Source organism: Streptomyces sp. NPDC059582 (assembly GCF_042735715.1).
GTDB lineage: Bacteria > Actinomycetota > Actinomycetes > Streptomycetales > Streptomycetaceae > Streptomyces.
The window spans coordinates 111,898-225,755 of record NZ_JBHWCC010000001.1 but is presented as its reverse complement, the minus strand read 5'-3'; the positions used below and the strand labels follow the sequence as shown (position 1 = coordinate 225,755).

Sequence of the window (113,858 nt, the reverse complement as noted above, 5' to 3'; positions counted from 1 at the left end):
AGACGCCGCTGTTGTTGCGTGACCGGTCGAAGAACGCCGTCCCGCACTTCTCGTTGCGGCAGATCTTCAACCGCTGCCAGGTGCCCGACCGCTGGGCCAGGAAGACCTCGATCAGGGCGAGGGCCGCAACCCGACGCCATCCGGTACCGCGGGGCTCCGGGCGTATCCGCCCGTTGCCGCCGAGTTGGAGCGCGATGGCCGCGGTGTGCAGTGGGGGAAGTGCGTCGTCACTGCCGTGTTCCACTGCGCGGCGCAGGGCGTCACGGAAGGCGCGAAGATCCTCGTGGCCGTCCGGGCCGAGCTCGAACCCGGCCGCGGCGGTGCCGGTGCAACGGCTCCACTGCGACAGTGCCCGAGTGAGCCAGGCCTGGGCCTCGCCGGCGTCCGCGAGCAGGTCCCGGGTGCGCGGCTTGCCGGCCGGGACGGTGTTCATGAGGTCCTGCACGAAGGCGAGCCCTTCCGGCGCCGGCTCCATGTCGTAACGAACCGTGGCCGACCAGCTCATTCCGATCACTCCCCGCGGCTAGCGTGCTCCCTGGGTGGTGACAGGCGCGTACACCTTTCACATCTTATGGAAGGCGACGGGTGGCTGCAGTTCCACAAGACCGATTTTTCGCCGCTCGTGGTCCTCGCTCGTGGATCCAACGGTACTGCAAGGTTCCCATCTGGAACCCAGCCTTGACTTGCCTGAGTTTCAGATAGAGACTTAGGTAGGTGGTCGGTCGGGCCCGGGGGTACCTGGATCGACAGCGGAAGTTTCTCCCCACACCTGCTTCGGCTCTCGCTATGGAGGAAGCATGTCGGACAACAAAGCGATCGTGAATGCTTGTCGACGAGCCTATTCCGGATTCGCGAAGAACGATTCGACCGATCTTGTGGCTCTGATGTCGTCCGACGTGATTTTCGACTTTCCCGCGTCCCTGCCCTACGGCGGAACATTCCACGGCAAGGAAGGGTTCGTCGCTTTCTATCAGGACCTTTTCGATCATTACTACGAGTACTTCGAGTATGACGCGCACGCGGTCCTCGACGCCGGATCACATGTCGTGGTTCCCGTCCGGGCCAGGGCGAAGGCGAAGAACGGTCGCACGATGGAGAATGAACACTGCCTGCTGTTCACCGTGGTCGACGGCCTGATCACGGAGGCGCGACTGTACGCGGACACCGCCAAGGGGCGTGACGTGATCGAGGGTCTCGAGGTCTTCCCCTCGGCGGCCGTCTGAATCCGCCACCCGCGCAGAGGGCGCTCCGTCGTCGAGAGCGGTTCGGCCCCTGTCACCGGAAACGCGTTCACCGTCCGGATTCGTCGTACTCAAGCTCTCGACCCGACGAAAAGAAACTCACATGACTCTTGGATACCACACGGTGGGCAGCGGAGCGACGAAGGTCGTCTGGGCTCACTCCTGGCTCGCCGGCCATGAAAGCTATGACTGCATGATGCCCTTTCTCGACGCCGAACGATTCACGTGGGTCTTTCCCGACTTCCGCGGGTACGGATCGTCAAGGGGCCTGACAGGTGACTTCGGCGTCCGGGAGATGGGGCGCGATCTCGTCGATGTCGCCGACGCGCTGGGATGGGACGAGTTCCATCTGGTCGGGCACTCCATGGGCGGCCAGGCCGCGCAGTGGGTCTCCGGACAGCCGGACGTCCGAGACCGCCTGAGCGGCCTGGTGCTGTTGTGCGCGGTCCCCAGTCGCGCCTTCCCGCTCGACGCTGACAGCGCCAGGTTGTTCGAGGGCGCCACGGACAGCCTGGACGTACGAGCCGCGGTCATCTCGGCGGTGACCGGCGGTCGACTGGGTACGGGCTTCGTCCGCTACGTGAACGAGGCGTCCCGCAAAGCGGTCGATCCAGCGGTCATGCGGGCCTACCTCCGCACCTGGACCCAGGACGACGTGTCCGACGAGGTCCAGGGATACGAGCGGCCCGTCCTCGTCCTCACCGGCCAGTTCGACCCCGTTCTGACCGCTGCCGTGACCGAGGAGCAGATCGTCCCCCAGTACACCGACGTGCACCGCCGCGTCCTCGACGGCGCGGCCCATCTGCCGCCCATGGAAACCCCTGCCCGCACGGTGGCGCTCATCGAGAAGCACTTGCTGACGGGGGCCGAGGAGTTGCGCGGCTGAGCCGCCGCCTCGTCCCGAACGTGGCCGTGCCGCCGGGTCCGCCCTTGGCGCCGGAACCCACCGGACACCGAACAGAACACAGCGGCTTCCGCAGTCGCAACCCGCGCCTCCAGAAGGAGAGTCCGATGCCTGTCTTCAACGCCCACATACCGGCCGACCGCTACTCGCCTGAGCAGAAGCGCGCGCTCGCCGATGCCCTCAACCAGTCGCTGGTACAGGGCCTCGGCATTCCCGAGGGCGACCGGTTCATCATGATCAGTGAGCACGGCGAGAGCGAACTGTTCCTGGATCCGACCTTCATGGGCATGCAGCGCAGCAGCGACGCCATGATCATCACGGTGCTCCTCGGGGCTCACCGCCCGCTGGAGGACAAGCGGGCCGTGGCCTCGACCATCAACAAGCTGGTGGTCGAGGCACTCGGCGCCTCACCCGACGACATATTCGTGGCGCTGATTCCGGTACCGAACGAGAACTTCTCCTTCGGCAGGGGTGAACTCCAGCTCGCCGAAGGCGCCCCTCGCTGGTAGAGCCCGCGGTCAGCCGCAGTACAGCAAGCCCGCCTTCTGCTTGGCGGTCAGGACGCGATGGACGCTCTGGTCCACCTGGGTCCGGAAGGCCGCGGACTGCGTCATCCGGGCCTGTACGGCCTTGGCCATGGCCGGGACCAGGTTCGGTTCCACGGTCAGGACCAGGTCACCGCCGGCGGACAGGAAGTTCACGGCGCGGTTGGCGGCGGGCACGGACTTCACCGCAACCGCGTTCCCGAGGTCGTCCGAGATCACCACGCCCTTGAAGCCCAGGGTCTTGCGGAGCAGCCCCTGGATCACGGTGGAGGAGAACACGGCCTGGTGCTTCGAGTCGATCTTGCTGTACTTGGCCAGTGAGATCATGACGAACGGCGCGCCCGCCTTGATCCCCGAACTGAACGGCGTGATGCTCGCGCTCCTGGTCGTCGTCACCGAGTCCACCACGTTCGCCGTGGTGTCGGTGTTGCCGCGGACGTAGCCGAGTCCCGGGAAGTGCTTGAGCGTGGCCAGCACCTTGGCCTGGGCGAAGCCCGCGGCGAAGGCGCCACTGTGGGAGGTCACGGTCGTGGCGGTATGGCCGAACTCGCGGTCGTACCGGCCGATAGGGCCGTTGTTCCTGCCCAGGCTTGCCGGGACCACATCGGCGACGGGTGCGAGGTTCAGGTTCACACCGGCGGCCTTGAGCTGCTTCGCCCACACGGCGGCCGAACTACGAAGCTTCGAGGTGGACCAGCTTCCCTGCACCAGCCCGCTCGGTATGGTCGAGAACCCAGGGCCGGACAGCACCTGCACCTGGCCGCCCTCCTGGTCGGTGGAGACCAGCAGGCCGACGCGATGGCCCGACACCGTGTCCGCCTTCGCCTGAAGGCCGTCGGCCAGGGACTTGGTCGCCTTCGTACCGGACTTGCTCCGTCCGGCCAGGAACACCGACCCGACGTGGTACTGACGCAGCACCTGGACCCGCTTCTGGTCCGGTTTCGAGGCGTTGATGCCCCCCATGAAGAGCTGACCGACCCGTTGCGACCCGGTCATCCCCGCGTAGACCTTGTCGACACAGGTCGCCGCCGTGCTCGTGGCCGCCGAAGCGGGAGCTTCCGGTGCGACCGCGGCGCGCGAGGTGTAGGCGCCGCCCAGGCCCGCGGCCACCAGCGAGAGCGTCAGCAGCGGGACGGGCCAGACTGCCCGTTCGCGCTGTCGGCCATGCGATGGCACCTGCTGCGAAGTCATGCGGAGCCCCTTCCGGTACGCCGACATGCGGACCGGGCGCTCCTTGCTCGGCCGTCGACGGCGGTCACACAGCCAGTACGACCAAACGTACATCCATTCGACGGTGTTCGCCTCTGCTGTGCAGGACCTGGCGCGCACGGGACGGGGGCCTCGTACGGGCAGGTCGGAGCGCGGGGGTGAGGTAGGCGAAGACGGTCAACTTGTGCCGAGTCGGGCGGGGTTGGCACCGGCAGTCGATGCCGGGTGCGGGGCGCGGGGGACGCCGGCGGGGGAGCTCGGCGGGTTCGTCGGCGGTCGGGGAGGCGTCGAGTGGGGCAAGAGCTCTCCAGCGGGACGGGCGGCGTCCGTCCAGTCGTACCGGGTGTGCGTGGTGCGGGGTGAGTTCGTGGCGCGGGGTGTGTCTACGAGTGGGGACGCGAGCCGCCGCCGGTCTCGGCACCCGCGGGGCCTCCCCGCGCGCCGGTCGCATCCGCCGGCGCGAAGCCGACCGCGGGTGGTGCGCACGCGGCCGTCGCTCCAGAGCAACTGCGACCCGAATCCGGCCATACCGCCGGCCGGAACAGGGCGGAATCCGTCATCGATCGCCAACGTGCATCGTCACTCGGCTGACATCGAGTCAGCGGGCGACGCGTGGGCCGCACAGGGACCGGGACGTCCCTGGCGCGTTCCGCTCCAGCATCGCCGAAAGGCCTCTCCCGAACGGCTTCGGAAGAGAGCATGATGGGTCATCTGTACCGGTCAAGCGACGCTATGCTGTCGTCAAAACTGGGCCATTCGCCGATCAAATACGTCGATCGAATCGCTCCGTCCTACCCGTCACACGCTGCCTGGTCACGCCCGCGCCACGGTGCGTTTCGGTGGCACCGCGGCAGCAGCAACCTCGTCAACCTCGGAAGGAAGTGCTGTGGCGCCGGTGCTTGTTGCACGCGAAGGACTGCTGGCCGGAGAACGCATACCGGTGATCGGCACCCAGGTCACCTTCGGACGCAACCCCGAGAACACCGTCGTCATCTCCAGCTTGAGCGTCTCGCGCTTCCACGCGGAGATCGTCCTCGACGACACCCAGGGCTACGTGCTGCGCGACTGTGGCAGCAGCAACGGAACGCTGGTGAACGGTGAGGAGATCGACTCCCGCCTCCTCGAGCCCGGCGACGAGATAACCATCGGAGACCAGGAGTTCCGCTTCGAGGTCGCGGACGCCATGGAGACGATCATGGCGCTGTCGCTGCCGAGGTCGCTGACCCACGGTGACGAGGAGGTCGAACACGGGCCGGTGCTGCGGGTCACCATCGCCGGCGGAGGCCCCGTCGGCCTGTCGCTCGCCCTGCTGCTGGAGCACTTCCTCGGCGCGCAGGTGAACATCACGGTCTACGACGGCCGGTGGCGCAAGCAAGGCCGCAAAATCGTCTGGAAGGACGAGAGCCAGGGCAACGTGCGGCGCCAGCAGGTGGTGACCGTACAGAGCCGCCAGTACCTCAGCCTGCCCGAGGAGGTGCAGGCACTGCTCTTCGACCCTGACCACTACACCGAGATGTGGCCCTCCGGCCCCGACTCGATCGGCGATCACCACCCGCGCAACATGCGCATCGCCTACATCGAGGACCGGCTTCTGGAAGTGGCCAACGGGAAGCCGGGCCGGATCCGGCTCGTCCCCGCCCGGTTCAACATCGACGAGCAGCAGGACGCCCTCGCCACCCAGCACGTACTGGCGATCTGCGACGGCGGCCGGTCGCGTACCCGTGAGCACTTCGCCGCCAAGTTCGGCAAGGCGGACGAGTCCATCTACTCGCTGAACGACCGTCATCTCCAGGACGTGGTCCTCGGACTGCGCGTGAAATCGGGTCTGACCGACCCCATGGCGGTCCTGCTGACCGTCGGGCAGAACCGGTTCCTGCTCAACTCCTTGCGTGGCGAGGGCTTCCTCAACATGCGCCTGACCGACGCGGAGACCGCGGAGGTCGTCGGCATCGACCCGGTGCGCCGCGTCTTCGAGGAGTGCATCGCCTCACGCCCCTGCCTGATGGGGCGCGACGAGCACGGCGACTTCCAGTGCTCCACGCACAGCACCCTCTTCCTCCCGGCTCTCATCAGGGGCTCGGCCCTGTGGAAGCGGGTCGGCGAGGGGCTGCGCCTGTTCGGCGTCGAGCCGGATGACCTGAGCGCGGTCACCTCCTTCCGCCTGGACATGGTGCAACGCCCACGCTTCACGGCTGAGTTGCTGCCGCCGACGGCCAACTCCACCGGGACGTACGGCTTCTTGCTGGGCGATGCCGCCAACGCGATTCACTTCTGGCCGGGTCGGGGACTCAACAGCGGCCTGGCCTCCGCGATCTCGCTCGCACGGTCCCTCAACGGAGCGTGGAACGGGAAGCCCTTCCGGGACGCGGACTTCCTGCGCCACGAGGCCGCCATGTCGATGCTCCAGTACCGGCACAAGAGCCGTGCCTGGAAGGCGATGGTGACCACCGACGACCAAGGCGCCACCTGGGCCATCAAGGACATCATCGCGCACGGCATCGACGGAATCGCCGAGGAGCCCGATCGCGAGGCGGACACCGCGACGTTGCTGGAGCGGCTGCGCGGAATCCGCTCCCGACTGGCGACGCGCATGCCCGGCATGCCGGACGACGAGGCGATCCTGGAACGGCTGGGGACCTTGGAGGGCAGCACGCTGCGCATGCTGGTGCTCAGTGGCGCCTGGGACACCCTCACCATGGGTGGCGAGGAGGTCGACATCGACATCTTCTACGGTCAGGACTCCGCCGCCGCGGCGGCGGCCGTCGAGGCCCTCGAGCCGGCCGCCCAACTCTGAGACCGGTCAGGTCGGTCCGAGACCGGGTGGCGGGGACGCTCGACCTGCCGGGCGTGCGAACCGGAGGACCCGGAACCGGTGTTGAGCCTCGCCGGAGCGTCCCCCGCCGACTCCGTGACGCAGGCCGCGACGGGCTTGGATGTCGCGTGGACGGCGGCCGCCGTCTGCGGTGTGGCGCTCCTCCTTACGGCCACGTGGCTTCCGCTGGCGCGGTTCGCGACACGACGCCGAAGCGCCGCGCCGCGCTGAGACGGCCATGTGCGACGGAGCGCTCATCGATGCGGTGAGCGAGCCACTGGCCCGGGAACGGTTCGTATCCACGCGCGTGGCGTCGGCGAGCCTGACAGCAGAGCGGATGCTTCCGGCCGTGGGAAAGCGACGAGGGCGAAGGAGCGGTGGCGACGAATGAGGCGGCGCGGCCGGCGAGCCGGTCAGGACGGTCGAGCGTGTCCGCAGGCCGGGACGCGTCCGGCCGACGCTGCTCCGGTCGACGCGGCGTCCCGCGGGATGGGCCGCTCGACGCACCTCCGGCGGTGGGCCGGCCTGGCAGACCGCAGGCCGCGGGTGAGGGGCTCGGCGATCAGGTCCCAGGCCTCCGAGCGGAGAGGATCTCGGTCAGCGCTGTTACACCCCCGGGTGCCTTCACGTCTGCACCCCCTACCCCTCCTTCCAATCCACTCCCGCGCGTCGCTGTCGGCCAAGCCGCGGCTCACCGGGACGCGGCCCCGCGGCGGGCCCTCCGTTGTTGGGGCGGGGCCACGTGACCGATGTGGTGGCCCGCTGGACCGGGATGGAACCGCGTAGGAGTGACGGCCGTCGCCGCGGGGGATGAGTCCGCTGTGCCTGAGCGTCGGGTTCGTTGGAGGGTGTGCTGCCGCGGTGAGGCCGACCGAATCGGAAAGTCGGCGCTATGCCGAGTGGGCGAGGTGCGAACTATCCGCCGGCGAGGAGGAGTTACGTGAGGTGGTCCTTCGGAGGCTCCCGTCGCGGGTGGTCGATGTGCACGCGCATCTGGCCGGTCCGGGTACGTTCCGGGGGTTCTCCGATGTCGGTTGGAGTCAGCGGCGTTCGTCCTTCCCCCGATGGGATCTTCAGGACGATGCAGGGGTTCTGGAACACCTCTACGGCCAACGAGAGGTGACGCGGATCTGGATGCCGCAGCCGCAGCACGGCTTCGACCACCGGGCGGCGAACGACTATGTACGCGGCCACGCGGACAGCCGTCGTCTTCCGGCGCTGTGTGTCTTGCCGGACGACCTGGACTACTCGCTCGGGCAGCTCCGGTCGGGTGCGTATCGGGCCGTGAAGTCATATCCCCACTACCGAGAGCCCCCGTATCGGGAGATTCTGGAATTCTTTCCCCACGAGGTGCTCACGCTCTGCGAGCAATTGCGTCTACCCCTTGTTCTCCATGTGCCCCGTCCGCTGTCCCACTGCGTCGGGGAAGTCGAAGACATCATGCGGGCGCATCCTTCTCTGCGGGTGATCCTCGCCCATGCCGGGCGAAACACCCACGCGGACCGCCCGTATGTTGCCGCACTGCGGGGTCTGAGTCGTTGGCCGAATGTCGTCGTCGACACTGCCATGGTCACATCGGTACCGGTGCTCTCCGCGGCCTTGCGAATTCTCGGGAGCGACCGTGTGCTCTTCGGTTCGGACGAACCGTTCAATCTGCTGAAGTACCGAATGATTCGGACGAAACGGCATGGAGACATCGCCGTACCCGCGCACCGCTATCACTGGGAGAAGCCCTGGGTCCGGCAGCGCTACGGATATCTCGCCGCCGGTGCACCCGCCGTGCACTTTCAGTCGCTTGCTGCGGTGTTCGCCGCCATCGATCGACAGCATCGCCGAGCGAGTTCGATCGACGCCTCGGTTCAGAAGGTGTTCTGCGCCAACGCACTCGACCTGCTCGAACGGGAGTGACCGCCTGTGAACCGGCTGCCGGGACTGACTGAACACGTCGTCATCAACGGAAAACGCATGTACATCGACGCACAGGACGCGAGAGGAGCGGCGATCGCTCGGGCGTGCGGCGCATTGCATCCGGTCGCGGGCGCGTTGTGGCGGGCCGTCATGGCCGACGACAGGTGGGACGCGGTCGTCGACGTGGGAGCCAACTACGGAGAGATGCTGCTCGCGGCCGAGCTGCCGGCCGACGCGACAGTCATGGCCGTGGAGCCCAACGAACGGGTGGTGCCGTACCTTCGCCGCACGCTCACCGAATCCCTGCCCGGCACCCGCCTCCAGCAGGTGGCCGTGAGCGATCTGAGTGGCGAGGCGGTCTTTCACGACGACCTGACCTGGTGGGGCAATTCGACGCTGTGCCAGGAGTGGGTGGCGGACCGGCCACACGCATGGACGACGACGACCGTCAAAACGCTACGCCTGGGCGAGGTGTTGGACCTGCTCGGTGTGCTGCCGGGGATGCGGGTGGCCTTGAAGCTCGACATCGAGGGGCTGGAGGCACGGGTGCTGCGCGACGGCCTCGCGCGCCTGCGCAGCCTGCGGCACGCCAAGGTCATGGTCGAGGCCGTCCGCCTGACCGCTGAGGAACACGACTGGCTGCTCGACCATTTCCACGTCTGGTACTTCGACGTGAACCAGGCGGCCTTGGTACGCGTCCACGACGGTGTCTCGGGTGCCGCACTGCGGCGGCTGCTCGGTAGCCCCGGCGTCTACCCCAGGGATGTCGTCGTCGCGCCGGCCGCCCTCAGCTGACTGCCGGCAGCTCCAGACGCTCCCGCAGCATGCCCTGAGACCGACGCCAGATCCCGCGCCGGGCCAGCTCGGGCAGGACGAACTCGACGAAGTCGTGGAGGCCGCCGGGCAGCGCGGGCGGCAGCAGATTGAAGCCGTCACACGCGCCCGAGCGGAACCAGGTCTCCATGGTGTCCGCGACGGCCTCGGGCGGACCCACGACGACCCGGTGTGTCCGGGCCCCGGCGACACGCCTGACCAGGCCGCGCACCGTGCAGGGTCCTTCCTCGACCATCGCGAGGATCTCGTCCGCCCGCGTCATCGCCGTGGGGCCGTGCCGATCCCGGAGTGCGTCATGGTCGATGACCTCGTCCAGGCCGAAGCCGGACAGGTCGACACCGGTGACGGCTCTGATCTGACCGATCCCGTGTTCGGGAATCACCAGCTCATCGAGTTCCTCCTGCTTGTTGCGGGCCTCGGCTGCGGTGGAGGCGACATGGACGCTGAGGCCGGGCAGGGAGAGCAGGGCTTCGGGGCGGCGGCCCGCGGCGCTGGCCGCGGCGCGCAGTCCAGCACGGAAGCGTGTCGCGCGGTCCCTGTCCCGTTGCACTGAGAAGACCACGTCCGCGTGTCGTGCCGCGAAGGCGCGCCCCGGTTCGGAGGCCCCGGCCTGGACGATGAGGGGATGGCCCTGTGGGGACCTGGCGGACTGGAACGGCCCGGCGACGTGGAAGTCCTCGCCATCGTGGTCGATGGGCCGGATAAGCGACCGGTCCACGTAGACGCCGGCGGCGCGGTCGCACCGTATGGCGTGCGACGCCCATGAGTCCCACAGTCCCTTGACCACTTGGAGGAACTCCTCGGCGCGCGCGTAGCGCGTCAGGCGGTCGGGGTGCGCGCCCGCGCCGAAGTTGGCTGCCGCGCCCGCGAACGACGTGGTGACGACGTTCCAGCCGGCGCGTCCCCGCGACAGGTGGTCGAGCGAGGAGACCAGGCGGGCCACGTTGTACGGCTCGGCGTACGTGGTGGACGCGGTGCCGATCAGTCCCAGGGTGGTCGTGACGGACGCCAACGCCGAGAGCAGAGTGAACGGTTCGAGGACACTGCCGCCGGTGTTGTGCTCGACGCGGGTGCGCAGGGCCGGCGCGTCGGCGAAGAAGACGGCGTCGATCCCGGCCAGTTCGGCGGCCCGCGCCAGGCCCACGTAGTAGTCGACGTCGTACATGCGCTCCGCGGGGCTGTGCGGCAGGCGCCAGGACGCTTCGTGGTGCCCGGTCGGAACCACGAAGAGGAACAGGACGAGCCGGCGCCTACTCTGCACGGTGGCTTCCCTCCTTGCCGCTCAGTCTGACCGTCAGGCGCATCGTCCGACTCGTGTCGACCAGATCGATCGTCGTGGTCTCGCCCGGCCGTGGCGGACGGTCGGACGGGCGCGCGGGCTCCGGGTGCGCGTCGTCCGACGGCGCCCATCCGGGGTGGTCCACCAGACGCCACGACAGCCGGGCCGCGGGGACGCCCCAGGTGCGGGCCAGGCGCTCGACCAGCAAGCCCACACGATTGTGCCGGTTCATCCGGGGATTGCACTCCACGCAGCAGACCCGCGAGCCGGACGGCAGTTCCAGGCCGCTCCCGGTCCAGCCGGTGCCGATGATCAGATCCACCGCTGCCACGCCGACGTAGCCGTCCTCGGCCATGACTGCGAACAGTGGTTCCACATAGGACCTGACCGCGTCCAGATCGGCGGCGGACAGCCGGACGCCGCTGCTCGAGCCGACGAACGTGGCCCGCGACCGGTCGACCACCTGCTCGCACGCGGCGAGGAACACGCAGCCGACCTCGGGGACGACCAGGTACGAGACCGAGACGCTCACCCGCCATGGCAGCCAGGTCTCGACGACCACGTCCACCGGACCGTCCGGCAAGGTCCCGTCCGGCCCCTCGGCTCGGCGGTCGAGCAGAGCGGGACGGAACTCCTCGCCGCGCCGGAGGACGACATTGCCCGTGCCCCCGGTGCCCGGGAACTTCACGACGCGTGGCTGAGCGCAGATGCCGATGCGCTCGGCGAGGGAGGCGAGGCCGACGGCGGAGTCGACCGCGTAGGTTGCGCCCGGTGGCAGGGCCGCCACCCCCAGCAACTCCGCGCAGCGCTGCCGGAAGGCGGCCTTCGCGCCCCAACGAAGCCACAGCTCTGGCGAGTTGGCCCGCAGCCGGGGCCCCAGAACGCCCCGAAGACGTTCCAGATCCTCGGCTGCCTCCTGGGCCGGGTCCACGCGGAAGCCCTCGTGGAGGACCAGGCGTCTCCCGAACGAGACGGCCCCCTCGATGTCGCCGAGGGATTTACGGAAGACGCTTGCCGGCTCCGGCGCGCAACCGTGTGTCCAGCGTCGCAGGCGCGCCGCCGCTCGCGCACTGCGGGGAAGGGGGGAGAGCACGGCGTGGGTGACCAATGCCGCCGCTCCCAGCTCGCTCTCCTCATGGTGCGCCGCGGCGATGACCGCGACCTCGTCGAGCAGCCAGCCGTAGCCGTCCCCCGCGTGCCCGTCCGCCCCCCTCATGAGGCTTCTGGTCCCGCGGCAGGGGCGACGGGCCACTCCGATTCGTAGCGTGCAATCTGCTGACGCACCTCGGCGGTCGTGCGTCCTTCGAAGACATAGGTGGCGACGCCGACCCCCGCGTAGCCGGCAACGGCGGGTTCGGCCGCGTCACGTACGTCCGACCAGACGTGCCCGGAAAGTCCCCCGCTCTCGGCGGTCACGGCGCCGGCCCGCTCGCGCCGGGGAGCGTAGAAGACGGTCCAGCCGCCCGCCGGGGACCGGCGTCGGAGCCGGCTGGGCGCCGCCTCGGCGGGCAGCCCGAGATCCAGCGCGGTCTTCGTGAAGCGCAGATCCCGGCCCCGCAGCAGGTCGAACACCCCGGACACGCCGGCGCCGCCGGGTCGGCCGGCCATCTCGCAGAAGACGAACGCTCCGTCCACGAGGAATGCCTCGCAGTGGAAGACGTCCTGCGACACGCCCCAGGCCGACAGGACGCGCCGGATGAACGTCGCGGCTCGGCCCGACAGGACCGGGTCGTCGACCGTGTGGGACGACAGTGGCACGGGCCCGCCCGCACGGTGGGTCGGCCGCTCATAGCGCGAGAGGGTGAAGGCGAGTTCGCCGCCCGACACGAACCCGTCGATGTGGTGGAGGTCTCCGTCGATGAACTCCTCGACGACGAAGTCCTCCAGATGCCGGGAGATGCCGTCCAGCGCGGCCGCCACGGCGACAGTGCCCCGGAGCTCGCGCGCTCCCCGGGACCCCGAGAGGTTCCGGGGTTTCAGGAACAGCCGTGCGGCGTCCGGGCGGGACCTCAGTGCGCTCGCGGCGTCGACCGCGAGCACCCCCCACGCGGTCGGGATGCCCGCCCGTGCCGCCGTCTCCTTCATCAGCCACTTGTCGCGCAACCTGGCCGTGTAACTCGGTTGCGGGCCGGGGATGCCCAGGACGGCGCGCACGGAGGCGACGTCCTCGACGAACAACTCGGAGCAGGTGCTCAAGCCGATGACATCGGGCGCGTACTCCTCGGTCACGCGCCGGATCGAGCTGCGGTCGAGCGACTCGACGAGGTGCACGGAGGTGTCGGACGGGAGCCCCTCGTAGTGGGCGCCCCAGCGATCCGACACCACGACCGTTGCGATGCCGTGGCGGGAGAGGAAAGACGATCCGTCGTCCTGGCGCCACGACTTGGCACGGGATCTGTCGACGATCAACGCGTAGGCGCGCGGACTCACCTCCACCGCCTAGAAGCGACCACGGACCATCCTGAGGCGGTCCGCGCGTACCGGTACACCCGGCGGCCACCCCCTTCCTCGCCCCCCAGGTGGAGGGGCAGACAGTCCGCCGGTTCACCGCGCGCGCCCCTGGCGAGCAGAACTAGCCACTCCGTGTTCGCCGCGGTGTCCGGGATGTGCCGCGCCGGGACCGCACAGCTTGGCGCGTACTCGATGGTGGTCACGGACGGCCTCCGGTGGACCTGGCACCCACATCCGAGGCTGACGAGGGGCTGGCCAGCCGCTGTGTCCGAGGAGTCGGGCCGCTGGCCGAGAAGCGCCTCTGGCACGAGTTCCCGGCGGGTGGCCGCGTCCGGTACGGCGATCGCCCGCTCGACGGCTTCCATGATCGTCGCCGCCTTGCCGGACATCCTCGATCGCTGCACCTTGCCTGAGCCGCTCAGCATGAGTTCGTCGGCGCACACGAGGAACACCGGCAGTCCCGGTCTCCCGGTGACGGCGGGAAGCAGGCCGGTGCGCAGCGGACGCGACGTGAAGACCGCGACGCCGGGGAAGTCCGGTATCCGGACGGCTGCGTAGTCCCCGGCGTCGATGGCGAGGTCGAGTCGGTCCTCGATCAGTCCCGGTTGGCGGGGCAGGCCCGGCACGTCGATCGCCTCGCTCACCCTGCCGAGGAGGACCACCATGTCGTCCCGCACCTCGGCGAAGTCACCGGTGCGCAGCCAGCCTCCGGCGACGGTCCCCGAGAACTCGTCCTGGAGGTATCCGTCCATCAGGTCGGGGGTGCGAACGAGTAGTTCTCCGTCGTCGATCACATAGCGGGTGGCCTCCACGGGGCGTCCGACCGGCGGGCGTTGCGCCAGGTACAGCGACGCGAAGCGGAGGCGGTTGCTGATGAACGGCATCATGAAGCTGAAATTCACGGCTTCCGACATCCCGTACCCCTGACGCAGCCGCGGCCCGTAGAGCTCGTAGAACTCGGTTGCCAGATTCCTTCCGCATGGACCGGCCGCGGTGATCACGTACTCCAGCGCCTTCGGCCAGGGCGGCGCTTCGTCGACCAGCCGCCGCAGGACCCGGGGATTCGTTGAGGCGGTGCGGGCGCCGGCGGCTTCGAGGCGGGAGAAGTAGGCGGACGGACTTCCGCTGAAGTCGAGGGTGAGGGATTCGCCGGTGAGATGTGCCCCGAGTAGGGACATGACGAGCGCGTTGACGTGAAAGAGCTCCAGGCAGGTGCCGTGGGGGCGCCCGGAGCCGAAGCCGTGGATGCGGGCGGTCTTGAGGGCGTTGCCCACCACGGCGGTCCGCGGCAGCACGACCCCTTTGGGTCGCGCGGTGGTGCCCGAGGTGAACACGGTGACCGATCCGTCCGTCACGGGCCTCGGGTGCGGGGTGACGGCGGCTCTGAACGCGGTCGTGATCCCGCCGGCGCCGTCCTCCCGTATCAGCAGCGACGGGTCGTACCGGTAGACGATGTCCAGCAGATCGGCGTCGCCGACCTCGGGTTTGATCAGGGCGAGAGCTGCGCCTGACGCCCAGCCGAGTCTGATGGCCTCGGCGAGGGCGTCACTTGACGGGATCGACATAAGGCAGCGGTCGCCCGGTGTCAGTGACTCGAGGGCGGTCCGGACGGCCGGGGAGATCCCCTGGACGGTCACTCGTGACCGTCCAGGAAGCACGTCTCCCCGGTGCTCCGCTGCTCCGCGAGGAAGATCGTCTGGGCCATCATCCGATAGCCCGACATGGCTTCACGGAGGGTCTCGATGGACTCCTCAGGGTGCACCGAGTCGATGACGGCGTGCGGGCCGTCCGCGTTGAACTGGTGGGACACGCCTCTCGGTATCTGCATGTCGACCCAGGAATTCTCCGGTACAACGACGTTGTACCGGGTCCGCGGCGGCTCGTCGGCGGTGCCGGGGCAGTCGTCCGCGAAGGTTTGCAGATCTCCCCCAGTCCACCCGATCGAGGGTCCGACGGACATGGGCGAGAAGCTCGACACGCGGATGGCCGTCCGGGGGCCGGTCATCATCCTCACGAACCGCAGGCCCGTGTGGATGTGCATCCGTGAGCAGAGGTCGCGGCTGCGGACATCGTAGAAGTCCATCAGATACCGGTCGGCGAAGTAGCCCTCGAACGGCGGCTCGAGCAGGTAGACGTGCCCCTCCTCGAATAGCTGCGCTCGCTGGAGTTCGCCGGGGGGCGTGGGGCGCGCGCCCTCCAGCGCGTGCCCCCGCTGAACCAGGGACGCCAGAGTGCTGACCACCGCGAGCGCCACGTGGGGCTCGAACCGGGCCACAGGCGTGACCCGATTAAGCTGCGTGTCCTGGTGGTCCTCGCCCGGGCGCACCTCGTTCTCGTCGTCCGGGTTCTTCTTCATCACAGAGCCGTTCGGCCGGTCAGGCTGGTGCATACGTCTCCCCCCACCGTCGTCCAGATGCCGAGTTGAGCCGGAGTTCCCCCGAGCGCGGTTCCCGCATCGCGGTGTCCGCGCCCTCTCCCGCCGTCGAACAGCGGTCAGCCACACGTCAAGTGCTTGTTCGTTCCCCTGGAGTCGCGTTGTAGAACCGTCGAGAACCCCCTGCGGCCCGCCGCGCCTCCGGACCCGCTGTCCTCACGCCGCGGTCTCTTCTGCTTTCCCGAGGCGGTGCCGCTCGAATCATTGCCGCCGGGAAGGGGGAGAGGAGGCGGTGGTGCGGCACCGCCGCCTGCTTGCTGCCGGTCCCAGCGGCCGTAGCTTCGCGGAGCCGGCCTTCGTGTCCAGTGACACGGGGTTGGTCAGGGCGGGTATCGGGCCGAACAGCGGCGCGGTGCCCATGGTGTTGCCCTGCCACGGTTGCCGTCCGCCCTCGGGTGCCGCACCTCGGCGCGTGCGTACGCGGCCGTCGAGGCGGTCGTCCGCCGCATCACCGTGCCGAAACCGGACGCTCCCACCGACTCGTGGTGCAGCTGAGCCTCTTCGGTGGGCACCGGACGGTGCCGTCAGGCACGCCCCCCACGTCGAGGTCGATGTCCACCGGCGCCTCGAAGGGCATGCTCAGCGTCTCGCCTATGCAAGCCTGCTGGCCGTGGCCGTGGCCGTGGCCGTGGCCGTGGCCGGTGGCCGGTGGCGGTGGCGGTGGCGGTGGGCCGGCTTGACGGAGGACAACTTCGCGATCAGCTACGGCTCGCGGTGCCGTCAATGACGATGTCGGTGGCCAGGACACCCGCGTGGATGGCGTTGTGCGGCAGGCTGATGATCTGAGGATCGCCGTGTGCGTCGCCCGTTGCCCAGGGCCGGGAGCCAGCGCTTGCCGGTGCGGACCGCCTTGCCGAGTTTCTGGTCCCAGGTGCTGACGGCGTGCATCGTTGTAGGTCCACGGTCCGGTCAATCGGATGCTTTTTCCGTAGGGCAACGTCAAGCGCTTGGTCGGACCTCTAGGTATTTGTGCAGCATCTGTGAATACCGTAGGGCGATTCCGCCGCAGGAATGTCGGCCCCCTGCGCGTCGCGCCCGACTGAGACCTGCTCCCACGGTCCAACGCCTCGGCATCCTTCGGCATCCCGCAGATGAGTGATATCGGTCGCGACTCCGAGGCCACGCTGTCGGTGCCTGTCGCACGAACAAGGTATTTCCACGCCGACCCTCGTCATCACCCACGGATTTTGTTGACGCGCGTCATCCGAGTGCCGACGCTTTCTTCAGTAATCAGAGGAGCGGCGGGACCAAGGAAATCCTTATGAAGACGTTCGTGCATCGGGGACAGATCACCAAGGTGGTTTTCGGCAGCGGTACGCGCGGCCGTGTCCCTGAAGAGGCCGATGCTCTCGGTTGCCGACGGGTGCTCATCCTGTGCACAGCCGGTCAAGTGGACCAGGCAGCGGAGATGCGCGACCTGCTCGGTGCCGCGGCAGTGGGGACTTTCGCCGAAGCGGCCGCCCACACCCCTGTCGAGGTCACGGAGAAGGCGGTCGCGTACGCCAAGACCGTGGGAGCGGACTCCGTGCTAGCCCTGGGCGGTGGATCGACCATCGGCCTCGGCAAGGCGATCGCCGTGCGGACCGGTCTTCGGCAGCTGGCGCTGCCCACCACCTATGCCGGCTCGGAGATGACCCCGATCCTCGGTGAGACCGAAGGCCGCAGGAAGACGACCCGGCGGCTGCCGGAAGCGCTGCTCGACACGGTGGTGTACGACGTCGACCTGACGCTCACGCTTCCTGTCGCGGTGTCGGTGGTCAGCGGCGTCAACGCGATGGCGCACGCCGTGGAGTCCCTGTACGCACAGGACCGGGACCCGGTCGCCTTCCTGATGGCCGGCGAAGCCCTCGATGCGCTCACACGATCCCTTCCGGTCGTCGCACGGCGTCCGGACGACGGCGAGGCGCGCGCGGACGCGTTGTACGGAGCGTGGCTGGCGGGCACGTGCCTCGGCACGGTGGGCATGGCCCTGCATCACAAGGTGTGCCACGTGCTGGGCGGCACGTTCGGGCTTCCGCACGCCGAAAGCCACACGGTCGTCCTGCCGCACGTGGTCGCCCACAACGGGCCCGCCGCCCCCGAGGCCATGGCGCGCATCGAGCGGGCGCTGCCGGGCGACGGCGCCGCGAACGGTCTCTTCGACTTCGCCGGGCGACTCGGTGCCCCCAGGGCACTGCGGGACCTCGGCATGCCGGAATCGGGGATCGAGCAGGCGGCCGACCTCATCGTGCGGGACGGCTACTGGAATCCGCGCCCCGTGGACCGGACCGCTGTCCACGCCCTTCTGACCCGCGCCTGGGCCGGGGAGGCGCCGTGACGTCACCCGGCGACGAACACCCCCGAGCCAACTCCGTCATCGAACTCTCGACCACCACAGGAGCACGCCATGCGTGATCTGACCAGCGAGACCATCACCGAAGCCGTGATCTCGACCATGCGGGACACCAAGGACTCCCGCGTCGCGGAGATCCTGGAATCGCTGGTGCGACACGTCCATGCCTTCGTCCGGGAGGTGGAACTGACGGAGCAGGAGTGGGCCCGGGGAGTGGCCTTCCTGACGCGCACCGGACAGCTGTGCACGCCGACGCGCCAGGAGTTCATCCTGCTGTCCGACGTGCTGGGCATCACCATGCTGGTCGACGCCCTCGGCAACGGACGCCCCGCCGAAGCGACACAGAACAGCGTCCTCGGCCCCTTCTTCCGGGACGACAGGCCGCAGCACGCCGACGCCGCCGACATCTCCGGAGGTCTGCCCGGCACCCCGCTGTTCTTCGAGGGACGGGTCGTGAACCGTGAGGGAGCGCCGGTGGCCGGCGCCGCGGTGGACGTCTGGCACAGTGACGCGGACGGCCACTACGACATGGATGTGCCCGGCCAGGTCGACCCGGCCATGCGCGCGCTGTTCCGTACCGACGAGACGGGACACTTCAGCTTCCGTTCCATTCGGCCGTCCAGCTATCCGATACCCGGTGACGGCCCGGTCGGCGAACTCATGAGCGCGACCAGCAGGTCGCTCATGCGTCCCGCCCATGTGCACCTGCTGATCGAGGCTGCGGGATTCCAGCGCGTGACCACCATGCTGTTTCCTTCGGACGATCCGTACCTGGACGCGGATCCGGTGTTCGGGGTCAAGGAGTCGCTGACCGAGTCCTTCGACAGGTACGAGGCCGACGCCGGGCCCTGCCGCGAGCTGACCGACGAGCCGTACACCGCGCTGCGCCGCACCTTCGTCCTCGAACCCGTCGCCGCGGGCTGATCGCCACGGACGACGCCCACACCGTCGAGAGGCGGTCATCCATGAGGAGCAGTGGTCCCGGCGAACCGGGCGGTGTCCTGCCACGGTTGCCCAGCCACGTCGTACCCCGACCGAGACTGGTCCGCAGAATCCATGAGTTGCTGGACCGGTACCCGGTACTCGTCATGGCGGCTTCGGCGGGGTCGGGCAAGACGACCGCCGCGGTCCAGGCCGCTCAGGAGCTGTCCAGCCCTGTCGCCTGGGTCTCGCTCGCCGGGATGCCCGGCGACGTCGAGTCCGATGCCGGTGATTCCGGTGCGGACGGACCGGCGCTGACGCGCCTTCTCGAGGGAGCCCTCGCGCCCCACGTGCCGGCCGCGGCGACCGCACTGACCGGCGCACTGGCGCGAGGACTGCCGGCGTCGGCGGCCGGCGCCCTGCTCGCCAGGATGCTCGCCGGCACGGAACTGGTGCTGGTGCTCGACCGCGTGGAGACGATCGGTGGGTGCGCCGGTGCACAAGGGCTGCTCGGCGCACTGGTCGGGAGTCTGCCGGAAGGGCCGCGGCTGGTACTGATCTCCCGAGTGGATCTGCCCCAAGGCCTCGGAGGTCTCGGCGATGTCCATCGCGTCGCCTTCCTCGAGGACGGGGAGCTGGCCTTCGACGTGGCTGAGGCCGCCGACGCCCTGCGGGGCGTCGACCGCAGCGACGACCCGTGCCGACTGGTCGATGCGACGGGCGGTTGGGTCAGCGGCGTCCTGTACGACTGGTGGGGAGCCGACCCCTGCGCCTCCGTGGCACAGCACGAACGCGTCGCGGCCGAACTGCTGGCCCAGCTCACGCCCGTGGAGGCGTCGCTGCTCGTCCGTACGAGCCTGCTCGACGACGGCGTGACGGCCGAGCAGGCGAATGCCCTCGGGCTGGCATCGCCGGACCGGACGATGGCCGCCCTCCGCGGCCGACGGCTGCCGCTCACCTGGTCCCCCGACGGCAGCCGTCTGGTCGCCCTGCCGCGGTTTCGCCACCATCTCCAACGAGAGATCGGCCGCCTGGACGAGAACACCCTGCGTGCGTTGCGCCGGGGGTACGCCTCCTTGCTCCAGGGCAGCGGGCGCCACGAGGACGCCGTGGCCGAGCTGCTCATGAGCGGCGACACCGACACCGCCCGACACGCCGCGGAACGTGCCCTGCCCGACGTGCTGGGCCGACTCGACCTGGCGACCGCCGAGAGCTGGCTGGACCGCGTGCGCCCGGCGCCCCGACCGCTCACACCGAACCTGGCCGCAGCGGGGCTGCGCGTCGCCTTCGGGCTCGAACAGTGCTGGCGGGGCGTGCAGTTGGCCGAACATCACGGTCGTGCGTGGTGGAGCCGGCTCGCCGAACAACCGGGCGGCGCGGAGGACTTGGCCCTACTGGTGTGGTGCTTCTGGCACGTGGGGAGGATCGACCGGGCGCGCGAGGTCCTGCGCGTCATGCCTCCCGGGCACCCTCGGGACATCGCCACGGCTCTGCTGGCTCTCGCGGACGGCAGCACACCCCGGCTCGCCCCCGACCTTCTCGACCGTGTCGCGGGACCCCTTGGCGCCATGGTGATGCGCATCGCCTACATGGCTGGGCAGCTGCACCAACTGCAGGACGGCCCGTCCGGCGCCTGGCGCAGGGCGGCGGGCGCGCCTTGGACGGTCGCGGCACTGCGCGCCGAGGGACGTATCTCCCAGGCGGAGGAGGCCTACGCGGCGGTCGGAGACGGACCGCGGCCCGTCTGGCTGGCGGCGGTCGAGGCCGCCGAGCTGATGTCGGATCTCGGACGCAGGGACGAGGCGTGGGACGCACTGCTGGCGGGGCGGGAGCGGATCGCGTCGACCGGTTCCCGCGTCTACCGGATCCTCAGCCTGCTCCTTGAGGCGAAACTGGCCCTGCGCCTGGATCACGACCTGCCCCGGGCGGCCCGGGCGCTCGCCGAGGCGGAGCGCAGAGGGTGCGCGAGCTACGCGTTCACCGCGGAACTGGCGGGCACCTGGCGAGGCCTGGAACTGCTGCTGGCCGGTCGCGACCACGATGCCGTGCCCCACCTCAGCACCGTGGTCCACGCGATGCGTACGGGTGGCAGGCGTCTGGAACTTCCCACGGCGGCGGTCTACTTGAGCGAGGCGTTGTGGCGCACCGGTGATGAGGACGGTGCGGATGCGGCCGCCGACCTGGCTCTGGAGGTCGCGACGGCCCAGGGCCCGCGCAATCTGCTGTTGCAGGCTCTGGAGGACGTGCCGTCCGTCGGAGTGCGCCGGGCCGACGCGGAACCCACGCACGCCTCACGCTGGCACGAGCTCGTGTCCGCGCTCTCGGCCGCGAGGCCGGTGACCGCGTGCGCGGTACCCCGACTGACGCTCGAGGATCTCGGTCCGGTGCGGCTCGTCGCGGACGGACGGGAGGTCCACCCGCGTCTGGCCAAGAGCGTCGAGTTGCTCGCCTACCTGCTGTCCCGGCCCGCGGCGAGCGCCAGGCGTCAGGCCCTTCTGGAGGCGCTGTTCTCCGGAGGGAGCAGCGCCACAGGGCGCAGCTACCTTCGGCAGGCCGTCTACCGGCTGCGCGAAGTGCTGCCCGAGGGGCTGTCGCTCCTTCAGGACGGCGACGTGTACAGGCTGACACCGGCGTCCGCGGTCGTGAGCGCCTCGGGGACCCTCCAGCGGCTGCTGGCGGAAGCCGCACGGCAGGACGGTGAGCACCGGTGGGACACACTTCAGCGCGCCCTGGCCATCGCCGAACGCGGCGCCTACTTCGACTCCCTCTCGACGGACTGGCTCGACACCAGGCGCGCCGAACTCGACGCCGCCCTCCTTCAGGCCCGCGTGGACGCGGCGACCGTGGCGCTGCGCCTCGGCCGCGTCGGGGAGGTCCGTCGGCTCGCCCGTGTCGTGCTGGACGGCGATCCCTACCGGGAACAGGCCTGGCGGCTCGCCCTGTGCGCCGCGGAGGCGGTCGGCGCGGACGACGAACTGCTCGATCTGTACCGGGGCTATCTGCGCGCCATGAAGGAGCTCGGAGTGCCGCCGTCCGCGGACCTGAGACGCCTGGTCGACCGACTGCGTCGATGAGCCGACGGCAGTGTGGACGCCCAGTGGCGCCGGGCGCAGGGGGAGATTTCCCCCGCATTAACAGCCGGAGTTGCACGCTTCACACCAGGCACCAGGCACCAGGGCCCAGCCGCCCTTTCACGGAGGTCCTCCGATGATCGAAACCCTTGACATGACAGTCGATTTCCGAGCCGCGATGAGCCGGCTCGCCACGGGTGTCAGTGTGATCACCACCCGCTCCGGAAGCACGTCCATCGGCATGGCGGCGAGCGCCGTGTCCGCCCTGTCCCTGGACCCGCTCCAGCTGCTCGTGTGCATCGGCAACCAGCTGTACACGCGGACCGCGATAGCGGAGCACGGCCGCTTCGCCGTCAATGTCCTCGGCGAGGACAGCGAGCCCCTGGCGCGGAACTTCGGCGCCTCCAAACGGGACAAGTTCGCGGGCGTCGAGACCATCGACGACCACGGTGTCCCGGTGTTGAAGGACGCCATCGCGGTTGTCGTGTGTGACGTCGCCGAGTTGCTCCCCGGCGGCGATCACACCATCTTCGTGGGTGACGTCCGCTATTGCGCGCACAGGGCGGACGGCCGCCCGCTGCTCTACTTCGCGGGAGGTTTCGGCGCGCTCGGTGCCCCGCACTAGTGCTGGTGCAGCGGTCCGAAGGGGGCCGCTGCGGGGCCTGTGACCGGCCCACCGCCGCCCCCGACGTCCGGCTCTCGCGAGGCGAGCCGTGGCCGTCGGGGGCTTCGCCCGTCCCGACGACTCCACGGAAGGTGCCATGACCAACTCCGTGCCGGCCTTCAAGCTGCGTCCTTCGGTCCAGCCCCCGCATCTCCTGACACGCCCGCGTCTGCTGCGTCGGCTTGACGCGGCGTCCGAGCCCGTGGTGGTGGTCTCCGCGCCGGCCGGTGCCGGGAAAACGGTGCTCCTGAGCGACTGGTCGCGAGGCCCGGCGGCCCGCGGAGAATGCGCCTGGCTCAGCCTGGACGCCTACGACAACGCCCCGGGCCGGCTCTGGGCCGGCATCCTGGGGGCGCTGCGCCAGGTACGACCGAAGCTCTCCACCCGCCTCGACAGCGACGGGTGGACGCTCGACGTATGGCTCGAGGCGATCCTGCCGAGCCTTCTGACCGGACTGGGCGGTCAGGGTCCGCTCACGCTGATCCTCGACGGACTGGAGTCCATCACGGACGCCGACGCGGTCCGTAGCCTGGCGGACTTCCTGACCAGGCTCCCGCGGGGCTTCCGCGTCGTTCTGTCGACCCGGCACATTCCCGGAAGGCCCCTTCCCGCCCTGCGCGCCCGGGGTCTGGTAGCCGAACTCGACCAGCACGACCTGGCCTTCACACCTGAGGAAGCGCGGGCGGTGCTCACCGTTCTGCTCGGGTCCGCTCCGACCCCGGACACGGCGAGCGCGCTGTGCGAGGCCACCGAGGGATGGGCGGCGGGGCTGTGCATCATGGGGCGCACCCTCGCCCGCTCGGCGAACGAGCTGGACACGGAAGGGAACTTGGCACGCGGCAGGCAAGCGGTCACCGAGTATCTGGCCACCGAGGTGCTCTACCGGCTCACCACCGAACAGCGCGAGTTCCTGCTGCGCACCAGTGTGCTCGAAGAGCTGAGTACCGGGGCCTGCCAGGCCCTCGCCGGTGACCGGGCGGGCGTACTGCTGCGTGAGCTCGCGCGGACTGTGCAGCTGCTCGTGCCCGTCGTCGCCGATCCGGCGGCGTACCGGCATCACCGAGCGCTGTCTCCGTCGCTGTCCGACGTCCTGACGTCCCAAGGGCCGGACACCGTCGTGTCCCTGCACCGGTCGGCGGCCCAGTGGTACTCCCGGCAGAGGGAGACGGCCGCGGCGGTACGGCACTGGGTGCTGGGCGGCGACGAGCCCGCGGCCGTCGCGTCGGTCCTCGACGGCTGGGAGGAGGCGATCTCGGCGGGCCGTAGTGCGGAGGTCGCGCGTTGGCTGGACCTCCTGGCACCCCGCACGGTCGCCGCCGACGCGAGACTGTGCGTCGTGGCGGCGATGGCGGCGCTCTCAGGGGGCGCCCCGGACACGGCCCGGCGCTGGCTGGACGTGGCCCAGCTCAGACAGACGGGACCGGAGACGGTCGGCGACGGCAGCACGGTGTCCGATGCGGCAGCCGTCGCTCAGGCCGTGGCCTGCTGTCTGAAGGGGGAGGTCCTGACCGCCGGACGTCTCGGCGAATCCGCCGTGGTCGGCACCATGCCGTTGACCTCCTGGCGTGCGCTGGCCTGTACGGCCCGCGGAGCGGCTCTGCTGTGGACCCGTCGGTACGAGGAGGCGGAGGCGCTGCTCGGCGAGGCGACCCGCGACGCGCAGGCCGCCGGGCACGGCCTGGCGCTCGTCCGCGCGCTGGGTCTGCGGGCGGTGTGCGCGCTGCTGGCCGGACGGCAAGAGCCGGCGCGAATCCTGAGCGACGAGGCACTCGGGGCGGCCGCGACGGCCGGCCTGGGCGGACACTTCGTCGCTGTGGCCGCCTACATCTGCCGGGCCTGTTTGCTCCTCGACGAGGGCGAGGTCGATGCGGCCGAACGGATTCTGGCCTGCGCGGAAGCGGCGCTGGCGGGCTCGCCCCGGACCGGAAGCGAACCCCATGTACGCGCCCTGTGCCACCTCACGCGGGCGCGACTCGAGGGTGCGCGCCACAAGACCGACGCGGCGCGAGAGGCCCGCGAGGCGGCCGAGCGGGCGGCGGCCCGGTGCGAGTCGCCAGGGGTGCTGACGGACCTGCTCGGCCGTGCGGGCGAGGACCCGTCCGTCAGCCCTGCCGTGTCCGGCCCCCGGGACCTGTCGCTGGGGGAGCGCCGAGTGCTCCGAGCCCTGTGCGGTCCGCTGACACTGCGTGAGATCGCCTCCGAACTCTATGTGTCCCACAACACGGTGAAGACACAGGTACGGGCGATCTTCCGCAAACTCGACGCACACAACAGGAGCGGAGCAGTGGCAAGGGCCCGGGAGTGCGGCGTGCTCTGACCCGGGCCCGCAGGGCCCGTGTCCGACCGGGGTTCGGACACAGGGCCCTACCATCCTGCTACGAGGCGTCCTGGCGTCGGGCGTAGTCCGCCTGAGCCGTGTACGAGGTCTCCTTCTGCTCGTCGTCCACGCTCTCGATGCCGCAGACCTGGCGTGCGAGGTCGGCCATGCCGCCGGCGGGTGACATCTCGGCGCGCTTCATGGTGAGGGTGCGGATGGCCAGCAGTGGCGTGCCGTTGAAGTTCTCGAAGGTGCTGATGCGGTTGCCCCAGTCGGACAGGAACAGGTCGCGGATCACGCGGCTGATCTTCAGCCGGTCGTGCGGCCTGCCGACCGGTCCGGTCTGCAACGCCTCCAGCCACGGCCGCAGTTCGGGCCGCTGCCACTGCCCCTCGGTGGGGAAGATGAGCGAGGCACGACCGGCCAGGTCGACGACCTCGTGGACCATGGCGGCGATGTTCTCCAGGTAGTACGCCCGCCCGAAGTCGAACATCAGGACGTTCGGCTTGTAGAGGCCGCCAGGAGTGGTGAACCCTTCCTCCTCCGAAGCGATCACATGTGCCTTGAGCGTCTGGTGGAAGCCGGCGAACCGGGCGATGCGGGTCTGGACCGGCGGCAGCTGGTAGGTCCCGATGTGCTCGGTGATCAGCAGCGTCAGACCGAGCATCAGCTCGGCGCGCACCATCTGCCGGACCAGCGCCTGGTAGTGCAGCCAGTCGAAGACGCGCTGCGGGTACAGCGAGGCGTGCTTGGGGTTACCGATGTGGAACACCTGGTTCCAGGGGATGAGCACGTCCTCGAACACGATGACGCTGTCCAGTTCGTCACCCTGGGAGGCGAGCGGGTGCTCGACGTCCTCGCCGTCCCGGACGTTGCTCTCCCGGCAGATGATGGTGACCCCGGGGGTGTTGGGCTTCACCGCCCCGAAGATGATCTGTTCCGGCAGAATGCCGGGGCGGTGGAAGACGCCGATGTGGATCCAGTCCCCGAAGGCCGCCCCGGTGCTGATCGCCTTCACACCCCGCACGGTGATGCCCTCGTCCGAGGTGCCGACCACCTGCAGCGCAGGGGACTCGGCCTGGGCGGAATCGCGCGAGCGGTCCGTCTGCGGGTCGACGAACGCCGGCGTCGTGTTGAGGTCGCCCTCCCGCACCAGGTTCCAGAAGCCGAGGATCCCCTCGGTCAGGTCCCTCCCGTCGGTCCCGACGGACTGGCTGCTCCAGGGTTCCGGGTCGTCGACGTAGGTGAGCAGTACGTAGTTGTTGACGTCCGGGGTGCGCGGGGTCGCCCCGCCACCGAGTTCCCGCAGCACCGTCTCCATGTAGCGCCGCTTGCGCTTCAGGTCCTCCTTGGAGCGGTGCTGGAACCACGTCATGGACCGCCTGACGCCCTCTTCGTCCACGAACGTCATGACGTCCTCGAGGTCCGGGCGATGGTGCAGGTCGTAGAAGTCCGCGAGCCTGCGGGCATACGCCCGGGTCTTGGGGTGCGTGGCCACGTTCTCGACGAGCTCGTCGCCCACCCACAGTGTGCGGCCGTCGTTCAGCGCCGCCAGGTATTCCTTGCCTGTGCGCACGTCGTGCTCCTCTCCAGGGGCAAGAGATCTGGACGGCATGGAGCATGCGTCGCGGTGGGGTGAGAGGGCGGCGCGGAACCGACGATCACCCGGGTGAAAGCGTCGATCACAGGGAAACCGGCGTTGAGGGCGAATGTGGCCGTGCGGCATGCTTGCCCCATGGGCAGCACAGACCCCTCGGGCGACCGTGCCCGGGGGAGCGGGAACCAGACCGTGACCCGGCTGCGCCTCAGAGGACGGGACCGCGAGATCGTGGCTGTCCGTGAGGCCCTGGACGCGGTGCGTGGTGGACAGGGTGCCTGCGTCGTCGTGGAAGGCGCGCCCGGCGTCGGCAAGAGCCGGCTGCTCGCCGAGTTGGACGAGATGGCGCGGCGGCGCGGGTTCGACGTGGTGTCCGTGCGGGCCGACGAGTTCGACCAGTACGCGGCAGGAGCCGCCCTGCAGTCCGCCTTGCAGTCCTCCGCTGGTGCCGACCGAGCCGCCGCGGCCGGCGACGACCAGCGGCTCTTGCTGCTGGACAGCGTCACGGACGCTCTGGAGGACCGCGCCCAACGCGCCCCGGTGGCCGTGCTTGTGGACGACGCGCAGTGGGCGGATCCGGCTACGCTCTTCGTGCTCCGTACCCTGCCTGGACGACTGGCCGCCTCGCGGATCCTGTGGGTGCTGGCGGTCCGGTCGGAGACCGAGCGGCCGACCGTGGCCAGAGTGTGGGAGGACCTCGAACGCCTCGGAGCCCGATGGCTGGCGCTCGGCCCCCTGCCGCAGAAGGAATTGCAGCACCTCGCGGCCGATGTGCTCGGGGCGAGGCCGGCACCCGGTCTGGCCAGGCTGCTGCAAGGCGTCGCGGGCAACCCGTTCCTGGCGATCGAACTGGTGCGCGCCTTCGCCGACACGGATGACGTCAGAGTGGAGGCGGGCGTGGCGAACCCCCCGCGCCACGGCATCCCCGCCGGTTTCCGGCTGAGTGTCGCCGCGCGTCTGGACCGGCTCCCGGAGGATGCCGTGCGCCTGGTCCAGATCGGGTCCGTCCTCGGCCGCGAATTCGACCTCGGCACGGCCGCCAGAATGCTCGGCAGGCAGGTCGGCAGCCTGCTGTCGGGCGTCGAGGCCGCCCTGCACGCAGGTCTGCTCTCGGCCGACGGCCCGCGACTCGCCTTCCGCCACGATCTCTTGCGGCAGGCTGTCCACGAGAACCTGCCTCTGGCCGTACGGATCGCTCTGCACCGGGAGGCGGCCGACACTCTGCGCGGCACCGAGGCGCGGTCGGCGGAGGCGGCCTGGCACGTGGTCATGTCCGGCGGCCCGGTCGACGACGACGCCATGACCACGCTGCACACCGCCGTACGGGACCTGTCGTCGACCGCCCCCGACGCGGCTGCGGACCTCGCCCAGCGGATCGCCGGCCCGCTGCCCACGCACGACCGGCGCCGCATCACCCTGCTGACCGAAGCCGCCGAATACCTCGGCCGGACCCGTCGGGTTCACGAGGCGCTCGACCTGGTCGACGCCACCCTGTCGGACGGTCTTGAGCCACCGCAGGAGGCGTGCCTGCGCCTGGTGGCCGCCGAGATCCACCAGGCCGCGGGCGACGACGCCGCCGCGATGACACACCTCCGGCAGGCCCTGGACCTCCCCGCGCTGCCGCCCGACTTGCGCGTCCGGCTGCTGAAGACCAAGGCGACGGGCCACGTGTACCTCGGTGACATCACCGCCGCCGAGCAGACCGACACCGGGCTGGTCGAGGCCGCCTACCGCAGCCACGATCCGGCTCTCGTCGTCAGCGCCAAGGTGTTCCAGTCGCAGACGTCCTTCTACCGCGGGCGCCTCGCCCGCGCGCTCGAGCTCGCCGAGGAGGCCACCGGACGGGCCGGCACGGAGTCCGCCGCGCTCTACCTGCGGCCGCCGCGGATTCCGGCGCTGTGGCTGGCCACGGTACTGACCGCCACCGACCGCCTCGCGGACACCGAGCGGATCCTGCGGGAAGGACAGCGCGAAGCGGAGGCGCTGGGCCTCGGATGGTCACTTCCCCACTGGCATGCCATCCGCGCCTGCGCGCTGCTCGAACAAGGAGCGCTGGACGACGCGGCCGTGGAGGCCGAGGCCGGTCTGACGCTGGCGGACGAACTCGAGATCACTCAGCCGAATCCGCAGGCCCGCTCCGTGCTGGCATTGGTGGAGATCGGACGCGGTGACCTCGCCAAGGCCAGGGACCATCTCCGCGCCGCCGAAGCCGGTTCCGGCACGACCACACAGCGATACGGCCTGTGGGTGTCGCTCGCGCGCGCCTGGCTGGCGGACGCGGAGGGCCGGGATGCCGCAGCGGCTGCGGCGCTCACGGGCAGCTTCGAGGACCGTGAGCCGACGTGGCTGCTCGCGGTACCTCCGTCCCACTGGCCCGGGATCGTGCGTATCGCGCTCCGCGGCGAGGACGCGTCGGTCGCGTGGGCCGTGTCCGACGCCCTGCGCACCCTGGCCGCGCGGGACGACAGCCAGCGGATCATCGAGGCGGTCCGCGCCCATGTGGACGGCCTGCTCCACAGCGACCCCGGAGCACTCGCGTCCGCCATCACCGGCTACCGGAGCACCGGCAGGCCGCTGGCCCTGGCCGCGGCCTGCGAGGACCTCGGCGAGCTGATGGCCACATCGGCCGATACGAAGCCGGCGATCCCGTACCTCGAAGAGGCTGCGCGGCTGGCGTCGGCCTCGCGAGCCCTGCGCGATCACGAACGGATCAGGCGCCGCCTCCGGCAGCTCGGCGTGCACACCGGCGCGGTACGGCATCGCACGGTCGGGCCGCCGGAATGGGGTAACCTGACCGAATCCGAGCGGAACCTGATTCCGCTCGTCGTCGACGGCCTCACCAACCGGGCCATCGCCGACCGGCTCTACGTGTCTGTGCACACGGTCAACACGCACATGAAGCACATCTTCACCAAGCTCGGCATCAACACGAGAGTCGAACTGACCCGGCTGGCGATCGAACACGGCGGTATCGCCGACGGGACCGACTGAGCGGTGCCCCGACCGGCAGGGCGCGACGGCAAGAATCCCTTGAACGGGCGATGCCGGCCCCGGCCGTACTCGTGATGCTGATCGGGACGGCGTGGCCACCGCACGGCACCCCGTTTTCGCAGGAAGTGACCGCCTCATGAACACGACGCACGCAGTAGGCGCACACCGACGCGGAGGCCCCGGACCACTGGTCCGCGAGACCGCATCGCGGCGCCGCGAAAAAAATCATCCGGGACGCCGTCCGGACCGGCGGCTTCGACGGATCCGGGCTGGACGGCGGCTTCGACGGATCCGGGCTGGAGCGGACCGCAGAATTTTTCCCGCCCCCGAGGTATCCGGAGTCCTGATCGAGTACGGAGCCGATGCCACAACTCCCGCCCTGGACGCCGAGGTTTGCGGACTCACTACTTCTGCGCCCAGGCGGCGTCCTTGTCGGCATCGGCGCGCCGCCCGACCTCGGCGCGGCCCGGGACCACGCCACACGCGGGGTTTTCATGGTCGTCGAACCGGACCGCGACGAACTCGACCCCATCAGCGGGTTGATCACGACCGGACGGCTGAGCCCGCAGATCGACCGGGTCGTTCCCCTCAGGCAGATCCGCGCCGCGTACGGGGCGCTGGAGAACGCGTACGGGGCACTGGAGAAGGAGCACAGGCGTGACAAGGACGTCATCCAGGTCCCAGACAGATACTCAAACGCAGCCCAGGGCGGTCGGGGCCGGTGCCCGCACGGACCCGGAACGCGGATACCGTGGCCAACTGCGCTCCACCGTGGCCGCGAGCGCGGCCCCGCACGGATACACCCTGGCACTGTGGACCGCCACCGCGGTGACGTCGTCCCATCGAGGTGCCCCAGGGGCGGCCGAAGTCCTGGCGCTCCTCGCCGGTGCGACGCTCGCCTTCGTCGCCTTGGGTGCCGTCGCCTGCAGCGGTGCCGCCATGGCGCCGGGCAGGTCCGACGCCGACGCGCGGATATGGGCCGCCTTCCATCTGCCGACGGCGGCTTTCGTCGCGCTGGTCAGCCTGTTGCTCGCACGGTGCTGTTCAGGGCCCCTCCTGTGGGGGCTCGTCGGGGCGACCACGACGGCCGTGTACCTGCTGGGCGTCAGCGCCCAGTTCCCCGCTTCGCAGTCCGCCGAGTCACCGAGAAGCCACAGACGCCCACGCGTACGGGGTTCACCAAGTCTCTGTCACTCGACCCCACAGCCCAGGACCTCCTGTTCCGGGGGGCGCGGACCGGCGACACCTTCACCGACGAGCCGGTGACGGTCGATCAGATCGAGGCCATTGACGACCTGGTCAAGTACGGCCCCACCGCGATGAGCCAGCAGCCGCTGCGTATCGTGCTGGTCCGTTCCGCCGAGGCGCGCGAGCGCCTGTTCGAGCACCTGTCCGAGGACAACCGCTAGAAGACCGCGACCGCCCCGCTCGTCGCCCTTCTCGCCGCGTCCCATGAGTTCCACGAGGAACTGCCCAGCCGGTTCCCGCACGTCTCACAGGCCGAGGCACTCCTCGCCGAGCGTGCGGTGCGTGAGCGGTCCGCGCGGCTCGACGCACGTCTCCAGGTCGGCTACTTCATCATGGGCGTCCGCGCCGCCGGCCTGGCCGCGGGACCGATGACCGGCTTCGACGCCGACGCCATCGACAAGGAGTTCTTCAGCGACGGCCGGCACTCGGTTCTCGCTGTCGTCAACATCGGTAGGCCGGACGGATAGCGTGGTTCACACGTTCCCCTCGATAGATCCCGGAAGAGTATTCAGGTCTTGGGCTCTAGAGACCAGGGAGTACTCAGGGAACTCTGGGGTCGTTCACCACGTGTCCGGCTTGGTCGATCCCTTGTGGTTCCTCTCGCGCCCGGCGCGTGCCGGCCTTGTCGGATCGGAAGTTCGCGCCGGCGAGAGGCAGTCGTCGGTCGGCCGCCCAGACGGCCAGCCCACAGGCCGCGAATCCGGCCCCGAGGAGACTGGAGCCCGCCCACCCGTGGGCGGTGAAGACGGCTGTGGTTGCGGCCGCGCCGAGGGCGGAGCCGAGCGAGTAGAAGACCATGTAGCTGCCGATGACGCTGCTGATGCGATCCGGATGCGCGGAGGTGAGCAGGTGCTGGTTGCTCACATGTACGGCCTGGACCGCGAAGTCGAGCACCACGATGCCGACGACGAGGAGCCACAGTGACCACGGCAGCTGCGCGATCGCTGCCCACGAGAGGATGAGCAGGGTGAGCGCGAGACCGGTGACCGGGGCCGCCCGTCCTGCGTCCGCCCACCGTCCCGCGCGCGCCGCGCCGAGTGCGCCGGCGAGTCCGGCGAAGCCGAACAGCCCGATCCGACTCTCGGTCAGCTGCCACGGCGCGTCCGCCAGCGAAAGGGACAGGCCGCTCCACAGTGTTCCGAACGACGCGAACAAGAAGAACGCGATGAGCCCGCGCGTCAGGAAGCTGCGCTGAGCGAACAGTCCGCCGAGCGAGACGACGGCCCGCCTGTACCCCGCAGGTCGGTCGGGGCGCTCCTCTGACGGCAGTACGACGCGGACGAGGGCCGCGAGCCCGAGTGACAGCACCGCGAGCAGCGCATAGACGCTCCGCCAACTCCACACCTCGGCGAGCGTGCCGGTGACGACCCGTGCGCCCAGGATGCCAACCACGACGCCCGAGGTCACGACACCGATGTTCCGTCCGCGTTCGGCGGGCAGCGAGATCGACGCGGCGTAGGCCACCGTGGTCTGCACCACGACCGCGAACAGCCCGGCCGCAGCGAGTCCCACGAACGCCACCCATGGTGCTGACGCCGAGGCCGTCAGGATCAGGCCCACCGAAATGAGCGCCAGGTGCGCGGCGATGAGTCGGCGTCTGTCGACCACATCACCGAGCGGCACCAGCAACACCAAGCCCGCCAGATAGCCGACCTGGCCGGTCGCGACGATCCACCCGGTGAGTCCCACCGACACACCAAGATCGCGCCCCATCGGCTCAAGAACCGGCTGTGCGGCATAGATGCTCGCCACAGCGACACAACACACCATCGCGAGCAGTAACCGCCGCCACGCGTTCATCGCACTCCAACCTCAATCGGTAGTAGATTGAAACCAATTGGACGGTACGGCAGAATGGTTTCAATCTGCAACTCAATTGGGAGGTGTCATGCCACGCGGTGCCCCGAACCTCGACTGGACCGACTCCGACTGCCCCGTCGCCCGCACGCTCGACCTCGTCGGCGACAGGTGGAGCCTTCTCGTTGTCCGCGACGCGATGAACGGGGCACGATCGTTCACAGAGTTCCAGCGACGCACCGGCATTGCCCGCAACATCCTCACCGACCGTCTCCGGAAGCTCATCGCTCACGGGCTCCTCGCCCAGCGCACCGCGCCATCGGGCCGTCGCCAGGAGTACGTGCTCACCGACGCCGGCTGCGACCTCTTCCCCGTCATCCTCACCCTGCGACAGTGGGGAGAACGCCACGCCTTCGCCCCTGGCGAGACCCATTCCACGCTTGTCGACCAGCACGGCACCCCCGTGCCGGCCATCGCGCCGACCAGCGACGACGGCACCCCCCTCGACCCCGACACCACCCACGTGCAGAAGGCCGGATAGAAATGCGCTGGATCGGCAGGGGGGCGGCAGGCCCCAGCGACGGGTGCGCACCTGCCGAACCGAACTCCTGGACCGCACCCTCATCGCGAACCAGGGCCGCCTGCTCCACGCCCCGCGCGAGTGCGAGAACGTCTGGCATCAGCACAGACCCCACCGCGCTCTCGCAAGCGTCGCGCCGCTACGCCCGGTGCCCGGACCGATCACCGAACCGGCCCGGTTCCCCCACCTCGACATCCACCGACGCGACCGCCTCGGCGGTATCCTGCACGAGTACCAACACGCGGCGTGACCAGCCCAGATGCAATCTTTGAAACCTCCAGAACAAGTCGCTGGCAGCAGGCGTCCCAACGAGGTGAGAATGCCTCGATGCGAGCATTCACGATCACTACGTCCGACGAGACGCTGGTCGACCTGCGCGAGCGGCTTGCGCGTACCCGGTTCCGGAACGATCTGCCCGGCGAGGATTGGGGATGGGGGACCCCGCAGCCCTGGCTGCGGAGCCTCGTCGAGCACTGGCTGCACCGCTACGACTGGCGTCGCACCGAAGCCGAGTTGAATGCCCTGCCCCAGGTCATCGGTGATTTCGCCGGGCTGCGCGTGCACGCTTTCGCGGTGCGCTCGCGGCACGAGGACGCCACGCCGCTGCTGCTGTGCCACGGCTGGCCCGGCTCGGTGGTGGAGTTCCTCGACTGCCTGCCCGCACTGGTCGACCCGACCAGCCACGGAGGAGGCGCCGAGGACGCCTTCCACGTAGTGCTGCCCTCGATGCCCGGTTTCGGTCTCTCTGGGCCGACCGCCGCTCCCGGTGTCGACGTGGTCCGCATCGCCGACGCGTTCGCCGCCCTCATGGACGATCTCGGCCACCCCCGTTTCGTGGCCCAGGGCGGGGACTGGGGCGCCTTCGTCGTCCGGCAGCTCGGCCTGGAGCATCCCCGCCGGCTCTTGGGCGCGCACATCAACTTCCCCTGGGCGGTGGCCCCGCCTGGCCTCGACGACCCGCTGGCCGAGGCGACGCCGACGGAGCGCGAGGCACTGGAGCACAACGCCCGGGTGTATGGCGCCGACAACGGCTACTACGTCCAGCAGGCCACCCGGCCGCACAGTGTCGGCCCGGCGCTCGAGGACTCCCCCGCGGGGTTGGCGGCCTGGCTGCTGGAGAAGTTCCACACATGGTCCGACACCTGTGATGGCCTGCCGTTCACGCTCGACCGGCTGCTGGACAACACCATGCTCTATTGGCTCACCGGCACTGCGACCTCGGCCGCCCGCCTGTACGCGGAGTCGGAGGCTTACGGCTCCGATCCGCAGGTGTGGAGCCGCAGGGTGGAGGTGCCCACCGGCATCGCACTCTACCCACGGGAGAAGACCCGGTCCCCGCGCCGGTGGAGCGAACGCCAGTGGAACGTGGTGCACTGGGCCGACCAGCCGCGTGGCGGACATTTCGCCGCCTTCGAGCAGCCCGGCCTGTTCACCTCCGACCTGCGGGACTTCGCCCGCACACTGCGGTCATGCCGACAACCGGCCGCCGACTGACCGCGGGTTCAGACTTTTCACGCCGTGCGATCAGGTGTGCCGCAGGCGTCCGGGACGCCGACCCCACCGCCCCGCTTTCGGCGGCGGCGGCTCGATCACCGGCGGCCGTGAGCCCGGCAACGTCTGCGGCCGGGACGAGCCGCACGGCGTCCAGGAGCCGGCGCCACGAGGTCCTGCCCGTCTCCAGAACGGCGGCGACGAAGGAGTACGGCCGGCCGGGCACGAACTGGGTCCGAGGACCGGCCGCTGCGACCGTAGACGTGGCAGAACTAGCGGTCCGGGCAGGTCAGTTAGTTCGGGGAGTTCGAGCACAGCCAGTGCCAACGTCCACGGCGAGAGGCGTCCCGTCCGTGAGTGACAGCTGGACAAGTGCTCGATCACTGTTGCGCATCAGGCGCTCCTACTTCCATCGGATCTCGGAGAAGTCGCGGACCGTCGCATCGGCGGCGCCGAGATCCGTCCGCGAATGGGTGGTGGTGAGCGCCACGCAGTACGCGCCGGCCGCCCGCGCGGCTCGGACGCCGGCGGGCGCGTCCTCGAAGACAACCGTGTCGAGCGGATCGACACCGAGGGCCGCGGCCGCCGAGAGGTAGCCCTCCGGATGGGGCTTGCCGAATTCGACGTCGTCCGCGGTGACTACGACGTCGAAGAGATGCAGGGCACCGATGCCGGAGAGCTCGGCGCGCGCGTAGTCCTTCGTCCCTGACGTGACCACGGCCATGGGTACATGCATGTCACGCAGCCGTGTCAGCAGCGCGAGTGCCCCCGCGATCGGCCCCACCGGAGGCATGTCGGCGCCTCGTGCGTAGCCGAGGGCCTCACGGAACAGCGCTTCGGCGCTCCTGCCGGGGAAGGACGCCAGATGATCCGCGATGGCCTCGCCCCCCGGACGGCCTGCGAATCGCGCAAGTCGGGCTGGATCGAGGCCGACGCCATGGACCTGGAAGAGCTTTTGCCAGGCGGCGCGACTGCGGGGTTCGGTGTCGACCAGAGTGCCGTCCAGGTCGAAACAGACGGCGTTGAAGGACAGTTCAAGCATGTGGGTTCCCTTGTGCTGTGTGGTGGACTGCTCGTAGGGCCGCGCCGGCGGAGACCAGTGCGAGCACGGCGCACGCCCCGAGCGTGGCCGCCAGCGCGTGGGCCGACGTGGTGGCGTCTCCCGTACGGGCGAAGGCCAGATAGCCCGCGCCCAGGGCGGCGACACCGACCGCACCGCTGAGCTGGGCGTTGGTGCTGATGACGCCTGAGAGATCGGTGGCGTAGTCCGGCGCGGTCGCCGAAGTCATGCGGTTGATGAGCGAGTTGGAACTGATGCCCAGGCCGAATCCGCCGATTCCGAGCAGTGCGAGCAGCCCCGGGCCGGTGTGGTGGCCGGCCAGCAGATACCCGCACACGGCGAGATAGCAGACGGCGAGCAGGAGGCAGCCGCACACGTCGGCGTATCGCACGGGGGCGTACTCGGCGGGGAGGCGGGACAGCGCGAGGCCGGCAAGCCCGAAAGCCGCCACCCAGGAGACCATGGTGAGCCCCACGTAAGCGGGTCCCCGGCCCAGACCGAGCTGGAGGTAGACCGCCAGCACGAACAGCAGGGCGAAGTACGTCAAAGTCGTCAGGCCGTGAGCGAGCAGCCCCCAGCGCACCGCCGGCGGCCGGACCGCTCAGCACCTGGGGAACCATCAGCGCGGCCCCCGCGCCCTGCACGATCCTGGCGAGGATCAGGAGCACCGGGGTGGGCGCTACCCCGCACACGAGGGACGACACCCCGAAGACGAGCACCCCGGCGGCGAAGACCCGGCGATACCCGTGGGTGGCCCGAGACGGGCCCCGGTCACCAGCAGCACGGCATAGGCGACCACGTATCCGGCGACCACGAGAGCCGTTTCCCCGCCGGACGCGCCGAGGCTGTCCTGGATGTCGGGCCCGGCGACATTCACGATCGCGGTGTCCGCATTGGCCAGGAACTGCCCGGCCGGCAGAACAGCCAGCATCCGCCAGGAGGTGGCACCGCCATCCGTGTCCCGCTTCCGGGGCCGGATGTTCAACACATATTGCATGCACCGACTTTGCGACGGTCGCTGAACCGCCGCTGGCGATTTCCGGACGTCGCGTTCAGGGACCGGCGCCCGACGCCGATGAAGTACTCGTCCGCCTCTGGCCGGAACTCCTGTGGACCGTGTCCCACGCGGTGAGGCGAAGCAGTCCAAGGCGTCGTTGACCGCCGTCTCTTGGCTTCGGGCTCGGGAGTGAAGCGCAGGGTCACATCGCGCGCGCCGACTGTCCGCGGTTCGACGACAGGGCGCCTGACCGGCGTCTTGCCTGGTCAGGCGCCCTTTTTGGGTCTAGAAGAAGCCCAGCTTCTGCGGCGAGTACGACACCAGGAGGTTCTTCGTCTGCTGGTGGTACAGCAGTTGCACCCAAGCTGACCAGGGGAAATAGTAGCTGGTGCGGCTCTCTGGCGGGGTGCTGGTCCGGAAATGGTCCGGATCTTGGTCCGTATCGGCTTGCGCAATGTGTTGCTGCTGGGCGGGGCCTCCTCGGACCGGCGCTGTGATCGGCAGTGCGACGAGCTGGATTCCGCCGGGGACCTCCCCCGTTTGCCGAGCACGGCCGGCGGGTTCAGACGTCCGGGCGGCGGCGCCGGGTAGGCCGTTGAGGAAGTCGGTCGCCTCGTGGCCTTCGGCGGTCAACGAGTCGCAGCGGAACCGTACGGACGCTGCGAAGGCGGAAGCAGGAGTGACAGCGAGGAGCACGGCGGTGCCCACCCCGGCGGACGACGCAGCACGCCGCAGGGGAGGAGCGGCCAGGGGCACTAGGCGTTGCTCCACCCGGTTGTGCTGGAATACGAGTCCAGCAGGTCCACCACGAAGACCAGGGTCGAGCCCGCCGGGATCAACGGCGAAGGCGACTGATTGCCGTAGCCGAGACGCGGGGGAACGATGATCTCGCGCCGACCGCCGACCTTCATCCCCCTCACCCCCCGGTCCCAGCCCTTGATGACCTTGCCACTGCCCAGGGCGAACTTGAACGGCTGACCGCGGTCCCAGGAGGCATCGAACTCCTTCCCGGACTCGAAGGTCACCCCGACATAGTGGACCCTGACCACCATGCCCGGCTTCACCTCAGCCCCGTCCCCGACGACCAGGTCCCGGATGGTCAGCTCGGTAGGAGCGTCAACCTCCGGAACGTCGACCTCGGGCTTCGTCAGTTCATTCATTGCAGCCTCATCACTATCAGCCGGAAGCCGTCGCACGGACCAGTCGGACACATGGACACTCCGTGCAGCAGATGGTCACGCTACCGAGAACGCCCGTCCCCGGAGCACACCAGATTCAGTGGCCACACGTGATGATCTTTCGCACGACCGATGAACGCGACCGGCACGCACAGGTCACACGGTGATCGCCAGAACGGGGCGACGGCCGAAACGGCGAACCTGAACACCCACTAACCCGTCCTGGCCGGCTGATCAGCCACCCCCGCCTGACGCTGGAACCTCACAGGGGGTCCGTGCCGCGCTCGTGGGTGCGCTCTCGGCCGTAAGCGGCAGCTTGAGCAGGCGGCGGCCGTGACCATCCGCTGTCGAGGCGGCTTCAGGCAGCTGAGGGGTGGTGCGCGATCAGCGCCCGCGCGAGATGGCCAGTGACTTCCTCGGCTCCGGCCTGCAGTGCCGCCAGGTTGACGGACTCATCGGGCTCGGTACGCAGGGCGAAGGACCTGCCGAGGCCGGCGAGACTGGCTGTGCGCCGTGACCGATGAGGGTCGAAGGTGTCGATGCTGGTCATGGCGGGGTCCGACACGCCGGCAGCCACCACGATGCGGTCCTGCCGCTCGACCCCCAGGGCCATGTGCCCCTGGATCCGCTCGGGACCGTAGGGCACCGCACACACCGTCACCGGAACTTCCCGGCTGCCCGCGGTGCGTCACCGGTGCAGGGACTCGGCGACGGCCGGGTCCTCGAGCACGGTGACGCACCAGGCGAAGTGCTCGTCACCGCCGCCCGGCGCGAAGGCGTCGCTCGTGGCCATCGCATAGGCGGCCCGGTACAGCAGGAGGTCGTCGACCGCGTAGCCGAACTCGTCGGCGAACCGCGTGGTGAGCTGCCGGGTGATCTCCGGGGCGTGCTCGGTGCCCGCCGGGAAGATGGCCGCGGCCACGGCGGCGTCGAACCGGGGGTCCCCGCCCGTGGACAGGAAGCCGTAGTCCACGAGGGCGAGCGGCCGCAGGTCGTCGTCCACCAGCACGGTCTCCGGGGAGACGTCACCGTGGACGACCGCCTCGTCGGTACGGGGCAGCGAGCGCAGCTTCCGAAGCAGCCGGGCGCGCATGTCGTCGAAGTCGCGGACATGCGCGGAGAGCCGGTCCGCGCACGGGCTGACCCGCCGGTCCACCAGGTCCGCCAGGGCGGATCCGAAAGTGGTGTGGCCTTCCCACAGCGGGCGTTCCTCGTCCAGCACAGGAAGGTGCTTGACCTCGTCGACGTCATGGGCGTCCGCGAGGGCGCGCAGCACGCCGACCAGGCAGTCGACCGCTTCGGGCAGCACCTCGTCCGGGTCGTCGGTGCGGATCCTGCCCGCCAAGGGCTCGCCGGTCAGCTCCCGCTCCACGGTCATCGGGACACCGTCGATGTCCTTGACGGCGAGGATCTCCGGGGCGCCGAACGGCAGGTGCGCCGCGGCATCGGCGTAGAAACGCTGCATCCGCCGCAGTTCGGATCCCCGTCGGCGCTCCCACACCTTGGCCACCGTTCCGTCCCCGAGTCGGTAGACGGCTCCCTCCACCGCCGCCTCGACGGGTCCGGCGTCGGGATATCCGGCGTCGACGAAATGTCGTACGCGCCGGGCCGTGGTGTCCCGTATCGCATCGGACATCTCGTGCCTCCTTCCGCCCCCGGCGTGAACGACCGGCCGGTCGACGGGGCCGACGCCGGGACCGTCTCCCACAGTAGGCCCCTCGCCCGCGCGGCACCCGGTGACGGAGCGCTGCCGGGCGTCGTGCGGTTCGCCTTCCGCTTGACAGTGGGCCTCGGCGGCGTGCCCCCAGGGGCAGGACCTCGGCGACGCGGGTGGTAAGGCGGCCGGTCGCCAGCCGTTCCAGATCTCCGCAAGCTGTGCGCCGTCAGGTGCACCGCGGACGGCCGCAACCCGGATGGCGCGTTCGGCGGTGGGGAGACGAGCCTGGGAGGCCGAGACGAAGCAATTGCCCGTTCGCAGTACGGGCAGCAGCGGGTCGCCGATCAGCGCGGCATCGAAGACGCCGTCGATGCCGCCTGGGGTCAGGCGCAGGACGCTGGCGGCGATGTCGTGCGGTGCACCGTGCGCGACGGTTTAGTGGGCGCCGAGTCTGCAGGGTCGCCCGCAGATCCAGTAGAACGGGCCAGCCCCCAGCACGAACACGCACGCATCGGCCCCAGCGGCCGCCCCGACCGCCGAGTCCACAGGTTCTCAGGCCGCCGGCCTCAGGGTGTTTGCCATCCCGGACAGGTATCCCAGGCTTTTTTGTTTCTGCAGGTGGTCGGGGGTGGGATCGTTCCACCGTTGCAGGTTGGGTGGCGGCTGTTGCCTCAGGTCCACGAGGCATCCGAGGCTATGGCTGTCGCACCGGTTGAAGCGGCCGAGCGCCCGGCAGCGCCACGACACCCCGACTCACCCGTCCACTGGGACACCCATCTCTTCGGGTGCCCGGGGTGCAGGCGCGGACGCTCAAGGGGGCGCCCGACCGCCTTCGCCCCCGCCAACGCGGTCCGGGAGGAGACGGGGTGGTGCCGCGCCGACAGCCCTGCACCGTAAACCGCAGTGCCGGGCCGCGGGCGCGTGCGACCTAACGCCGATCAGAAAAGAGGAACACGCATATGAACATGAAGTCCCTTGCGGGCCGCCGGGTGGCCGTGGCCGCGGGTCTCGTCCTGGCTCTTGGGTGTGGTGTGTCGGCGCATGCCTCCGCCACCGGGCCATGGACGATCAGCGGCAAGACCGATCAAGCGGTGACGCACCGCTCCGGCGGCAGTGGCGACAAGGGCACCATCGCCGCCTGCTCCCAGGACGTCCTGGGGGTGTCCTCCGTGAAGGAGCCCGCGGACAGCAAGGAGGCCAGGCACCTCCTCTTGATCGTGCAGAACGCCGGCGACAAGAAGTGCAACCTCTACCGCTACCCTCTCGTGCGGCTTGGCGCGGATGCCCCGACCACGGTCCCCGTGATCAAGGAGAGCGACCCGACCCCGGGGGTGCCCGTCACCCTCGCGCCGGGTGAAGAGGCATATGCCGCTCTGCTCGTCAGCGGCGGCGCCAGGGACGAGTACGAGGCGAAGAGCATCACCCTGGGCCTCCAGGGCCGCAAGCTCGGCAGCAACGCGGGCAAGCCGATCGATGTCCCCATGCCCGCCCCCACGTTGTACGCGGACGACGGCCAGCTTGTCACCTACTGGACGACTGCTTCCGGTTTCGCCCTGGATTTCATCATGTCGAAGTGACGGACCTCGATCCGGACCGCTTCCCAGCGGCTGACCAGAACGCTCACTTGGCCTACTGACACCGGCTGAAGTCGGCCGATGGCCCGGCAGCACCACGACACCCCTCACCATGCACCCGCCCCTGGGACACCCATGTCCTCGGGCACCCAGGACGCGGGGTGAGGCCGGTGGGGGTACAGCGAGACACACGTGTGCGTGGTCGGTGGGCGCGTCCGCCGTCGTGGTCGGCTGAGGTCCAGGCGGGCCCCGGGTTCGCCTGTCGTAAGACCGTCCGCAAGGAGCATTCGCGACGAGTAGCAGAGCTCTGCCGGCCGGGCCCGGGCGTGACCATCCGCAAGCACCTTCGGTACGTGGGAAGTTCGCGACAGCAGCACACGTCCACGGGGCGTCGCTCCCCCCTGTCATGTCCGTCGACACTCACGGACAATCCGAACGATTTGTCGAATTCCTGGAGGTTTGATGAAGCCCGTCATACGGAAGGTTGCAAGCTTCGCGGGGGTGAGCGTGGCCGTCGCGGCCATGTCCATGACCGGTGCATCCGCAGCCCACGCGGAGTCCCCCACCCAGGGCTGCCCGTACCCATACGTCTGCTTCTACGTGGACGGCAATGCCTTGAACGCGGGCACGCCGCTCTCGAAGTACCGGGACGTCACCAGCGCCTATCAGGCGGTCACGCCCCGGCCGCACTACGGGGTCCTGAACACCCGGAATGACGACGTGGTGTATCTGCGGCTGCAGAGCGGGGGCTCGATCTGCCTTGAGCCGAACACCCAAACCGTGTTCACCAACTCCTACAGCGTCAACGGAATAAAGATTTCCAGCAGCTCCACGTGCTGAATCCGCTGGAATGGCCGGCAGGCGTGCGTGGGCGCGCCCGCCGGGCGACGGGCAGGGCTGCGCGAGGCCCCCAGCGGCCCGGCCAAGCCGTTCGTCAACGGCAAGACCCTCGGAGCGACGCGCACCACCACGGTGCGGCCCCTGGGCAACCCCGCGGCCGGAGAGATGCACGGCACCACCTCCCTGCCCGTCTCCCATCGCCGGCGGGGACGGCCGGGCAACCAACCCTGCCGGTCCTGCTGTCGGACGGGCTGTGCGGCCTGTCGCTTCGTCAGTCGCCGGTTTCCGCCTTGTCGTCGTAAGCGGCGGTCATGGGGACCCAGCCAGCGGGGTTGCGGTACCAGTAGTGCGGTAGCCCCTTGATGCTGGTGGTGCGGAACGGGCGGCCGTGGTCGTCGATGCGCGCCGTGCCGGTCCGGCCCTGTGAGGACCAGTCCAGGTCGAGGTACCAGTCGCAGGTGCAGGACTCGGTGTGCGCGGAGAGCAGCAGGACCTCCGGCTCCCGCAGGGACACCTGGTAGGGGAAGTCGACCGCGGGCGTCGGTCTGTCCGGGTCGTTGCCGGGCATCGAACGGGCCAGGGGTCGGTGAGCGTCGAGGTTCACGGAGAAGTAGCGGGGGACGAGGATGGCGCCGCAGCCTTCATACATGGAGTAGGCGATGCCCCGGCGGGCGGCGGGGGTGGTGCGGTTGACCACGCGCACATGCAGTGCCTCCAGGACGACGGCGGCTGAGCCGCGTCCCTGCACCGAGATCCGCAGATCGGTGGTGCCGCCGTGCACCGCCCCCTGGGACGCGGCCCACACCGCGGCGTCCGCCGGGGTCGGCGGCGGCGGGACCTGCTGCGGTGGCTTGGCGATGACGTAGTCATGGGCGCATTCGCGTTGCCAAAGCTGGGAGTCGGCCGTCCAGGTGAGCGGAGCGGGCGGTGCGACCGTGCCGGCGCTCGCCCGGCTCTTCTGCGGGCTGCCGCCGCTGTGCGTGGCCGACGCCGAGGGTGTTGGTGTGGTGCGGGCGGAGGCCGACGACTCACCGCCACCGGAGACGGGTCCGGTAGCGGATGTGGTGAGGCCGGCGAGCGCGACGGCGAGCGATACCGCCAGCGCTATCGATCGCCCAGGCTGTCGTCGAGGCCGCCCGGCGTGGGGCCGTCGGTCGGCCGCCGAGGCCGCCTCCGGGCGCGGGTCGGCCGACAAGGTCGGCTCGGGTGGCTCGTCCGCCGGGCTGTTGTGACTCGCGGATGCGGCCGATGCCGCGGTGCTCGTGGCGTCGTGGGACGTCGGTGTCCGCCGCGCATCAGATGAGCGGGACCGTTGCCGTGCGGCGACTGCCAGGATCCACCGGCGGTGCAACTCCACGCGTTCCTCGGGGGAGGCTCCGCAGAGTGCGGCGAACCGCTCGATCCCGGTGAAGTCCAGGGGAACTGCCTCCCCGGCGCAGTAGCGGTGCAGCGTGGAGGCGTTCATGTCCAGACGGCGGGCCAGCGCCGCGTAGCTGCGGTCTGTGCGCTCCTTCAGACGCGTCAGCAGTAGCGCGAACTCCGCCACGTCATCGTGGATTGCATCCATGTGGTCCGTACTCGCATCCATCCGGCGGCCTGTGCAGTCCTGTCCCGATCCGGGGCGGCATCCCAGGCACTCCCCATAGCTGCACGTCAATACGGCTGGGATGGTTCCAGGGTTGCGCCATCCCTCTCCTCGACGCCTGGGTGCGCGCGGCCAAAGCGGTGGCCAAATCCCTGCTCTCCAGGGACTTCACCGACAAGGCCCTCATGGACGCGGTCGGCGAGGTGCAGCCCGGGGCGGTCGCCGGAACCGCAGGCGCCCCCGCCCCCGCGCCGTCGGAGTGGTCGGTCCGCCTCTCGTCGGCGAAGGGTGCTCGCTTCAGGGGCTCCCCTCGAACCCGAGCCGATCGGGGACCGTGCCGTCCCGCCCCATGACGTCGGCGGACCGGCCATCGGCGAACCGGAGATCCGCGGCTCCGAACTCCCGGGCCCGGGCTCGTGGAGCTGGTGATGACATCAGGAGACCGGAAGCAACGCGAATTCCCCCTGTGCGCACGGAGAGTGGTGGGCGAAATTGAGCCGACCATGTCCCAGGAACTCGTTGCGGCGCGTATCTCAAGGGCCCGGTCGTGGTCGCCCTGTACGTCGATTTCGCCGACGTGGTCCGCCGGCCCCTGAATGTGGCCATCTCCGGGCTGATCACCTGCCGGGAGAATGTGCCGCTGGGGGCAGGCTCCCTCGGTGCGATCCCGCCGCACATCGAGTAGGGGCGAACCGCCGGTGCTCGTACGCCAGCGGCGAGGATCGCGTAGAGCACCCACCTCGTGGAGGAGTTGGGGAAGCCGGCGGGGAACTCGCGCAGCAGTTACAGGACTTGTGGTCGCCGTTTACCAAGATGAGGGTTCGAGGCCGTCCGTGTGATGGTCGAGGAAGGGCAGCCTGTGCGGCGGACCGCTCGGCTGTCCGTCAATGCCGTTCACAGGTGGACGAGGAGTCAACTCATCGTTATCCCGTCCAGAGGTCTGCCGGGACTGATCGGGCCGTGCCGTTGTGCCGGGACCAGTGGGACGGTTGCGTAACACCGTTCCGGACGGAGGTCTGACTCATGACACCTTTGACCGGAGTGTCTTGTCACGGACTTGTCGACTGCCGTTGCGGGATGGTGCCTGCTGTCACCGAGCCCAGGGCGTGTCCCAATAGGGGCGAGCAATGCTCACGACCTGTGGATCGGTCTCGGGCTGGACGCGAAGGGCGTACCTTCCCGGATGATCGACTTCTGGTCATCGAGTAGGCCGACGTTGCACCGTCGGTCGGGAAGGCACGCCCCGTGCTGAGCGTAGTGAATGCCAATGGAACGACCGAGACCGGCTCGCTGATCGACGACATCGTCCGCGAGGGTGCGAGGCGGATGTTGGCCGCTGCCCTGGAGGCTGAGGTCAACGCCTATATAGCTGAGTTGGCCGATCAGCGTGACGAGCGCGGACGCCGCTTGGTGGTCCGCAACGGCTATCACCAGCCGAGGAAGGTTACGACCGTGGCCGGGGAGGTCGAAGTGAAGGCCCCGCAGGTCAACGACAGGCGTATTGACGCGGTCACCGGCGAGCAAGAGGGTAAGACCCGTCGCGAAATCGTCCGTTGCCTCAAGCGCTATGCGGCCCGCGAGGTCTTCCACCTGGTCAGACAGTTACAGTCGGGACCCCGCTCATAGGGGCTGTGTGAGAGGACGAAGCCCCGCCGGATGGTGCTGAGCCTGCGCATGGCGGCGGGCCACAACGAGCCACGCACCGATCTCCCGGAAACCGTGACGTCGTAGGCACGGTCTGCTCAGAGCCCGGATGAGCACCGTGACCGGTGCAGTCGTCGTCGAAGCGGTGCGCAAGCCGTTCGCGTGTGCCGACTCGGTCTTTCAAGCGGGCACCCTGACCTCGGCGGATTCGCCGTTTCTCGCCTGTGCTGCCGTGGGTTGACGGGAGGCTCTGCGGAGGAGTTGCTTGAAGTCGGGGTCGTGCCCCAGGGGAGACAGGAGCAGGAGGAGGCCGGCCCACATGGCGATGGCGGCTACGCCCAGGGGGTGGTCGACGATGGCGCTGAGCGCGGGCCGCAGCCAGTGGGGAGCGCCGAAGTCGTAGAGTGGCGAGGTCCGTACCCTCGCGGCAGAGGCCGGCCTCACACCGACACAGCTGGCCCTCGCGTGGCTCCTCCACCAGGGCGACGACATCGTCCCCATTCCCGGCACCAAGCGCATCAGCTACCTGGAAGAGAACGCCGCGGCCGCCGACGCCCGTCTCGACGTCGAGCACCTCGCCGCCCTGGACGCAGCTCTCCCTCCCGGCGCCGCAGCCGGACCGCGCTACCCCGACCAGCTCATGAACCGCGTCAACAACTGACTCCAGCCCTCCGGTCCGTCGGCCGTGCCCGCCCCCCAGCCCTCAGTGGGATCGGGTGGCCCGGAGGTGAGATTCCCCCGGGCCACCCGACCCTTTCCACACGCTGATGGGCGGTGGAGGGACACACCCAGCACAGATTCACTGGGGACAGGTGGGGACGCAAGGATGGGAACAGACTGACAAGGGTTCTGTGGCATCGACAAAGGTCACCCGTTTTGACCTGCGAAAACGTCATGGATGATCGTTGATCGGGAAGGGCCACCAAGATCCCCAAAGGTCTCATAAGCCGTCGGCCGTCCGCTCCCTCATCTCCGTGAACGGTGAACATCAGTGGCTTGTGCAGGCGGTCGACACGGAGGTGTTCCGTACATACGAGTTCGGGCGCGCCCTGCTGAAGGGTTGCCATTGCGCGGATCACCCTGGCCGGATCGAGTCGAGAGCCGGGGGTTTCCGTACCCTCTCGTGACGGCGTGTGACCCGGCCTGCGAGGACGAGGCCGCCATGACTACGGGCTGGCTCGCACGTTACGGGCCGCAGCACGCGCCGCCCCACAGAGGCGGCAGGCCGTCCTTCACTCGTGGACCCTCGACAGGTTGCGTACCGATCGCGTTCGGTAGGCACCGGGGGTCGCACCGGTCCACCGGCGGAACGCGCGGATGAATGCCGCCGCGTCGGCGTACCCGAGACGTACGGCGATCTGGTCGACCCCGAGTCCGAGGGTGGACAGCATCTCGACAGCACGAGCGTGCCGCGCCGCGTCGACCAGACGCCGGTAGGACGTGCCCTCCACTGACAGACGCCGGTGCAGAGTGCGGGTGGAGACGTGCAGCGCGGCTGCGGCAACGCCCATGTCGGGGATGCCGTCCGGCCACTGCATGAGCAGTTCCCGTACCCGCGCCGCGAATCCGGTGTCGGTGCGCCGGGCCAGCAGGAGCCGGCACTCGCGTTCGCACACCTGCATGGTGTGCTGGTCCGCCTGCGGCAGCGACTGCTCCAGTACCGGCGCGAGGGTGACGATCGCGTTGCGCGGCGCCCCGAAGGCGATGGGCACGTCGTCAAACCCCTCGTACGGCGCGGACTTTTCAGGCCGTGGGAAGCGCAGATCCAGCCGGAGGGGGGTGAAGGGCCGGCCCACGATGGTGTCGAGGATGGCCCGGATAGTGGCTATTTCCCGCTCGATGAAGAAGTGCCGGACGGGCGGGGGCACCAGCCCGTCGTCCAGGACGAGACGGACCTCGTTTTCGTCCTCCTGAAGGTGGATCCCCACCATGGCGAAGGTGAGTTCCAGGTACCGCAGTCCCACAGCCGCGGCCTCGCGTAGCGTCGGGCTGGCGAGCAGTGCGAAGCCCCACACGCTGTACGTACGCAGCGGAATCCGGATGCCGACCTCGAGCCCCAGGCCGGGAGCGTCGCCCGTGGCGCGGACCAGGTTCTGCGCCACAGTGAGCTCCTGCCAGGCCCGGACATGTGCGGCATCGTCGGCAAGAGCGTTCTCGTCCACACCACTGCCGTCGAGGCATACCGGTACGGGCACTCCACGCTCGACGCCCACGTCCACCATCGCGCGCACGCCTGCGATGCCCCGGTTGAACAGCCGTGGAGCCGTAGAGACCTCGTCGGCCGCCGACCCGTGTCCGGAACGGCCAACAGCATGGCCGCCATTGCCTGGAACCAGCATTGCCAATCCCCCTAGCATCGGAAGGGATCGATGCGACGTATCCCGCCGTAGGCTCCCATTCAGCCTAGTCGGGATGTGCGTGAGGCCCAGGGGGCGTGCGCGTTATCAGCCACCGCTGTCTGTAGCGCTCGGCCCGCCCCGCGGTCATCACGCGCGCAACCGCTGCACCGGAAAACATTCTCGAGCACAGCCAGTGAAACACACAGTGCCGGTTGCTGGTTGCCGAAGGCAACGGGGGCACTTCCGAATCGCATGGGCGGAGCGAATGATGGACGAGTTCAGCACGTTGGAAGTAATGCTGGTCGACAATGAGGATCTCGTGCGCCGCGGATTCCGGCAGGCCCTCGGGGAGGCGCCGGATATCACGGTGGTCGCAGATACGAGAGTCGGCGAGGAAGCATTACGCATGGCCGAACTGCGGCGACCGCAGGTCGTCCTCGTGGATGCCGAATGCGAATTCATCGGGAAACTCGCCCGGCCCTTGGGGACGGCAGTACCCCGAGTCGCGTCGGGGATAATTGTCCTGACCAGCAACGCCCTTGACAGCCATCTGCTCGGGTCGCTGAAGGCGGGCGCACGTGGTTTTCTGCTCAAAAGTGCCAGCCAGGACGAGCTGATCTCGGCTGTCCGTGCGGTTGCTGACGGCGCGGCCTTCTTGTGCCCCACGATGACCCGACGGCTGATCGATCGGTTCGAGATTCTGCCGCCGCCACATGAGCGGTCTCACGCGGTCGCCCTGGCAAGCCTGAGCGGCCGCGAGACCCAAGTTCTCTGCGGTATAGCCATGGGCAGGTCGAACCAGGAGATCGCCCACGAGCTGCATGTCACGCTCGCCACCGTGAAGTCCCACGTCTCGCGCATCCTCGCCAAGCTCGAGTTGCCGAACCGGATGCACGCGGCGCTGATGGCCCAGCGGAGCGGTCTCGTGCCCCCGCCCCAGCCACCGCGGGCCAAACAGGCCGCGGCAGGCCCCCTGTCCTCCGGCCGCCCGTCCCAAGCCGTGGTCAGGCGGGCTTGGTGAACGCGAGAACCACGTTGTGACCGCCGAAACCGAAGGAGTTCGAGATGGCTGCGGTGACCGAGATGCGCTGCGGGGTTCCCGTGACGATGTCCACCTTCACCTCAGGATCCTTGTCGTCGAGGTTCCTGGTCGCGGGAATCACGTCGGTGAAAACGCTCAGGACCGTGAAGATGGCCTCGATCGCCCCGGCCCCGCCTATGAGATGGCCGGTGATCGACTTGGTCGCCGTCACCAGAGCATGCGGACCGAGCGATTCCAGCAATGCCGCCGCCTCGATACGGTCACCGACGGGCGTACCGGGAGCGTGGGCGTTGACGTGAACGATGTCCTGCGGGCCGAGGCCGCCGGAACGCAAGGCCTCGCGGATCGCACTGATCTGACCGTCCGCTGACGGAGACGTCATGGTGTGCGCGTCGGAGCTCATCCCTGTACCGGCGAGCGTGGCATACATCCGCGCGCCACGAGCTTTCGCGAACTGGGTCCGCTCCAGCACGACGGCGCCGCCGCCCTCGGACATGACGAAGCCGTCACGGGCACTGTCGAACGGCCGCGATGCGTTCTGAGGGTCCTCATGACGGCCGGACAGGGCTCCCATGCGGGCGAAAGCCGCCATGGACAGCCGGCCGATGCATGCCTCGGTGCCGCCGGCGACAACGACATCGGCCCGCCCGTCCCGCAGTAAGGCGAGCCCCATGGCTATTGCCTCCGCTCCGGAGGCGCAGGCGCTGGTCGGCGCGTGGGCGCCGGCCCGGGCGTCGAGAGCCAGACTGACGGCGGCGGCCGAACCGTTGGGCATCAACATCGTCACCGCGAACGGCGACACGCGGCCCGGCCCTTTGGCCAACGACACGTCGTGCTGGTCGACCAGCGTCCCCCCGCCGCCGAGACCGGTGCCGATCACCACGGCCAGCCGCTCCGGCGCCACCTCGGGCGCGCCGGCGTCGGCCCATGCCTGCCGGGCGGCCACCATCGCGATCTGCTGGCAGCGGTCCATCCGTCGGGCCTCGACCCGGTCCAGTACCTCGGTCGGTTCCTGACTCAGCCGACCTGCCAGTCGTACGGGCAGATCGCGAGACCACGGTTCGTCGAGCACGGTGATCGGGGATTCGCCGGCGAGCAGCGCCTTCCAGGTGGAGTGGACGTCGCCGCCCAGCGGCGTGGTCATTCCCAAACCGGTGACCACCACGCCGGTCGTACCCAGGACCTCCCCGTCCGGGCGACCGGGGAGATCGGGGAGTTCGGGGAGCTTCGGATAACCCAAGAAGTAGTCGTCAGATGCGTCGTAGGACATCGAGGTTCCCTTTCTGAAGCCTTCTGGGGAAACGTTCTCCCTTGGATACGGGCCATTCGTCGTCGACTGGCCGTCGTCATGACGTTATCCAGTACGAGGCACTTTCCGTAACGGCCGACGGACCGAACCGTGACGGCGACCGGAGGATGGCTTTCATCCGTCTTCCGGCCTACTCGAAGCTCGCCTCCGGTAGGGGGGATGGACCCATCCCGCGGCGGATACCCGATATTTCTCCGCCGACTTAGCATCTCTTCGAGCGGAAACCACCAAGACGCACACGTACAGCAATGGCTGAATACGTAACCAAGTCCCGGCGGCTCAGTGGGGAAATGGCAGGGGAAATGCCAATGGCCGAGTCGAACAGGAGGACCACGATGTCAGAGGATGCCGTCACAGAATCCCGACTGGAGCCGACGACCTTGGTCGAGCTCTGCAGGTATCGCGCGTCCAGGGAGCCGGATCGACGGATGTTCGCCTTCCTGGAGAACGGCCTCGAAGAGTCCGACTCGCTCACCCTCGCCCAACTGGACGCCCGGGCAAGGGCAATCGCGGCGCGTCTGAGCAGGCAAGCCCCGCAGGGCGCCCGCGCCGTGCTGAGTTACCCGCCCGGCCTGGACTTCGTGTCCGCCTTCTTCGGCTGCCTGTATGCCGGCCTGGTCGCGGTGCCGGCTCCTCCGGTGCTGCGCGTCGGTGTCGACGACCGGTACTCGCGCTTCCGGGCAATAGTCAACAGCTGCCAACCGGATGTGCTGCTGTCGAGCGGGTCAAGGCTGAACCGTGTCGACGCGTTGCTGAAGGACATCTCCACACCACGCCGGCCGACCTCTGTGGCGACCGACGAGATCAGTGAGACGGACGCGTATGGCTGGAATGCCCCCGGCATCGGCCCGGACACGATCGCGTACCTGCAGTACACCTCCGGCACGACCGGTCCGCCCCGGGGTGTGGAGCTCACCCATGGCAACGTTCTGCACAACCTCTCGTTGATCTTGGCCAACGGTACCCGGGCCACGGACGACTTCGACCTGCTGCCGCCTGTTGTGTCCTGGCTGCCCGTGTTCCACGACATGGGACTGATCACCGGGGTCCTGCAGCCGATCTACGTCGGGTACGACGCCGTAATGATGCCGCCCTCGGCGTTCACCCAGCATCCGGTCAACTGGCTCCGCGCGATATCGGAACGCGGGGCGGGCATCAGTTCAGCACCCGGTTTTGGGTACGAGTTGTGCCTGCGGCGCGTCTCCGAGGAGCAGGTGCGTTCCCTCGATCTCAGCGCCTGGCGGATCGCGGTGGTCGGCGACGAGCCGGTGCGTGCAGAGATGATCGACCAGTTCAGTGCCATGCTCGCCCCGGCCGGCTTCCGCCGCGAGGCGTTCTTCCCGAGTTACGGCATCGCCGAGTCCACTGTCATGCTCAGCGGCGGGCCGGTGGAGCCCGAACCGGTGATCCGCCGGTTCGACGCGGTGGCGCTGGCGAAAGGCAAGGTGCAGCGAGCCGGTCCCGAGGACGAGGTGCGCCGGCTGGTCGGCCTGGGCCAGGTGCACCCGTCCATGACCATCGCGGTGGTGGATCCGGCCACCGGCGAACCGTGCGCCCCGGACGAGACGGGGGAGATCCTGGCGTCCGGACCGAGTATCGGTGCCGCGTACTGGAACGCCCCGAAGGAGACAGCGCGTACGTTCAACGCCACCGTGCGCGGCCACGAGGGCCGCCGGTTCCTGCGCACCGGCAGCCTGGGCTTCCTGGACGGCGGTCAGCTCTTCGTCACCTGCCGTGTGGACGACCTCATCGTCGTGGAGGGCATGCAGCACTACCCGTACGACATCGAGGCGACCGCGGCAGCAAGCCACCCCGCCATACGAGAGGGGTGCTGCTGCGCCTTCACCGCCGAGGACGGCGGACGCACACGCCTCGTCGTCCTGGCTGAGATCAACAGCCGGTACCGCGTCACGACCGGCCCCGTCCCGGACACTCCGCCAGGTCCCCGCGCGACCCACACGGCCGATGAGGTCGAAGAAGCCGTCCGGGAGGCCGTCTTCGCCGGGCACGGCCTCCGGGCCGACGACGTCCTCCTGGTCAAGGCCGGTGCGCTGCCGTTCACCACCAGCGGCAAGTTGCAGCGCGCACAGTGCCGGTCCAGGTACCGGGCGCGGGCATTCGCAACAGTCTGAACCTCGCTCCATGCAGGGGGCGCGCGAACTGTCCACCGCCTTCTGCCTCTTCCTCCGTTTGGAGTGGTCATATGCGAACCAATCCCGAGCACGGTGTCCGACTGCCCGAGGCGGTGGCCGGCGAGCACGGCGCACTGTCGACGCTGGTCGACCTGTGCCGCACTCGTGCGGCAGCCGAGCCCGACCGGAAGAACTTTGTGTTCCTGGGCGACGGTGTCGAGGAATCAGAATCACTGACCCTGGCCGAACTCGACCGCCGGGCGCGGGCGGTCGCCGTGACGCTGCGACAGCAGGTTCCTGCCGCGCGCGCACGCGCGCTGCTGAGTTACCCGCCGGGACTGGACTTCCACGTCGCCTTCCTGGGCTGCATCTATGCCGGTCTGATCCCGGTGCCGGTGGCTCCGCTCGACGGGACGCGGAGCAATGCCAAATGGACCCGGGTGGAGTCGGTCGCCGCGAGTTCCGAGCCCTCGCTGTTCCTGTCGACCGGTCCCATGCTTGCCGCCGCGGAGCACGTCCTCACCGACACCGACGGGCTCGCCCAACTCAACCGGGTGGCGACCGACGAGGTACCCCTGGACCTGGCCCGGGAGTGGACCCCACCGGTGGCCACCGCTGAGATGGTCGCCTATCTGCAGTACTCCTCGGGATCGACCGGTGTGCCGAAAGGCGTCGCGATCACTCATGGCAATGTGCTGAACAATCTGTCGTTGATATACGACAATACGCGTCGGTCTGCCGACGACGCCGGGCTGCCCCGACCGTCGTCGGTGTCGTGGCTGCCGCCGCACCACAACATGGGCCTCATCTGCAATGTCCTCGACCCCCTCTTCTCCGGCCGGGATGCCACCCTGCTGCCGACGATGACCTTCGTGCAGCGTCCGCTCACGTGGCTGCGGGCCATCTCCCGGCTCGGACGCGCGGACAGTTGCGCGCCGAACTTCGCCTACGACCTGTGCGTCCGCCGGGTGACGGACGCACAGCGCCGGGAACTCGACCTCAGCCGCTGGGAGATGGCGCTGGTCGGAGGTGAGCCAGTCCGCTCCGATACGCTCGACCGCTTCAGCGCGGCATTCGCGGAGGCCGGCTTCCGGCGCGAGGCGCTGTCCCCCGCGTACGGCCTCGCCGAGGCGACAGTGATGGTCACGGCCGTGCCGGTCGGCCAGGCCCCGGAAGTCCTGCGGCTGGACCCCGAGTCGCTCGCCGCCGGAAAGGTGCGCCCAGCCGCGTCGGCACAGGACAGCCGGGAGTTGGTCGGCTGCGGCCCGATCCATCCGTTGAGCACGGCTATAACCGTGGACCCGGAGACAGGCAAGCCCTGCGGGGAGGACGAGGTGGGTGAGATCTTCGTATCCGGCCCGAGCGTCGCAACGGAGTATCTGAACGCTCCCAAGGAGACTGCCGAGACCTTCAGGGGGTCCATTCCCGATCAGCCGGGGGAGCGGTTTCTCCGTACTGGTGACCTCGGATTTGTGCAGAACGGGGAGCTGTTCATCACCGGCCGGGCAAAGGATGTCATCATCATCGCCGGTGCCAACCACTACCCGCAGGACATCGAGGCCACCGTTGAGGCCAGCCACCCGGCAGTCCGCGAGTTCGGTACTTGCGCGGTGTCGGTCGACGACGGCGCACACGAACGGCTCATCGTGCTCGCCGAGACGACGACGGCAGCCGGAGGCGAGACCGGTGATCAAGTGACCGCCCAGGAGATCAAGCAGGAGATCAGGCGCGCGGTCCATGCCGGACACCGCATCCAGGTACACGATGTCGTCCTCCTCAAGCCGGGGACGCTGCCGCTCACGACGACCGGCAAGCTGCAACGGCGCGACAGCCGGGACCGTTACCTCGGGGGCTCCTTCGAGGCGGCCCTCATCGAATGACGGTGCGCCCTCTGCGCATCCCGTGCCCTGGCGGGGGCCTTGCCCCGGCCAGGGCACCGCGCAGGTTCGCCGACGCCGGATCCCGTTGCCGACCGTACGCTGAGGGAGTCGATCCGCAGGAATCCGTTTTGGCAGTCCTCTCAGCGGGCGAAAGGGACCACGCAGGGACCACAAGGACAGGAACCAACTGATGAGGACCAGGCAAGGCCGACACAACTGCACACGCCTGACGCGTAAATAGGAGCAGGTCAGGTGGGGGTGGGCAGGTCTGAGTGCCCGGTGGCCGTGGCGGTCGCCGGGTGTCCTGGCTCTCGCCGGTCAGGCCGCGCCTTGCAGCGGGTTGAGGGTGACGGTGTAGCCGAGCTGCTTGAGCGCGTTGATCGCGCGACGGGTGGCGCGTTCGGGGTCGCGCTGGGCAAAGTAGGTGCCGCCCAGCTCGTGGTAGGCGATGTTCTCGGTGAGCATGTGCCAGATCGCGCTGATGATCGAGTGATCGACGGCAACCAGGCCAAGTCCGATGGGCTACGCGGAGGGCGACTGAGCGGGACCCTGGCCCGTAAATGCCCCCGAACTGCTGGTCACAGCTGGGATACCAGTGGGAGATATCGGGGGTGGAGGCGCATCTCGACTCGCCGCTTAGCCGTGCGCTGCGAAGGGCGCCTGCCGGACATCTTACCTGGTCAGGCGCCCTTTTTCTGCGTCTAGAAGAAGCCCAGCTTCTGCGGGGAGTACGACACCAGGAGGTTCTTCGTCTGCTGGTAGTGCTCCAGCATCATCTTGTGGGTCTCGCGGCCGATGCCGGACTGCTTGTAGCCGCCGAAGGCGGCGTGCGCCGGGTAGGCGTGGTAGCAGTTCGTCCAGACGCGGCCCGCCTGGATCGCCCGGCCCGCGCGGTACGCCGTGTTGATGTCACGCGTCCACACGCCCGCCCCGAGGCCGTACAGCGTGTCGTTGGCGATCTTGATGGCGTCGTCGAAGTCGTCGAACGAGGCCACGGAGACCACCGGTCCGAAGATCTCCTCCTGGAAGACCCGCATACGGTTGTCGCCCTCGAAGATCGTCGGACGGACGTAGTAGCCGCCCTTCAACTCACCGTCGTATTCCGCGCGTTCACCGCCGGTGAGGATCTTGGCGCCCTCCTCCCGGCCGATGTCGATGTACGAGAGGATCTTGGTGAGCTGGTCGCTGGACGCCTGGGCGCCGATCATCGTGTCGGTGTCCAGGGGGTGTCCCGGCTTGATGAGCTCGGTGCGGGCGACGGCCGCCGCCAGGAAGTCGTTGTAGTTGCCGCGCTGGATCAGCCCGCGGGAGGGGCAGGTGCACACCTCGCCCTGGTTCAGCGCGAACATGGTGAAGCCCTCGAGCGCCTTGTCCCGCAGCGCGTCGTCCTTCTCCCACACGTCGTCGAAGAAGATGTTGGGCGACTTGCCGCCGAGCTCCAACGTGACGGGCTTGAGGTTCTCCGAGGCGTACTGCAGGATCAACCGCCCCGTCGTGGTCTCCCCCGTGAAGGCGATCTTCGCCACGCGCGGGCTGGACGCGAGGGGCTTGCCCGCCTCCTCGCCGAAGCCGTTGACGATGTTCACCACGCCCGGCGGCAGCAGGTCCGCGATGAGGCTCATCCAGTAGTGGATGGAGACCGGCGTCTGCTCGGCGGGCTTGAGGACGATCGCGTTGCCCGCCGCCAGCGCCGGGGCGAGCTTCCATGTGGCCATCAGGATCGGGAAGTTCCACGGGATGATCTGCGCGACGACCCCGAGCGGCTCGTGGAAGTGGTACGCCACCGTGTCGTCGTCGACCTCGCTGAGCGCCCCTTCCTGGGCGCGGATCGCGCCCGCGAAGTAGCGGAAGTGGTCGATGGCCAGCGGGATGTCGGCCGCCAGCGTCTCCCGGACCGGCTTGCCGTTCTCCCAGCTCTCGGCGACCGCCAGCGGCTCCAGGTTCGCCTCCATACGGTCGGCGATCTTCAGCAGGATGTCGGAGCGCTCGGTCGCCGACTTCCTGCCCCAGGCCGGCGCGGCCGCGTGCGCCGCGTCGAGCGCCCGTTCCACGTCCTCCGCCGTGCCGCGCGCGACCTCGGCGAACGGCTCCCCGTTCACCGGACTCGGGTTGTCGAAGTACTGCCCACGGGCCGGTGGTACGTACTCGCCGCCGATGAAGTGGTCGTAGCGTGCCTGGTAGGAGACGATCGCGCCTTCGGTGCCGGGGGCCGCGTAACGGGTCATGCTGGCCTGCCTCCTTCAGAAGCGCTGCCCGCCGTTGGGCAGCTCTCGCCAGCAGGCTAGGGACGCGGACGTTGCGACCACGTTGCACCAAGTCGCCGGACCGTGCTCAGCGGACCGGAGGCCGTACCGGAGGCCGTACGGGAGGTCGTACCGGCGGCCGGATGGACGACCTGGCGGACGGCCGGATCGGCGGCAGGGCCGGAGCCGTCAGCTCCGTCTCCAGCGCCGCGAGCCGTGCCCGAACCGTCGGCGTCGGCCGTACCGCGGCCAGTGCCCGCCATACGTCGAGGTCGTCCTCGCCCCAGGGCGCGTGGGCCCAGTCCGCCAGCAGATCGGGGTCGCGGCGGGCGATCAGCGCCGCTCGCAGCCCGTCCGCGAGGCGCCGCCTGAGGTGCACCACGGCCGGTGCCTGGGAGCAGGGCAGCAGCGGTCCGGTGTACGCCGCGGCGGCTGCCGTGATCGCCCCTGTCTCCAGGTGTCGTTCCACGGCGGCGACGTCGGACTCGACCGGGACCGTCAGCCGGTAGGGGCGCGAGGCCAGCAGTCCGGGACCGAGGAACCCGCGCAGTCGGGCCAGTTCGGCCCGTAGTGTCACCGGCGTCACCGACTCGTCCTCGTACAACGCGCACAGCAACTCGTCGCCGGTCAGTCCCTCCGGGTGCCGGGCCAGCAGCACCAGGAGCTCGCTGTGTCTGCGGCTGAGCCGCACCTTGCGGCCGCCGGCGAACAACCGCGCCTCGTCGCAGCCCAGCGCGGTCAGTTCCGCCGTGTCCCCGGCGGGATGCTCGGGGGCCAGCAGCGCGAGATGGGATTCGGCGGCGCGAGCGACGGCCTGGACGAACCCCAGACTGTGCGGATGCGCGAGCCCGTCCCCGCCGGTGATGTCCACCGCACCGAGCACCCGCCCGGTGCGTGGATCATGCACCGGCGCCGCGGCACAGGTCCAGGGCTGCACCCTCCGGATGAAGTGCTCGGCCGCGAAGACCTGCACCGGCCGGTTCACGGCGACCGCCGTGCCCGGCGCGTTCGTCCCGACCGCCGACTCCGCCCATCTGGCGCCCGGCACGAAGTTCATCGACTGCGCCTTGCGCCGGGTCGCCGCATGGCCCTCGACCCAGAGCAGTCTGCCGTGAGCGTCGCACACCGCCAGCAGATGTTCGCCGTCGGCGGCGAACGTGCCCATCAGCTCACGGAACAACGGCATCACCCGCGCCAACGGATGCTCCGCGCGATAGGCGCCGAGTTCGCCGTCCATGAGCTCCACGCTCGCGGTGCCGTCCGGCCCGACCCCGGCCCGTGCGGAACGCCGCCACGAGTCCGCCACCACGGAGCGCACCGGCCGCGGCACCGTGCCCGCCTTGGTGAACGTGTCGTGGGCGCGGCGCAGAAACCTCGCGCGTTCGGCGGGGTCGGCCCCCGGCTCCAGGGCCACCCAGGGATCGGTCAACTCGGCCTCCCGGAAGGCGATGCGACTGAGCTGTCGGAACTGAGTCGTCGAGACCGGGCCGTTTCGACTGAGGCGACGCCGCTCGGGCGGTGCGCACGGGCGACTGGCTCAGGCGGTGCGGCTCGGTTGACGGGACTCAGGCGGTGCGGCTCAGGCAATGCGGCTGAGGACATCGTTACTCCGGGTCTGCGTGCCGACAACCGTTTCGACCACGGTCACCCGGACGAAGCCGACCACGGGCGCAGCGCAGTCGTGGTCGGATCGGCGGGTTCGATCACCTAGTCAGGCGAAGTTCACGAGTCGGATGTAGCGGACCCAGTCCCAGTTCGGGCCGGGGTCGGTGTGGTCCGTGCCCGGTACCTCGAAGTGTCCGACGATGTGCGCACGGTCCTTGGGTATGGCGTACTTGGTGCAGATGGCCGCCGTGAGTCTGGCCGACTGCTCGTACAGGGCGTTGGTGAAGTAGGCGGGCTGATCCACCCAGCCCTCGTGCTCGATGCCGATGCTGCGCGTGTTGTAGCCCCAGTTCCCCGCGTGCCAGGCGACGTCCCGTTCGCGGACGCACTGGGCGACATGCCCGTCGGCGGAGCGGACGACGTAGTGCGCGGACACCTGCTTCGCCGGGTTCTGGAAAATGGCGATCGTGTCGGGGTAGGTCTCCTGAGTGACGTGGATGACCACGCGGTCGACGGCATAGGCCGTGGGGCGGTTCGACGCCGTGAAGTTGGAGGAGCTCGCCGACCGCCACTCGGCCAGGGGATAGTCGACCGCCTGGGTCTGCGCACCGGCCCGAGTGCCGGGGAGCAGCGCGTACGGGACGGCCGCGAGGGCCGCTCCCTTGAGGAGCCGTCGCCTGCTGGGCAGTGGTCTTGCTCGTTCCATGCTTGATCCCCTTTCAGCTTTCGGTGTGGGGTGGGAGAGGAAGGACTGCCTGTGGGTCGGTGCGGTCAGAGCCGGAGGCCTGACGCGATGTCACGCAGACGAGTGTGCAGTCCGCGGTGAGTCTCGTGTGCCGGAAGCCATGCCTTGCGCAGCTTGGCCACGCACGTGTAGTTGGTGTCGCACACGTTGGCCAACGGCGACTCGACGGCCTGGGTGGCGAACTGGTACGCGTCCAGTTCACTGAACCCGTAGTCGCGCGCCAGCCACTGCACCAGGTCGAGCTGGGAGATCCGGAACGCGTCCTCCAGCGGACGCGCCGAGCCGGTGGAGATGATGTGCGTGTCCGACTCGATGCGCGGCCACGGCGTGGCGATCCCCTTGAGCAGTTCCACGATCACCACGGTGTTCATCGCACACTCCACGGCGACCCCGCAGGTCTCTCCCTCACCCTGCCGGGCATGCCCGTCCCCGAGGCTGAGCAGCGCGCCCTCGACGTTCACCCCGAGGTAGCACGTGACGCCCGCCCGCATCTCCGGGGTGTCCATGTTCCCGCCGTGCGCGTCGGGCACCAGCGCCGAGCGCACCTCCAGGTTGGCGGGAGCCACTCCCACGGTCCCGTGCATCGGGTCGAGGGGCAGCTCGACCTCGATGTCGCTGTCGTGCGCCCGGAACAGCGTGGTTCCACGCGCCCGGTCCAGCTGCCAGATCCAGACGGTCTCCGGCAACGGGGGCTGAAGCGTGGCCGTGGTGTGCGTCGAGGTCAGCGCTCCGAACAACGGGACCGTGGTCGAGGCCGCCCAGTCCCGGGCTGGTTCGATCGACACGAAGTGCACGGCGACCGTGTCCCCGGGCTCCGCTCCCTCCACATGGAAGGGACCCGTCTGCGGATTGAGGAACGGGAACTCGCACACCTCGGACACCAGGTCCTTCTCGGACCGCACCCGTCCGGCGAAGCAGTCCTCCGTGTACAGGTCGAGGACCGTCCCGGGCGCGATACGGGCCACCGGTGGCGCCCCGCCGAACGTCCAGGCGTATTGGCCCGGTTCGGGCCGCACGGTCAGGATCCGGGGGTCGCTCATCGCTGCACTGCTCCGTTCTGCGGAAGGACGGCGGACTCGGTCTCGTCGAGGTGGACACGGGCGGTCTCGGATATGCGCTCGGGATGACGCCGCAGGAGAACGAGCAGCACGACGACCCCGGCCGCCATCCAGCCGCCGACGACGGGTCCCGCGTAGGACACCGGGGCGGTCAGCTCGGTCACGAAGTCGAAGACCGGCAGGCCCGCGGCGGTGAGCAGCGCCGGGACGAACGCGACGATGCCGAGAAGCGGGAACACCACGTGCCGTACGGGTTTCAGCACCGGGCGTCCGCGGCGCAGGAAGTAGCCGGCACAGGCGAGGTTCACCACGATGTACACACCGATGACGACCGTGACGATCACCGTGGCCAGCAGCAGGAACGCCGTCACGGGGTCGTAGGCGAATCCCAGTCCCAGCACGGCGCCGACCGCGACGCCCGCCTGCACGGCGATGCCGGCGACGGGGGAGTGGTGCCGGGGGTGCAGCGTGGCGAGGACACGGGGGAGAACACGGATGCGGGCCAGGGCGAACGCGGTGCGCGTGGAGACGTTGGCGCACGCGTTGGCATTGGCGATCGTGGAGTTGACCACGGCGAGGAAGACCAGGACCCAGAACAGCCCGAACGACGCCCGGGCCACTCCCTCCCAGGACGCGGCACCGGAGGCGCCGAACTCGCCGAAACGGTCGGCGCCGAAGTACACCGTCATGGCGTAGGTGGTGACCACGTAGAACAGCCCGATCGCCAGGGCGGCGCCGAGCACCGCGCGGTGCATGGTACGGCGTGGGTCCCGCGTCTCCTCGGCGAGCGGCGCGGCCGCCTCGAACCCGGCGAAGGCCAGGACCGTGTAGACCGAACCGGCGAACACCCCGCCCACGCCGCCGTAGCCGTCTGCCGTGTGGGAGGTTCCGAACACCGAAAGGGTGTTGTCGGAGCCGGCCTTGCCGATCAGCCAGCCGGCGAACACCAGGAAGACCAGGACCTCGAACACGCCGAGGACCGTGCCGAAGCGGGCCGAGGTACGCACGCCCAGATACCCGGTCACCGTGATGACGGCGGCGCCGGCGAGCGACCAAGGCCACCAGAGCTCGGCCGGGTACGCCGACCACTCCTGATGCAGTGTGCCTGCCGTGGTGAAGCCGAGTTGGAGCAGTAGCAACGGCGGGACGAGAGCCTCGACGAACACATAGCCCCACCCGACCAGGAAGCCGACGGCCGGGTGCAGGCCCTGCGCCGCGTAGGTGGCCACCGATCCCGCGGCCGGCAACTCCCGAGCCAATTCCGCCACGCAGGAAGCGGTGAACAGACAGGCCACCAGCGCGACCAGGACGGACAACGGCAGGCTGCCGCCCGCGAAGGCCGCGCCCGACGGAATCGACGCGGCGACCGCCGCGGCCGGCGCCATGGCCGTGACGCTCTGGAACAGGACCTCACGCAGACCGACGGCATCGCGCCGCAGACCGACAGTCGTTTTCCGCGGCGTTCCCGCCGACGATTCCCCCGACATGTGAATCCCCTCGTCCACCTGACACTCGGCCGTCGCTGTGCCACGACGGCTGCGCCTCGCGTGAATCACGGTACGGCGCCAGCGGGTTGGGCAGAAGAGGGTGGCGGGGTTCCGTGGACGGCGGAGGCGTTGTGGACAACTCCGCCGCTCGAACGGGCGATTCCGGTTCTGGGCGGGCGGGACGCGCGCCGTCGGTTGCGGACGGTCGGGCGGGGGCCCGGGGCCCGGGGCCCGGCGGGACCGGCGAGGGAGGGCTGGGCCTTCAGCCCTGCGGTCGGGGACGGCGATGAGGCTCAGCCCCGCGTCGGGGGACGGGTTCGAGGTACAGCCCTGCGTCCGGGGATGGCGACGAGGCTCAGCCCCGCTCCGCCACAGCCGCCGGATCGTCCAGCACCATCCGCACCACCGAGTGAGCGGCACCCAGCAGCGGGCCTTCGGAACCCAGGCGGGACACCGCCACGGGACACGCAGGTCCCGCCGTGCGCCGGGCCAACTCCTCCCGCAGGGAAGGCAACAGCCAGGGTGCGAGACCGGAGAGAGCCCCCCCGAGCACGACGCTCTCGGGGTCGAGGAGGTTCACCGCTCCGGTCAGCGCGACACCGAACGCCGTTCCCGCATCGCGCAGCGCCCGCCGTACGGCCTCGTCGCCCTCCGCGGCGCGCCCCGCGAGCAGCCCGACGCGGTCCTCACCGGGCTCCAGGCCGGCCGCGCGCAGCACCGCTTCCTCACCGGCGTACTGCTCCAGACAACCACGCCCGCCACACGCGCACTCCGGCCCGTCCGGTCGCACGGGGACATGTCCCAACTCGCCCGCGAAGCCGCGGGTTCCGCGCAGCAGCCGCCCGTCCACCACGACCGCCGCACCGATACCGATCTCCGCCGAGACGTGGAGGAAGTCACGTGGGGTTCCTTCGCCGAGCCACAGTTCGGCGAGCCCGCCGAAGTTGGCCTCGTTGTCCACGGTCAGCGGCAACTCCGCGGGCAGCAGGGCACCGAGGTCCAGATCGTGCCAGTCGAGGTTCGGGGCGCGGACGACGGTCCGCGCGTCGGGGGCGACCAGGCCGGGCACGGCCACCGCGAGCCCCGCAGGCCACAGGCCCGCCTGTTCCGCCTCGGAGACGACGCGGCGTACCAGAGAGGTGAGTTCCTCGATCACGGGCTCGGGGGAGCGGCCGCGGTTCGTGCCGTGCCGCACGGCCCTCGCCCGGACCTCGCCGCGCAGGTCGATCGCGCAGACCGCGAGGTGGTCGACCCCTACCTCGGCGCCGATCCCGGCGGGGCCGTGCCCGCTGACGGCGAGTGCCGACCCCGGTCGGCCGACCCGGCCCGGCCGCTCGGGGCCCAGCTCCTCCAGCAGACCGGAGCGTATGAGCTCGTCGACGAGGGTCGACACCGCCGCCCGGGTCAGACCGATGCGCGAGGCGACCGCTGCGCGGGAGAGCGGGCCGTCGGCACCGACCGTGTGCATCACCCGGGCGAGATTGCGCCGACGCATGCCCTGCTGGGTGTCGGGCAGCGCTCGCCCGGGGCCGGTCGGGTGTCCCTCGCGCAGTGGTGCCGTCATGCCTACGGTCAGTCCTCGGTCGATGTCCTTCAGAAGATGTCCTTCAGTGAGCGTCCCTGAGGAAGCGCCCTTCACAAGCGGTCCTTCAGGGGGCGTTCGTCCCCCGCTCCAGCAGCGGGGCCGCGTCGGAGAGTACCCCGGTGATCCTTGCCAGTGTCTCCTCGTCCCGCTCAACCGCCTCCAGCACCGGCCCCTGAGCTGTGTTCCAACGGCGGGCGACGGCGGCCGGGTCCTCCCCGGTCAGCAAACCGGCGGCCTGGGCCGCGGCGCCGAGTGCGACCAGTTCCCGGGCCTCGGGGATCTGGACGGGCCGCCCCGACAGCCGACGTACGGTGTCCTGCCAGGCCGTTCCCCGGGCGCCGCCGCCGATCAGCAGCAGCGGGGCCGTGCGGTCCGCGTCCTCGTCGAGCACCAGGTCGAGCGCGCCCAGCAGGGAGTGGACGGCGCCGTCGTAGGCGGCCTGGAGAAGCTGGCCGGCGGTCGTGTCGTGGCGCAGGCCGTGCAGGAGTCCCGAGGCGTTCGGCAGGTTCGGGGTGCGCCCGCCGTCCAGGTAGGGCAGAAGCGTGACCCCGGTGGTGGGCTCCACCGCCTCGCGGCCGAGGCCGAGCAGGGCGGCGAGGCGGTCGACGGCGAGCGTGCAGTTGAGCGTGCAGGCCAGCGGCAGCCAGTCCCCGTGCGCGTCGGCGAAGCCCGCCACCGTGCCGGTCGGGTCTGCGGGGCGCCGCTCGGACACCGCGTACACCGTGCCCGAGGTGCCGAGACTCAGCACCGGAGTACCGGGGCGCAGCCCGAGCCCCAGCGCGGCGGCCGCGTTGTCGCCGGTGCCGGGGGCGACCAGGGTGCCCTTGGAGAAGGGCAGGCCGTGGCCGTCGCGGACGGTCCCGGCCACCTCGCCGGGCCGGACCACGCGCGGCAGGAGGGCGGCGTCGAGTCCCACATGGGCGAGGATCTCCTCGTCGTACGCCTCGGTCCCGGAGGACCACCAGCCGGTCCCGGAGGCGTCCCCGCGGTCCGTCGTGCCCTGACCCGTGAGGCGCTCGGTGAGGTAGTCGTGGGGGAGGCGTACGGTCTTGGTGGCACGAACCGCCTCCGGTTCGTGCTCGGCCAGCCAGGCCCACTTCGTCACCGTGAACGACGCCCCGGGCACGCTGCCCGTGCGTTCCGCCCAGACCTTCGGGCCGCCCAGTTCCTCGATGAGCCGACGGGCCTGGGGCGCGGAGCGGACGTCGTTCCACAGCAGGGCCGGGCGCACGGGCTCGCCCCGGTCGTCGAGGGTGACCAGTCCGTGCTGCTGCCCGCCGATCGACACCGCGGCGGCCTCGTGGGCCGCGTCACCGCACTGGCGCAGGGCCTCGCCCAGGGCGTCCCACCACTGACGGGGGTCGCTCTCACGGCCCGCGCCGGAGGACACGGTGTGCGGTGCCTGACCGCTCGCGACGACCTGCCCGGTGGCCGCGTCGACGACGAGCACCTTGGTGGACTGGGTGGACGAGTCCACGCCGACGACGAGCGGACCCTCGGCTGCTGACATCGGGCTCTCCCTTTTTTTCCGCGGCTCCGCGGGATCTGACCTGCTGTTTTCCTGGTTCCGGGGGGTGCGGCGACCTGGATTTCACCCTCCGGGGACACCTTGTCCCTTCCCAGGGATGCGTTGGCATACTAATTTGTAAACGGCCATGACGAAATAGTTCAGCAAGCAAGGAGCCGCGGCATGAGCTACCAGCCCACCCCCGATGACAGGTTCACCTTCGGCCTGTGGACCGTCGGCTGGCAGGGAAGGGACCCGTTCGGCGACGCCACCCGCCGTGCCCTCGACCCGGTCGAGACCGTGCAGCGCCTGGCCGAGCTCGGCGCCCACGGAGTGACCTTCCACGACGACGACCTGATCCCCTTCGGTTCTTCGGACACCGAGCGCGAGTCGCACATCAAGCGCTTCCGTCAGGCGTTGGACGCGACCGGCATGACCGTGCCGATGGCCACGACCAACCTCTTCACGCACCCGGTCTTCAAGGACGGCGCGTTCACCGCCAACGACCGCGACGTGCGTCGTTACGCCCTGCGCAAGACGATCCGCAACATCGACCTCGCCGTCGAGCTCGGCGCGCAGACGTACGTCGCCTGGGGCGGCCGCGAGGGCGCCGAGTCCGGCGGAGCCAAGGACGTGCGCGTCGCGCTCGACCGGATGAAGGAGGGCTTCGACCTCCTCGGCGAGTACGTCACCTCCCAGGGCTACGACCTGCGCTTCGCGATCGAGCCCAAGCCGAACGAGCCCCGCGGCGACATCCTGCTGCCCACCGTCGGCCACGCCCTGGCGTTCATCGAGCGCCTGGAGCGTCCGGAGCTGTACGGCGTCAACCCCGAAGTCGGCCACGAGCAGATGGCCGGGCTGAACTTCCCGCACGGCATCGCCCAGGCCCTGTGGGCGGGCAAGCTCTTCCACATCGACCTCAACGGCCAGTCCGGCATCAAGTACGACCAGGACCTGCGCTTCGGCGCCGGTGACCTGCGTGCCGCCTTCTGGCTGGTCGATCTGCTGGAGACCGCCGGCTACGAAGGCCCCAAGCACTTCGACTTCAAGCCGCCGCGGACCGAGGACCTCGACGGTGTGTGGGCGTCGGCCGCGGGCTGCATGCGCAACTACCTGATCCTCAAGGAGCGCGCGGCCGCGTTCCGCGCGGACCCGGAGGTGCAGGAAGCCCTGCGCGCCTCCCGCCTGGACGAGCTGGCACAGCCCACGGCGGCGGACGGCCTGGAGGCGCTGCTCGCCGACCGTACGGCGTTCGAGGAGTTCGACGTCGAGACGGCGGCCGCTCGCGGGATGGCCTTCGAGCAGCTCGACCAGCTGGCCATGGACCACCTGCTGGGCGCGCGAGGCTGAGTGCACGCGCGCGTGGACGTACGCGGGTGCGCATAGGTGTGCCCACGCGCGTACGTCCACGCGGCTTCGCCGTGACGGGGGCGTGGCCCCGGCGCGGAATGACACGGAATCATGCGGTCCACGCCATGAGTCCGTGTCAACTTCCGTGTGAGGGTCGCGCCATGGGCGGCCCGGCGGGAACCTGGACGGTATGTCGATGCCACCCGTACCGCCACACCCGCCCGGTCCGCCAGGTGACATCCCGCCCCAGGGCGGTGGATTCGGACCGCCTCCCGGACACTCCGGCCCCGGTGACGGAGCGGGAGGGGACTACGGCCCCGGAGGGGATCAAGGCTCGGGTGGTGGCTACGGCTCCGGAGGGGGCTACGGCCCGCCTCCCGGCGGTGACCATGGCCCGGGGCGGCGTCGCAACCCCCTCTTCCTCCTGCTCGCGGCGATCGTGGCCGTGGGAGTCGTCGTCGCCGTAGTGGTGCTGATGACCTCAGGTGACGACGGCTCACCGGACCGGAAACCACCCGCCGAGAGCGGTGCGAGCACCGGTCGCTCGCCCGAGCCGTCCCTCAGCATCCCGACCGAGTTGCCCAGCACGCTGCCCAGCCAACTTCCCTCTCCGCCGTCGCAGTTCCCCAGCGGACTTCCCACGGAACTTCCCAGCGATCTCTTCAGCGACCTTCCGAGCGGCATACCCAGCGACTTGACGTCGTTGCTCCCGTCCTTGGAGCCCTGAGCGCGCAGCCCGCAGTGGCCGAGTTCGCCGAGTTCGCCGAGTTCGCCGAGTTCGTCGGGTGCGTCGGGCGCGCCGAGTCAGCTGAAATCGCCGAGATCGTCCGGATCGGACAGTGCGGAGGCGAGCGCCGTCGCGGGATCCCGGGCCGGCTCCCCCGCGGGCACCCAGCGGGTGCCGGCCTTGCGGTACGGCCACCACCGGCCATCGCGTCCCAGACGCACCTGTCCGGGTGTGTCCACGGCCGTCCACCGGTTGCCCCTCGCACGCAGAGCCGGCCGCTCGTCCTCCTCCCAGGCCGCCATCAGGGCCGCACGCGCGCGTACGAGTGCCTCACCCTCGACCGTCCACTGCTCCTCGAGCATGGACAGCCCCGTCGGGCCGCCTTGCTGCCAGGCTCGTACCGCCAGGGCCAGTTCGGAGCGGCTGCGGCCCGAGCCGTCGGCGAGCCGGTCTGCCGGCCGGCTGTCCAGGTCACCTGCCGAGGCCAGCCAGACGGCGTCCTGGCTCAGCGTCAGGTCCGCTCCGGGCAAGCTTGTCTCAGCGTCGGGCCCCGTGCCCGTGTCGGCCCCGCCGCGCAGTATCTCGGCGAGCAGGCGGTGGGCCGCTTCGGCGGTCCGAGCGGCCAGGAACTCCAGTGCGGTCGGGTCGACCCCGGGCGCGGGTGGCGTCCCGGTGTCCAGCGACGGTGGGACGCCGGGCGCCTCGGGGAGCTCGGGCGGATCGGGGAGCGGCGGCAGGATGTCGCCCGCCGCGTACGCCTCCACGGCATCCACTCCCTCGGGCTGCGACGGCGTGTCCGCGGGCGTGGTCCCGCGGGTCTGGAGGTCGGCCAGCAGGGCAGGTTCTCCGCGTCCCCGCATCAGAAGCAGGAGGAAGGGATCCTGGTCGAGCAGGCGCGCCACCTGGTGGCAGAGCGCCGCCGTGTGCCCGCAGTGGTCCCACGCCCCGCAGTCGCACTCGGGCTCCAGATCGCCCGTCCCGGGCAACAGATCGACACCGGCGGCCGCCGCGTCCTCGACCAGGTGCGGCGGCATCTCCCGGTCGAGCAGCGCCGCCACGTGCCCGGACCGCTCGACGGCCAGGTCCAGGAAACGCTCCCAATGATCGTCCGGCAGCACCTCCAGCAGGACGTCTGCACGGTGCCGGGTGCCGTCGCGGTCCTGGACGACCGCCGTGATGCGTCCCGGTCGCACCGACACCGCCCCGACGGCACCCGCACGCGCGAGTCCGCGCCCCGTCCGCACCTGCTCGCCGTCGAGCGCCGTGTCCTCCGACGCCCGCAGCCAGGCTCGCCCCCACCACGTCTGCGCGAAACCCCTCCCGCTCACGGGCGGCAGCGCGGCGAACGTGCGCTCGGTGTCGTCCTCGTGCCGGTTCATCGTGCGCCTCCTCGCAGTTCGACCAGATCGGCCAGCTCCGCGTCCGTCAGGTCCGTGAGCGCGGCCTCGCCGGAGCCGAGCACCGCCTCGGCCAGCTCACGCTTGCGGTCCAGCATGTCGGCGATGCGGTCCTCGATGGTTCCTTCGGCGATGAGCCGGTGCACCTGCACGGGCCGGGTCTGGCCGATGCGGTACGCGCGGTCCGTCGCCTGTGCCTCGACGGCCGGGTTCCACCAGCGGTCGTAGTGCACGACGTGCTCCGCCCGGGTCAGGTTCAGTCCCGTGCCCGCGGCCTTCAACGACAGCAGGAAGACGGGCACTTCACCGTCCTGGAAGCGCTGCACCATCGCCTCGCGCTCGGACACGGGCGTGCCGCCGTGCAGGAACTGCGTGGGCACACCCCGGGACGCCAGGTGCCGTTCGACCAGGCGCGCCATCCGGACGTACTGGGTGAAGACCAGAACGCTCGCTCCCTCGGAGAGGATGACGTCGAGGAGTTCGTCCAGGAGCTCCAGCTTCCCGGAGCGTCCGGGAATGCGCGGCCGCTCCTCCTTGAGGTACTGCGCGGGGTGGTTGCAGATCTGCTTCAGGCCGGTCAGCAACTTCACGATCAGCCCGCGCCGCGCCATGCTGTCGGCTCCGGAGATCTCCGCGAGCGTCTCCCGCACGACGGCCTCGTACAGGCCCGCCTGCTCGCCGGTGAGCGATACGGCGTGGTCGGTCTCGGTCTTGGGCGGCAGTTCGGGCGCGATCCCCGGGTCCGACTTGCGCCGGCGGAGCAGGAACGGGCCCACGAGCCTGGTGAGCCGTGCCGCGGCGGCCGGATCCCGGCCGACCTCGACCGCGTGTGCGTACCGCGTTCGGAACGTGCCGAGGCGGCCCAGCAGACCCGGTGTCGTCCAGTCGAGGATGGCCCACAGCTCCGACAGGTTGTTCTCCACCGGGGTTCCGGTGAGCGCCACACGCGCGCGTGCGCCGAGGGAACGCAGCGCACGAGCCGTCGCCGAGTACGGGTTCTTCACGTGCTGGGCCTCGTCGGCGACGACCAGTCCCCAGGGCGTCTCGGCGAGCCGGGCCGCGTCGAGGCGCACCGTGCCGTACGTCGTGAGGACGAACTCCCCGTCGGCCAGGGCTTCAAGGCTGCGCCCGGGCCCGTGGAAGCTGCGCACGCGTGTGCCGGGCGCGAACTTCTCGATCTCGCGTCGCCAGTTGCCCAGCAAGGACGTCGGGCACACCACCAGGGTGGGGCCGGCGGTGGCCGGGTCGGTCTGCCGGTGCAGATGGAGGGCGATCAGAGTGATCGTCTTGCCCAGCCCCATGTCGTCGGCCAGGCAACAGCCCAGGCCCAGGGAGGTCATGCGGGCCAGCCAGTTCAGTCCCCGCTGCTGGTAGTCCCGCAGCGTGGCGTGGAGCGCGGCGGGCCGGCCGACCGGCTCCTGCGCCTCGGGGTCCGCGAGCCGCTCCCGCAGTGCCGCCAGCCAGCCCGTCGGCTGGACGTCGACCCGGCGGCCGTCGATCTCGGTGGAGCCCGTCAGAGCGGCACTCAACGCGTCGACCGCCGTGACCTTCCGGTCCTGCTGCGCGCGGGCCCGGCGCACTTCCTGAGGATCGATCAGAACCCATTGGTCGCGCAGTCGTACGACGGGACGGCCGGCCTCGGCGAGCCGGTCCAGTTCCTCACGGGTCAGGCGCCGGTCGCCCAGCGCGAACCGCCAGTCGAAGGCCAGCAGTGTGTCGGCGGAGAGGAAAGGCGGTGCGTTCGAGGTCAGCCTGCCGGGCCCCGTCTCGTCGTCCGGCGGGCCGACCACCACGCGCGCGTGGAGGTCGCGGGCCAGTTCCCTGGGCCAGTGCACGTCCACGCCTGCGACCGCGAGAGCTCGCGCGCCTTCGACGAGGAGCTCGGTGACCTCCTCGTCGACGAGGTCGACGGACTCCGGCACGGTCGCGGAGAGCAGGGACGTGAGCGCGGGCCAGGCCCGGGCGGCGCGGCGGAGCGCCAGCAGCGCGTCCACGCGCGCGTGAGGACCGAGCGCGGTCGCGGCGCCCGATCCGGCCCACACCTCGGCGGCGTCCGCGACGAGCGCGGGATCGCTCAGGCTGTGCACCTGGGGCACGGCCCGGAACCGCGGGACGGACTCGTCGGGTGTCTCGGGCAGCAGACCGGACACCTCGATCCGCAGCGAGATCCGTACGCCGGTGTCATGTCCCGCGGCGATGTCGGCGGCCCACGACCGCAGCTGTGGCAGATGCTGCGGCCGCTGCGCCGCGTAGGCCGGGCCGCCCGTCACGAGCGTGGCGGCGGGGGACCGGGGCAGTGTGTCGGCGACAGCGTCCAGGAAGGCGCGCAGCAGCCGCTCCGGGTCCGGCAGTCGCGGTGGCTCGGCATCGGTCAACGGCACTGCGTGCGCCTCGGGCGGCATCGCGGCGGCGAGCCGGCGGATCCGCTCGGTGTCCTCCGGGCCGAGCGGACCCACCCGCCAGGCGTCGTGGTCGTTCGGCGACAGAGCGGGGAGAAGCAGTCCACGGGCGACGAGGTGCAGGGCTAGCACCGCGGCCGCGCCCCAGAAGTCGGCTGCCCGATGGACGTGCGCGAGGGCACGCGTGCGTGCGAGCAGGGGCAGTGCCGTACGCACCGGCAGCAGGACGGCGGTCACGCTCACCGGTTCGGCGTCCGCGCCGCGCGGCGGTACGACGGTCAGGTCGGCGACGGACCCCGACCGAACGGCAGGAGGGGCGTCGCCGTCGGGGCCCCAGAAGGCGACGGTGCCGGTGCGGGCCGGATCACCGGGCACGAACACGGCAGCGCAGTGGGCGAGTTCGGAGATCTCGGACGGTGTTGCCGTGGGAACCCTCTGCACAGCGAAACGACACTCCTCAAATTTGACTACTGGACCGGAGTCGCCGAGGGTACAGCACGGACGGGGTTCGGCCGGCATGGAATTTCGGCCGACATGGAATGAGGTGACCCCGGTCGCCTACCGGTCACCGGCCTCGGCTCGGCCTTCTCAGGCACGCGTAAGGACCTCTCAGGGGTGGGTAAGGGTCGGGACTCAGGGACGTCTCAGGGGCGTGGTGCGGAACCGCGGGGAGCGCGGGCCCGTTTTCAGAGCAGAGAGCGGCAGTGGCCGCGAAGGAGGCGACGCACATGTCGAAGAAGGCGAAGATCGCCGCGGGAGGGGTGGCGGCCGGACTCATCCTGCTGATCTGGCTGCCCTGGTGGGCCGCGCTCCTGATAGTCCTGGGAGTCCCCACGGCCGCGTATCTCGCGCTCGACCCCTCACAGCGGCGCAGGCTGCGTCGGGTCTCGCGCAAGGAACTGGGGCGCTGAGAGGCTCGTCTGCCGCCCGCGGGCCCGCCGAGGGCGCGGTCCGCGGACGGTGGACCGGCGCACCATCAGTGCGTCGGCCATCCCGCGCGCGGCGGCAACCCGCCGGGAAGGAGCGGTCGCGACGGTGGCATGAGATGCCGCCGCCGGAAGCGGTTGCACCGAAGAGGTCGAACCGGAGTCGCCCAGTCGACCCGAGCGACGCGGCCGAGCCCGCTCAGTTCGGGCGCACCGCCATCTTGTCGAGGGCCGCCAGCAGACCTGGCAGCTCCGGCCCGCGTCCCACCGGCAGAACCTCGCCCGGCTCCTCGTCGAGCAGCACGAACGCGATGTCGTCGGTCCGCGCCACCAGCGACCAGCCGGGACCGTCGGCGCGCAGGGTCCGTGCGTCCCCCGACGCGAAGGACGACCGTACGCGGCCCAGCGGCGGCGGAGACTCGACGTACGCCCGAGCCTCAGCGAGCACGCGCCGGATCCCTTGGTGACGAGGCCCCTTGGAATCGTCCGGCGTAGCCCCTTCAGCGCCCTTGAGCGCCCTGGAACCGTCACCGGTGCCCTCGGCTGCTCCCGAGCCGTCACCGGAGCTCTCGGCTGCTCCGGAATCGCCGTCGGCGCCCTCCTTCGCCCCGGAGTCGTCGCTGCCGTCCTCGGCTGCCCCGGACCCGCCGTCGGCGCCCGCAGCGCCATCGGCGTCGCTCTGTGGGCTCTTGAAGGCGTCGTCGTCGAGCTGTTCCCGCCACAGTGCCCACTGGAGCGCGATCTCGTCCGCGCCCAGCCGCCGCTGGGCCGGTCCCCAGACGGTCGTGTCCGGCGGACACAGCGGCGGACCCTCCCCGGCCTCGGGGTTCGGATCATGCGGCGCCGGTACGCCGGGCGCCGCGACCGCGACCGCCAGAGGCCAGCCCGGCAGGGCGGCCACGACCGTCCGCTCCTCGGGGGACAGGTCGTACTCCAGACCGCAGTCCCACGACGCGATGGCGACGGCGACCAGCGACACGTCGTCGATGGCGACCGTCCACCGCGCCCCGTCGCCGTCCTGCCCCAGCACCAGGCCGTAGCCGTCGGCGAGAGGTGCGAGGCCGAGCGCCGCACAGGCCTCCGGGTAGTCGTCGCCCAGTACGCTCGGAAATTTCGCCGGCGTCAGCAGCAGCGCCGTGAGCACATAGAGCGCGTCGTCCGCGGCGGCGACGGTGTCCTCGTCCGTCCCGGCCATCCCAGCCTCCCCATAGGTTCGTCCATCGGCGCGCACCCTAGTGCGCCTGGGAGCCGCTTGTCACGACTCCCAGGCGCATGCGAGCTGCAGTTTTCCGCCTGGACGGGACGAATCGGCCACCCTTGACCGCTCGGCCACCCGTGACCGGAGGAGGTCTCAGGCCGCCGGGAGCCCGAGGAGCTCTCGCGCCACCGTTCTCGGCGACTCGTCGCGTTCCCGGGCGAGGGCGATGACGGCACGGCACGCCAGCTCGCTCACGCCGAACGACAGTGCTTCCGGCGACACCCAGCCCGCCGCCTCGTCGATCCGCTCCTCGTCGTCCTCCGCGCAGGCCGAGACGTATGCGGCGGCCGCCTCGAACAAGTTGTGCGCGCGCCGCTTCGGCGCGGTCCTCGCCTCCGGCCGCACCGAGCCGAAGACTCCGGCGCACGCCTTGCGGACCCTGTCGAACATACTGACCACCTTCCCCCTGTGTGGTTGATCGCCGATGCGTCGTCCCCGCCTCTCAACGTAGAGTTGAAGCGTCGGTGGCAGAAGGGGACGGTTCGGTGAAGCGCTATGAACGGCTCGCACAGATCCGGCGGTTGGACCCGTACCGGGACTCGCTCGAGATCCATCGCCTGAGCTCGGCGTACGAGTTCCCCTGGGACTTCACCCGGGCCCTCGAACTCGCTCTGTACCGCACCTACGCCGTACCCAGCATCGGCCGGCTGCTCGCCGAGACGGCGGAGCTCACGGACCGTCCGCAGAAGCGCTATGACGACACGGTGCTGCTTCTCGACGCCGTCGTGGAGCACGGCTTCGACAGCGCGGAGGGTCGCACCGCGGTCCGCCGCGTCAACCAGATGCACCGCAGCTACGACATCAGCGACGACGACATGCGCTATGTCCTGTGCACGTTCGTCGTGATGCCCAGAAGGTGGATCGACGCCTACGCCTGGCGCCGGATGTCCCGTCACGAGATCGTCGCCTCGGTCGTCCACTACCGCACGCTGGGACAGCGCATGGGGATCACGGACATCCCCGAGACCTACGAGGAGTTCGAGGCCTGCCTCGACGCGTACGAAAACGCCCACTTCCGCTGGGACGAGGAGGCTCGACGGGTCGCGGACGCCACGCTCGCCCTGATGGCCTCCTGGTACCCGCGCCCTCTTACGCCCCTCCTGCGCACCTCGACGCTGGCCCTGCTCGACGAACCACTCCTGCGGGCCTTCCGGTACACCCCGCCGGGCGACGTCACGCGCGCGGTCGTGCGCCGGGCGGTACGTATGCGGGGGCGCGCGGTCCGTCTGCTGCCGCCGAGACGCGTCCCGCACCACGCGCGTCAGAACTGGGAGATCAAGGGTTATCCGGACGGCTACCGGCTGGACGATCTCGGCACCCGTCCGCTGCCCGGCGTGCGCGGTTGCCCCGTACGGCACGCGGGCGGGTCAACCTCCCAGTGACTCCAGCGTGTCCCGCAGCCAGGTGAGTTCGGCCCGGGAGGTCGCGCGCGCGATGGTCAGGATGCCGCGCCTGAAGGGGTCGTCCAACTCCTCGGCGCTCACGGGACGGTCACCGGCGTAGAAGAAGCTCGCCGGCTCCTCCAGGAAGGCCAGTCGGCGCCGCAGTACGGCCGACTGGGCGTCGGGGTCGTCCAGATGCCGTAGAAAAGCGAGCACCGTGAACCAGCGGTTCTCGTCGGTGACGTCGCGCTGGTCGGGTTCGGCGAGCCGGCGGCGCAGTTCACGCCTGCCTTCGTCGGTGAGTGTCAGAACGTGCCGCGGGGCTGCCACGGCGCCCGGCTCCGTCGCACGGGCCAGCAGGCCTGCCTTCTCCATGCGCTTGATCGCGGGATAGAGCGTGCTCTCGGCCACCGGCCGCACATGTCCTGTGAGGGCGGTGATGCGTTTGCGCAACTCATAGCCGTGCAGCGGGGCGTCGTACAGGAATCCGAGGATCGAGAGCTCCAGCATGCCTGCATTCTCGCGCACTCGCGCTGTACATCGCCAAAGGGATACCTCGTCTTCCCTATACATCGACACCGATGTATTGTCTCGTCGAGGGCGGACATGGAGCCGATGACGAGGGAGACGTGATGAAGCAGGCTGAGTTCGACGGCAAGGGGAGCTGTGTCCGCTGGACGGAGACGCCGGGAGCGGAGCCCGCGAGGGTGTACGTGCACGGCCTGGGCGCCGCCTCGGCCGTGTACCACGCGCACGTGGCGGCCCGGCCCGAACTCGCGGGCCGGCGGAGTCTCTTCGTCGACCTTCCGGGGCACGGGACCAGCGACCGGCCCGCGGAATTCGGTTACACGCTCGACGACCACGCCGACGCCCTGGCGGTGGCGTTGGACGCGGCGGGCGTGACCGGTGCCGAGCTCGTCGCGCACAGTATGGGCGGCTCCGTCGCCATCGTGCTCGCCGCTCGCCGTCCCGAGCTCGTGTCCCGTCTGGTGCTCACCGAGGCCAACCTCGACCCCTTCCCGCCGCCCACGGCGGGCAGCAGCGGTATCGCCTCCTACGAGGAGGACGCTTTCGTCGACGGTGGCTACGCGCGCGTGCTGGAGAAGGTCGGGCCGCTGTGGGCGGCGACCATGCGGCTGGCCGATCCACGCGCCCTGTACCGCACCGCCGTCGGGCTCAGGAACGGCTCTCGGCCTGTCATGCGCACCATTCTCGAAGGGCTGGCGATCGAGCGCGTGTATCTCCAGGGCGAGCAGAGCGGTGAACTCGCGGGCAGGGAAACCCTGGAGGCCGCGGGGGTACGGGTGGTGACCGTGCCCGGGGCCGGCCACAACGTCATGTTCGACAACGCCGACGCCTTCGTGGCGGCGGTCGCCGGCCGGAGCTGAGGCGCTCAGCCCTCCCGGACCGCGAGGGCCAGGAATCGCGTGTCCTCGTCGACGTACGACGTCATGCGCCACCCGGAACCGGCCAGCAGTGGACGGAGGTTGCCCTCCGCGCGCAGGTCGTCCGGCGTGATCCGGCGGCCCTGGCGCGCGGCCAGTGCTCTCCTGCCGATCGGATGGAAAAGCGCCAGCGTGCCGCCCAGGCGCACCACGCGCGCCAACTCGCCCAGGTTCTGGGCCGGATGAGGCAGATGGGCGACGAGACCCGCCGCGAAGACGGCGTCCACCGACCGGGAGCGGAGGGGCAGCGCGGCGACGTCGGCGAGCAGCAGTCGCCCGGCGCGGCTCCGTCCGGCCCGCACCGCCGCCTGCAGCATGGCCGGCGTCAGGTCGGCCCCGGCGACCACTCCGGAGCTGCCCACGGCCGCTCGTAGCGGCGGCAGGGCCCGCCCGGTGCCGCAGCCCGCGTCGAGGACGCGGTCCCCTTCCCTCAGCCCGAGGGCGGCGACCGCGGCCGCGTACGCGGGGCCGTCGTCGGGGAACCGGGTGTCCCAGTCGGCGGCCCGGGCGGTGAAGAACTCCTGGACGCGTGTGTGGTCGTCGCTCATGTTCCGCATGATCCCTCACTGACATGGATGACGTCTCGGTGCACATGTTCGAGCGTTGCGCGATCGTGCAGCTGCATTTATGCGTCATATTCCAGTAGCTTTCGAAATGCGCCCCCTTTGTGCACCCGTGCCCCTACTAGCGTCCACTGGCCATGGGACACTTGGACCACGCCACCTTCGGCTGGCTGACCCCCGCGCTGTCGTACGCGATGGCCTGCATCGGCGCCGCGCTGGGGCTGCGCTGCACCGTCCGCGCCCTCGGCGCCGCCGGGCGCTCACGTCGCAACTGGCTTCTCACGGCCGCCTCGTCGATCGGGACCGGCATCTGGACCATGCATTTCGTGGCGATGCTCGGCTTCGGCGTCAGCGGCACCGACATCCGCTACGACGTGCCGCTCACCGTCCTGAGCCTCGTCGTCGCCATGACGGTCGTCTCCGCCGGTGTCTTCGCCGTCGGCTACAGCCGGGACCGCACGCGTGCGCTTCTTCTCGGCGGACTCACCACCGGGCTGGGGGTCGCGAGCATGCACTACCTCGGCATGGCGGCGATGCGCCTGCACGGCGACGTCACCTACGACCCGGTGCTCGTCGGGCTCTCCGTCCTGATCGCCGTCGTCGCGGCGACCGCGGCCCTGTGGGCGGCGCTCAACATCAAGTCGCCGGCCGCGGTCACCGCCGCCTCCCTCATCATGGGTGCCGCGGTCAGCAGCATGCACTACACCGGAATGTTCGCGGTGAGTGTGCACGTCACGCCCTCCGGCGCGGTACTGCCCGGGACCACGGCGATGCAGTTCATCTTCCCCCTCGCCGTGGGCCTCGGGTCCTACCTCTTCCTGACCTCGGCGTTCGTCGCGCTGTCGCCGACGACAGGGGAACGCGAGGCATCCGTCTCGGCCCAGCAGTCGGTCGAGAGCGTCGCCTCTTAGCCGCGGTCCCCGACCGCCACGAACCACTTCCGAGCGAGGAGGCCATGCGTACACCCCGTAGGACCGCCGCAGCCGGCGCCGAGACGCCGTCCCCGTCCGCCGCCCGCGGTCGACGCGCGCACGCCGGACCACCAGCCGAAGAAGGTCTAGAGGAGTCCGCGGCCGCGCCGACGGACAGTGCGCACGCGCGCGGAGATGGCTGGCGGATACGTCCGCGTACCGTCCGTGCCAAGATCGTCTGTCTGCTGATGGTGCCGGTCGTGTCGCTGCTGGCGCTCTGGGCCTCCGCCACCGTGAGCACCGCTCAGGACGTCTCCAGGCTGAGTCAGTTGCAGCGCGTCGACTCCGAGGTCCGAGCTCCCGTGGGGGCCGCGGTCGCCGCACTCCAGGCCGAACGTACCGTCGCCGTGCGCTACACGACCGACCCGGCGTCGGCGTCGGGCGACGACTACCGGGACATGGCCCGACTCACGGACCGGGCCGTCGCGAAACTGCGGCTCGGTGACCGCAACACCGTCGCCGACAGTCAGGATCTGCCCGCCGGAGTCGCCCGACGACTCGAAGCGTTCGTCATGGGCGTGGAGGACCTGCGCTCGTTGCGGGCCGACGTGCTCGGCGGCCGCGCCGGATGGGACGAGGCGTACGGGCGCTACACGAACAGCATCACGGCCGCCTTCCGGGTGGACGGCGCACTGACCGGCATCCAGGACGCCGACCTGGGCTCCGACGCGCGCGTACTGCTCGAGTTCGCCCGCGCGGGAGAGGCACTCGCCCAGGAGGACGCGGTGCTCGCCAGCGCGCGCCTCGTCGGCACGCTCGACGGAGAGCGGCTCAGGTTGTTCACCGGGGCCGTCGACACCCGCCGTGCTCTCACCGAGTCCGCCGTCGTGGACCTGCGCGGCTCCGAGCGCGCCGCCTGGCAGAACCTCGCCGACAGCAGCGCCTACACCACCCTGGGCGCCGTCGAGGACCGGATCCTCGCGGGCGGCCCGGGTGCACGAGCGATCGGCGCGGCGCCACAGGACACGTGGGACAAGGCCCACACACGCGTGCAGGGCGGCATGCGGATGATCGAGCAGGATGCCGGACGCGGTGTCGCCGACCGGGCCGACCCGTTCACCCGCGGACTGCTCACCTCGGCCGGCGCCGGGGTGCTGCTCGGACTCGTCGCCGTCGCCGCGTCACTCATCATCTCGGTGCGCATCGGGCGTGGCCTCGTCGTCGAACTGGTCGGCCTGCGCAACAGCGCCCTGGAGATCGCCCGGCGCAAACTTCCCGAAGCCATGCGGAGACTGCGCGCGGGCGAGGAGGTCGACGTCCGGGAGGAGGCCCCGCCCGGACCGCGCGCGGAGGACGAGACCGGACAGGTCGCCGAGGCTCTCAGCACCGTCCACCGGGCCGCGCTGCTGGCCGCCGTGGAACGCGCCGAACTGGCGAGCGGCATCTCCGGCGTGTTCGTCAACCTCGCGCGGCGCAGCCAGATCCTCGTCCACCGTCAGCTGAGTCTCCTCGACAGCATGGAACGCAGGTCCGACGACCCCAACGAACTCAGCGACCTCTTCCGGCTCGACCATCTCACCACCCGCATGAGGCGCCACGCGGAAAGCCTGATCATCCTCTCCGGCGCGGCTCCGGGCCGGGCCTGGCGCATGCCGGTCTCCTTGACGAACGTGGTCCGCGCGGCCGTCTCCGAAGTAGAGGACTACGCGCGCGTGGAGGTACGACAACTCCCCGAGGCGTCCGTCACCGGCACCGCAGTCGCCGACGTCACCCACCTGCTCGCCGAGATCGTCGAGAACGCCGCCCAGTTCTCGCCGCCGCACACGCGCGTGCGCATCAGCGGCGAGCCCGTCGGCAACGGCTACGCGATCGAGGTCGAGGACCGCGGACTGGGCATGGGCAAGGAAACCCTCGCCGAGGCCAACCGGCGCATCGCTCAGTCCGAGGCCCTCGACCTGTTCGACAGCGACCGGCTCGGCCTCTTCGTGGTCAGCAGGCTCGCGGCCCGCCACGACATCAAGGTGCACCTCCAGACCTCGCCCTACGGCGGCACCACCGCGGTCGTCCTGCTGCCCACCCCCCTGCTGCACAGCGCCCCGGCGGAACGTTCCCGCCCCGAGTCCGTGGAAGCCCGACGCCCCACGGAACGCGAGTACGCGCGCGTGGCGGGCACCGCCGCACATCAGGAAGCCGTCCCCCCGTCCGCCGACCGACCCGCGCTGGTCGCCCCGGTACCGGTCCCGACGGACGGCCGGACCGAAGACCCACCCCCCGGAGTCACCGCCTTGCGCCTGCACCGCCCCTCGGACGACGCCGAGGGTTCCGAGGACCTCCCGCGCCGCGTACGGCAGGCCAGCCTCGCCCCCCAGTTGCGGGAGCGGGCTGCCGAGGAGACGGCGGGACCGGCCGACCCGCGCGGCGACGACCAGCGCACCCCAGAACTCGTACGCGACCGCATGGCTGCCTACCGCGCAGGCTGGACACGCGGCGGCGGCAGGCAACCCGGCCGTGGTGCCACCCCAGGATCCGCACCGGGCAGCGACAGACGCGAAGGAGATCCCGCATGATCCAGGACCCGAGCATGAGGGCAGCCCAACGTTCCGGCGAACTCGACTGGCTACTCGACGACTTGGTGATGCGCGTCAGTGAGGTCCGGCACGCCGTGGTGCTCTCCAACGACGGACTCGCCGTGGGTGCCTCGACCGACCTCCGCCGGGAGGACGCCGAACACCTCGCCGCGGTCGCCTCCGGCTTCCACAGCCTGGCCAAGGGAGCGGGCAGGCACTTCGGCGCCGGCGGTGTGCGCCAGACGATGGTGGAGATGGACGACGGCTTCCTGTTCGTGGCCGCCGCGGGCGACGGCTCCTGCCTCGCCGTGCTGACCGCCGTGACCGCCGACATCGGTCTGGTGGCGTACGAGATGGCACGCCTGGTCAAGCGCGTCGGCGAACATCTGCACAGCGCACCGCGCCTGTCCGCCCAGCCGCCGGTCGCCGGCTGACACGAGAGAGCGATCCGCGGACATGACCGAAGGCAGGCCGAACGCCCCGCGCGAGCAGGGCAGCCAGTGGTACGACAACGAGGCCGGGCCCCTCGTGCGCCCCTATGCCATGACGGGCGGCCGGACCAGGCCCGGCCCCACCGGGGTGCGTTTCGACCTGATCGCGCTCGTCACCCTGGACCCGGGGGCGCCCGGGGTCGACGACGACATCGCTCTCGGCCCGGAACACCGCGCCCTTGTCGACCTGTGCCGCACCGAGACACAGTCCGTCGCCGAACTCGCCGCGGACGCCGACCTTCCCGTGGGCGTGGTCCGGGTGCTCCTCGGTGACCTGCTGGAACTCGGCTGCGTCACCGTCAGCCGCCCGGTGCCTCCCGCGCAGCTGCCCGACGAACGGATTCTGCGCGAGGTGATCGAGGGGCTGCGGGCCCTGTAGATGAACATTCAGAACCATACGGACCTGTACGGACATGTAGAGCGTCGGCTTCCGCCGCCTTGTGAGCACCGATCGGCCGCGAGTCGGCCGGATCGGTCAGAAAGCGGTCGAACCACCCAGAAGGAGAGTGTGGTTGTCATGATGCTGGCTTCGCGCACTCGCCCAGCAGCCTCGTGCGGACCGTCCGCCCGCGCGCGGCACACACCTACGGACGTCGACCGTTGCCGGCACTCCCGAGAGAAGTGATCGATGGTCTCCGAGCACTCCGATGCCATGGACGACGACACCACCGCCCTGGCGTTGAAGATATTGGTCGCCGGCGGTTTCGGCGTGGGCAAGACCACCCTGGTGGGTGCCGTCAGCGAGATCAGGCCGCTGCGTACCGAGGAACTGCTCAGTGAAGCCGGCCAGTCGGTGGACGACACCGACGGGGTGGACCAGAAGGTCACGACGACCGTCGCCATGGACTTCGGCCGCATCACCATCCGCTCCGGCCTCTCCCTCTACCTGTTCGGCACACCCGGCCAGGACCGCTTCTGGTTCCTGTGGGACGAGCTGTCGCAGGGCGCCCTGGGGGCCGTCGTCCTCGCGGACACCCGGCGGCTGGAGGACTGTTTTCCCGCGGTGGACTACTTCGAGCACCGCCACATCCCGTTCGTGGTGGCCGTCAACTGCTTCTCCGGCGCCCGGTCCTACGGCGCCGCGGAGGTCTCGCGGGCCCTCGACCTCGACCGCGGAACACCCGTCGTGCTCTGCGACGCCCGCGACCGCGACTCGGGGAAAGAGGTGCTGATCCGGCTCGTCGAATACGCCGGGCGGATGCACACCGCCCGGCTGCTCGACTCCGTGGGATGACGCACCGGCCGCGGCGGGGAGGACGCCGTCAGTGGGCGACGGACCTCTCCGCCAGGACCTTCTCGATCGAGACGCGTACGAGGAGTTCACCCGGGACGCCGTTGCGGGCGCCGAACTCCTCGGCCCGCTCCTCGCCCATGTACCGGGCGGCGATGCGCGTGGCCCAGTGCCGCACCTCGTCCAGGTCCTCCGACAGCCCGGCCCGCCCCTGGAGCACCACGAAGTCGAACGGCGGCCGGTCGTCGTCCACACACAGCGCGACCCGGCCGTCCCTGGCCAGATTGCGCCCCTTCACGGTCCCCTTGCCGGTGTTGAACACGAGATCGTCCCCGTCCAGCAGGAACCAGATCGGTGCCACGTGGGGGCTCCCGTCGGCCCTGACGGTCGACAGCTTGCCGGTGCGGGTCCCGTGCAGGATGAACGCCCGCCACTCTTCATCGGTCATCTTCTGTGCCATGTCCCCATCCTCCTTGCCCGGCGCCCGACGGTGGGGAAGGCTGGCGGAGAGATCCTCCGGCCAGGGGGAGACATCGTACGGGGAGACCGGATCATGGCGCAGAACCAGGGACTCGGCTGGCTGCTGGACGACCTGACCGAACGTGTCGAACATGTACGGCACGCGCTGGTGTTGTCCAACGACGGCCTGGTCACGGGGGCGAGTACGGGACTACGGCGGGAGGACGCGGAGCACCTCGCCGCCGTCTCGTCCGGACTGCACAGCCTCGCCAAGGGCTCGGGACGGCACTTCGGCGCGGGCAGGGTGCGTCAGACGATGGTCGAGTTCGACGACGCCGTCCTGTTCGTCACCGCGGCGGGCTCCGGCAGCTGCCTGAGCGTGCTCAGTGGCGCGGAGGCCGACATAGGCCAGATCGCCTACGAGATGACGCTGCTCGTCAACCGGGTCGGCGAGCACCTCGGCGTGGACGCGCGACAGCCCGAGCGAACCTCCGCCGCAGACCTCTGACCTGCAATTTGCTCATCCCCCGTGGAGTTATCCACAGGCTTGCCACGAGATGCGCCGTTGCGGCTACGGTTTTTTCACGGCGAGCGCACACGGCGTGAGCCACCGACTCCACGGGGGAGATCGACCATGCCCGGCCACACCATCACGCAGCCGCCCGCCCTCTCCTGCGCACCGAGTCGCGCCGCCCGGGAACTGGGCCTCAAGCGTGCCGAGTTCGAGCTCGCCGTCCACCTCGGACGCGTCCGGACCGTTCCTGACGAAGGAGGCGGGGGAGCGCGTCGCGTCGCGCACGCCGAGATCGAGCGGCTGCGTGCGGCCGAGGGCTTTCCCGAGGGGCTCCGCGACAGCGTCAAGGTGGTGGGGACCAAGGAGGGAGCGGCCCTCATGGAGGTGACGACGGCCCGCTTCACCCGGCTGGCCCGCCTGGGTCTGGTGACCCCGGTGAAGTTCTACCTGAACCGCTACCGCGCGGTGGTCTGGCTGTATCTCGCGGACGAAGTACGACAGTTCGCCGCCGGCGCGGAACACGCCCGGCTGCTGAGCGGACGGATCCCCGAGGGGCTGCGGGGCCAACTCGACGCGGGCGTCGACCTACGGCCCCGGAACTGGCGGGGACGGCACCTGGGATTCCTGCTGCGGCACGCCGACGACCCCTGGGAGCGGGCCGGAGCCCTGGCCGCCCTGCTCGATCCCGGCCACCTCGCGGAGATCGTCACGGATCCCTACGAACGCTCCCACGTCAACCGGTTCCGGCCGGGACCACCCGCCCAGGGCGCTCCGGGCTCACCCTCCGCGCACCTCGCCGAGAAGATCACGACGGCGGCCGACCCGGACGAGATCGGCTGGCTGAGGGCCGACCTCGCCCGGACCGTCGAGGAGGCGCGCCGGCACCGGCCCGCACCCCGCCCCGCGCTGCTCAACGGCGCACCCGCAGTCCGCTCGGCCCCGCCACGCGCACCCCGAAACGCGACGCACGCGCCGAAGCGGCCCGAGCGCGCACGCGGACTGCTGCGTCGGCTGCGCCACCGAAAGCCATGACCTACAGCGAGCGGAACAGGCCCTCCTGGACGACGGACACCAGCAGGCGTCCCTCCAGGTCGTAGATCCGTCCCCGGGCCAGACCCCGCCCACCGGTCGCGATCGGCGACTCCTGGTCGTACAGGAACCACTCGTCCGCGCGGAACGGGCGGTGGAACCACATGGCGTGGTCCAGCGACGCCATGTCGAAGTTCCGCGGACCCCACAGGGGCTCGACGGGTATGCGCACCGCGTCCAGCAGCGTCATGTCGCTCGCGTACGTCAGCGCGCACGTGTGCACCAGCGGGTCGTCGCCGAGCGGACCGACCGCACGCATCCACACCGCGCTGCGCGGTTCGGCGCCGTCGATGTCCTCGGCGTTCCAGCGCATCCGGTCCACGTACCGGATGTCGAAGGGCTGGCGTCGCGCCATCCGCTCCAACTGCTCGGGCAGCGCGCCCAGATGCTCCCGGATCTCCTCCACGATCGTCGGCAGGGATTCCGGATCCGGGACCTTGCGGGCCGGCGGCAGCTGGTGCTCGAAAGGACCTTCCTCAGGCTTGTGAAAGGAGGCGGTGAGATTGAAGATCGTGCGGCCCTGCTGTACGGCGGTGACCCGGCGGGTGGTGAACGACCGCCCGTCGCGCACCCGCTCGACCTGGTACACGATCGGCACGCCCGGTCGGCCCGGGCGCAGGAAGTACGCGTGCAGGGAGTGCACCGGGCGGTCGCCGTCCGTGGTGCGCCCGGCGGCGACCAGCGCCTGGCCCGCCACCTGGCCGCCGAAGACCCGCTGCAGGGACTCCTGCGGGCTGCGGCCACGGAAGATGTTGACCTCTATCTGCTCCAGGTCGAGCAGGTCGACGAGGCTCTCGGCCGGGTTCGTCATGCGGGAAATTCTCCTTGGCTCACAGCTGGCCGACATCGGTGACGCGGACGACGGCGCGGCCTTCGTCGTCCGAGGCCGCGAGATCCACCTCGGCGCTGATGCCCCAGTCGTGATCGCCGTTGGGGTCGTCGAAGATCTGGCGGACACGCCACAGACCGTGCTGCGGCTCCTCCTCGATCAGGAGCAGCTTGGGGCCGCGGGCGTTCGGGCCGGTGCCGAGCTCCTCGTACTCGTCCCAGTACTTGTCCATCGCCTCGCCCCAGGCCTCGGCGTCCCAGCCGGCCTCGGCGTCCAGCTCGCCCAGCTCCTCGACGTGATCGAGAGCGGCCAGCTCGGCGCGGCGGAACATGGCGTTGCGCACGAGGACGCGGAAGGCGCGCGCGTTGGCGGTGACCGGCTTGACCTGGTCGGCCTTCTCCTGGGCCTCCTCGGCGGTCATCACCTCCGGGTTGGCCAACTGCTCCCACTCGTCCAGCAGGCTGGAGTCGACCTGGCGCACCATCTCGCCGAGCCAGGCGATCAGGTCCTCCAGGTCCTCGGACTTCAGGTCGTCCGGGACGGTGTGCTCAAGGGCCTTGTAGGCGCTGGCCAGGTAGCGCAGCACGATGCCCTCGGTGCGCGCCAGCTCGTAGTGGGAGACCAACTCCGTGAAGGACATGGCCCGTTCGTACATGTCGCGGATGACGGACTTCGGCGACAGCGGATGATCGCCCACCCACGGGTGGCTCTTGCGGTAGGTGTCGTACGCGTGGAAGAGCACCTCTTCCAGCGGCTTCGGGTAGCTGACGTCCTGGAGACGCTCCATGCGCTCCTCGTACTCGACGCCGTCCGCCTTCATCGCGGCGACGGCCTCACCGCGCGCCTTGTTCTGCTGGGCGGCGAGGATCTGCCGCGGGTCGTCCAGTGTCGACTCGACCACCGACACCATGTCCAGCGCGTAGGACGGCGACTCCGGGTCCAGCAGTTCGAACGCGGCCAGCGCGAAGGTGGAGAGCGGCTGGTTGAGGGCGAAGTCCTGCTGGAGATCGACCGTGAGGCGCACGATGCGGCCGGTGGCGTCCGGCTCGTCGAGCTTCTCGACGATGCCGCCGTCCAGCAGGGAGCGGTAGATGGCGATTGCGCGCCGGATGTGCCTGAGCTGCTGCTTGCGCGGCTCGTGGTTGTCCTCCAACAGCCGGCGCATCGCCTCGAAGGCGTTGCCGGGTCGGGCGATCACCGACAGCAGCATGGTGTGCGTCACCCGGAAGCGGGACGTCAGCGGCTCCGGGTCGGAGATGATGAGCTTGTCGAAGGTGCTCTCGCTCCACGCGACGAAGCCCTCGGGCGCCTTCTTGCGGACCACCTTGCGGCGCTTCTTGGCATCGTCGCCGGCCTTGGCGAGGGCCTTCTCGTTCTCGATGACGTGCTCGGGGGCCTGTGCGACGACGAAGCCCGCCGTGTCGAAGCCGGCTCGCCCCGCGCGGCCCGCGATCTGGTGGAACTCACGGGCGCGCAGGGTGCGCACGCGAGTGCCGTCGTACTTGGTCAGGGCGGTGAACAGCACCGTGCGGATGGGGACGTTGACGCCGACGCCCAGCGTGTCCGTGCCACAGATGACCTTCAGCAGGCCGGCCTGGGCGAGCTTCTCCACCAGCCGCCGGTACTTGGGCAGCATGCCCGCGTGGTGGACACCGATGCCGTGCCGCACGTAGCGGGAGAGGTTGCGGCCGAACTTGGTGGTGAAGCGGAAGTTGCCGATCAGGTCGGCGATCTGCTCCTTCTCCTCCCGCGTGCACATGTTGATGCTCATCAGCGCCTGCGCGCGCTCCACGGCCTGCGCCTGGGTGAAGTGCACGATGTAGACGGGAGCCTGCCGGGTGTCCAGCAGGTCGGTGAGCGTCTCCGTGAGCGGGGTGAACCGGTACTCGTAGGACAGCGGCACGGGGCGGTTCGCCGAGCGGACCACCGAGGTGGGGCGGCCGGTGCGGCGGGCGAGGTCCTTCTCGAAGAAGGAGACGTCGCCGAGTGTGGCCGACATCAGGACGAACTGCGCCTGCGGCAGTTCGAGCAGCGGGATCTGCCAGGCCCAGCCGCGGTCCCCCTCGGCGTAGAAGTGGAACTCGTCCATGACGACCTGGCCGACGTCGGCTTCCTTGCCGTCGCGCAGGGCGATCGACGCGAGCACCTCGGCGGTGCAGCAGATCACGGGCGCGTCGGCGTTGACGGACGCGTCGCCGGTGAGCATGCCGACGTTCTCGGTGCCGAAGATCTTGCACAGCTCGAAGAACTTCTCCGAGACCAGCGCCTTGATCGGGGCGGTGTAGAAGGTGACCTCGTCCCGGGCGAGCGCCGCGAAGTGGGCGCCCGCCGCGATCATGCTCTTGCCGGAGCCGGTGGGCGTCGACACGATCACGTTGGCGCCGGAGACCACCTCGATCAGCGCCTCCTCCTGGTGGGGGTAGAGCGTGAGACCGCGCTCCTGCGCCCACGACTCGAAGGCTTCGTAGAGAGCGTCGGGGTCGGGGGTCGGCGGCAGCTGATCGATGAGGGTCACGCACCCATCTTGCCTGGCCTTGGACCCGATGCGGGAATCGGATGCCAGTCCGAAGATCACGGACGCTACGCTGTGTCGCCGACGGAGCGTCAACGCACCCGGTCAACTGGACAGCGGTATACGAGGAATGGGGCGGACAACGGCCATGATGGGACCAGCACACTCACTGTCGGGGGCCGCCGCCTGGCTCGGCGTCGGGGCGGCGACCGCAGCGGCGGGGCATCCGATGCCCTGGCCGGTCCTGCTGTGTGGCGCGCTGATCTGCGCAGGCGCCGCGCTCGCCCCGGACCTCGACCACAAGGCCGCCACCATCTCGCGGGCGTTCGGACCGGTCTCGCGCTGGATCTGCGAGATCGTCGACAAGCTCTCCTACGCCGTCTACAAGGCCACGAGGAAGCAGGGCGACCCGCGCCGCTCCGGCGGACACCGCACGCTCACCCACACCTGGCTGTGGGCGGTCCTGATCGGCGCCGGCACATCGGCGCTGGCGATCAGCGGCGGCCGCTGGGCGGTGCTGGCGATCCTCTTCGTGCACATGGTGCTGGCCATCGAGGGTCTGCTGTGGCGGGCGGCCCGCGGCTCCAGCAGCGACGTGCTGGTGTGGCTGCTGGCCGCGACCACCTCGTGGATCCTCGCCGGTGTGCTGGACAAGCCGGGCAACGGCTCGGACTGGCTGTTCACGGCGCCCGGCCAGGAGTACCTGTGGCTGGGGCTGCCGATCGTGCTCGGAGCCCTGGTGCACGACATCGGGGACGCGCTGACCATCTCCGGCTGCCCGATCCTGTGGCCGATCCCGTTGGGCCGCAAGCGCTGGTACGCCCTCGGGCCGCCCAAGGCGATGCGGTTCCGGGCCGGCAGCTGGGTCGAGCTCAAGGTGCTGATGCCGGCGTTCATGCTGCTCGGCGGAGTGGGCTGCGCGGCGGCGCTCAACTTCATCTGAGGAGCGCGGTCGGGCCCTCGCGGGCATTCGGCGTCGGCCGCGGTGGCGGTGGCGGCTCAGGCCGCTCCGCTACCACCGGTTCCCGGCCCGCCCGCACCGCCGTAACGGCGCTCGAACTGGGCGATGCGGCCTTCGGAGTCCACCGTGCGGGCCTTGCCCGTGTAGAACGGATGGCTTTCCGAGGAGATCTCCACGTCGACGACCGGGTAGGTCTCGCCGTCGTCCCACTCGACGGTCTGGTCGCTGATCGCGGTGGATCGGGTGAGGAAGGCGTATCCGGCGGCACGGTCGCGGAAGACGACGGGGTGGTAGTCGGGCTGCTTGTCCTGCTGCATGACTGCTCCTCGTGCGGGGGTGGTGAGTCCGACGGGCCGAGGTCGGTCGGCTCAGCCGGACAGGGTGTCCTCGTCGACGATGTGCATCGCGGCCTCCTCGGCGGACGCGGCCGCACCGTCGATGCCCACGTCCGTGGCGATCAGCGCGCTCTCCTCGTCCTCGTGCGCACCCTCGTCCGGGGCCACGAGCCGCCCGGAGCGGAGGTCGCCGACCTCGTTGTCCAGGGCCTCCCCGTCGCTGCCCGTACAGTCACCGATGCCGTCGCCGTCGGGAACGCCGAGATCCGGCACCTCCTCCGCCAGACGCTGCTCCAGGGTCTCGCCCCGATGCCGCTCCGCGGCCGTGACGTCGGCGCGTTCCACCGCCCACGGCCGGTCCGGAGGGGACCAGCCCCGGTCCAGGGGATCACCGACGCCGTCGTTCTCCAGGGTGTCTTCCACGTCGAGGAGTCCCGTGTCGGCCTGGACGTCGGATCCGTCGGGCTGGTAGACGTCGTCTCCCCATCCGTCGACGCTGTTCACGGGTACCTCCAGGTGGTGGGAACCGGCCCGCCCGCACCACGGTCGACCACCGGCCGCCGCCGCACGGGGCGCAGGCTGCACGCGGCACGCACCGGCAGATTACCGGGCGCTTCCCGAACCTGTGCCGCTTTCCAGCGTTCCACCTGCGTTCGGGACCGCGCAACGGCAGACGCTGAGGAGAGCCTTCCCAGCGGCCTTCCCAGCGGCCTTCCCACCAGCCTTCTCACCGGCCCTCCCGCCGGCCCTTCCGCCGGGACCGGCCACGGCTCACACCACCTCCACGGCACCCACGACAGGGGTCCCGGCCGCCCCCGGCCGGGCGGCCCTCCCGGGGACGGGCTGCTGCTCCCGGCGGGGTCGGCTCCGTACGGCCGTCGACGACTCACGGCGGATCCGCGCAGCCCGCACCGACTCACGGCGGATCCGCGCAGCCCGCACCGACTCACGACGGATCCGCACAGCCCCCACCGACTTACGACGGATCCGCACAGCTCTCACCGGTGGACGCCGCGTCCGCACAGCCACCGGCCGGCGTCGGGCCCGTACGGTCGCCACGGCCCGGCCCCTGCACCTGGTCGGCCGCGCGGCCGGTCGGAATCTGAGGCGGGTTGCTGGAAGGCGGCCGGGCGCGGCTCGCCGTCACGTTCCGCGGGCCGTCCCGACGATCTCCCCCGCTTCTGCGGTCCCAGGCTCCCCGTACCCCACTGTGGCCGCGGTCGGGCGTCCAGCAGAGGCCTTCGCCCCGTCCCCGTGACGGGGCCCGGCCGGCCGCCCGGCACGCGGTCGCACCCCGCGCCTGCGGCCCCGTCAGCCGTGCCAGGAGCGCCACAGAGCCGCGTACGCGCCGTCCGCCGCCACCAGCTCGTCGTGGCTGCCCAGCTCGCTGATGCGCCCGCTCTCCACGACGGCGATGACGTCGGCGTCGTGGGCCGTGTGCAGGCGGTGGGCGATGGCGATCACCGTGCGGCCGTCGAGGACGCGGGCCAGGGAGCGCTCCAGGTGGCGTGCGGCCCGCGGGTCGAGCAGCGAGGTCGCCTCGTCGAGGACCAGGGTGTGCGGGTCGGCCAGTACCAGCCGGGCCAGCGCGATCTGCTGGGCCTGGGCCGGGGTGAGCGCGAGACCGCCCGAGCCGACCTCGGTGTCCAGGCCGTCGTCGAGCGCGCGCGCCCAGCCGTCCGCGTCCACCGCGCCCAGTGCCGCCCACAGCTCGGCGTCGACCGCGTGGGTACGGGCGAGCAGGAGGTTGTCGCGCAGGGAACCCACGAACACGTGGTGCTCCTGGTTGACGAGGGCCACGTGCGAGCGGACCCGCTCGGCGGGCATCCGGGACAGCTCGGCGCCCCCGAGGGCGACGCGGCCCTCCCGGGGTGCGTAGATACCGGCGAGCAGCCTGCCCAGGGTGGACTTGCCCGCGCCCGAGGGGCCGACCAGCGCCATCCGGGTGCCGGGCGCGACCGCCAGAGACACCTCGCGCAGCACGTCGACGCCCGCCCGGTAGCCGAAGTGCACCCCGTCGGCGTGGACGTCGCGGCCGTCGGGGGACACCGACTCGTCCCCCTCGGCGGACTCGATGTCCCGGACCCCGACCAGCCGGGCCAGCGACACCTGGGCCACCTGGAGCTCGTCGTACCAGCGAAGGATCAGGTTCACCGGATCGACCAGCATCTGGGCGATCAACGCTCCCGTGGTCAGCTGGCCGACATCGATCCAGCCCTTCAGCACGAACACCCCGCCGATCATCAGGACGGAGGCGAGCACGGTCACATGCGTGACGTTGATGACCGGGAAGAGCACCGACCGCAGCCAGAGCGTGTAGCGCTCCCAGGCCGTCCACTCCTTGATCCGGAGCTCCGACTGCCCGACGCGACGGGCCCCGAGCCGGTGTGCCTCGATGGTGCGCCCGGCGTCCACGCTCTCGGTGAGCGCGGCGGCGACGGCGGCGTACCCGGCGGCTTCGGAGCGGTAGCCCGAAGGTGCCCGTTTGAAGTACCAGCGGCAGCCGATCACCAGCACCGGTGCGGCGACCAGCACGGCCGGCGCCAGGGGCGGCGCGGTGACGACGAGCCCGCCGAGCAGCAGCACCGTCCACATCACGCCGATGGCGAGCTGCGGCACGGCCTCGCGCATGGCGTTGCCCAGCCGGTCGATGTCCGTGGTGATCCGGGAGAGCAGGTCGCCCGTGCCCGCCCGTTCCAGGACGCCCGGCGGCAGCCCCACCGATCGTACGAGGAAGTCCTCGCGCAGGTCGGCCAGCATCCGCTCGCCGAGCATCGCGCCCCGCAGCCGCACCTCGCGCACGAACACGGTCTGGACGAGCAGGGCGATCACGAACAGGGCGGCGGTGCGCCCCAGATGAAGCTCCCGTGTGTGGTCCGAGACGCGCTCGACCAGACCGCCCAGCAGCCAGGGACCCACCATCGAGGTGACCACGGCGACCGTGTTGACCGCGATGAGCAGCAAGGAGGCACGGCGGTGCCGACGGAACAGTTCGGCCACGTAGGCGCGTACGGTCGCGGGGGCACCGACGGGCAGGGTGTTCGCCGTCGTCGGGGCCGCCGGGTCGTAGGCCGGTGGCGCCACGCCGATCATGCGGTCTCCTCGATCTCTTCCAGGGCACCGTGGAAGGCGCCGTCGTCATCTGATTCGGCGGATCCGCCCGGTCCAGCTGATTTCGCTGATTCGGCTGACTCCGCTGTTCCGACCGATCCCGCTGTTCCGACCGGTCCCGCCGATCCCGCCGATCCCGCCGGTCCCACCGATCCGACTGGTCCCACCGATCCGACTGGTCCCACCGATCCGACTGGTCCCGGCGATCCGGCTGCGACCGCTGATGTGGGCGACACGGCCGACGCGGTCGACATGACGTCCGCCACGGTCCGTGGTCCGTCGCCGAAGGGCAACTCGTCGTCCGTCTCCCGTGTGACCACCGCTCGGTACCGCGGTTCCGTGTGCACCAGTTCCCGGTGCACGCCGACCGCCAGAACCTCCCCCTCGTGGACGAGGACGACCCGGTCGGCGCGGTCCAGGAGCAGCGGTGAGGAGGTGAACACGACCGTTGTGCGGCCCACCCGCAACCGGCGCAGGCCCTCCGCGATCCGTGCCTCGGTGTGCGAGTCCACGGCGGAGGTCGGTTCGTCCAGGACGAGGACCCCGGGGTCCGTGATCAGCGACCGGGCCAGCGCGAGACGCTGGCGCTGGCCGCCCGACAAGGAACGTCCGCGTTCGGTGATGCGGGCGTCCAGCGGGTCCTCGGCGTCGAGCGAGCCCTGCACCAGCGCCTCCAGGACGTCCCCGCACTGCGCGGCCGCCAGCGCCTCCCGCGGATCGACGTCACCGGAGGCGGGGACGTCGAGCAGTTCGCGCAGCGAGCCCGACAGCAGGACCGGGTCCTTGTCCTGGACGAGGACGGCCGTCCGCGCGGTGTCGAGGGGCAGTTCGTCCAGCGGGACCCCGTCCAGCAGCACGGAGGTGCCGGCCTCGGCCGGGTGCCCGCCGAGCCGTTCCGCCAGCCGTCCGGCCGCGTCCGGGTCCCCGCAGACCACCGCGGTGAGCCGGCCGGCCGGTGCGAGCAGACCGGTGTCCGGGTCGTACAGATCTCCGGCGGGCACGTCGGCCGCGCGCGAGCCCCCGGTGTCGGTGGCCCGTTCCAGCGCCAACACGCCGGAGGCGCGCCGGGCCGAGGGCCGTGAGAAGGAGTACGCCATGGCGATCTCCTCGAAGTGCCGGAGAGGGTAGGTGAGGACCATGACCGAGCTGTAGACCGCCACGAGTTCACCGACGGTGATCCGGCCCTGGCGGGCCAGGTGGACGCCGTAGCAGACGACCGCGATCAGCAGCAGGCCCGGCAGCAGTACCTGGATCGCCGAGATCAGGGACCACATCCGGGCGCTGCGCACTGCGGCGTGGCGTACCTCCTGGGAGGCGCGGCGGTAGCGGTCGAGGAACAGGTCCTCGCCGCCGATGCCGCGCAGTACGCGCAGACCGGCGACGGTGTCGGAGGCCAGTTCGGTGGCGCGTCCGGCCTTCTCGCGCTGGAAGTCGGCCCGCCGGGTCGCCCGAGGCAGCAGCGGCAGTACGGCGAGCGCCAGCACGGGCAGTCCGACGGCGACGACCAGACCGAGCGCGGGCTGGTAGACCACCAGGCCCACGCAGACCAGCACCACGGTGACCGCGGCCGCCGTGAAGCGGGAGACGGACTCCACGAACCAGCCGATCTTCTCGACGTCGCCGGTGGAGACGGCCACCACCTCGCCGGCGGCGACCCGCCGGGTCAGGCCGGAGCCCAACTGGGCCGCCTTGCGGGCCAGCAGTTGCTGTACCCGCGCGGCCGCCGTGATCCAGTTGGTGACCGCGGCCCGGTGGAGGAACGTGTCGCCGACGGCGATGGCCACGCAGGACAGGGCCATCAGGCCGCCGGCGAGGGCGAGCCGGGTGCCGGAGCGGTCGACGACGGCTTGAACGGCGTAGCCGACGCAGAACGGCTGGGCGGAGACGGCCGTGAAGTGCAGCAGTCCCCAGGCCAGCGCCCGGAACTGACCACCCAGCTGGTTGCGGCCGAGCCACCACAGGAACCGGGGCCCCGAACGTGTGTCCGGCACGCCAGGATCGGGATACGGAAGGTCTTGAATCTGCATGACGTCCCAGTGGCTCGTATCAGGTGAGTGGGGAGGCGGATCGAAGGAACCGCGGGGTGCGGCAACAAACATCGAAGGAACCGCGGGGTGCGGCAACAAACATCGAAGGAACCGCGGGGTGCGGCAACAAACCGTGAAAGGTTCGCGTCGGAGCGTGGTCAAAATCAACCGGTTTTCCGGAGTCCCTCATGGATCCGGCCGCGGACGGCGTGCGAGCCGATCTGCCCGGCATGGATGGAATGTCAGTAACCCTGCATAAACGTCCGGAAAGCGATGTGAAGATGGGGTGATGCAGAGAGTTGGCGCAGCGTGGGCACCGACGGTACTGATGGCGCTGGCGGCCGTCGTGGCGCTGTCCGGGTGCGACGGTCCCAGTGGGGGAAGCGGCGGCGGGGCGAGGTCCACCGCCGAGGCGGGCCGTGCCCGCCCGAGCGCCACGGATCCGAGCCGTCCGGGCGACGCGGATCCCACCCGCGTCCCGGACGTCGGCGCGCGCCTTCAGCGGCGGATCCCCGCCGACTCCCGTCAGGTCGTGGCGGTCTACGGGGACGGCAGGGACTCCGCGGACTCCACCGTCGTGCTCTACAGCAAGCGCGGCTCCAGCTGGGACCGTACCCGCAGCTGGCCCGCGCACAACGGCAAGAAGGGTTGGACCACCGACCACCACGAGGGGGACGGGCGCAGCCCCGTCGGAGTGTTCACGCTCACCGACGCAGGCGGTGTGCTCGCGGACCCCGGGTCCGGGCTGCCCTACACGAGGTCCGCCGGCTTCGCGGCCCCGCGCTGGTGGGCCCGATCGCACTGGCACGACTTCGACTACGTCATCGCCATCGACTACAACCGGGTCAAGGGCACCTCGCCGAACGATCCGACCCGGCCCGAGGGTGAGGAGAAGGGGGGCGGCATCTGGTTGCACATGGACCACGGCAGCGGTACGTCGGCCTGCGTCAGCCTGTCCAAGTCGGCGATGGAGTACCTGCTGCGCACGCTCGACCCGGACCGGCATCCTGTGGTGGTGATGGGAGACAGGGCGGACCTGAACGCCTAGTGCCGCAACAGGCGACGTTCACCCCGTCGCGACGTCCGGCACGCACTCCCGCCGCACCGGCCGAAAGCCCGAGTACGCCCAGTACGAGGACTTCCGGCCGGCACGCCGGGAGCGCGCACCGGACGCTCCTGCACGGGCAGACGTCGCCTGCCACGGCACTAGTACGCGCGCGGCCCGGTGTGCGCGGCCGAGGCCTCATTGCGGAGGCGGCCGACTCCCCGTAGAACACCGGCCATGAGAAGCCGGATTACCATGTTCATGCTCACAGGAGTGTCCCTCCTGCTGGGTGCCCTCGTCGGGGCGGGGCCGGCGCAGGCCGCGGCAGCCGCCTCTCGATCCGCCGCTGCTCCCTCCCGAGCCGCGGACGTCCCCGCCGAGTTCGGCACCGACTGGCACGACCCGCTCACCGCAGGTCCGCCCGTGCGCAGACCTCACGGAAAGTCCTGCCGAGTCACCCTCGCCGAGGCGCAGTTCCGTGACTTCACGCCGTACGAAGGTGGCTACGCGCCCCCGGGTGGCTGCGGTGACCGCTGGGGCAAGGTCGTGCTGCGGCTCGACGGCAAGGTCAAGGGACGGCAGTTCGACCGGCTCGGCTATCTGCACGTCGGTGGTGTGGAGATCTTCCGTACCTCGACACCGGAACCGTCGCCCGACGGCATCGAGTGGTCGGTGGAGAAGGACGTCACGCGCTACAGCGACACGTTCCGCCGCGCCCAGGACGTCGAGATGCTCATCGGCAACGTCGTCGACGACACGTACACGGGCGTCATCGACGTCAAGGTCACGCTCACCTTCTACGCCTCCGCCGACGGCGGACGGGCCACGACCCCCGACCGAGTGTCGACCCCCGGCCACGCGCCGCCCCTCGACCGGGCGCCGACCCCCGACCGTGTGCTCACCCTCGCCGGCGGCGCCACCCTCACCACTCCGCGCAACAGCGAGCGCATCGTCGCCGAGGTGTACGCCACCGGCTCGGGCGGCGGCTGCGAGGAGTACTGGTACCTGACGGTGCCGGACGGGGCGCCGTACTCCTGCACGGCGGACCAGGGCCCCTACCGTGAGGTCCAGATCAAGGTCGACGGCCGGCTCGCCGGTATCGCCACGCCCTTCCCGACCGTGTGGACCGGCGGTTGGTCCAATCCCTTCCTCTGGTACGTGGTCCCGGGGCCGCGCGCCTTCGACATCAAGCCGATCGAGTACGACCTGACCCCCTTCGCCGGGATTCTCGACGACGGCCGCCCGCACCGCGTCGAGGTGTCGGTCGTCGGTGTGCCCGAGGGACAGGCCGGCTGGAGCACGCCCGTGAACGTGCTCGTCTGGCAGGACGCGCGGCGCGCCCACGTCACCGGCGGACTCACCGTGCACGAGTCCGGCGACCTCGCCAACGCCTCGACGTACAGGCCCGGTTCGGAGCACCGTGTGGACACCCAGGGTGCGCACAGGCTCACCGTCGCCGGTTACGTCGACACCTCGCACGGCCGGGTGACGACCACGGTCGTCCGTTCGCTGGCGAACGACTCCGCGCACCGCTGGACCGACGGCGAGAGCACCGACAGCCTGGCCGCCACCTGGACGGACGACGCATCGGTGACCGTCGACGGACGCGGACCGGCCCGTACGACGCGCACTCATCGGACGTACACGATGGACGGGACGACCACCGTCGGCGCGGACGACCGGCTGCGTACCGTGTTGACCCTCGGCGACCGTGCCGCGGTCGTGGAAACGCGTGGGGGCAGGCGTACGGGGTGGTCGCGGCTCGACGACACCTACACGGGCGACGCCACGTTCACCGTCAACGTGCCGCGCGACCAGCGGCACGCGGTCGCCGCGACGGGCGAGCGCTACCGGGTCCACGGCTCGAACGGCTGTTACGACCGTTCACTGACGACTGTTCAGGGGGTGCTCACGGAGGAACGGGACCGCTGCTGAGGCCAGTCGCGTGCGGTGCGTGTGCGGCGCGCGCGGGGTGGGGCGGCACACCGGCACACCGCCACACCGCAACGGCATCGCGTCGCGACGAATCGGGTCGCGGCCGCCCCGCCATGCATTCGGCGGGACGGCCGCGGCCCGCTCTCATGTCCGGTGGGACGGCCGCGGCCCGTTCTCACGTCCGGCGGGGTAGTCGCCTTTCAGCAGCCCCGTCGCCACTCCGTCGCACCGTCCACCAGCGTGTCCAGCAGTCCCCCGAGCACCTCGCGCTGTTCACCCGTCAGTGGGGCCAGGATCTCCTGAGCGGCGGACACGCGCGCACCGCGCAGCTGACGCAGGGCCTGGTGGCCGTCGTCCGTGAGCTCGATGCGGATCACCCGGCGGTTGGTCGGGTCGGGGACCCGTCGCACCTTGCCACTCGCCTCCAGGCCGTCGATCAGGGTCGTCACGGCCCGGGGCACCACTTCCAGGCGTTCGGCGAGGTCGGCCATGCGGGGCGGGGCGTCGCAGTGCGCCAGGGTACGCAGCAGCCGGGCCTGGGCCGGCGTCACGCCCAGCCCGCACCGCTCCAGGTGGCGCTTCTGGATGCGGTGCACCCGGCGCGTGAGCCGCAGCAGTTGCTCGGCGAGCAGGCCGTCGGGATCAGGGGTGGTCATACGGGAACAATATCAGGACCACGTTCATTGTGAGTATAGGTAACAATGATCTATGCTCCATGAATCCTCACCGTCTCACCCTCCGTAGGAGCCATGCCCCGCGACCACATCGACTGGACCCCCTCGCCCGGCACCTCGACCGACCAGGACCAGCCCCGGCAGGTGCGCCGCATCCTCACCCTGTTCAAGCCCTACCGTGCCCGGTTGGCGGTCGTCGGCCTGCTGGTCGGCGCCGCGTCCCTGGTCACCGTGGCCACCCCGTTCCTGCTGAAGGAGACGCTGGACGTCGCCATCCCGCAGGGCCGCACCGGCCTGCTGAGCCTCCTCGCCCTCGGCATGATCCTCAGTGCCGTCCTCACCAGCGTCTTCGGCGTCCTGCAGACCCTGATCTCCACGACCGTCGGCCAGCGCGTGATGCACGACCTGCGCACCGCCGTCTACGGCCGCCTGCAGCGCATGTCGCTCGCCTTCTTCACCCGCACCCGCACGGGCGAGGTGCAGTCCCGCATCGCCAACGACATCGGCGGCATGCAGGCCACCGTCACGTCCACCGCGACCTCCCTGGTCTCCAACCTCACCAGCGTGGTCGCCACCATCGCCGCGATGATCGTCCTCGACTGGCGGCTGACCGTCGTCTCGCTGCTCCTGCTGCCGGTCTTCGTGTGGATCAGCCGCCGGGTGGGCAACGAACGCAAGCGGATCACCACCCAGCGTCAGAAGCAGATGGCCGCGATGGCGGCGACCGTCACCGAGTCGCTCTCCGTCAGCGGCATCCTGCTCGGCCGCACCATGGGCCGTTCCGACTCGCTCACCCGGTCCTTCGCCGAGGAGTCCGAGCAACTGGTCGACCTCGAAGTGCGGTCGAGCATGGCGGGCCGCTGGCGCATGGCCGTGATCACGATCGTCATGGCCGCCATGCCGGCCGTCATCTATTGGACCGCGGGCCTCGCCCTGCGGACGGGTGGTCCCGGAGTGTCGATCGGCACCATCGTCGCCTTCGTCTCGCTCCAGCAGGGGCTGTTCCGCCCGGCCGTGAGCCTGCTGGCGACGGGCGTCCAGATCCAGACCTCCCTCGCGCTCTTCCAGCGCATCTTCGAGTACCTCGACCTGCCCATCGACATCACCGAGCGCGCGGAACCGGTCCATCTCGACCAGGTCAAGGGCGAGGTCCGCTTCGAGGACGTCACCTTCGGCTACGACGGCAAGGGCGGCCCGGTCCTCGACGGCATCGACATCACCGTCCCCGCGGGCAGCGGCCTCGCGCTCGTCGGCGCCACCGGCGCGGGCAAGTCCACGCTCGGCTATCTGGTGCCCCGCCTCTACGACGTCACGGGCGGCCGCGTCACCCTCGACGGCGTCGACGTCCGTGACCTCGACTTCGACACCCTCGCCCGCGCGGTCGGCGTCGTCTCGCAGGAGACGTACCTCTTCCACGCCTCGGTCGCCGAGAACCTGCGCTTCGCGAAGCCCGACGCCACCGACGAGGAACTGCGCACGGCGGCCCGGGCGGCCCAGATCCACGACCACATCGCGTCCCTGCCCGACGGCTACGACACGGTCGTCGGCGAGCGTGGCCACCGCTTCTCGGGCGGTGAGAAACAGCGTCTGGCGATCGCCCGCACCATCCTGCGCGACCCTCCGGTGCTGATCCTCGACGAGGCGACCAGCGCCTTGGACACCCGCACCGAACGCGCGGTCCAGGACGCCATCGACGCCCTGTCCGCCAACCGTACGACGCTCACCATCGCGCACCGGCTGTCCACCATTCGGGGTGCCGACCAGATCGTGGTCCTGGACTCCGGGCGCGTGGTGGAACGGGGTACGCACGGGGAGCTGTTGGAGCGGGACGGGCGGTACGCGGCGCTCGTACGCCGGGATGCCCAACTGGAACCGACAAGCTGAAGATATGCCGGGTTTGTGACGTTATGCGGGTTACCGTGCCCGCATGCAGATGAACTTTCCGCCACGGAAAACGAATCGACTGACGCGCCGGGGCCGTCTCGCCCTCATCGCGGCCGGGGCCGTCGCGGCCGGCACCGCCGTGGCCGTACCGCTGCTGGGCCTGGGCAAGGGCGAGCCCGCCAAGCCCGGCTCGCTGGTGATCCCGGAGGGCTGGCGGGCCGGACAGGTCTACGACGCCGTCGACAAGGCGCTCAAACTGCCCGCCGGCACCACCAGACAGTCGCTCGCGAAGGCCGCCCTCAAACTGCCGAACGACGCCGAGAGCAACCCCGAGGGCTACCTGTTCCCGGCGACGTACCCGGTGGCCGAGGGGGCTACGCCCCGGTCACTGCTGTCGGCCATGGTCGACACCGCGAACCGGAAGTTCAACAAGGCGCCGATCGCGTCCGGCGCGCAGCACAACGCGATGAACGTCTACCAGGCGGTCACGATCGCGAGCATCGTTCAGGCCGAGGCCGCCACGAAGTCCGACATGGGCAAGGTGGCCCGGGTCGTCTTCAACCGGCTGGAGCGCGGGATGCCGCTCCAGATGGACTCCACCCTCAACTACGCGCTCAACCGCACCACCCTGCACACGACGACGGACGACACCCGGATCGAGAGCCCCTACAACTCCTACCAGCGCATGGGCCTGCCGCCCACGCCGATCGACAACCCCGGCGAGGAGGCGATGAAGGCGGCGATCAACCCGACCGCGGGCGACTGGCTGTACTTCGTCACCGTGAAGCCGGGCGACACCCGGTTCACGGCCGACTACCAGCAGCACCTGCGCAACGTCTCCGAGTTCAACGCCCGGCAGAGGAGCGCGAGCCCGCAGCCGACGAAGTGAGCGGGCGGGACGTCAGGCGGCCACCGGCTCCCCGGCGAGCAGACGTCTGATGTCCCGCACCGCCGCCCGTCCGGCGCGGTTGGCGCCGATCGTGCTCGCCGAGGGCCCGTAGCCGACGAGGTGGACGCGGGGGTCGGCGACCGCACGCGTCCCGTCGATACGGATCCCGCCGCCCGGTTCGCGCAGCCGCAGCGGGGTCAGATGCTCGACGGCGGGCCGGAAGCCGGTCGCCCACAGGATGACGTCGGCGCTCACGTGCCGCCCGTCGTTCCACTCCACGCCGTCCGGGGTGATCCGGTCGAACATCGCGAGCCGGTCCAGGACGCCGTCCGCCAGCCCCCGCCTGATCGCGTCGTTGAGCGGCAGGCCGGTGACGGAGACGACGCTCTTCGGCGGCAGCCCCCGCCGCACCCGCTCCTCCACGAGTGCGACCGCGGCCCGGCCCAGGTTCTCGTCGAAGGGGCCCTCGCGGAAGACGGGCGGCCGCCGGGTCACCCAGGTGGTGGCCGCCGCGTACGGGGCGATCTCCAAGAGGTGCTGGGTGCCGGACGCCCCGCCGCCCACCACGACCACGCGCCGCCCGGCGAACTCCTCGGGCCCGGGGTACTGGGCGGTGTGCAACTGCCGTCCGAGGAAGGTCTCCTGGCCGGGGTAGCGCGGCCAGAACGGCCGGTCCCAGGTGCCGGTCGCGTTGATCAGCGCCCGCGTGGACCACACGCCGTCGGTCGTCTCGACGAGCAGTCTGCCGCCGCTGCCCTCGCGGACGGCCCGCACGTCGACAGGGCGCCGCACCCGCAGGTCGAAGGCGCGCTCGTAACGGTCGAAATACTCGGTGATCACCTCGGCGGAGGACCGCGCGGGATCGGCGTCCGTCAGCTCCATGCCGGGCAGCGCGTGCATCCCGTGCACCTTGCCGTACGTCAGTGAGGGCCATCGGAACTGCCAGGCACCGCCCGGGCCGGGGGAGTGGTCGAGGACCACGAAGTCGCGCTCCGGGACGAAACCGGTGCGCCGCAGGTGATAGGCGCTGGACAGACCTGCCTGCCCGGCGCCGGTGACGACGACCTCGACCTCGCGTGTGTTGTTCACGCTTCTGGCAACAGGGGTGCCGACGGGGGTCTTCCCGGTCGCGGCGTGTCCCCGCGGAATACGGCAGTGACCTCGCTCACGATCCCGTGGGTGAGGATAGGGACATGCCTGACGCCTTCACCACCCGAGTCCTGCACGTCGCCTCCGGTCCCGTGGAGCGGGTCGTCGACCTCACCCGTGACTGCGAGGAGTTCCTGCGCGAGGCGGCCGCCGGCCGTGACGGCCTCCTGAACATCTTCGTCCCGCACGCCACCGCGGGCGTCGCGGTCATCGAGACGGGCGCGGGCAGCGACGACGACCTTCTCGCCGCGCTTCACACCCTCCTGCCCGCCGACGACCGCTGGCAGCACCGCCACGGCAGCCCCGGCCACGGACGCGACCACGTGCTCCCGGCGTTCGTCCCGCCCCACGCGACGCTGCCGGTGCTGGGCGGAAGGCTGGAACTGGGGACATGGCAGTCTGTGTGCCTGGTCGACACGAACCGGGACAACCCCGACCGTCAGGTGCGGTTGAGCTTCCTCGGGGGGTCGTGACGCGGGGTACGGGCGCACGGGTCGGCCCGCGGCCACACCGTCGCACGAGCCACGCCCCGCTGACGCGTGCCTCCGTGCGAGGTCACCGCACTGGCGGCCCGCCTCCCTGGCCCGTCGGCCGGGTGTGGGTCACCACGTTCGTGATGCCGGTCGTCGAGTCCAGCCGCACCACCTGGCTGCCCGCCACCGTGGCGGCGGACGCCTGCTCGCCCGGTCGCAGGAGCCCCGGCCCTCGCGGGTGCCCGGGGCGTCGGGCGAGCCGTCGGCGGCGAACTGGCAGAGCTCGGGGGTCGATTCGGCGCCGATCTCGGTGTCGGGCAGGCAGGTGCCGACCGTCACCGCGTCCTCCGAGGCCGTCAGGTCGTAGGCGTGCGCAGCTCGGTGAAGTACCTGCCCGAGGTGCCGGTCACGACCCGCTCGCCGTTCTTCTTCTCCATGCGGACGACATACGGACCGCCCAGGACGAGTGCGCGCCGCCCGCGGCGGGGCCCGCTCGCTGGGGCGGGGGTGTCGACAGGTGACTTCCTGCCGGTCCTGGGCCGCGCGTTCGATATATCCGGTATGTGCGCTATGGCCGGCGTGTTCGGAAGGTGCGTCCGGTCGGTCCCGCACGCCCTGGTCAGCTCTTCGGAATCTGCTGCTCGAACCAGACGACCTTGCCCGTGCTCAGCATCGACGCCCCCCAGCGGTAGGCGAGTCTGCTGACCAGGAACAGGCCGCGGCCGCCTTCGTCGCCGAGTGCGGCGTGCTGCATCCTGGGCACCTGGGCGGAGTCGTCGGTGACCTCGCAGCGCAGGACGTCCGTGCGCAGCATCCGCAGGGCGACGGGCCGGGAGGCGAAGCGCACGGCGTTCGTCACGACCTCGCTGACCATGAGTTCCGTCGGATCGAGCAGCGCCTCCAGTTTCCAGTGGCGCAGGGTCCCGCGGGTCAGCCCGCGGGCGTGTCCGACGGTCCGCGGGAGGGCGTCCAGGAACCAGTGCCTGAAGCTGTCCTCGGGAAAGCCCTCGAACCGGGTGGCGAGCAGCGCGATGTCGTCGTCCCGGGCGCGCGGACCCAGGGTGCCCAGCACCTGGTCGCACAGCGTCTCCAGAGCGGGGGCGGCGCGTCCGGGGCCCCGGGCCTGCGGCGGGGCCTGGAGATGGACGCGCAGGGCCTCGACGCCCGAGCCCACGTCCGTCTCACGCGACTCGACCAGGCCGTCGGTGTACTGGAGCAGCGTCGCGCCCGCGGGCGCGGGCATCTCCACCGACTCGAAGCCGACCCCACCGACACCGATCGGGGGGCCGGGCGGCACCCGCAGCACCTCCACGCGGCCGTCCGGCTGGACGAGCAGAGCGGGCGGGTGGCCCGCGTTCGCCATGAGCAGCCGCTGCGAGATGGGGTCGTAGATCGCGTAGAGGCAGGTCGCGATGTGGTCGCTGCCGAGGCGCTGGGCCTGTTCGTCGAGGTGGTGCAGGACCTCGTCGGGAGAGAGGTCGAGCCCGGCCAGGGTCTGCACGATGGTGCGCAGCTGGCCCATGATCGCGGCGGACGTCATGGAGTGGCCCATGACGTCGCCGACGACCAGCGCGACCCGGCTGCCGGGCAACGGGATCGCGTCGTACCAGTCGCCGCCGACCTGGGCGGTCTTCGAGGCGGGCAGGTATCGGCTGGCCAGCCGGACACCGGTGGGTTCGGGCAGTGACGAGGGCAGCATGGTGTGCTGGAGCGTGTCCGCGACGGAGGCCTCGTGTCCGTACATCACCGCCTTCTGGATGCCGAGCGCGGTGTGCGTGGCGAGCTGGGAGGAGACGAGCAGGTCGTCGCCGGTGAACGCGGGCCGGTCGCCGCCGCGCAGCAGCACGACGGCGCCCATCAGGTGGGGGCGGCCGTGCAGCGGAGCGATGATCAGTCTGCGGCCGGGTGGCAGGGCTTCCGGCGCGCCGGCCACGGGTCCGAGCAGCTCGGTCACCGCGGTCGCGATCCCCGGGGTGTCGCCGAACGCCGGCCGCCCGGACAGCAACAGCCGCGCGAGTCGGCCGGAGCCGACGAGCTGCACCCGCTCGGCCAGGTCCGAGCGCCGGGGGAGGTCCGGCAGGGGGCCCGGGGAGCGGTCCGCGCTCGGCGGTCGCGACGTCCGCTCGACACTGTGCAGCTTCAGGACGACGGGGGCCGGGGTCTTCTCGTCCCCGACCGGCAACGGGTCGTGCAGGTGGATCAGAATGACGTCCGCGAACGCGGGAACGGCGGCCCGGCGCAGCTCCCGGAGGGTCTCGTCCAGATCCATCCGGCCGGCGATCCGGCGGGTCGCCACGTCCAGATACCGAAGCCGGTCGGCCTGGGGTCCGTCGCAGGCCGACGGTGGGCCCAGAGGGTGTTCCGCCACGGCACGCTCCCCCGCCCCGCCCGGCTGGCCGCCGGACCGCCGGCCGTTCCTGGCGGAGCTGTGATGAGAAGTGCGGTGCTCCGTCACGCGTCCCGTCCCGTTCAGGGGGTGCCGCGGTCCGCCGTGTCATTCCCTTGATCGATCACGAATGATCACGAACGACCGTGAAAAAAACCCATGTGTGGGCATATCGAATTATTTCACAGTCGTTATTTCGCGCTCGGGGGGAGGTGGATCATGAGCGTCCGCTTGCGGATCGCGCCCATCCGTGCGAGTGGGCGTCCATGCAGAGGAATGCACGGGAATGCAGGGGCGGCGGCCCCGGTTCCGCCCCCGGGCGACCGGAGGGGCTCCTGTTTCACCGACCGGACCGTCGAGCCGTCGAGCCGTCGAGCCGTTGGGCCGTCGCCGTCGCCGTCGGCGCATCGAACTGCCCCGGGAGGGAGACCAGTTCGCCTTCGACCCGCGAGGGGGGCATGGTGTCGCACCGCGACCGCACCCTCAACTGCCCCGCACGGCAAGGCGGGCGGCACGCGGGGTGCGGCGCCCGGGGACGTCGCGGCGTGCGGATCAGTAACGCGGGCCCTGGTCCTGCTCGGCGCGCTCGGCGTCCCGCTTCTTGAGGCGGGCCGCCTCCTTGCGGACCTCGGCCTGGGTGGAGCGCTCCTTCTCCAGCCACTCCGGCCCGCTGTCCTTGAGCGCCTCGATCTGCTCGGTGGTGAGGGCCTCCGTGACCCCGGCGCGCGCCAGGCCCGCGATGGATACGCCCAGCTTCGCCGCGACCACCGGACGGGGGTGCGGGCCGGTGCGCCGCAGCTCCTGGAGCCACTCGGGCGGGTTCGTCTGGAGCTCGTTAAGCTCCGCGCGCGTGACGACACCCTCCTGGAACGCGGCGGGCGTGGCGGGGAGGTACACACCCAGCTTCTTCGCCGCCGTGGCGGCCTTCATCGTCTGGGTGGTCTGGTGCGACTTCATACTGTCCAGACTATCGGCCCGGGACGAGACATCCGACCACAGCCGGTAGCCTGGCGGGGTGACAGACTCGGAAGTATCCCCATCGTTCCGGCTCGCGTACGTCCCTGGGGTGACACCCACCAAGTGGGTGCGGATCTGGAACGAGCGTCTGCCCGACATCCCCCTGGCCCTCCTCCAGGTATCCGCCGCCGAGGCATCCGATGTGTTGCGCGGCGGCGACGCCGACGCGGGCGTCGTACGCCTCCCGGTCGACCGTACGGTGTTCAGCGCGATCCCCCTCTACACCGAGGCGACGGTGGTCGTCGTCCCCAAGGACCACCTCCTCACGGCGGCGGAAGAGGTGACCCTGGAGGACCTCGCGGACGAGGTCGTCTTCCACCCCCTCGACGACGTGCTCGGCTGGGAGCGGCCGCCGGGACAGCCCGCCTTCGAGCGCCCCGCGACCACGGAGGACGCCGTCGAGCTGGTGGCGGCGGGCGTGGGCGTCCTGGTCGTGCCCCAGTCGCTGGCCCGCCTGCACCACCGCCGGGATCTCACCTATCGGCCGGTCGCCGACGCGCCCCAGTCGAGCGTCGTCCTGTCCTGGCCGGAGGAGGCCACCACCGATCTCGTCGAGGACTTCATCGGCATCGTCCGCGGCCGGACGGTCAACAGCACCCGGGGTCGCGGTCAGTCCGCGCAGGAGCCGAAGCGCGAGCGCGGCGAGACGGGCGGCGGCGCGCGGCGCAAGCCGACGCCGGGCAAATCGGCCGGCGGCACCGGGAAGAAGACCGGCGGCACCGCGCGCGGCGGCCGCTCGGGCGGCTCGAAGGCCGGCGGCAGCGGCAGCGGCGGCGCCAAGCGCGGACGCCCGCGCCGCCGCTCGTAGCCCCGGCGCCGAAGTCCGTAGCCCCGGCACCGAAGTCCGTAGCCTCGGCGCCGAAGTCCCTAGCCCCGGCACCAGGACTCGTGTCACGGCCCGGGGCCCGGTGCGTCAGGGCTTGTACGAGGGAGTCCGCGCCGAGCCGGTCTGTGGCCGCGTCACGGGCGACGAGGTTGACCGGACCGTGGAACAGGGTCTGCGCGGACGGGTCGTCCGGGGTCTCCTCGACCCGCAGCCGGAAGGGCATGGACACCCGCACGGTGTCGCCGTCGCGCCAGGTCCGGGACTCCGTGAAACAGCTACCGGGCGTCGGAGTGCCGTCGACCGCAAGGCCGTTGACCGTCACCCGGGATCCGGCCGTCGCCCAGGACGGCACCCGCAGCCGCAACTCGAAGGCTCACCGTACGGCCCCGCGCGGAGAGCCTGCTGCCCTGCTCTCCCGGTCGTCTCGGCGTCGGTGCTCCGCTTAGCCGCCTAGCCGCCTAGCCGCCTAGCCGCCTAGCCGCCTAGCCGCCTAGCCGCCTAGCCGCCCAACCGCCCAGCGGCCCGGCGCGACCGCGCCCAGCGTGGTCGCGCCGGCGTTGGCGCGGAAGACCTGGAGCAGGCGGTTCACGTCGTAGCCGCGCGCGTGGTCGAGCATCAACTCCCTTTCGGTGGAGGGGATTCCCGGGCCGAGTCGCACGTCACCGGGGGCGAAGGGGCGCAGTGCCCGGGGGGCTCGGAGAGTGGGGCCGCCGTCGCGCGGCCGGCCGGGGTGGCGGCGCCACCTGATACTGCGGCGGCGAGTGCGGCGCTCTGGAGAAGAGTTCGCCGCGGGAGGGCCGGAGTCATGTGTGCTCCCCCGCGAATCCAAGGGTGTTCGGTTCTTGAACGCTGTTCGTGTGTCCGCCCAGACGATTGGGACGGGGGATGAGCGTCAACGGGGCCGACCAGCTCAGCGGGGGCGGGATCCCGCCGACCGCACCAGCCAGTCGTACGCCGCCCGGGCCGTGAACTCCCGCTGTCCGCCCGGCAGGACGAGATCCGCCGCGGCGAACCCCGGGTCGTCGGCCTGGGCGGCGAGGTACGGCACGGCGATGCAGCGCATCCCGGCGGCATGCGCGGCGGCGGCACCGGGCGCCGCGTCCTCCAGGACCACGCAGTCGGCCGGGGCCGCGCCCAGGCGGCGGGCCGCCTCGAGGAAGACGTCCGGAGCGGGCTTGCCGTGCGCGACCTCGTCGGCCGACACCACCGTGCGCAGGAACGCGTCCAGCCCCGTGCCGACCAGGATCGCCTCGATCGCCTCGGGCGAGGAGCCCGAGGCCACGGCCAGCGGGACGCTTTCGGCGGCGAGCAGCTCGACGAACGCGCGCATCTGCGGGTAGGCGGGAGTGGAGGCGCGGGCGAGTGCGAGATAGCGGAGGTTCGTGGCGGCGAGGAGTTCGTCGGCCGGAGTCGACAGGCCGTACAGCTCCCTCCAGTGGATGACCGTGTCCAGCGTGCTGATGCCGACGTACCGCTCGTGGTCCGCCCAGGTGAAGTCCCGGACGCCGTGTTCGGCCAGGGTCTGCCGGCCCGCCTCGTAGTAGTTCGGTTCGCTGTCCACGAGTGTGCCGTCGAGGTCGAAGATCACGGCGATGGCGTCGAGTTCGCTCATGCTGGGGCGCTACCTCCCGGCGGCCGTGCGGCCGATCGACTCCACCAGCGGCAGCAGCCGGTGCGGCACCCGCTCGCGCAGCGCGACCTCGGTGCGGGTGCGCACCACGCCCGGCAGGCTGATCAGCTTCTGGATCACATCCTCCAGGTGGGCGTTGTCGCGCGCCACCACCCGGGTGAGCAGGTCTCCGCCGCCCGTGATCGAGAAGGCCTCCACGATCTCCGGTACGGCCGCCAGGGCCGCGCCCACGTCGTCCAGGTGGCCCTGGGTGACCTCGATGTGCACGAAGGCCAGCACCGGGTGGCCCAGTGCGGCGGGGGAGAGCGCCGGGGCCGTGCCGGTGATCACGCCGTCGCGTTCCAGCCGGTCGAGGCGGGCCTGGAGGGTGCCGCGGGCGATGCCGAGGATGCGGGCGTACTCGCGCACGCTGGTACGCGGCTGATCGAGCAGCAGCCCCAATATGCGGGTGTCGAGCTCGTCCACGGCCATCGCGCCCGCCCTGCCCTTCGCCGTCCTGTGATCATCTGTCCAGGGATCGCCTGTTTCGGGATCGCCTGTTTCGGGATCACCGTTTTGTGATCATCATCGACTGTACCAATGGCTCAGGAAGCCGCAGATCGGGTGGGCCGGTCGACGTGGTCCGTTGGCTCTGCCGGGGAGCTGCGGTGCCGACCCGGACTGGGCCAATGGCGCAGTGGATCGGAGGTCACTTGAGCCACTGGCGGCTGAGGTGCTCTGATGGACCCGTCGATGGCGCTGCGGATCCCGCGGCGCCTTTTTCATGCCGGTGTCCGAGGGGGCGGAAAACAGTGCTGAAGAGGGTGTTCGTGGCTCCGGACCCGGGGCGGGTGCGGCTGCGCTTCGCCGCGAGGGCGGTGGTCGGCATCGGGCTCGCGGTCGTCGGCTGCGCCCTGGCCGGGCAGTCCCTCGCGGGCACCGTCACCGGCGGGCTCGCCGCTCTCCTCGCCCTCTTCACCGTCAGCGACGCCACGGTTCGCGGCCAGGCGGTCACCACCGCGCTGCTGCCCGCCGTCGGCCTGCCCGTCCTCGCCGCGGCGGCGCTGCTGCACGACCACCCCGTGGCCCGCGACCTGACCTTCCTCGCCGTGGTCGGCGCGGGCGTGTACGCCCGCCGGTGGGGACCGCGCGGGCACAGCTTGGGCGTGTTCGCGTTCATGACCTTCTTCATCGCGCAGTTCCTGCACGCGACCACCGGACAACTGCCCCAGCTGTACGCCGCCGTCGCCCTGTCCGTCCTCACCGCCGCGGCGGTGCGTTTCGGACTCTGGCGCTACGAGAGCCGGCTGCCCCCGGCCGCCGTGCCGGCCCCGCCCGGCGGCACCGGACTGGCCCGCGTGACCACGCGCCAGGCGATCCAGGCGACCGCCGGCGCGGGCTTCGCGCTGGTCATAGGGCAACTGGTGTCCGGGCAGCGCTGGTACTGGGCCGTCGGCGCCACCTGGTGGATCTTCGTCAACACCGCCTCACGCGGCGAGACGCTGGTACGCGGCTTCCGACGCGTCCTCGGCACGGTGATCGGCATCGGCCTGGGCCTGCTCGTCGCCGTCCCGGTGAACGGGGCCGCCGTGCCGACCGCCGTGCTCCTCGCCGTCTGTGTCTTCGGCATCTTCTACGCGGCCGCCGTCTCCTACACCTGGATGATGCTCTCGGTGACGCTCCTCGCCGAACTGCTCTACGGCACCCTCGGCGTGCTCACCCCCGGCCTGCTCGCGCTACGGCTCACGGAGACCGCCGTCGGGGCGCTCGGCGCGGTCCTCGCGGTGCTGTTCGTCCTGCCCGTGACCACCCACGCCGTCACCGACGCCTGGATCCAGCGCGCGCTGCGCTGCGTCCACGCCTGCACCGCGGAGGCCGCCGCCCGCCTCTCCGGCGCCGACCACGCGGACCCGGCGCGGCGGGTCGCCGAACTGGAGCAGCTGCTCGGCCGGGTCCGGCTCTCGGTCGCCCCGCTCATGCACCCGCTGAACCCGATGGTCGGCCGCAAGCGTCGCGCCCGCCAGGTGCTCGCCCTGCTCGACGACTGCGCCCGCGAGACGCGCGGCCTGGTCACCGTCGCCGCCGACCCGGAGGCCTCCCACGACGCCCGCCTGGCCGCCGCGTGCTGGCGGGTGGAGGCCGCGGTGGAAGCACTCACGCAGCGCGGGGCGGACGACGCGGAGCACCTCTTCACCGCCGCCCACCCACCCGCGGCGGAACCCGCGCTGGCCCACCTCCACGGCCTGGAACGCGCCCTCGCCGAGCTCGCCACCCCGTTGCGCACCCCGTCGGGATCACCACTGGTCGGCGCCTGAGCGATCGCCTTGGGCGGCTGTGGCTTCGGCTGCGGTTGTGGGCCGCCCTGCAACCGGAGCGCGGCTGCGTGCGGGCTGCCGCGGCGCTGCCGCTCAGGTGGTCTGGTCCAGGTGCGCAGGGGGCCAGGGGGCCAGGGGGCCAGGGGTCCAGAGGGTTCGCGGGCTCGGGGTCGTGCGGGCGTGCGGACGCGCCGTCGTGCCGGCGTACGGCGCGGCGGGGCGCGGTGTCTGTCCGGGGCCGGTCGGCCCTTCTTCGGGGAGTCTCCGCGGCCGTCGCCGGGCTGGTCCGCGGCGTGCCTCGCGACGGCTGTCGCCCGCGTGGTTCCGGCGCGCCCGGCGTGTTCGATTCGGGCGGCAGAGCCCGGGCGCGACATGGCCGGACTGATGGTCTAGACCGCTCATGATCGACTGCTACCGTCACGTCCGACAGGTGCGCGCGACGAGAGGGGACAGCGGTGACAGACGGCGGCAGGCGGCAGCGGCGGGCGTTCATCGGGTCGTTCACGGCGGCCGGGGGCCGGGGGCTCGTGACGGCGGCCGTGGACGCGGACAGCGGCGCGCTGACGGTCCTCGGCAGCGTCGACGGCGTACCCGACCCCTCCTACCTGGCCCTGTCCCACGACGGGAGCACCCTGTACGCGGTGAGCGAGACGGCCGAGGGCGCGGTGGCCGCGTACCGCGTGGACGGCGACAAGGTGGAGCAGGCCGGGCCGGCGGTCCTGGTCGGCGGCAGCAGTCCCACCCACCTCAGCGTCTTCGACGGGCACGTCCTGACCGCCAACTACGGCTCGGGCAGCGTCAGTGCCGTACCCGTCCGCCCCGACGGAAGCCTCGCCCCCGCCGCGTCCGGGGTGCTGGAGCACACCGGATCCGGCCCGCACACGCGCCGCCAGCAAGGCCCGCACGCCCATCAGGTGCAGCCGGACCCGAGCGGGCGGTGGGCCGTCAGTGTCGACCTCGGCACGGACTCGGTAAGGGCGTGCACGCTCAGCGACGGCACACCCGTACTGCACCGGGAGACCGCCCTGCGGCCCGGCTCCGGGCCGCGGCACCTCGCCTTCCATCCGGACGGCTCGTACGCCTACGTGCTGAACGAACTCACGCCGACCGTCACCGTCTGCCGCTGGGACGCCGCGAACGGTGTGCTGAAGCCGCTGGCCGAGACCCCGGTGCTGCCCGGCGCCCCCGCGGGGGACGCCTACCCCTCGGGCATCGTCGTCTCGCCCGACGGCCGCTTCGTGTGGACCGCCACCCGCGGCGAGGACGTGCTGTCCGTGCTCGCCGTCCAGGGCGAGGAGCTGCGACTGGTCGGCACGGTCCCGAGCGGCGGGCACTGGCCCCGCGCGATCGCCGAGGCGGACGGGTTCCTGTACGTCGCGAACGAACGCTCCGGCGACGTCACCTGGTTCTCCGTCGACCGGGAGACGGGCGTTCCGCGTCGCGGCGGCGCCGTCGAGGTGCCGGCGGCGGCGTGTGTGGTCCTCGGCTGAGTTCCGGCGGGTCGCTCCGGGGGCACCGGCAGCCCTGGTGAGCTCCGGGCGCCCCCCGGAACGTGAGCTCCGGGCGCCCCCGGAACGGCGAGAGGGCCTGCTCCGGCGTGCGGAGCGGGCCCTCTCGGCGTTTCGCCGTCTTTCCGGTCCGGCTCAGCGGACCGGCGTGCCCTGCGCCTGCTGCGGGGCGATGCCCAGGGCCGACGTGTACTTGGCCAGAGCCAGCTTGCCGATGGCCGGGTAGGGGCCGAGCGCCTCGGCGGCGGAGCAGCCCGCCTCCCTGGCGGCGTCCTCGACCAGGGCCGCGTCGATCTCCGGGCCGATCAGATACGGGGCCAGCGCCAGCTGCTGCGAGCCCGAACCCCGCAGCTGCTCGGCGACGGACGCGATCGAACCCTCCTGGTCCAGGGCCGCCGCCATCACCGGCACGGCCAGCCGCGCGGCGAGCAGCATGCCGGTGATCCCGGCGGCCTGCACGGCCTCCTCGCCACCGACCGACGCCAGGATGATGCCGTCCGCGGCGGTCGCCACGGTGAACAGACGGGCGCGGTCCGCACGCGCCAGGCCCGCCTCGGACAGACGTACGTGCAGCGCCTCCGCGAGCAGCGGGTGCGGGCCGAGGACGTCGGTCAGCTCGGCCGCGATCCGGCTCTCCATCACGGCCTGTCGGACCTGGCGCAGCAGGGCGCTGTCCGGACCGGCCAGCAGGGGCACGACGACGGCCACCGGACCGTCGGGCTCCTTGGCCTCCACGCCGGCGGCGAGGGCCTGCTCGTAGCGGGCGGTGCGCTCTTCGGCGGCGCGCGCGAGCACGGACTGGAGGGTCGGGAACTCCGCGTCGTCCCCGTCGAGGTACCCGATCCGGGCGTCGAGGCCGGGGAGCTCGGAGCGGGCGATGCTCACGACCTCTTCGGCGAGGCCGCGCGTGGCGGTCCCGGGCGTTCCCGGCACCGCCAGGACAAGCGCGGGCGCGCCCTCGGGAGCCGCCAGCGGCTCGGGTCGGCGGTGCCGCCCGGGCTGGCGGGGGCGCGGCATTCGTACAGGCAGGCCGGACGCGGGCCCAGTGGGGGAGCTCATGGCGCCGCATGTTACTGGCTCATTGGGTTCCCCTGTTCGGGGAGGGTGCAGGTGAGCGGTATCCGTCCGGTTTTGTCTGATGAGTTACGTACGGATCAGAAGTGATCGGCGTGATTTCCGGGTGACTTGTCCTCGACGGGGTTAATCCCCCTTTTGGTGAAGACGGACACCATTGTCCCGTCACTCGGCAAGGTGAGCGCGTCAGTTGCCAGGTCAGTGGCCATACGGACCGCACCGTGCAGCGGATCGCCGTCGGCCGGCACTCGGCGTGCGTGGGGTAGCTTTTGCGCCAGTTCGTGCCCCAGTGGGACGAGGAGGGGCTTGCCCATCCTGAACAGGCCTCCGGTGAGCGCGACTCGGGGCTCGCCCGAGGACGGGCACACGGCGGCCGCGGACTCGGCCATGTGCCGGGCGGCCGCGCCGAGGATGTCCACGGCGACAGGGTCGCCCTCGTGCGCGCCGACGGCCATCCGGGGCGCGAAGGACGCGAGGACGCCGGCCCGGTCGGGACGCGGACAGAGGCTGCCCGGCAGTCCGGGCAGCGGCCCGAACTCCTCCTCGGCAGCCGCGCGGAGCCGCCCGGCCGGTCGTCGTGTGCGCGCGCAGCGCGGCCTCCAGACCGGCCCGCCCGATCCACGCGCCGCTGCCGCAGTCGCCCAGGAGATGCCCCCAGCCGTCCGCGCGCCGCCGGCCGGTGAGGTCCGTGCCGAGCGCGATGAGCCCCGTCCCGGCGGCGAGCACGGCACCCGGGTACGGCCCGAGGGCGCCGACGTACGCGGTGACGGCGTCGGCGGCCAGAGCGACCTTCCGCGCCCCGAACTTCCGCGCCAGAGCGCCCGGCAGTTCGGCGCGCAGCGCGTCGCCCAGTGTGCTCAGCCCGGCCGCTCCCACGACGACCGTGCCCAGCTCCGCGACGCCGGTCTCCGCGGTCAACGCCCTTACCAGCGGTACGAGTTGCTCCATCAGGTGCCCCGGGTCGATGCCCCGCGAGCCGGTGCGCACCGGCTCCGGCGACGCCCGCTGGGCCAGGGCACCGCGTGCCACGGTGCCGACGGCGACGCGCAGCCCGGAACCGCCGGAGTCCACGGCGAGCAGACCGGCCGGGGCGCCGCCCCGGTCCGTCAGGGCAGGCGCCAGTCCACGGGCTGGCCGCCCTGGCCGATCAGCAGGTCGTTGGCCCGGCTGAACGGGCGGGAGCCGAAGAACCCGCGGTCGGCCGACATGGGGGAGGGGTGGGCGGACTCCACCGCCGGCAGCTGTCCGAGCAGCGGACGCAGGTTGCGGGCGTCGCGGCCCCACAGGATGGACACCAGTGGCTTGCCGCGCGCGGCCAGGGCCCGTATGGCCTGTTCGGTGACCTCCTCCCAGCCCTGCCCGCGGTGCGCGGCCGGCTTGCGCGGAGCGGTGGTGAGCGCCCTGTTGAGCAGCAGCACGCCCTGCTGGGTCCACGGCGTCAGGTCGCCGTTGGAGGGCTGGGGCAGCCCCAGGTCGGTGTTCAGCTCCCGGTAGATGTTGATCAGGCTGCCCGGCAGCGGCCGCACCTCGGGCGCGACCGAGAAGGACAACCCCACCGCATGGCCCGGGGTCGGATACGGGTCCTGCCCGACGATGAGGACGCGTACCTCGTCGAAGGGCTGCTGGAAGGCCCGGAGGACGTTCGCCCCCGCCGGGAGGTAGGTGCGTCCGGCGGCGATCTCCGCGCGCAGGAAGTCGCCCATCTCGGCGATCTTCCCGGCGACGGGTTCGAGTGCCTTCGCCCAGCCCGGTTCGAGGATTTCATGCAAGGGTCGTGGTGCCACGGGCGTCACCCTACTGCCGTACGCGTGACGGCGATCAACCGGTGGCCTAGGCCGTACCGGGACGGCCCAACTGGCTTCTTCGTCAGATCCCTTGGCCTCATCAACGGCTTCCTCCCCCTCTTCCCGTCGTCCCGTTCGGACGACGACCGTGACCCGGACGCGCGGCATGTCCGGCGGAAACACCTGGGAGACGGCGGAGTTGGACGGACGGCCCGCTGTACGTGCCCACCGCGAGCGGCGCCTCGGCCATGTCGATCACCTCCGCGAGATCGTCGTCCCAGACACCCGCCAGTCTGCACCCCGCCACTGACAGTCACCCCCAGCGAACGGTGTCTGCGCAGGTCACGGGGCACGTGACGGTCGGGTGACGCCAGTCTGCGATGTTCCGCGGACAGCTTCCGGGCACTTTCGGACAGACGCCTGCGCGGGTGGTGGGTCACGTGGGACCGTCGAGCCGGTGGACTCGCCCTGAGCATCGTGGCCGCATCGCCCGTATGGGAGGGCGGTCGGGGGATGTTCGTGCGCTCACGAGGAGGAAGCCTTCGATGGCGTTCCGTGGTCCGAAGGTGTGGCTGTGGCGCTGGCGGCGCAATCCGCTCAGGCGCCGCACCGACGCGGTGGAGGCCTGGGTCGTGCTCGGTGCCTGGGCGGTCACCGTCCTCGCCGGGGTGCTCGCCGGTCTGACGGCCACCTGGTCCGTCGAGGACGGACTG

91 protein-coding genes and 7 pseudogenes (2 of these 98 only partly in view) are annotated in these 113,858 nt (G+C 70.7%); 46 read left to right on the top strand and 52 right to left on the bottom strand.

Features of this window, described 5'->3' with window-relative positions:
* A protein-coding gene (locus ACFV0T_RS01020) for a CGNR zinc finger domain-containing protein (protein WP_385773010.1) crosses the window boundary here: on the bottom strand, positions 1 to 505 show its 5' portion. The gene continues 98 nt to the left of window position 1, outside the view; the window shows 505 of its 603 coding nt (coding positions 1-505); the start codon lies at positions 503 to 505; the stop codon falls past the left edge of the window.
* A gap of 292 nt (positions 506 to 797) precedes the next feature.
* On the opposite strand from ACFV0T_RS01020, the gene ACFV0T_RS01015 reads away from it, so the two are divergent.
* The 3 genes from ACFV0T_RS01015 to ACFV0T_RS01005 all read left to right on the top strand — a co-directional run bounded on the left by ACFV0T_RS01015 (position 798) and on the right by ACFV0T_RS01005 (position 2,654).
* Positions 798 to 1,223, top strand: coding sequence for a nuclear transport factor 2 family protein (locus tag ACFV0T_RS01015; RefSeq protein ID WP_385773008.1), 426 nt, complete (start codon positions 798 to 800; stop codon positions 1,221 to 1,223).
* 121 nt (positions 1,224 to 1,344) lie between these two features.
* Positions 1,345 to 2,127 carry an alpha/beta fold hydrolase gene (locus ACFV0T_RS01010; protein ID WP_385773006.1) on the top strand — a complete coding sequence of 261 codons (783 nt, stop codon included), beginning with the start codon at positions 1,345 to 1,347 and terminating at the stop codon, positions 2,125 to 2,127.
* 125 nt (positions 2,128 to 2,252) lie between these two features.
* Positions 2,253 to 2,654 (top strand): tautomerase family protein, encoded by a 402-nt coding sequence (locus tag ACFV0T_RS01005; RefSeq protein WP_385773004.1) that lies wholly within the window; start codon positions 2,253 to 2,255, stop codon positions 2,652 to 2,654.
* A gap of 9 nt (positions 2,655 to 2,663) precedes the next feature.
* Here ACFV0T_RS01005 and ACFV0T_RS01000 read toward each other — a convergent pair whose 3' ends face one another.
* The gene (locus ACFV0T_RS01000) at positions 2,664 to 3,881 is read right to left on the bottom strand and encodes a glycoside hydrolase family 3 N-terminal domain-containing protein (RefSeq protein WP_385773002.1); all 1,218 of its coding nucleotides are present in this window, start codon (positions 3,879 to 3,881) and stop codon (positions 2,664 to 2,666) included.
* Between the two features lie 913 nt (positions 3,882 to 4,794).
* Here ACFV0T_RS01000 and ACFV0T_RS00995 point away from each other — a divergent pair.
* The 3 genes from ACFV0T_RS00995 to ACFV0T_RS00985 all read left to right on the top strand — a co-directional run bounded on the left by ACFV0T_RS00995 (position 4,795) and on the right by ACFV0T_RS00985 (position 9,414).
* A complete protein-coding gene (locus tag ACFV0T_RS00995; protein ID WP_385773000.1) occupies positions 4,795 to 6,693 on the top strand; it encodes an FHA domain-containing protein in 1,899 nt (632 codons plus the stop codon).
* A gap of 990 nt (positions 6,694 to 7,683) precedes the next feature.
* Entirely contained in the window at positions 7,684 to 8,619 is a 936-nt protein-coding gene (locus tag ACFV0T_RS00990; RefSeq protein ID WP_385772998.1) for an amidohydrolase family protein, read from the top strand.
* A 6-nt stretch (positions 8,620 to 8,625) separates the two neighbouring features.
* Positions 8,626 to 9,414 carry an FkbM family methyltransferase gene (locus tag ACFV0T_RS00985; protein WP_385772996.1) on the top strand — a complete coding sequence of 263 codons (789 nt, stop codon included), beginning with the start codon at positions 8,626 to 8,628 and terminating at the stop codon, positions 9,412 to 9,414.
* On the opposite strand, the gene ACFV0T_RS00980 is transcribed toward ACFV0T_RS00985, so the two are convergent.
* From ACFV0T_RS00980 to ACFV0T_RS00960, 5 genes are all read right to left on the bottom strand, one after another.
* Complete coding sequence (locus ACFV0T_RS00980) at positions 9,407 to 10,714, bottom strand: NtaA/DmoA family FMN-dependent monooxygenase (RefSeq protein WP_385772994.1); 1,308 nt, start codon at positions 10,712 to 10,714, stop codon at positions 9,407 to 9,409. The genes ACFV0T_RS00985 and ACFV0T_RS00980 overlap by 8 nt on opposite strands.
* Positions 10,704 to 11,948 (bottom strand): hypothetical protein, encoded by a 1,245-nt coding sequence (locus ACFV0T_RS00975; protein ID WP_385772992.1) that lies wholly within the window; start codon positions 11,946 to 11,948, stop codon positions 10,704 to 10,706. The genes ACFV0T_RS00980 and ACFV0T_RS00975 overlap by 11 nt, the downstream gene beginning before the upstream one ends.
* On the bottom strand, positions 11,945 to 13,162 hold the full coding sequence (locus ACFV0T_RS00970) for an acetyl-CoA carboxylase biotin carboxylase subunit family protein (RefSeq protein WP_385772990.1): 1,218 nt from the start codon (positions 13,160 to 13,162) through the stop codon (positions 11,945 to 11,947). The genes ACFV0T_RS00975 and ACFV0T_RS00970 overlap by 4 nt, the downstream gene beginning before the upstream one ends.
* Complete coding sequence (locus ACFV0T_RS00965; protein WP_385772988.1) at positions 13,159 to 14,748, bottom strand: AMP-binding protein; 1,590 nt, start codon at positions 14,746 to 14,748, stop codon at positions 13,159 to 13,161. The genes ACFV0T_RS00970 and ACFV0T_RS00965 overlap by 4 nt, the downstream gene beginning before the upstream one ends.
* A gap of 68 nt (positions 14,749 to 14,816) precedes the next feature.
* A complete protein-coding gene (locus tag ACFV0T_RS00960; protein WP_385772986.1) occupies positions 14,817 to 15,572 on the bottom strand; it encodes a hypothetical protein in 756 nt (251 codons plus the stop codon).
* Between the two features lie 1,306 nt (positions 15,573 to 16,878).
* Between ACFV0T_RS00960 and ACFV0T_RS00955 the strand changes: the two genes are divergently transcribed.
* The 5 genes from ACFV0T_RS00955 to ACFV0T_RS00935 all read left to right on the top strand — a co-directional run bounded on the left by ACFV0T_RS00955 (position 16,879) and on the right by ACFV0T_RS00935 (position 24,922).
* On the top strand, positions 16,879 to 17,934 hold the full coding sequence (locus tag ACFV0T_RS00955) for a maleylacetate reductase (protein WP_385772984.1): 1,056 nt from the start codon (positions 16,879 to 16,881) through the stop codon (positions 17,932 to 17,934).
* Positions 17,935 to 18,003: 69 nt separating this feature from the next.
* The gene (locus ACFV0T_RS00950; protein ID WP_385772982.1) at positions 18,004 to 18,873 is read left to right on the top strand and encodes a dioxygenase; all 870 of its coding nucleotides are present in this window, start codon (positions 18,004 to 18,006) and stop codon (positions 18,871 to 18,873) included.
* Positions 18,874 to 19,010: 137 nt separating this feature from the next.
* On the top strand, positions 19,011 to 21,944 hold the full coding sequence (locus ACFV0T_RS00945; RefSeq protein WP_385772980.1) for a BTAD domain-containing putative transcriptional regulator: 2,934 nt from the start codon (positions 19,011 to 19,013) through the stop codon (positions 21,942 to 21,944).
* Between the two features lie 133 nt (positions 21,945 to 22,077).
* Positions 22,078 to 22,566, top strand: a complete 489-nt coding sequence (locus ACFV0T_RS00940; RefSeq protein ID WP_385772978.1) for a flavin reductase family protein — start codon at positions 22,078 to 22,080, stop codon at positions 22,564 to 22,566.
* 136 nt (positions 22,567 to 22,702) lie between these two features.
* Positions 22,703 to 24,922 carry a LuxR C-terminal-related transcriptional regulator gene (locus tag ACFV0T_RS00935; protein ID WP_385772976.1) on the top strand — a complete coding sequence of 740 codons (2,220 nt, stop codon included), beginning with the start codon at positions 22,703 to 22,705 and terminating at the stop codon, positions 24,920 to 24,922.
* 58 nt (positions 24,923 to 24,980) lie between these two features.
* On the opposite strand, the gene ACFV0T_RS00930 is transcribed toward ACFV0T_RS00935, so the two are convergent.
* Positions 24,981 to 26,498, bottom strand: coding sequence for a 4-hydroxyphenylacetate 3-hydroxylase family protein (locus ACFV0T_RS00930; protein WP_385772974.1), 1,518 nt, complete (start codon positions 26,496 to 26,498; stop codon positions 24,981 to 24,983).
* A 159-nt stretch (positions 26,499 to 26,657) separates the two neighbouring features.
* Here ACFV0T_RS00930 and ACFV0T_RS00925 point away from each other — a divergent pair, with 159 nt between their 5' ends.
* The 3 genes and pseudogenes from ACFV0T_RS00925 (at position 26,658) to ACFV0T_RS00915 (ending at position 31,251) form a co-directional block, all read left to right on the top strand.
* A complete protein-coding gene (locus ACFV0T_RS00925; RefSeq protein ID WP_385772972.1) occupies positions 26,658 to 29,510 on the top strand; it encodes an AAA family ATPase in 2,853 nt (950 codons plus the stop codon).
* Between the two features lie 362 nt (positions 29,511 to 29,872).
* Positions 29,873 to 30,124 (top strand): annotated as a pseudogene (locus ACFV0T_RS00920) (zinc-binding dehydrogenase); the annotation flags it as partial.
* A 573-nt stretch (positions 30,125 to 30,697) separates the two neighbouring features.
* Positions 30,698 to 31,251 (top strand): annotated as a pseudogene (locus ACFV0T_RS00915) (malonic semialdehyde reductase).
* A gap of 47 nt (positions 31,252 to 31,298) precedes the next feature.
* Here ACFV0T_RS00915 and ACFV0T_RS00910 read toward each other — a convergent pair.
* Positions 31,299 to 32,558, bottom strand: coding sequence for an MFS transporter (locus ACFV0T_RS00910; RefSeq protein ID WP_385772970.1), 1,260 nt, complete (start codon positions 32,556 to 32,558; stop codon positions 31,299 to 31,301).
* A gap of 88 nt (positions 32,559 to 32,646) precedes the next feature.
* Between ACFV0T_RS00910 and ACFV0T_RS00905 the strand changes: the two genes are divergently transcribed.
* Positions 32,647 to 33,096 (top strand): winged helix-turn-helix transcriptional regulator, encoded by a 450-nt coding sequence (locus ACFV0T_RS00905; RefSeq protein ID WP_385772968.1) that lies wholly within the window; start codon positions 32,647 to 32,649, stop codon positions 33,094 to 33,096.
* A 366-nt stretch (positions 33,097 to 33,462) separates the two neighbouring features.
* Positions 33,463 to 34,629 carry an epoxide hydrolase family protein gene (locus tag ACFV0T_RS00900; protein WP_385772966.1) on the top strand — a complete coding sequence of 389 codons (1,167 nt, stop codon included), beginning with the start codon at positions 33,463 to 33,465 and terminating at the stop codon, positions 34,627 to 34,629.
* Positions 34,630 to 34,729: 100 nt separating this feature from the next.
* Here the strand turns inward: ACFV0T_RS00900 and ACFV0T_RS00895 are convergent.
* The 8 genes and pseudogenes from ACFV0T_RS00895 to ACFV0T_RS00860 form a co-directional block, all read right to left on the bottom strand.
* Positions 34,730 to 34,898: pseudogene (locus ACFV0T_RS00895) on the bottom strand (transposase); the annotation flags it as partial.
* Positions 34,899 to 35,029: 131 nt separating this feature from the next.
* Positions 35,030 to 35,668, bottom strand: a complete 639-nt coding sequence (locus ACFV0T_RS00890; protein WP_385772964.1) for an HAD family hydrolase — start codon at positions 35,666 to 35,668, stop codon at positions 35,030 to 35,032.
* Positions 35,661 to 36,233: a hypothetical protein gene (locus tag ACFV0T_RS00885; protein ID WP_385772962.1), complete on the bottom strand. Its 573-nt coding sequence runs from the start codon at positions 36,231 to 36,233 to the stop codon at positions 35,661 to 35,663. Before ACFV0T_RS00885 ends, ACFV0T_RS00890 begins: the two co-directional genes overlap by 8 nt.
* Positions 36,234 to 36,365: 132 nt before the next feature.
* Positions 36,366 to 36,683 carry a hypothetical protein gene (locus ACFV0T_RS00880; protein ID WP_385772960.1) on the bottom strand — a complete coding sequence of 106 codons (318 nt, stop codon included), beginning with the start codon at positions 36,681 to 36,683 and terminating at the stop codon, positions 36,366 to 36,368.
* 285 nt (positions 36,684 to 36,968) lie between these two features.
* Positions 36,969 to 37,316 (bottom strand): hypothetical protein, encoded by a 348-nt coding sequence (locus tag ACFV0T_RS00875; RefSeq protein WP_385772958.1) that lies wholly within the window; start codon positions 37,314 to 37,316, stop codon positions 36,969 to 36,971.
* A 122-nt stretch (positions 37,317 to 37,438) separates the two neighbouring features.
* On the bottom strand, positions 37,439 to 37,843 hold the full coding sequence (locus ACFV0T_RS00870; RefSeq protein ID WP_385772957.1) for an FKBP-type peptidyl-prolyl cis-trans isomerase: 405 nt from the start codon (positions 37,841 to 37,843) through the stop codon (positions 37,439 to 37,441).
* A gap of 376 nt (positions 37,844 to 38,219) precedes the next feature.
* Positions 38,220 to 38,507 carry a hypothetical protein gene (locus ACFV0T_RS00865; protein WP_385772955.1) on the bottom strand — a complete coding sequence of 96 codons (288 nt, stop codon included), beginning with the start codon at positions 38,505 to 38,507 and terminating at the stop codon, positions 38,220 to 38,222.
* A 42-nt stretch (positions 38,508 to 38,549) separates the two neighbouring features.
* Entirely contained in the window at positions 38,550 to 39,497 is a 948-nt protein-coding gene (locus ACFV0T_RS00860; protein ID WP_385772953.1) for a phosphotransferase family protein, read from the bottom strand.
* Positions 39,498 to 40,477: 980 nt separating this feature from the next.
* On the opposite strand from ACFV0T_RS00860, the gene ACFV0T_RS00855 reads away from it, so the two are divergent.
* Complete coding sequence (locus tag ACFV0T_RS00855) at positions 40,478 to 41,095, top strand: DUF4232 domain-containing protein (RefSeq protein ID WP_385772951.1); 618 nt, start codon at positions 40,478 to 40,480, stop codon at positions 41,093 to 41,095.
* A gap of 459 nt (positions 41,096 to 41,554) precedes the next feature.
* Complete coding sequence (locus ACFV0T_RS00850; protein WP_121414535.1) at positions 41,555 to 41,932, top strand: hypothetical protein; 378 nt, start codon at positions 41,555 to 41,557, stop codon at positions 41,930 to 41,932.
* 271 nt (positions 41,933 to 42,203) lie between these two features.
* Here ACFV0T_RS00850 and ACFV0T_RS00845 read toward each other — a convergent pair whose 3' ends face one another.
* The gene (locus ACFV0T_RS00845) at positions 42,204 to 43,499 is read right to left on the bottom strand and encodes a helix-turn-helix domain-containing protein (RefSeq protein ID WP_385772948.1); all 1,296 of its coding nucleotides are present in this window, start codon (positions 43,497 to 43,499) and stop codon (positions 42,204 to 42,206) included.
* 565 nt (positions 43,500 to 44,064) lie between these two features.
* Between ACFV0T_RS00845 and ACFV0T_RS00840 the strand changes: the two genes are divergently transcribed.
* The 4 genes and pseudogenes from ACFV0T_RS00840 to ACFV0T_RS00825 form a co-directional block, all read left to right on the top strand.
* On the top strand, positions 44,065 to 44,202 hold the full coding sequence (locus ACFV0T_RS00840; protein ID WP_385772946.1) for a hypothetical protein: 138 nt from the start codon (positions 44,065 to 44,067) through the stop codon (positions 44,200 to 44,202).
* Between the two features lie 560 nt (positions 44,203 to 44,762).
* A pseudogene (locus ACFV0T_RS00835) lies at positions 44,763 to 45,044 on the top strand (transposase); the annotation flags it as partial.
* 226 nt (positions 45,045 to 45,270) lie between these two features.
* Positions 45,271 to 45,402, top strand: coding sequence for a hypothetical protein (locus tag ACFV0T_RS00830; RefSeq protein WP_385772944.1), 132 nt, complete (start codon positions 45,271 to 45,273; stop codon positions 45,400 to 45,402).
* A 180-nt stretch (positions 45,403 to 45,582) separates the two neighbouring features.
* Positions 45,583 to 45,822 (top strand): annotated as a pseudogene (locus ACFV0T_RS00825) (aldo/keto reductase); the annotation flags it as partial.
* Between the two features lie 571 nt (positions 45,823 to 46,393).
* On the opposite strand, the gene ACFV0T_RS00820 reads toward ACFV0T_RS00825, so the two are convergent.
* Complete coding sequence (locus ACFV0T_RS00820) at positions 46,394 to 47,383, bottom strand: AraC family transcriptional regulator (RefSeq protein WP_385773415.1); 990 nt, start codon at positions 47,381 to 47,383, stop codon at positions 46,394 to 46,396.
* A gap of 385 nt (positions 47,384 to 47,768) precedes the next feature.
* Between ACFV0T_RS00820 and ACFV0T_RS00815 the strand changes: the two genes are divergently transcribed.
* Positions 47,769 to 48,521: a LuxR C-terminal-related transcriptional regulator gene (locus ACFV0T_RS00815; RefSeq protein WP_385772942.1), complete on the top strand. Its 753-nt coding sequence runs from the start codon at positions 47,769 to 47,771 to the stop codon at positions 48,519 to 48,521.
* Here ACFV0T_RS00815 and ACFV0T_RS00810 read toward each other — a convergent pair.
* The gene (locus ACFV0T_RS00810; protein WP_385772940.1) at positions 48,505 to 49,812 is read right to left on the bottom strand and encodes a beta-ketoacyl-[acyl-carrier-protein] synthase family protein; all 1,308 of its coding nucleotides are present in this window, start codon (positions 49,810 to 49,812) and stop codon (positions 48,505 to 48,507) included. The genes ACFV0T_RS00815 and ACFV0T_RS00810 overlap by 17 nt on opposite strands.
* A gap of 287 nt (positions 49,813 to 50,099) precedes the next feature.
* Between ACFV0T_RS00810 and ACFV0T_RS00805 the strand changes: the two genes are divergently transcribed.
* Both ACFV0T_RS00805 and ACFV0T_RS00800 read left to right on the top strand, forming a co-directional pair.
* On the top strand, positions 50,100 to 51,983 hold the full coding sequence (locus tag ACFV0T_RS00805; RefSeq protein ID WP_385772938.1) for a fatty acyl-AMP ligase: 1,884 nt from the start codon (positions 50,100 to 50,102) through the stop codon (positions 51,981 to 51,983).
* Positions 51,941 to 53,863 carry a fatty acyl-AMP ligase gene (locus tag ACFV0T_RS00800; RefSeq protein ID WP_385772936.1) on the top strand — a complete coding sequence of 641 codons (1,923 nt, stop codon included), beginning with the start codon at positions 51,941 to 51,943 and terminating at the stop codon, positions 53,861 to 53,863. Before ACFV0T_RS00805 ends, ACFV0T_RS00800 begins: the two co-directional genes overlap by 43 nt.
* Before the next feature lie 318 nt (positions 53,864 to 54,181).
* Here the strand turns inward: ACFV0T_RS00800 and ACFV0T_RS00795 are convergent, their stop codons facing one another.
* From ACFV0T_RS00795 to xylB, 8 genes are all read right to left on the bottom strand, one after another.
* Positions 54,182 to 54,328 carry a hypothetical protein gene (locus ACFV0T_RS00795; RefSeq protein ID WP_176985818.1) on the bottom strand — a complete coding sequence of 49 codons (147 nt, stop codon included), beginning with the start codon at positions 54,326 to 54,328 and terminating at the stop codon, positions 54,182 to 54,184.
* 236 nt (positions 54,329 to 54,564) lie between these two features.
* Positions 54,565 to 56,088, bottom strand: a complete 1,524-nt coding sequence (locus ACFV0T_RS00790; protein WP_385772934.1) for an aldehyde dehydrogenase family protein — start codon at positions 56,086 to 56,088, stop codon at positions 54,565 to 54,567.
* A gap of 106 nt (positions 56,089 to 56,194) precedes the next feature.
* Positions 56,195 to 57,535 (bottom strand): GAF domain-containing protein, encoded by a 1,341-nt coding sequence (locus tag ACFV0T_RS00785; protein WP_385772932.1) that lies wholly within the window; start codon positions 57,533 to 57,535, stop codon positions 56,195 to 56,197.
* 282 nt (positions 57,536 to 57,817) lie between these two features.
* Positions 57,818 to 58,417, bottom strand: coding sequence for an N-acetylmuramoyl-L-alanine amidase (locus ACFV0T_RS00780; RefSeq protein WP_385772930.1), 600 nt, complete (start codon positions 58,415 to 58,417; stop codon positions 57,818 to 57,820).
* 65 nt (positions 58,418 to 58,482) lie between these two features.
* Positions 58,483 to 59,496, bottom strand: coding sequence for an acetamidase/formamidase family protein (locus ACFV0T_RS00775; protein WP_385772928.1), 1,014 nt, complete (start codon positions 59,494 to 59,496; stop codon positions 58,483 to 58,485).
* A complete protein-coding gene (locus ACFV0T_RS00770; protein WP_385772926.1) occupies positions 59,493 to 61,001 on the bottom strand; it encodes an APC family permease in 1,509 nt (502 codons plus the stop codon). The genes ACFV0T_RS00775 and ACFV0T_RS00770 overlap by 4 nt, the downstream gene beginning before the upstream one ends.
* A gap of 355 nt (positions 61,002 to 61,356) precedes the next feature.
* On the bottom strand, positions 61,357 to 62,565 hold the full coding sequence (locus ACFV0T_RS00765; RefSeq protein ID WP_385772924.1) for an ROK family protein: 1,209 nt from the start codon (positions 62,563 to 62,565) through the stop codon (positions 61,357 to 61,359).
* 85 nt (positions 62,566 to 62,650) lie between these two features.
* A complete protein-coding gene (gene xylB / locus ACFV0T_RS00760) occupies positions 62,651 to 64,096 on the bottom strand; it encodes a xylulokinase (protein WP_385772922.1) in 1,446 nt (481 codons plus the stop codon).
* 180 nt (positions 64,097 to 64,276) lie between these two features.
* Between xylB and xylA the strand changes: the two genes are divergently transcribed.
* Positions 64,277 to 65,443 carry a xylose isomerase gene (gene xylA, locus ACFV0T_RS00755; RefSeq protein ID WP_385772920.1) on the top strand — a complete coding sequence of 389 codons (1,167 nt, stop codon included), beginning with the start codon at positions 64,277 to 64,279 and terminating at the stop codon, positions 65,441 to 65,443.
* Between the two features lie 804 nt (positions 65,444 to 66,247).
* Here the strand turns inward: xylA and ACFV0T_RS00750 are convergent.
* Both ACFV0T_RS00750 and ACFV0T_RS00745 read right to left on the bottom strand, forming a co-directional pair.
* On the bottom strand, positions 66,248 to 67,549 hold the full coding sequence (locus ACFV0T_RS00750; RefSeq protein ID WP_385772918.1) for an SWF or SNF family helicase: 1,302 nt from the start codon (positions 67,547 to 67,549) through the stop codon (positions 66,248 to 66,250).
* A complete protein-coding gene (locus tag ACFV0T_RS00745; RefSeq protein ID WP_385772916.1) occupies positions 67,546 to 70,407 on the bottom strand; it encodes an SNF2-related protein in 2,862 nt (953 codons plus the stop codon). Before ACFV0T_RS00745 ends, ACFV0T_RS00750 begins: the two co-directional genes overlap by 4 nt.
* A 287-nt stretch (positions 70,408 to 70,694) precedes the next feature.
* Here ACFV0T_RS00745 and ACFV0T_RS00740 point away from each other — a divergent pair, with 287 nt between their 5' ends.
* Positions 70,695 to 70,877 carry a hypothetical protein gene (locus ACFV0T_RS00740; RefSeq protein ID WP_385772914.1) on the top strand — a complete coding sequence of 61 codons (183 nt, stop codon included), beginning with the start codon at positions 70,695 to 70,697 and terminating at the stop codon, positions 70,875 to 70,877.
* Between the two features lie 214 nt (positions 70,878 to 71,091).
* On the opposite strand, the gene ACFV0T_RS00735 is transcribed toward ACFV0T_RS00740, so the two are convergent.
* Positions 71,092 to 72,087: a hypothetical protein gene (locus tag ACFV0T_RS00735; protein WP_385772912.1), complete on the bottom strand. Its 996-nt coding sequence runs from the start codon at positions 72,085 to 72,087 to the stop codon at positions 71,092 to 71,094.
* 156 nt (positions 72,088 to 72,243) lie between these two features.
* Entirely contained in the window at positions 72,244 to 72,540 is a 297-nt protein-coding gene (locus tag ACFV0T_RS00730; protein WP_385772910.1) for a hypothetical protein, read from the bottom strand.
* A 95-nt stretch (positions 72,541 to 72,635) separates the two neighbouring features.
* Here ACFV0T_RS00730 and ACFV0T_RS00725 point away from each other — a divergent pair, with 95 nt between their 5' ends.
* Positions 72,636 to 73,532 carry an oxygenase MpaB family protein gene (locus ACFV0T_RS00725; RefSeq protein ID WP_385772908.1) on the top strand — a complete coding sequence of 299 codons (897 nt, stop codon included), beginning with the start codon at positions 72,636 to 72,638 and terminating at the stop codon, positions 73,530 to 73,532.
* On the opposite strand, the gene ACFV0T_RS00720 is transcribed toward ACFV0T_RS00725, so the two are convergent.
* A complete protein-coding gene (locus ACFV0T_RS00720) occupies positions 73,518 to 74,042 on the bottom strand; it encodes a PadR family transcriptional regulator (protein WP_385772906.1) in 525 nt (174 codons plus the stop codon). The two genes, ACFV0T_RS00725 and ACFV0T_RS00720, sit on opposite strands and share 15 nt — an antisense overlap.
* Positions 74,043 to 74,164: 122 nt before the next feature.
* Here ACFV0T_RS00720 and ACFV0T_RS00715 point away from each other — a divergent pair, with 122 nt between their 5' ends.
* The gene (locus ACFV0T_RS00715; RefSeq protein WP_385772904.1) at positions 74,165 to 74,920 is read left to right on the top strand and encodes an alpha/beta fold hydrolase; all 756 of its coding nucleotides are present in this window, start codon (positions 74,165 to 74,167) and stop codon (positions 74,918 to 74,920) included.
* Between the two features lie 5 nt (positions 74,921 to 74,925).
* On the opposite strand, the gene ACFV0T_RS00710 is transcribed toward ACFV0T_RS00715, so the two are convergent.
* Positions 74,926 to 75,525: a class I SAM-dependent methyltransferase gene (locus tag ACFV0T_RS00710; RefSeq protein ID WP_385772902.1), complete on the bottom strand. Its 600-nt coding sequence runs from the start codon at positions 75,523 to 75,525 to the stop codon at positions 74,926 to 74,928.
* Positions 75,526 to 75,677: 152 nt separating this feature from the next.
* Between ACFV0T_RS00710 and ACFV0T_RS00705 the strand changes: the two genes are divergently transcribed.
* The 5 genes from ACFV0T_RS00705 to ACFV0T_RS00685 all read left to right on the top strand — a co-directional run bounded on the left by ACFV0T_RS00705 (position 75,678) and on the right by ACFV0T_RS00685 (position 80,743).
* A complete protein-coding gene (locus ACFV0T_RS00705; protein WP_385772900.1) occupies positions 75,678 to 76,451 on the top strand; it encodes an MHYT domain-containing protein in 774 nt (257 codons plus the stop codon).
* Positions 76,452 to 76,495: 44 nt separating this feature from the next.
* Positions 76,496 to 79,018: a nitrate- and nitrite sensing domain-containing protein gene (locus ACFV0T_RS00700; protein ID WP_385772898.1), complete on the top strand. Its 2,523-nt coding sequence runs from the start codon at positions 76,496 to 76,498 to the stop codon at positions 79,016 to 79,018.
* Entirely contained in the window at positions 79,015 to 79,452 is a 438-nt protein-coding gene (locus ACFV0T_RS00695; protein WP_385772896.1) for a roadblock/LC7 domain-containing protein, read from the top strand. Before ACFV0T_RS00700 ends, ACFV0T_RS00695 begins: the two co-directional genes overlap by 4 nt.
* A 22-nt stretch (positions 79,453 to 79,474) precedes the next feature.
* Positions 79,475 to 79,888: a DUF742 domain-containing protein gene (locus tag ACFV0T_RS00690; protein WP_385772894.1), complete on the top strand. Its 414-nt coding sequence runs from the start codon at positions 79,475 to 79,477 to the stop codon at positions 79,886 to 79,888.
* A 249-nt stretch (positions 79,889 to 80,137) separates the two neighbouring features.
* On the top strand, positions 80,138 to 80,743 hold the full coding sequence (locus tag ACFV0T_RS00685; RefSeq protein ID WP_385772893.1) for an ATP/GTP-binding protein: 606 nt from the start codon (positions 80,138 to 80,140) through the stop codon (positions 80,741 to 80,743).
* 28 nt (positions 80,744 to 80,771) lie between these two features.
* On the opposite strand, the gene ACFV0T_RS00680 is transcribed toward ACFV0T_RS00685, so the two are convergent.
* Complete coding sequence (locus ACFV0T_RS00680; protein WP_385772891.1) at positions 80,772 to 81,200, bottom strand: PPOX class F420-dependent oxidoreductase; 429 nt, start codon at positions 81,198 to 81,200, stop codon at positions 80,772 to 80,774.
* A 93-nt stretch (positions 81,201 to 81,293) separates the two neighbouring features.
* On the opposite strand from ACFV0T_RS00680, the gene ACFV0T_RS00675 reads away from it, so the two are divergent.
* On the top strand, positions 81,294 to 81,707 hold the full coding sequence (locus ACFV0T_RS00675) for a roadblock/LC7 domain-containing protein (protein WP_385772889.1): 414 nt from the start codon (positions 81,294 to 81,296) through the stop codon (positions 81,705 to 81,707).
* A gap of 126 nt (positions 81,708 to 81,833) precedes the next feature.
* Positions 81,834 to 82,745 carry a DUF6397 family protein gene (locus tag ACFV0T_RS00670; RefSeq protein WP_385772887.1) on the top strand — a complete coding sequence of 304 codons (912 nt, stop codon included), beginning with the start codon at positions 81,834 to 81,836 and terminating at the stop codon, positions 82,743 to 82,745.
* 1 nt (position 82,746) lies between these two features.
* Here the strand turns inward: ACFV0T_RS00670 and ACFV0T_RS00665 are convergent, their stop codons facing one another.
* Positions 82,747 to 83,613 carry an acyl-CoA thioesterase gene (locus ACFV0T_RS00665; RefSeq protein WP_385772885.1) on the bottom strand — a complete coding sequence of 289 codons (867 nt, stop codon included), beginning with the start codon at positions 83,611 to 83,613 and terminating at the stop codon, positions 82,747 to 82,749.
* Positions 83,614 to 83,632: 19 nt separating this feature from the next.
* Positions 83,633 to 86,146: a DEAD/DEAH box helicase gene (locus ACFV0T_RS00660; RefSeq protein WP_385772882.1), complete on the bottom strand. Its 2,514-nt coding sequence runs from the start codon at positions 86,144 to 86,146 to the stop codon at positions 83,633 to 83,635.
* A gap of 145 nt (positions 86,147 to 86,291) precedes the next feature.
* Here ACFV0T_RS00660 and ACFV0T_RS00655 point away from each other — a divergent pair, with 145 nt between their 5' ends.
* Positions 86,292 to 87,086: a metal-dependent hydrolase gene (locus ACFV0T_RS00655; protein WP_385772880.1), complete on the top strand. Its 795-nt coding sequence runs from the start codon at positions 86,292 to 86,294 to the stop codon at positions 87,084 to 87,086.
* Between the two features lie 56 nt (positions 87,087 to 87,142).
* Here the strand turns inward: ACFV0T_RS00655 and ACFV0T_RS00650 are convergent, their stop codons facing one another.
* The 4 genes from ACFV0T_RS00650 to ACFV0T_RS00635 form a co-directional block, all read right to left on the bottom strand.
* Positions 87,143 to 87,421, bottom strand: coding sequence for a type B 50S ribosomal protein L31 (locus tag ACFV0T_RS00650; RefSeq protein ID WP_385772878.1), 279 nt, complete (start codon positions 87,419 to 87,421; stop codon positions 87,143 to 87,145).
* Between the two features lie 51 nt (positions 87,422 to 87,472).
* Positions 87,473 to 87,943, bottom strand: coding sequence for a DUF5709 domain-containing protein (locus ACFV0T_RS00645; protein WP_385772876.1), 471 nt, complete (start codon positions 87,941 to 87,943; stop codon positions 87,473 to 87,475).
* A gap of 807 nt (positions 87,944 to 88,750) precedes the next feature.
* Positions 88,751 to 90,532, bottom strand: a complete 1,782-nt coding sequence (locus tag ACFV0T_RS00640) for an ABC transporter ATP-binding protein (RefSeq protein ID WP_385772874.1) — start codon at positions 90,530 to 90,532, stop codon at positions 88,751 to 88,753.
* Positions 90,529 to 92,577, bottom strand: coding sequence for an ABC transporter transmembrane domain-containing protein (locus ACFV0T_RS00635; protein ID WP_385772873.1), 2,049 nt, complete (start codon positions 92,575 to 92,577; stop codon positions 90,529 to 90,531). Before ACFV0T_RS00635 ends, ACFV0T_RS00640 begins: the two co-directional genes overlap by 4 nt.
* A 289-nt stretch (positions 92,578 to 92,866) precedes the next feature.
* Between ACFV0T_RS00635 and ACFV0T_RS00630 the strand changes: the two genes are divergently transcribed.
* Both ACFV0T_RS00630 and ACFV0T_RS00625 read left to right on the top strand, forming a co-directional pair.
* The gene (locus ACFV0T_RS00630) at positions 92,867 to 93,625 is read left to right on the top strand and encodes a L,D-transpeptidase family protein (RefSeq protein ID WP_385772872.1); all 759 of its coding nucleotides are present in this window, start codon (positions 92,867 to 92,869) and stop codon (positions 93,623 to 93,625) included.
* A gap of 234 nt (positions 93,626 to 93,859) precedes the next feature.
* A complete protein-coding gene (locus ACFV0T_RS00625; RefSeq protein ID WP_385772870.1) occupies positions 93,860 to 95,557 on the top strand; it encodes a peptide-N4-asparagine amidase in 1,698 nt (565 codons plus the stop codon).
* Positions 95,558 to 95,757: 200 nt separating this feature from the next.
* On the opposite strand, the gene ACFV0T_RS00620 is transcribed toward ACFV0T_RS00625, so the two are convergent.
* Positions 95,758 to 96,213 carry a MarR family winged helix-turn-helix transcriptional regulator gene (locus tag ACFV0T_RS00620; RefSeq protein ID WP_385772868.1) on the bottom strand — a complete coding sequence of 152 codons (456 nt, stop codon included), beginning with the start codon at positions 96,211 to 96,213 and terminating at the stop codon, positions 95,758 to 95,760.
* Positions 96,214 to 96,306: 93 nt separating this feature from the next.
* Between ACFV0T_RS00620 and ACFV0T_RS00615 the strand changes: the two genes are divergently transcribed.
* Together ACFV0T_RS00615 and mltG are read left to right on the top strand one after the other, a co-directional pair.
* Positions 96,307 to 98,115, top strand: coding sequence for an ABC transporter ATP-binding protein (locus ACFV0T_RS00615; protein ID WP_385772866.1), 1,809 nt, complete (start codon positions 96,307 to 96,309; stop codon positions 98,113 to 98,115).
* A gap of 43 nt (positions 98,116 to 98,158) precedes the next feature.
* Positions 98,159 to 99,004: an endolytic transglycosylase MltG gene (mltG, locus tag ACFV0T_RS00610; RefSeq protein ID WP_385772864.1), complete on the top strand. Its 846-nt coding sequence runs from the start codon at positions 98,159 to 98,161 to the stop codon at positions 99,002 to 99,004.
* 12 nt (positions 99,005 to 99,016) lie between these two features.
* Here mltG and ACFV0T_RS00605 read toward each other — a convergent pair whose 3' ends face one another.
* Positions 99,017 to 100,093 (bottom strand): NAD(P)-binding domain-containing protein, encoded by a 1,077-nt coding sequence (locus ACFV0T_RS00605; RefSeq protein ID WP_385772862.1) that lies wholly within the window; start codon positions 100,091 to 100,093, stop codon positions 99,017 to 99,019.
* 104 nt (positions 100,094 to 100,197) lie between these two features.
* Between ACFV0T_RS00605 and ACFV0T_RS00600 the strand changes: the two genes are divergently transcribed.
* Complete coding sequence (locus ACFV0T_RS00600; protein ID WP_385772860.1) at positions 100,198 to 100,626, top strand: YjbQ family protein; 429 nt, start codon at positions 100,198 to 100,200, stop codon at positions 100,624 to 100,626.
* Positions 100,627 to 101,245: 619 nt separating this feature from the next.
* On the opposite strand, the gene ACFV0T_RS00595 is transcribed toward ACFV0T_RS00600, so the two are convergent.
* Positions 101,246 to 102,994: a SpoIIE family protein phosphatase gene (locus ACFV0T_RS00595; RefSeq protein ID WP_385772858.1), complete on the bottom strand. Its 1,749-nt coding sequence runs from the start codon at positions 102,992 to 102,994 to the stop codon at positions 101,246 to 101,248.
* A gap of 570 nt (positions 102,995 to 103,564) precedes the next feature.
* Positions 103,565 to 103,969, bottom strand: coding sequence for a DUF5997 family protein (locus ACFV0T_RS00590; RefSeq protein ID WP_385772856.1), 405 nt, complete (start codon positions 103,967 to 103,969; stop codon positions 103,565 to 103,567).
* Positions 103,970 to 104,027: 58 nt separating this feature from the next.
* Here ACFV0T_RS00590 and ACFV0T_RS00585 point away from each other — a divergent pair, with 58 nt between their 5' ends.
* Positions 104,028 to 104,837 (top strand): LysR family transcriptional regulator substrate-binding protein, encoded by an 810-nt coding sequence (locus ACFV0T_RS00585; protein ID WP_385772854.1) that lies wholly within the window; start codon positions 104,028 to 104,030, stop codon positions 104,835 to 104,837.
* Positions 104,838 to 104,970: 133 nt separating this feature from the next.
* Here the strand turns inward: ACFV0T_RS00585 and ACFV0T_RS00580 are convergent.
* The 4 genes and pseudogenes from ACFV0T_RS00580 to ACFV0T_RS00565 all read right to left on the bottom strand — a co-directional run.
* A pseudogene (locus tag ACFV0T_RS00580) lies at positions 104,971 to 105,274 on the bottom strand (glycosylase); the annotation flags it as partial.
* Between the two features lie 71 nt (positions 105,275 to 105,345).
* Complete coding sequence (locus tag ACFV0T_RS00575; RefSeq protein WP_385772852.1) at positions 105,346 to 105,513, bottom strand: hypothetical protein; 168 nt, start codon at positions 105,511 to 105,513, stop codon at positions 105,346 to 105,348.
* 252 nt (positions 105,514 to 105,765) lie between these two features.
* Positions 105,766 to 106,467, bottom strand: a complete 702-nt coding sequence (locus ACFV0T_RS00570) for an HAD family hydrolase (protein ID WP_385772850.1) — start codon at positions 106,465 to 106,467, stop codon at positions 105,766 to 105,768.
* Between the two features lie 9 nt (positions 106,468 to 106,476).
* Complete coding sequence (locus tag ACFV0T_RS00565) at positions 106,477 to 106,956, bottom strand: Lrp/AsnC family transcriptional regulator (protein ID WP_385772848.1); 480 nt, start codon at positions 106,954 to 106,956, stop codon at positions 106,477 to 106,479.
* Positions 106,957 to 107,276: 320 nt separating this feature from the next.
* Between ACFV0T_RS00565 and ACFV0T_RS00560 the strand changes: the two genes are divergently transcribed.
* Together ACFV0T_RS00560 and ACFV0T_RS00555 are read left to right on the top strand one after the other, a co-directional pair.
* Entirely contained in the window at positions 107,277 to 108,779 is a 1,503-nt protein-coding gene (locus tag ACFV0T_RS00560) for an FUSC family protein (protein WP_385772846.1), read from the top strand.
* Positions 108,780 to 109,234: 455 nt separating this feature from the next.
* Positions 109,235 to 110,269: a lactonase family protein gene (locus ACFV0T_RS00555; protein ID WP_385772844.1), complete on the top strand. Its 1,035-nt coding sequence runs from the start codon at positions 109,235 to 109,237 to the stop codon at positions 110,267 to 110,269.
* A 153-nt stretch (positions 110,270 to 110,422) separates the two neighbouring features.
* On the opposite strand, the gene ACFV0T_RS00550 is transcribed toward ACFV0T_RS00555, so the two are convergent.
* The 3 genes and pseudogenes from ACFV0T_RS00550 to ACFV0T_RS00540 all read right to left on the bottom strand — a co-directional run bounded on the left by ACFV0T_RS00550 (position 110,423) and on the right by ACFV0T_RS00540 (position 113,145).
* On the bottom strand, positions 110,423 to 111,346 hold the full coding sequence (locus ACFV0T_RS00550) for a sirohydrochlorin chelatase (RefSeq protein WP_385772842.1): 924 nt from the start codon (positions 111,344 to 111,346) through the stop codon (positions 110,423 to 110,425).
* Positions 111,347 to 111,441: 95 nt separating this feature from the next.
* A pseudogene (locus tag ACFV0T_RS00545) lies at positions 111,442 to 112,471 on the bottom strand (N-acetylglucosamine kinase).
* Entirely contained in the window at positions 112,468 to 113,145 is a 678-nt protein-coding gene (locus tag ACFV0T_RS00540) for a uracil-DNA glycosylase (protein WP_385772840.1), read from the bottom strand. The pseudogene ACFV0T_RS00545 and the gene ACFV0T_RS00540 overlap by 4 nt, the downstream one beginning before the upstream one ends.
* A 545-nt stretch (positions 113,146 to 113,690) precedes the next feature.
* On the opposite strand from ACFV0T_RS00540, the gene ACFV0T_RS00535 reads away from it, so the two are divergent.
* Positions 113,691 to 113,858 carry the beginning of a hypothetical protein gene (locus ACFV0T_RS00535; protein ID WP_385772838.1) on the top strand. It continues 417 nt past the right edge of the window, so only the first 168 of its 585 coding nucleotides appear in the window; the start codon lies at positions 113,691 to 113,693; its stop codon lies beyond the right edge, outside the window.

What these genes read in the sequence shown, in the direction of transcription:
- ACFV0T_RS00780 (WP_385772930.1), bottom strand. Translation starts at nt 58,417, where the DNA reads ATGGAACGAGCAAGACCACTGCCCAGCAGGCGACGGCTCCTCAAGGGA.
- ACFV0T_RS00940 (WP_385772978.1), top strand. Translation starts at nt 22,078, where the DNA reads ATGATCGAAACCCTTGACATGACAGTCGATTTCCGAGCCGCGATGAGC.
- ACFV0T_RS00700 (WP_385772898.1), top strand. Translation starts at nt 76,496, where the DNA reads ATGCGTACACCCCGTAGGACCGCCGCAGCCGGCGCCGAGACGCCGTCC.
- ACFV0T_RS00845 (WP_385772948.1), bottom strand. Translation starts at nt 43,499, where the DNA reads ATGGATGCAATCCACGATGACGTGGCGGAGTTCGCGCTACTGCTGACG.
- xylB (WP_385772922.1), bottom strand. Translation starts at nt 64,096, where the DNA reads ATGTCAGCAGCCGAGGGTCCGCTCGTCGTCGGCGTGGACTCGTCCACC.
- ACFV0T_RS00600 (WP_385772860.1), top strand. Translation starts at nt 100,198, where the DNA reads ATGCCTGACGCCTTCACCACCCGAGTCCTGCACGTCGCCTCCGGTCCC.
- ACFV0T_RS00625 (WP_385772870.1), top strand. Translation starts at nt 93,860, where the DNA reads ATGAGAAGCCGGATTACCATGTTCATGCTCACAGGAGTGTCCCTCCTG.
- ACFV0T_RS01015 (WP_385773008.1), top strand. Translation starts at nt 798, where the DNA reads ATGTCGGACAACAAAGCGATCGTGAATGCTTGTCGACGAGCCTATTCC.
- ACFV0T_RS00615 (WP_385772866.1), top strand. Translation starts at nt 96,307, where the DNA reads ATGCCCCGCGACCACATCGACTGGACCCCCTCGCCCGGCACCTCGACC.
- ACFV0T_RS00670 (WP_385772887.1), top strand. Translation starts at nt 81,834, where the DNA reads ATGCCCGGCCACACCATCACGCAGCCGCCCGCCCTCTCCTGCGCACCG.
- ACFV0T_RS00950 (WP_385772982.1), top strand. Translation starts at nt 18,004, where the DNA reads ATGCGTGATCTGACCAGCGAGACCATCACCGAAGCCGTGATCTCGACC.
- ACFV0T_RS00880 (WP_385772960.1), bottom strand. Translation starts at nt 36,683, where the DNA reads ATGCAATATGTGTTGAACATCCGGCCCCGGAAGCGGGACACGGATGGC.
- ACFV0T_RS00620 (WP_385772868.1), bottom strand. Translation starts at nt 96,213, where the DNA reads ATGACCACCCCTGATCCCGACGGCCTGCTCGCCGAGCAACTGCTGCGG.
- ACFV0T_RS00860 (WP_385772953.1), bottom strand. Translation starts at nt 39,497, where the DNA reads ATGTCCGATGCGATACGGGACACCACGGCCCGGCGCGTACGACATTTC.
- ACFV0T_RS00815 (WP_385772942.1), top strand. Translation starts at nt 47,769, where the DNA reads ATGGACGAGTTCAGCACGTTGGAAGTAATGCTGGTCGACAATGAGGAT.
- ACFV0T_RS00805 (WP_385772938.1), top strand. Translation starts at nt 50,100, where the DNA reads ATGGCTGAATACGTAACCAAGTCCCGGCGGCTCAGTGGGGAAATGGCA.
- ACFV0T_RS00695 (WP_385772896.1), top strand. Translation starts at nt 79,015, where the DNA reads ATGATCCAGGACCCGAGCATGAGGGCAGCCCAACGTTCCGGCGAACTC.
- ACFV0T_RS00830 (WP_385772944.1), top strand. Translation starts at nt 45,271, where the DNA reads ATGAGCACCGTGACCGGTGCAGTCGTCGTCGAAGCGGTGCGCAAGCCG.
- ACFV0T_RS00770 (WP_385772926.1), bottom strand. Translation starts at nt 61,001, where the DNA reads ATGTCGGGGGAATCGTCGGCGGGAACGCCGCGGAAAACGACTGTCGGT.
- ACFV0T_RS00635 (WP_385772873.1), bottom strand. Translation starts at nt 92,577, where the DNA reads ATGCAGATTCAAGACCTTCCGTATCCCGATCCTGGCGTGCCGGACACA.
- ACFV0T_RS00820 (WP_385773415.1), bottom strand. Translation starts at nt 47,383, where the DNA reads ATGGTGGACGTGGGCGTCGAGCGTGGAGTGCCCGTACCGGTATGCCTC.
- ACFV0T_RS00570 (WP_385772850.1), bottom strand. Translation starts at nt 106,467, where the DNA reads ATGAGCGAACTCGACGCCATCGCCGTGATCTTCGACCTCGACGGCACA.
- ACFV0T_RS00850 (WP_121414535.1), top strand. Translation starts at nt 41,555, where the DNA reads ATGAAGCCCGTCATACGGAAGGTTGCAAGCTTCGCGGGGGTGAGCGTG.
- ACFV0T_RS00870 (WP_385772957.1), bottom strand. Translation starts at nt 37,843, where the DNA reads ATGAATGAACTGACGAAGCCCGAGGTCGACGTTCCGGAGGTTGACGCT.
- ACFV0T_RS00630 (WP_385772872.1), top strand. Translation starts at nt 92,867, where the DNA reads ATGCAGAGAGTTGGCGCAGCGTGGGCACCGACGGTACTGATGGCGCTG.
- ACFV0T_RS00965 (WP_385772988.1), bottom strand. Translation starts at nt 14,748, where the DNA reads ATGTCGATCCCGTCAAGTGACGCCCTCGCCGAGGCCATCAGACTCGGC.
- ACFV0T_RS00910 (WP_385772970.1), bottom strand. Translation starts at nt 32,558, where the DNA reads ATGAACGCGTGGCGGCGGTTACTGCTCGCGATGGTGTGTTGTGTCGCT.
- ACFV0T_RS01010 (WP_385773006.1), top strand. Translation starts at nt 1,345, where the DNA reads ATGACTCTTGGATACCACACGGTGGGCAGCGGAGCGACGAAGGTCGTC.
- ACFV0T_RS00750 (WP_385772918.1), bottom strand. Translation starts at nt 67,549, where the DNA reads ATGAACCGGCACGAGGACGACACCGAGCGCACGTTCGCCGCGCTGCCG.
- ACFV0T_RS00720 (WP_385772906.1), bottom strand. Translation starts at nt 74,042, where the DNA reads ATGCTGGAGCTCTCGATCCTCGGATTCCTGTACGACGCCCCGCTGCAC.
- ACFV0T_RS00935 (WP_385772976.1), top strand. Translation starts at nt 22,703, where the DNA reads ATGACCAACTCCGTGCCGGCCTTCAAGCTGCGTCCTTCGGTCCAGCCC.
- ACFV0T_RS00775 (WP_385772928.1), bottom strand. Translation starts at nt 59,496, where the DNA reads ATGAGCGACCCCCGGATCCTGACCGTGCGGCCCGAACCGGGCCAATAC.
- xylA (WP_385772920.1), top strand. Translation starts at nt 64,277, where the DNA reads ATGAGCTACCAGCCCACCCCCGATGACAGGTTCACCTTCGGCCTGTGG.
- ACFV0T_RS00810 (WP_385772940.1), bottom strand. Translation starts at nt 49,812, where the DNA reads ATGTCCTACGACGCATCTGACGACTACTTCTTGGGTTATCCGAAGCTC.
- ACFV0T_RS00730 (WP_385772910.1), bottom strand. Translation starts at nt 72,540, where the DNA reads ATGTTCGACAGGGTCCGCAAGGCGTGCGCCGGAGTCTTCGGCTCGGTG.
- mltG (WP_385772864.1), top strand. Translation starts at nt 98,159, where the DNA reads ATGCAGATGAACTTTCCGCCACGGAAAACGAATCGACTGACGCGCCGG.
- ACFV0T_RS00680 (WP_385772891.1), bottom strand. Translation starts at nt 81,200, where the DNA reads ATGGCACAGAAGATGACCGATGAAGAGTGGCGGGCGTTCATCCTGCAC.
- ACFV0T_RS00735 (WP_385772912.1), bottom strand. Translation starts at nt 72,087, where the DNA reads ATGGCCGGGACGGACGAGGACACCGTCGCCGCCGCGGACGACGCGCTC.
- ACFV0T_RS00705 (WP_385772900.1), top strand. Translation starts at nt 75,678, where the DNA reads ATGGGACACTTGGACCACGCCACCTTCGGCTGGCTGACCCCCGCGCTG.
- ACFV0T_RS00925 (WP_385772972.1), top strand. Translation starts at nt 26,658, where the DNA reads ATGGGCAGCACAGACCCCTCGGGCGACCGTGCCCGGGGGAGCGGGAAC.
- ACFV0T_RS00590 (WP_385772856.1), bottom strand. Translation starts at nt 103,969, where the DNA reads ATGAAGTCGCACCAGACCACCCAGACGATGAAGGCCGCCACGGCGGCG.
- ACFV0T_RS00675 (WP_385772889.1), top strand. Translation starts at nt 81,294, where the DNA reads ATGGCGCAGAACCAGGGACTCGGCTGGCTGCTGGACGACCTGACCGAA.
- ACFV0T_RS00665 (WP_385772885.1), bottom strand. Translation starts at nt 83,613, where the DNA reads ATGACGAACCCGGCCGAGAGCCTCGTCGACCTGCTCGACCTGGAGCAG.
- ACFV0T_RS00900 (WP_385772966.1), top strand. Translation starts at nt 33,463, where the DNA reads ATGCGAGCATTCACGATCACTACGTCCGACGAGACGCTGGTCGACCTG.
- ACFV0T_RS00650 (WP_385772878.1), bottom strand. Translation starts at nt 87,421, where the DNA reads ATGCAGCAGGACAAGCAGCCCGACTACCACCCCGTCGTCTTCCGCGAC.
- ACFV0T_RS00960 (WP_385772986.1), bottom strand. Translation starts at nt 15,572, where the DNA reads ATGCACCAGCCTGACCGGCCGAACGGCTCTGTGATGAAGAAGAACCCG.
- ACFV0T_RS00565 (WP_385772848.1), bottom strand. Translation starts at nt 106,956, where the DNA reads ATGGCCGTGGACGAGCTCGACACCCGCATATTGGGGCTGCTGCTCGAT.
- ACFV0T_RS00975 (WP_385772992.1), bottom strand. Translation starts at nt 11,948, where the DNA reads ATGAGGGGGGCGGACGGGCACGCGGGGGACGGCTACGGCTGGCTGCTC.
- ACFV0T_RS00690 (WP_385772894.1), top strand. Translation starts at nt 79,475, where the DNA reads ATGACCGAAGGCAGGCCGAACGCCCCGCGCGAGCAGGGCAGCCAGTGG.
- ACFV0T_RS00955 (WP_385772984.1), top strand. Translation starts at nt 16,879, where the DNA reads ATGAAGACGTTCGTGCATCGGGGACAGATCACCAAGGTGGTTTTCGGC.
- ACFV0T_RS01005 (WP_385773004.1), top strand. Translation starts at nt 2,253, where the DNA reads ATGCCTGTCTTCAACGCCCACATACCGGCCGACCGCTACTCGCCTGAG.
- ACFV0T_RS00655 (WP_385772880.1), top strand. Translation starts at nt 86,292, where the DNA reads ATGATGGGACCAGCACACTCACTGTCGGGGGCCGCCGCCTGGCTCGGC.
- ACFV0T_RS00640 (WP_385772874.1), bottom strand. Translation starts at nt 90,532, where the DNA reads ATGATCGGCGTGGCGCCACCGGCCTACGACCCGGCGGCCCCGACGACG.
- ACFV0T_RS00890 (WP_385772964.1), bottom strand. Translation starts at nt 35,668, where the DNA reads ATGCTTGAACTGTCCTTCAACGCCGTCTGTTTCGACCTGGACGGCACT.
- ACFV0T_RS00550 (WP_385772842.1), bottom strand. Translation starts at nt 111,346, where the DNA reads ATGAGCTCCCCCACTGGGCCCGCGTCCGGCCTGCCTGTACGAATGCCG.
- ACFV0T_RS00710 (WP_385772902.1), bottom strand. Translation starts at nt 75,525, where the DNA reads ATGAGCGACGACCACACACGCGTCCAGGAGTTCTTCACCGCCCGGGCC.
- ACFV0T_RS00740 (WP_385772914.1), top strand. Translation starts at nt 70,695, where the DNA reads ATGTCGAAGAAGGCGAAGATCGCCGCGGGAGGGGTGGCGGCCGGACTC.
- ACFV0T_RS00685 (WP_385772893.1), top strand. Translation starts at nt 80,138, where the DNA reads ATGGTCTCCGAGCACTCCGATGCCATGGACGACGACACCACCGCCCTG.
- ACFV0T_RS00905 (WP_385772968.1), top strand. Translation starts at nt 32,647, where the DNA reads ATGCCACGCGGTGCCCCGAACCTCGACTGGACCGACTCCGACTGCCCC.
- ACFV0T_RS00715 (WP_385772904.1), top strand. Translation starts at nt 74,165, where the DNA reads ATGAAGCAGGCTGAGTTCGACGGCAAGGGGAGCTGTGTCCGCTGGACG.
- ACFV0T_RS00790 (WP_385772934.1), bottom strand. Translation starts at nt 56,088, where the DNA reads ATGACCCGTTACGCGGCCCCCGGCACCGAAGGCGCGATCGTCTCCTAC.
- ACFV0T_RS00855 (WP_385772951.1), top strand. Translation starts at nt 40,478, where the DNA reads ATGAACATGAAGTCCCTTGCGGGCCGCCGGGTGGCCGTGGCCGCGGGT.
- ACFV0T_RS00765 (WP_385772924.1), bottom strand. Translation starts at nt 62,565, where the DNA reads ATGACGGCACCACTGCGCGAGGGACACCCGACCGGCCCCGGGCGAGCG.
- ACFV0T_RS00795 (WP_176985818.1), bottom strand. Translation starts at nt 54,328, where the DNA reads ATGCTCACCGAGAACATCGCCTACCACGAGCTGGGCGGCACCTACTTT.
- ACFV0T_RS01000 (WP_385773002.1), bottom strand. Translation starts at nt 3,881, where the DNA reads ATGACTTCGCAGCAGGTGCCATCGCATGGCCGACAGCGCGAACGGGCA.